The 115343-nt window shown below is 66.5% G+C and carries 103 protein-coding genes, 3 rRNA genes and 1 pseudogene (2 of these 107 cut by a window edge); 83 read left to right on the forward strand and 24 right to left on the reverse strand.

Features of this window, described 5'->3' with window-relative positions; translation table 11 throughout:
* The 3 genes in view from SMD14_RS07245 to SMD14_RS07255 are tightly spaced (at most 57 nt apart) and all read left to right on the forward strand, a layout consistent with a single transcriptional unit that may run on beyond the window.
* On the forward strand, positions 1 to 210 hold the final stretch of the coding sequence (locus SMD14_RS07245; protein ID WP_321215843.1) for a proline--tRNA ligase. Its footprint begins 1602 nt before the window's first position; only the last 210 of its 1812 coding nucleotides appear in the window; its start codon lies beyond the left edge, outside the window; it ends in the stop codon at positions 208 to 210.
* A 7-nt stretch (positions 211 to 217) separates the two neighbouring features.
* Positions 218 to 1012, forward strand: a complete 795-nt coding sequence (locus tag SMD14_RS07250; protein WP_321215844.1) for a TSUP family transporter — start codon at positions 218 to 220, stop codon at positions 1010 to 1012.
* A 57-nt stretch (positions 1013 to 1069) separates the two neighbouring features.
* On the forward strand, positions 1070 to 2461 hold the full coding sequence (locus SMD14_RS07255) for a pyridoxal-dependent decarboxylase (RefSeq protein ID WP_321215845.1): 1392 nt from the start codon (positions 1070 to 1072) through the stop codon (positions 2459 to 2461).
* 17 nt (positions 2462 to 2478) lie between these two features.
* Here the strand turns inward: SMD14_RS07255 and SMD14_RS07260 are convergent, their stop codons facing one another.
* The 3 genes from SMD14_RS07260 to SMD14_RS07270 all read right to left on the reverse strand — a co-directional run bounded on the left by SMD14_RS07260 (position 2479) and on the right by SMD14_RS07270 (position 5596).
* Entirely contained in the window at positions 2479 to 3522 is a 1044-nt protein-coding gene (locus SMD14_RS07260; RefSeq protein ID WP_321215846.1) for an aminoglycoside phosphotransferase family protein, read from the reverse strand.
* Positions 3523 to 3571: 49 nt separating this feature from the next.
* Positions 3572 to 4339 (reverse strand): VIT family protein, encoded by a 768-nt coding sequence (locus tag SMD14_RS07265; RefSeq protein ID WP_231754787.1) that lies wholly within the window; start codon positions 4337 to 4339, stop codon positions 3572 to 3574.
* A 135-nt stretch (positions 4340 to 4474) separates the two neighbouring features.
* A complete protein-coding gene (locus SMD14_RS07270; protein ID WP_321215847.1) occupies positions 4475 to 5596 on the reverse strand; it encodes a DUF4439 domain-containing protein in 1122 nt (373 codons plus the stop codon).
* A 134-nt stretch (positions 5597 to 5730) separates the two neighbouring features.
* Between SMD14_RS07270 and rimP the strand changes: the two genes are divergently transcribed.
* The 5 genes from rimP to rbfA all read left to right on the forward strand — a co-directional run bounded on the left by rimP (position 5731) and on the right by rbfA (position 11575).
* Positions 5731 to 6345, forward strand: coding sequence for a ribosome maturation factor RimP (rimP, locus tag SMD14_RS07275; RefSeq protein ID WP_321215848.1), 615 nt, complete (start codon positions 5731 to 5733; stop codon positions 6343 to 6345).
* The gene (nusA, locus tag SMD14_RS07280; RefSeq protein ID WP_104997387.1) at positions 6345 to 7325 is read left to right on the forward strand and encodes a transcription termination factor NusA; all 981 of its coding nucleotides are present in this window, start codon (positions 6345 to 6347) and stop codon (positions 7323 to 7325) included. Before rimP ends, nusA begins: the two co-directional genes overlap by 1 nt.
* Positions 7326 to 7489: 164 nt before the next feature.
* Positions 7490 to 7846, forward strand: coding sequence for a YlxR family protein (locus SMD14_RS07285; RefSeq protein WP_321215849.1), 357 nt, complete (start codon positions 7490 to 7492; stop codon positions 7844 to 7846).
* 152 nt (positions 7847 to 7998) lie between these two features.
* On the forward strand, positions 7999 to 10914 hold the full coding sequence (infB, locus tag SMD14_RS07290; protein WP_321215850.1) for a translation initiation factor IF-2: 2916 nt from the start codon (positions 7999 to 8001) through the stop codon (positions 10912 to 10914).
* A gap of 151 nt (positions 10915 to 11065) precedes the next feature.
* Complete coding sequence (gene rbfA, locus SMD14_RS07295; RefSeq protein WP_157238601.1) at positions 11066 to 11575, forward strand: 30S ribosome-binding factor RbfA; 510 nt, start codon at positions 11066 to 11068, stop codon at positions 11573 to 11575.
* A 77-nt stretch (positions 11576 to 11652) separates the two neighbouring features.
* Here rbfA and SMD14_RS07300 read toward each other — a convergent pair whose 3' ends face one another.
* Complete coding sequence (locus SMD14_RS07300; RefSeq protein ID WP_321215851.1) at positions 11653 to 12786, reverse strand: ScyD/ScyE family protein; 1134 nt, start codon at positions 12784 to 12786, stop codon at positions 11653 to 11655.
* 179 nt (positions 12787 to 12965) lie between these two features.
* Between SMD14_RS07300 and SMD14_RS07305 the strand changes: the two genes are divergently transcribed.
* Together SMD14_RS07305 and trxA are read left to right on the forward strand one after the other, a co-directional pair.
* Positions 12966 to 13451 carry a nucleoside deaminase gene (locus SMD14_RS07305; RefSeq protein ID WP_321215852.1) on the forward strand — a complete coding sequence of 162 codons (486 nt, stop codon included), beginning with the start codon at positions 12966 to 12968 and terminating at the stop codon, positions 13449 to 13451.
* 2 nt (positions 13452 to 13453) lie between these two features.
* Positions 13454 to 13891, forward strand: coding sequence for a thioredoxin (trxA, locus tag SMD14_RS07310; protein ID WP_157238598.1), 438 nt, complete (start codon positions 13454 to 13456; stop codon positions 13889 to 13891).
* A gap of 14 nt (positions 13892 to 13905) precedes the next feature.
* Here trxA and SMD14_RS07315 read toward each other — a convergent pair whose 3' ends face one another.
* Positions 13906 to 15063 carry a pyridoxal phosphate-dependent aminotransferase gene (locus SMD14_RS07315; RefSeq protein WP_197432391.1) on the reverse strand — a complete coding sequence of 386 codons (1158 nt, stop codon included), beginning with the start codon at positions 15061 to 15063 and terminating at the stop codon, positions 13906 to 13908.
* Between the two features lie 88 nt (positions 15064 to 15151).
* Between SMD14_RS07315 and truB the strand changes: the two genes are divergently transcribed.
* The 12 genes from truB (at position 15152) to SMD14_RS07375 (ending at position 26838) form a co-directional block, all read left to right on the forward strand.
* Positions 15152 to 16090 (forward strand): tRNA pseudouridine(55) synthase TruB, encoded by a 939-nt coding sequence (gene truB / locus SMD14_RS07320; RefSeq protein ID WP_321215853.1) that lies wholly within the window; start codon positions 15152 to 15154, stop codon positions 16088 to 16090.
* Positions 16091 to 16092: 2 nt separating this feature from the next.
* Entirely contained in the window at positions 16093 to 16446 is a 354-nt protein-coding gene (locus SMD14_RS07325; protein WP_321215854.1) for a hypothetical protein, read from the forward strand.
* Between the two features lie 19 nt (positions 16447 to 16465).
* On the forward strand, positions 16466 to 16933 hold the full coding sequence (locus SMD14_RS07330; RefSeq protein ID WP_321215855.1) for a hypothetical protein: 468 nt from the start codon (positions 16466 to 16468) through the stop codon (positions 16931 to 16933).
* Between the two features lie 235 nt (positions 16934 to 17168).
* Positions 17169 to 18200: a TerC family protein gene (locus SMD14_RS07335; protein ID WP_321215856.1), complete on the forward strand. Its 1032-nt coding sequence runs from the start codon at positions 17169 to 17171 to the stop codon at positions 18198 to 18200.
* Between the two features lie 21 nt (positions 18201 to 18221).
* A complete protein-coding gene (locus SMD14_RS07340) occupies positions 18222 to 18593 on the forward strand; it encodes a winged helix-turn-helix domain-containing protein (protein ID WP_157238594.1) in 372 nt (123 codons plus the stop codon).
* A 134-nt stretch (positions 18594 to 18727) separates the two neighbouring features.
* Positions 18728 to 19711: a bifunctional riboflavin kinase/FAD synthetase gene (locus SMD14_RS07345; RefSeq protein ID WP_157238593.1), complete on the forward strand. Its 984-nt coding sequence runs from the start codon at positions 18728 to 18730 to the stop codon at positions 19709 to 19711.
* Positions 19712 to 19737: 26 nt separating this feature from the next.
* Positions 19738 to 20592: a tryptophan 2,3-dioxygenase gene (gene kynA / locus SMD14_RS07350; RefSeq protein WP_321215857.1), complete on the forward strand. Its 855-nt coding sequence runs from the start codon at positions 19738 to 19740 to the stop codon at positions 20590 to 20592.
* Positions 20589 to 21848, forward strand: a complete 1260-nt coding sequence (gene kynU, locus SMD14_RS07355; RefSeq protein WP_321215858.1) for a kynureninase — start codon at positions 20589 to 20591, stop codon at positions 21846 to 21848. The genes kynA and kynU overlap by 4 nt, the downstream gene beginning before the upstream one ends.
* Positions 21849 to 22029: 181 nt before the next feature.
* Positions 22030 to 22299 carry a 30S ribosomal protein S15 gene (gene rpsO / locus SMD14_RS07360; RefSeq protein WP_321215859.1) on the forward strand — a complete coding sequence of 90 codons (270 nt, stop codon included), beginning with the start codon at positions 22030 to 22032 and terminating at the stop codon, positions 22297 to 22299.
* A 243-nt stretch (positions 22300 to 22542) separates the two neighbouring features.
* Positions 22543 to 24801 carry a polyribonucleotide nucleotidyltransferase gene (locus SMD14_RS07365; RefSeq protein WP_157242566.1) on the forward strand — a complete coding sequence of 753 codons (2259 nt, stop codon included), beginning with the start codon at positions 22543 to 22545 and terminating at the stop codon, positions 24799 to 24801.
* Positions 24802 to 24918: 117 nt separating this feature from the next.
* Positions 24919 to 26262: a pitrilysin family protein gene (locus tag SMD14_RS07370; protein WP_157238590.1), complete on the forward strand. Its 1344-nt coding sequence runs from the start codon at positions 24919 to 24921 to the stop codon at positions 26260 to 26262.
* A gap of 63 nt (positions 26263 to 26325) precedes the next feature.
* Complete coding sequence (locus tag SMD14_RS07375; RefSeq protein WP_321215860.1) at positions 26326 to 26838, forward strand: DUF1579 domain-containing protein; 513 nt, start codon at positions 26326 to 26328, stop codon at positions 26836 to 26838.
* 73 nt (positions 26839 to 26911) lie between these two features.
* On the opposite strand, the pseudogene SMD14_RS07380 reads toward SMD14_RS07375, so the two are convergent.
* The 3 genes and pseudogenes from SMD14_RS07380 to moaA form a co-directional block, all read right to left on the reverse strand.
* Positions 26912 to 28664: pseudogene (locus tag SMD14_RS07380) on the reverse strand (HNH endonuclease).
* Positions 28665 to 28723: 59 nt separating this feature from the next.
* On the reverse strand, positions 28724 to 28990 hold the full coding sequence (locus SMD14_RS07385; RefSeq protein ID WP_321215861.1) for a MoaD/ThiS family protein: 267 nt from the start codon (positions 28988 to 28990) through the stop codon (positions 28724 to 28726).
* A gap of 5 nt (positions 28991 to 28995) precedes the next feature.
* Positions 28996 to 30129 carry a GTP 3',8-cyclase MoaA gene (gene moaA / locus SMD14_RS07390; protein ID WP_197432390.1) on the reverse strand — a complete coding sequence of 378 codons (1134 nt, stop codon included), beginning with the start codon at positions 30127 to 30129 and terminating at the stop codon, positions 28996 to 28998.
* A 294-nt stretch (positions 30130 to 30423) separates the two neighbouring features.
* Here moaA and SMD14_RS07395 point away from each other — a divergent pair, with 294 nt between their 5' ends.
* The 7 genes from SMD14_RS07395 to SMD14_RS07425 all read left to right on the forward strand — a co-directional run bounded on the left by SMD14_RS07395 (position 30424) and on the right by SMD14_RS07425 (position 36067).
* The gene (locus SMD14_RS07395; protein WP_409339721.1) at positions 30424 to 31944 is read left to right on the forward strand and encodes a molybdopterin-dependent oxidoreductase; all 1521 of its coding nucleotides are present in this window, start codon (positions 30424 to 30426) and stop codon (positions 31942 to 31944) included.
* Positions 31945 to 31967: 23 nt separating this feature from the next.
* A complete protein-coding gene (gene glp / locus SMD14_RS07400; protein WP_321215862.1) occupies positions 31968 to 33245 on the forward strand; it encodes a gephyrin-like molybdotransferase Glp in 1278 nt (425 codons plus the stop codon).
* Positions 33233 to 33727, forward strand: coding sequence for a cyclic pyranopterin monophosphate synthase MoaC (gene moaC, locus SMD14_RS07405; RefSeq protein ID WP_321215863.1), 495 nt, complete (start codon positions 33233 to 33235; stop codon positions 33725 to 33727). Before glp ends, moaC begins: the two co-directional genes overlap by 13 nt.
* Complete coding sequence (locus tag SMD14_RS07410) at positions 33724 to 34254, forward strand: MogA/MoaB family molybdenum cofactor biosynthesis protein (RefSeq protein WP_321215864.1); 531 nt, start codon at positions 33724 to 33726, stop codon at positions 34252 to 34254. The genes moaC and SMD14_RS07410 overlap by 4 nt, the downstream gene beginning before the upstream one ends.
* The gene (locus SMD14_RS07415) at positions 34244 to 34717 is read left to right on the forward strand and encodes a molybdenum cofactor biosynthesis protein MoaE (protein ID WP_321215865.1); all 474 of its coding nucleotides are present in this window, start codon (positions 34244 to 34246) and stop codon (positions 34715 to 34717) included. The genes SMD14_RS07410 and SMD14_RS07415 overlap by 11 nt, the downstream gene beginning before the upstream one ends.
* Before the next feature lie 96 nt (positions 34718 to 34813).
* Positions 34814 to 35584 carry a 4-hydroxy-tetrahydrodipicolinate reductase gene (gene dapB, locus SMD14_RS07420; protein ID WP_321215866.1) on the forward strand — a complete coding sequence of 257 codons (771 nt, stop codon included), beginning with the start codon at positions 34814 to 34816 and terminating at the stop codon, positions 35582 to 35584.
* Positions 35585 to 35587: 3 nt separating this feature from the next.
* Entirely contained in the window at positions 35588 to 36067 is a 480-nt protein-coding gene (locus SMD14_RS07425) for a hypothetical protein (RefSeq protein WP_104997407.1), read from the forward strand.
* A 54-nt stretch (positions 36068 to 36121) separates the two neighbouring features.
* Here the strand turns inward: SMD14_RS07425 and SMD14_RS07430 are convergent, their stop codons facing one another.
* Positions 36122 to 37357: a heparan-alpha-glucosaminide N-acetyltransferase domain-containing protein gene (locus SMD14_RS07430; RefSeq protein WP_321215867.1), complete on the reverse strand. Its 1236-nt coding sequence runs from the start codon at positions 37355 to 37357 to the stop codon at positions 36122 to 36124.
* Between the two features lie 84 nt (positions 37358 to 37441).
* Here SMD14_RS07430 and SMD14_RS07435 point away from each other — a divergent pair, with 84 nt between their 5' ends.
* The 7 genes from SMD14_RS07435 (at position 37442) to SMD14_RS07465 (ending at position 45398) form a co-directional block, all read left to right on the forward strand.
* Positions 37442 to 37801 carry a hypothetical protein gene (locus SMD14_RS07435; RefSeq protein ID WP_370460360.1) on the forward strand — a complete coding sequence of 120 codons (360 nt, stop codon included), beginning with the start codon at positions 37442 to 37444 and terminating at the stop codon, positions 37799 to 37801.
* 138 nt (positions 37802 to 37939) lie between these two features.
* Positions 37940 to 38848 carry a 4-hydroxy-tetrahydrodipicolinate synthase gene (gene dapA / locus SMD14_RS07440; protein WP_157238585.1) on the forward strand — a complete coding sequence of 303 codons (909 nt, stop codon included), beginning with the start codon at positions 37940 to 37942 and terminating at the stop codon, positions 38846 to 38848.
* 41 nt (positions 38849 to 38889) lie between these two features.
* Positions 38890 to 40581 carry a ribonuclease J gene (locus tag SMD14_RS07445; protein WP_157238584.1) on the forward strand — a complete coding sequence of 564 codons (1692 nt, stop codon included), beginning with the start codon at positions 38890 to 38892 and terminating at the stop codon, positions 40579 to 40581.
* A gap of 134 nt (positions 40582 to 40715) precedes the next feature.
* Positions 40716 to 43634 carry a DNA translocase FtsK gene (locus tag SMD14_RS07450; protein ID WP_321215868.1) on the forward strand — a complete coding sequence of 973 codons (2919 nt, stop codon included), beginning with the start codon at positions 40716 to 40718 and terminating at the stop codon, positions 43632 to 43634.
* A gap of 23 nt (positions 43635 to 43657) precedes the next feature.
* The gene (gene pgsA / locus SMD14_RS07455; RefSeq protein ID WP_321215869.1) at positions 43658 to 44302 is read left to right on the forward strand and encodes a CDP-diacylglycerol--glycerol-3-phosphate 3-phosphatidyltransferase; all 645 of its coding nucleotides are present in this window, start codon (positions 43658 to 43660) and stop codon (positions 44300 to 44302) included.
* Entirely contained in the window at positions 44299 to 44778 is a 480-nt protein-coding gene (locus SMD14_RS07460) for a CinA family protein (protein ID WP_157238582.1), read from the forward strand. Before pgsA ends, SMD14_RS07460 begins: the two co-directional genes overlap by 4 nt.
* Before the next feature lie 167 nt (positions 44779 to 44945).
* A complete protein-coding gene (locus tag SMD14_RS07465) occupies positions 44946 to 45398 on the forward strand; it encodes a helix-turn-helix domain-containing protein (RefSeq protein WP_043793869.1) in 453 nt (150 codons plus the stop codon).
* A 78-nt stretch (positions 45399 to 45476) separates the two neighbouring features.
* Here SMD14_RS07465 and SMD14_RS07470 read toward each other — a convergent pair whose 3' ends face one another.
* Positions 45477 to 46010 (reverse strand): MarR family winged helix-turn-helix transcriptional regulator, encoded by a 534-nt coding sequence (locus SMD14_RS07470; protein ID WP_157238581.1) that lies wholly within the window; start codon positions 46008 to 46010, stop codon positions 45477 to 45479.
* Between the two features lie 40 nt (positions 46011 to 46050).
* Here SMD14_RS07470 and SMD14_RS07475 point away from each other — a divergent pair, with 40 nt between their 5' ends.
* The 6 genes from SMD14_RS07475 to dapF all read left to right on the forward strand — a co-directional run bounded on the left by SMD14_RS07475 (position 46051) and on the right by dapF (position 51615).
* Positions 46051 to 46275, forward strand: coding sequence for a DUF3046 domain-containing protein (locus SMD14_RS07475; RefSeq protein ID WP_321215870.1), 225 nt, complete (start codon positions 46051 to 46053; stop codon positions 46273 to 46275).
* Positions 46276 to 46465: 190 nt separating this feature from the next.
* Positions 46466 to 47521: a recombinase RecA gene (recA, locus tag SMD14_RS07480; protein WP_066274884.1), complete on the forward strand. Its 1056-nt coding sequence runs from the start codon at positions 46466 to 46468 to the stop codon at positions 47519 to 47521.
* Between the two features lie 135 nt (positions 47522 to 47656).
* Positions 47657 to 48148, forward strand: coding sequence for a regulatory protein RecX (locus SMD14_RS07485; protein ID WP_321215871.1), 492 nt, complete (start codon positions 47657 to 47659; stop codon positions 48146 to 48148).
* Between the two features lie 18 nt (positions 48149 to 48166).
* Positions 48167 to 49726, forward strand: a complete 1560-nt coding sequence (gene miaB, locus SMD14_RS07490; protein ID WP_323057596.1) for a tRNA (N6-isopentenyl adenosine(37)-C2)-methylthiotransferase MiaB — start codon at positions 48167 to 48169, stop codon at positions 49724 to 49726.
* A gap of 3 nt (positions 49727 to 49729) precedes the next feature.
* A complete protein-coding gene (gene miaA / locus SMD14_RS07495; RefSeq protein ID WP_321215872.1) occupies positions 49730 to 50638 on the forward strand; it encodes a tRNA (adenosine(37)-N6)-dimethylallyltransferase MiaA in 909 nt (302 codons plus the stop codon).
* Positions 50639 to 50670: 32 nt separating this feature from the next.
* A complete protein-coding gene (gene dapF, locus SMD14_RS07500) occupies positions 50671 to 51615 on the forward strand; it encodes a diaminopimelate epimerase (protein ID WP_321215873.1) in 945 nt (314 codons plus the stop codon).
* On the opposite strand, the gene SMD14_RS07505 is transcribed toward dapF, so the two are convergent.
* Positions 51587 to 52210: a methyltransferase gene (locus tag SMD14_RS07505; protein ID WP_321215874.1), complete on the reverse strand. Its 624-nt coding sequence runs from the start codon at positions 52208 to 52210 to the stop codon at positions 51587 to 51589. The two genes, dapF and SMD14_RS07505, sit on opposite strands and share 29 nt — an antisense overlap.
* 433 nt (positions 52211 to 52643) lie before the next feature.
* Here SMD14_RS07505 and hflX point away from each other — a divergent pair, with 433 nt between their 5' ends.
* Together hflX and SMD14_RS07515 are read left to right on the forward strand one after the other, a co-directional pair.
* Positions 52644 to 54227 carry a GTPase HflX gene (gene hflX, locus SMD14_RS07510; protein WP_157238578.1) on the forward strand — a complete coding sequence of 528 codons (1584 nt, stop codon included), beginning with the start codon at positions 52644 to 52646 and terminating at the stop codon, positions 54225 to 54227.
* Entirely contained in the window at positions 54220 to 56277 is a 2058-nt protein-coding gene (locus SMD14_RS07515) for an ATP-dependent DNA helicase (protein ID WP_157238577.1), read from the forward strand. The genes hflX and SMD14_RS07515 overlap by 8 nt, the downstream gene beginning before the upstream one ends.
* 33 nt (positions 56278 to 56310) lie before the next feature.
* Here the strand turns inward: SMD14_RS07515 and lexA are convergent, their stop codons facing one another.
* Positions 56311 to 57045 carry a transcriptional repressor LexA gene (gene lexA, locus SMD14_RS07520; protein WP_321215875.1) on the reverse strand — a complete coding sequence of 245 codons (735 nt, stop codon included), beginning with the start codon at positions 57043 to 57045 and terminating at the stop codon, positions 56311 to 56313.
* 325 nt (positions 57046 to 57370) lie between these two features.
* Between lexA and SMD14_RS07525 the strand changes: the two genes are divergently transcribed.
* The 8 genes from SMD14_RS07525 to SMD14_RS07560 all read left to right on the forward strand — a co-directional run bounded on the left by SMD14_RS07525 (position 57371) and on the right by SMD14_RS07560 (position 63657).
* Positions 57371 to 57787 carry a LysM peptidoglycan-binding domain-containing protein gene (locus SMD14_RS07525; RefSeq protein ID WP_157238575.1) on the forward strand — a complete coding sequence of 139 codons (417 nt, stop codon included), beginning with the start codon at positions 57371 to 57373 and terminating at the stop codon, positions 57785 to 57787.
* 105 nt (positions 57788 to 57892) lie between these two features.
* Positions 57893 to 59011, forward strand: coding sequence for a histidinol-phosphate transaminase (locus tag SMD14_RS07530; RefSeq protein WP_321215876.1), 1119 nt, complete (start codon positions 57893 to 57895; stop codon positions 59009 to 59011).
* Between the two features lie 59 nt (positions 59012 to 59070).
* Entirely contained in the window at positions 59071 to 59697 is a 627-nt protein-coding gene (hisB, locus tag SMD14_RS07535) for an imidazoleglycerol-phosphate dehydratase HisB (RefSeq protein ID WP_066274905.1), read from the forward strand.
* Positions 59694 to 60479 (forward strand): imidazole glycerol phosphate synthase subunit HisH, encoded by a 786-nt coding sequence (gene hisH / locus SMD14_RS07540; protein ID WP_321215877.1) that lies wholly within the window; start codon positions 59694 to 59696, stop codon positions 60477 to 60479. Before hisB ends, hisH begins: the two co-directional genes overlap by 4 nt.
* Positions 60480 to 60638: a hypothetical protein gene (locus SMD14_RS07545; protein WP_197432389.1), complete on the forward strand. Its 159-nt coding sequence runs from the start codon at positions 60480 to 60482 to the stop codon at positions 60636 to 60638. It begins immediately after the preceding gene.
* A gap of 40 nt (positions 60639 to 60678) precedes the next feature.
* Positions 60679 to 61425 carry a bifunctional 1-(5-phosphoribosyl)-5-((5-phosphoribosylamino)methylideneamino)imidazole-4-carboxamide isomerase/phosphoribosylanthranilate isomerase PriA gene (gene priA / locus SMD14_RS07550; protein WP_157238574.1) on the forward strand — a complete coding sequence of 249 codons (747 nt, stop codon included), beginning with the start codon at positions 60679 to 60681 and terminating at the stop codon, positions 61423 to 61425.
* A gap of 10 nt (positions 61426 to 61435) precedes the next feature.
* Entirely contained in the window at positions 61436 to 62317 is an 882-nt protein-coding gene (locus SMD14_RS07555) for an SseB family protein (protein WP_321215878.1), read from the forward strand.
* 53 nt (positions 62318 to 62370) lie between these two features.
* Positions 62371 to 63657 (forward strand): MFS transporter, encoded by a 1287-nt coding sequence (locus SMD14_RS07560; protein WP_321215879.1) that lies wholly within the window; start codon positions 62371 to 62373, stop codon positions 63655 to 63657.
* 166 nt (positions 63658 to 63823) lie between these two features.
* Here the strand turns inward: SMD14_RS07560 and SMD14_RS07565 are convergent, their stop codons facing one another.
* A complete protein-coding gene (locus SMD14_RS07565) occupies positions 63824 to 64210 on the reverse strand; it encodes a DUF1844 domain-containing protein (protein WP_157238571.1) in 387 nt (128 codons plus the stop codon).
* 385 nt (positions 64211 to 64595) lie between these two features.
* Between SMD14_RS07565 and infC the strand changes: the two genes are divergently transcribed.
* The 4 genes from infC to SMD14_RS07585 all read left to right on the forward strand — a co-directional run bounded on the left by infC (position 64596) and on the right by SMD14_RS07585 (position 67395).
* A complete protein-coding gene (gene infC / locus SMD14_RS07570; protein WP_321215880.1) occupies positions 64596 to 65603 on the forward strand; it encodes a translation initiation factor IF-3 in 1008 nt (335 codons plus the stop codon).
* Positions 65604 to 65721: 118 nt separating this feature from the next.
* Positions 65722 to 65916, forward strand: coding sequence for a 50S ribosomal protein L35 (gene rpmI, locus SMD14_RS07575; protein ID WP_009358635.1), 195 nt, complete (start codon positions 65722 to 65724; stop codon positions 65914 to 65916).
* Positions 65917 to 66034: 118 nt separating this feature from the next.
* Positions 66035 to 66421: a 50S ribosomal protein L20 gene (rplT, locus tag SMD14_RS07580; protein WP_066274920.1), complete on the forward strand. Its 387-nt coding sequence runs from the start codon at positions 66035 to 66037 to the stop codon at positions 66419 to 66421.
* 62 nt (positions 66422 to 66483) lie between these two features.
* Positions 66484 to 67395 (forward strand): RNA methyltransferase, encoded by a 912-nt coding sequence (locus SMD14_RS07585; RefSeq protein ID WP_157238569.1) that lies wholly within the window; start codon positions 66484 to 66486, stop codon positions 67393 to 67395.
* A gap of 182 nt (positions 67396 to 67577) precedes the next feature.
* On the opposite strand, the gene SMD14_RS07590 is transcribed toward SMD14_RS07585, so the two are convergent.
* The gene (locus SMD14_RS07590; RefSeq protein WP_066274925.1) at positions 67578 to 67853 is read right to left on the reverse strand and encodes a GlsB/YeaQ/YmgE family stress response membrane protein; all 276 of its coding nucleotides are present in this window, start codon (positions 67851 to 67853) and stop codon (positions 67578 to 67580) included.
* A gap of 196 nt (positions 67854 to 68049) precedes the next feature.
* Between SMD14_RS07590 and SMD14_RS07595 the strand changes: the two genes are divergently transcribed.
* Positions 68050 to 69009 carry a cation diffusion facilitator family transporter gene (locus SMD14_RS07595; protein ID WP_321215881.1) on the forward strand — a complete coding sequence of 320 codons (960 nt, stop codon included), beginning with the start codon at positions 68050 to 68052 and terminating at the stop codon, positions 69007 to 69009.
* 59 nt (positions 69010 to 69068) lie between these two features.
* On the opposite strand, the gene SMD14_RS07600 is transcribed toward SMD14_RS07595, so the two are convergent.
* Positions 69069 to 70277: an MFS transporter gene (locus SMD14_RS07600; protein WP_157238567.1), complete on the reverse strand. Its 1209-nt coding sequence runs from the start codon at positions 70275 to 70277 to the stop codon at positions 69069 to 69071.
* Between the two features lie 160 nt (positions 70278 to 70437).
* Between SMD14_RS07600 and SMD14_RS07605 the strand changes: the two genes are divergently transcribed.
* A complete protein-coding gene (locus tag SMD14_RS07605; protein ID WP_321215882.1) occupies positions 70438 to 70887 on the forward strand; it encodes a (deoxy)nucleoside triphosphate pyrophosphohydrolase in 450 nt (149 codons plus the stop codon).
* On the opposite strand, the gene SMD14_RS07610 is transcribed toward SMD14_RS07605, so the two are convergent.
* From SMD14_RS07610 to SMD14_RS07620, 3 genes are all read right to left on the reverse strand, one after another.
* The gene (locus SMD14_RS07610; RefSeq protein ID WP_321215883.1) at positions 70884 to 72017 is read right to left on the reverse strand and encodes an Rv2578c family radical SAM protein; all 1134 of its coding nucleotides are present in this window, start codon (positions 72015 to 72017) and stop codon (positions 70884 to 70886) included. The genes SMD14_RS07605 and SMD14_RS07610 overlap by 4 nt on opposite strands.
* 79 nt (positions 72018 to 72096) lie before the next feature.
* The gene (locus SMD14_RS07615) at positions 72097 to 72840 is read right to left on the reverse strand and encodes an SIMPL domain-containing protein (protein WP_321215884.1); all 744 of its coding nucleotides are present in this window, start codon (positions 72838 to 72840) and stop codon (positions 72097 to 72099) included.
* Between the two features lie 3 nt (positions 72841 to 72843).
* Positions 72844 to 73323, reverse strand: a complete 480-nt coding sequence (locus tag SMD14_RS07620) for a hypothetical protein (protein WP_157238565.1) — start codon at positions 73321 to 73323, stop codon at positions 72844 to 72846.
* A gap of 197 nt (positions 73324 to 73520) precedes the next feature.
* Between SMD14_RS07620 and pheS the strand changes: the two genes are divergently transcribed.
* Genes pheS through SMD14_RS07635 form a run of 3 tightly spaced genes read left to right on the forward strand, consistent with a single transcriptional unit; the run spans position 73521 to position 77817 of the window.
* Complete coding sequence (pheS, locus tag SMD14_RS07625) at positions 73521 to 74582, forward strand: phenylalanine--tRNA ligase subunit alpha (RefSeq protein WP_157238564.1); 1062 nt, start codon at positions 73521 to 73523, stop codon at positions 74580 to 74582.
* Positions 74583 to 74584: 2 nt separating this feature from the next.
* Positions 74585 to 77128, forward strand: coding sequence for a phenylalanine--tRNA ligase subunit beta (pheT, locus tag SMD14_RS07630; protein WP_321215885.1), 2544 nt, complete (start codon positions 74585 to 74587; stop codon positions 77126 to 77128).
* 20 nt (positions 77129 to 77148) lie between these two features.
* Entirely contained in the window at positions 77149 to 77817 is a 669-nt protein-coding gene (locus tag SMD14_RS07635) for a 4'-phosphopantetheinyl transferase superfamily protein (protein WP_321215886.1), read from the forward strand.
* Here SMD14_RS07635 and SMD14_RS07640 read toward each other — a convergent pair.
* From SMD14_RS07640 to SMD14_RS07650, 3 genes are all read right to left on the reverse strand, one after another.
* Positions 77814 to 79196 carry a M1 family metallopeptidase gene (locus SMD14_RS07640; protein ID WP_321215887.1) on the reverse strand — a complete coding sequence of 461 codons (1383 nt, stop codon included), beginning with the start codon at positions 79194 to 79196 and terminating at the stop codon, positions 77814 to 77816. The genes SMD14_RS07635 and SMD14_RS07640 overlap by 4 nt on opposite strands.
* A 34-nt stretch (positions 79197 to 79230) precedes the next feature.
* Positions 79231 to 83151, reverse strand: a complete 3921-nt coding sequence (locus SMD14_RS07645) for a Pls/PosA family non-ribosomal peptide synthetase (RefSeq protein WP_321216238.1) — start codon at positions 83149 to 83151, stop codon at positions 79231 to 79233.
* A 195-nt stretch (positions 83152 to 83346) separates the two neighbouring features.
* Positions 83347 to 84312 (reverse strand): quinone oxidoreductase, encoded by a 966-nt coding sequence (locus SMD14_RS07650; protein ID WP_321215888.1) that lies wholly within the window; start codon positions 84310 to 84312, stop codon positions 83347 to 83349.
* 150 nt (positions 84313 to 84462) lie between these two features.
* Between SMD14_RS07650 and argC the strand changes: the two genes are divergently transcribed.
* From argC to SMD14_RS07700, 10 genes are all read left to right on the forward strand, one after another.
* The gene (gene argC / locus SMD14_RS07655; protein WP_321215889.1) at positions 84463 to 85506 is read left to right on the forward strand and encodes an N-acetyl-gamma-glutamyl-phosphate reductase; all 1044 of its coding nucleotides are present in this window, start codon (positions 84463 to 84465) and stop codon (positions 85504 to 85506) included.
* Positions 85503 to 86669, forward strand: a complete 1167-nt coding sequence (gene argJ / locus SMD14_RS07660) for a bifunctional glutamate N-acetyltransferase/amino-acid acetyltransferase ArgJ (RefSeq protein WP_157238558.1) — start codon at positions 85503 to 85505, stop codon at positions 86667 to 86669. Before argC ends, argJ begins: the two co-directional genes overlap by 4 nt.
* Before the next feature lie 39 nt (positions 86670 to 86708).
* Positions 86709 to 87668 (forward strand): acetylglutamate kinase, encoded by a 960-nt coding sequence (argB, locus tag SMD14_RS07665; RefSeq protein WP_104999686.1) that lies wholly within the window; start codon positions 86709 to 86711, stop codon positions 87666 to 87668.
* Entirely contained in the window at positions 87665 to 88918 is a 1254-nt protein-coding gene (locus SMD14_RS07670; protein ID WP_321215890.1) for an acetylornithine transaminase, read from the forward strand. The genes argB and SMD14_RS07670 overlap by 4 nt, the downstream gene beginning before the upstream one ends.
* Positions 88915 to 89925, forward strand: a complete 1011-nt coding sequence (gene argF, locus SMD14_RS07675; protein WP_321215891.1) for an ornithine carbamoyltransferase — start codon at positions 88915 to 88917, stop codon at positions 89923 to 89925. The genes SMD14_RS07670 and argF overlap by 4 nt, the downstream gene beginning before the upstream one ends.
* Positions 89925 to 90455, forward strand: coding sequence for an arginine repressor (locus SMD14_RS07680; RefSeq protein ID WP_104997445.1), 531 nt, complete (start codon positions 89925 to 89927; stop codon positions 90453 to 90455). Before argF ends, SMD14_RS07680 begins: the two co-directional genes overlap by 1 nt.
* A gap of 46 nt (positions 90456 to 90501) precedes the next feature.
* The gene (locus tag SMD14_RS07685) at positions 90502 to 91707 is read left to right on the forward strand and encodes an argininosuccinate synthase (protein WP_009359388.1); all 1206 of its coding nucleotides are present in this window, start codon (positions 90502 to 90504) and stop codon (positions 91705 to 91707) included.
* Positions 91708 to 93123 (forward strand): argininosuccinate lyase, encoded by a 1416-nt coding sequence (gene argH, locus SMD14_RS07690; RefSeq protein ID WP_157238555.1) that lies wholly within the window; start codon positions 91708 to 91710, stop codon positions 93121 to 93123. It abuts the gene before it with no gap.
* A 141-nt stretch (positions 93124 to 93264) separates the two neighbouring features.
* Complete coding sequence (locus SMD14_RS07695; protein WP_157238554.1) at positions 93265 to 93813, forward strand: pyridoxal 5'-phosphate synthase; 549 nt, start codon at positions 93265 to 93267, stop codon at positions 93811 to 93813.
* A gap of 10 nt (positions 93814 to 93823) precedes the next feature.
* Positions 93824 to 94585 carry a maleylpyruvate isomerase family mycothiol-dependent enzyme gene (locus tag SMD14_RS07700; protein ID WP_321215892.1) on the forward strand — a complete coding sequence of 254 codons (762 nt, stop codon included), beginning with the start codon at positions 93824 to 93826 and terminating at the stop codon, positions 94583 to 94585.
* A 1-nt stretch (position 94586) separates the two neighbouring features.
* On the opposite strand, the gene SMD14_RS07705 is transcribed toward SMD14_RS07700, so the two are convergent.
* A complete protein-coding gene (locus SMD14_RS07705; protein WP_157238552.1) occupies positions 94587 to 95081 on the reverse strand; it encodes a methylated-DNA--[protein]-cysteine S-methyltransferase in 495 nt (164 codons plus the stop codon).
* Positions 95078 to 96601, reverse strand: a complete 1524-nt coding sequence (locus SMD14_RS07710) for an AlkA N-terminal domain-containing protein (protein ID WP_321215893.1) — start codon at positions 96599 to 96601, stop codon at positions 95078 to 95080. The genes SMD14_RS07705 and SMD14_RS07710 overlap by 4 nt, the downstream gene beginning before the upstream one ends.
* Positions 96602 to 96717: 116 nt before the next feature.
* On the opposite strand from SMD14_RS07710, the gene SMD14_RS07715 reads away from it, so the two are divergent.
* The 6 genes from SMD14_RS07715 to rrf all read left to right on the forward strand — a co-directional run bounded on the left by SMD14_RS07715 (position 96718) and on the right by rrf (position 107006).
* Complete coding sequence (locus SMD14_RS07715; RefSeq protein ID WP_321215894.1) at positions 96718 to 97392, forward strand: DNA-3-methyladenine glycosylase; 675 nt, start codon at positions 96718 to 96720, stop codon at positions 97390 to 97392.
* Positions 97393 to 97444: 52 nt separating this feature from the next.
* Positions 97445 to 99673 (forward strand): AAA family ATPase, encoded by a 2229-nt coding sequence (locus SMD14_RS07720; protein WP_321215895.1) that lies wholly within the window; start codon positions 97445 to 97447, stop codon positions 99671 to 99673.
* Positions 99674 to 99707: 34 nt separating this feature from the next.
* Positions 99708 to 101021 (forward strand): tyrosine--tRNA ligase, encoded by a 1314-nt coding sequence (tyrS, locus tag SMD14_RS07725; protein WP_321215896.1) that lies wholly within the window; start codon positions 99708 to 99710, stop codon positions 101019 to 101021.
* Between the two features lie 517 nt (positions 101022 to 101538).
* A 16S ribosomal RNA gene (locus SMD14_RS07730) occupies positions 101539 to 103061 on the forward strand.
* 497 nt (positions 103062 to 103558) lie between these two features.
* Positions 103559 to 106685 (forward strand): 23S ribosomal RNA (locus SMD14_RS07735).
* A 204-nt stretch (positions 106686 to 106889) separates the two neighbouring features.
* Positions 106890 to 107006: ribosomal RNA gene (gene rrf / locus SMD14_RS07740) — 5S ribosomal RNA — on the forward strand.
* Together the 16S, 23S and 5S rRNA genes form the textbook arrangement of a ribosomal RNA operon.
* 127 nt (positions 107007 to 107133) lie before the next feature.
* Here rrf and SMD14_RS07745 read toward each other — a convergent pair.
* On the reverse strand, positions 107134 to 108423 hold the full coding sequence (locus SMD14_RS07745) for an ISL3 family transposase (protein ID WP_013601589.1): 1290 nt from the start codon (positions 108421 to 108423) through the stop codon (positions 107134 to 107136).
* Positions 108424 to 108962: 539 nt separating this feature from the next.
* Here SMD14_RS07745 and SMD14_RS07750 point away from each other — a divergent pair.
* The 6 genes in view from SMD14_RS07750 to recN are tightly spaced (at most 13 nt apart) and all read left to right on the forward strand, a layout consistent with a single transcriptional unit that may run on beyond the window.
* Positions 108963 to 110810 (forward strand): hypothetical protein, encoded by a 1848-nt coding sequence (locus SMD14_RS07750; RefSeq protein ID WP_321215897.1) that lies wholly within the window; start codon positions 108963 to 108965, stop codon positions 110808 to 110810.
* A gap of 3 nt (positions 110811 to 110813) precedes the next feature.
* Complete coding sequence (locus SMD14_RS07755; RefSeq protein WP_321215898.1) at positions 110814 to 111803, forward strand: HAD-IIA family hydrolase; 990 nt, start codon at positions 110814 to 110816, stop codon at positions 111801 to 111803.
* A 9-nt stretch (positions 111804 to 111812) separates the two neighbouring features.
* Entirely contained in the window at positions 111813 to 112094 is a 282-nt protein-coding gene (locus SMD14_RS07760) for a hypothetical protein (protein WP_321215899.1), read from the forward strand.
* The gene (locus SMD14_RS07765) at positions 112094 to 112909 is read left to right on the forward strand and encodes a TlyA family RNA methyltransferase (protein ID WP_321215900.1); all 816 of its coding nucleotides are present in this window, start codon (positions 112094 to 112096) and stop codon (positions 112907 to 112909) included. The genes SMD14_RS07760 and SMD14_RS07765 overlap by 1 nt, the downstream gene beginning before the upstream one ends.
* Before the next feature lie 13 nt (positions 112910 to 112922).
* A complete protein-coding gene (locus SMD14_RS07770; protein ID WP_157238544.1) occupies positions 112923 to 113948 on the forward strand; it encodes an NAD kinase in 1026 nt (341 codons plus the stop codon).
* 4 nt (positions 113949 to 113952) lie between these two features.
* On the forward strand, positions 113953 to 115343 hold the 5' portion of the coding sequence (recN, locus tag SMD14_RS07775) for a DNA repair protein RecN (RefSeq protein ID WP_321215901.1). The gene runs 349 nt beyond the window's last position; the window shows 1391 of its 1740 coding nt (coding positions 1-1391); the start codon lies at positions 113953 to 113955; its stop codon lies beyond the right edge, outside the window.

Below are 115343 nucleotides of genomic sequence, written 5' to 3' on the forward strand. Positions count from 1 at the left end.
CTGGATGTCCTGCTCGACGACCGGCCGAAGGTTTCGCCCGGGGTCAAGTTCGGCGATGCCGAACTGTTGGGCGTTCCCACCATCCTGGCCGTTGGCCGCGGCCTGGTGGATGGTGTGGTCGAGATCAAGGACCGCCGCAGCGGTGACGCCGAAAACGTGGCAGTGGACAAGGCGGTTGACTACGTAGTCAACGCTGTCCGCACCAGCTGACCCGGCAGTGGAGTTCGGACTCGAATCGCTCGGGCTGACAACACTCCTCTTAATCGTGCTTGCCGGTTTTGCCGCCGGCTGGGTGGATGCAGTGGTAGGCGGGGGCGGGCTGATCCAGCTCCCCGCCCTGCTGCTGGTCCCGGGGATCACCCCCGTCCAAGCGCTGGCGACGAACAAGATGGGGTCCATCTTCGGCACAGCCACCAGTGCTGCCACCTACTACAGGCGCGTAGGACCGGACCTTAGGACGGCGCTGCCGATGGCCGCGATCGCCCTGGCGGGCAGCTTTGGCGGCGCCGTGCTGGCAGCGACGCTGCCCGCCACTGTCTTCAAGCCCATCATCGTCACGGCGCTGGTCGCCGTCGCCCTTTTCACAGCACTGAAGCCGGACGTTGGCGGCATCACCGCCCTGCGGCATGATGGCCGCAAGCACTACGTGGTTGCCTGCCTGATCGGGGCCGTCATTGGTTTCTACGACGGCCTCATCGGTCCGGGGACAGGCTCCTTCCTGGTCATCGCGCTGGTCTCGGCGATGGGGTATGCCTTCCTGGAAGCCAGCGCCAAAGCCAAGATCGTCAACATGGCCACCAATGCGGGCGCACTGCTGTTCTTCCTGCCCCACGGCTCCCTCCTGTGGGGCCTGGGCCTGCTGCTGGGGGCAGCCAATATGGCGGGCGGATACCTCGGAGCCAGGACAGCAGTGAAACAGGGAAGCCGCTTTGTCCGGGTGGTCTTCCTGGTAGTGGTGTCGGCCCTCATCATCAAGCTCGGCTACGACGCCTGGCAGGAAAACTTCGCCTGATACCGCCCTGGAAAAGCAGGCTCGGAGGCCCGGCCGGCGGAGGCGTAGCATGCAGATATGTCACATGGCTATGACGAGTACGCCCGGGCCCTGGCGGCAGCGGCACGCCACGCCACGGCCTGGCTGGGAAGCCTTTCCGACAGGCCGGTGGGTCCGGCGGTGGGCGCCCACCGCCTCACAGCTGCCTTTGGCGGCCCGCTGCCGCGGAAGGGCATGCCCGCTGAAGACGTGGTGGACCTGCTGGCAAAGACGGCAGAGCCGGGGCTCATGGCAATGCCCTCCGCCCGGTTCTTCGGCTGGGTGATAGGCGGGACGTTACCTGCCGCCCTTGCCTCCGACTGGCTGGTGAGTGCCTGGGACCAGAACGCCTGCCTCCGCTACGCGGCCCCGGCGGTGGCAGCAATCGAGGAGGGCGCGGGCAGTTGGCTCCTGGAACTGCTGGGACTTCCTGGACAGTCCGACGTCGGGTTCGTCACCGGCGCGACGATGGCGAATTTCACCTGCATGGCGGCCGCACGGTGGCGGCTGCTTGCGGACGCTGGCTGGGACCTGGACAGTGACGGGCTGTTTGGCGCTCCGAGGATCCGCTGCCTGGTGGGGCGGGAACGGCATGACACCGTGGACCTTGGCCTGCGCTACCTGGGCCTGGGCAAGCCCGCGGTGGTGGACGCCGACAGCCAGGGGCGGTTGATTCCCGAAGCCCTGGACGCAGCACTGGCTGGAGGCTCAGGCCCCGCATTAGTCTGCCTCCAGGCAGGGAACGTCCATTCAGGCGCTTTTGACCCGTTCCCCGAAGCCATCCGCGTTGCCCGGAAACACGGAGCCTGGGTCCATGTGGATGGCGCCTTCGGCCTGTGGGCCGCCGCAGCCCCCGAACTGCGGCATCTGATCCGTGGCTATGAGAATGCGGACTCCTGGGGAACGGATGCCCACAAAACCCTCAACGTTCCCTACGACTGCGGCATCGCAATTGTCCGGGATGCTGCAGCCCTTCGCTCTGCCATGGGCCTGCACGCCAGCTACCTGGTGCATGACGCGGAAGGTCCCGGCGATCCCTTCGAAAAGGTCCCGGAGCTGTCACGGCGGGCGCGCGGCGTGACGGTGTGGGCAGCCCTGAAGAGCCTCGGCTCCGACGGCGTTGCAGCCCAGGTGGAGGGAATGGCCGCCGCGGCTTCGGAAATCGCCGCGGGGCTGGCCGGGCTGGACGGCGTGGAAGTGCTGAACGACGTCGGCTACACCCAGGTTTGCGTGGCGTTCGGCGACGACGCCACCACCCGGGCGGTGACGGCCCGCGTCATCAGGGACGGCAGGGTATGGATGTCCGGCTCACGGTGGCGGGACCGGGACATCCTCCGGGTGTCGGTCAGCAACTGGCGCACCGAAGGGGACGAGGCGGGCACTGCCGTGGATGCGATCCGTTCCGCACTGGCCGCCGTGCGCGGCAGCTGACCCGGGAACGTCCCCGGTCAGCTTGGACCCGGGGCCTGGCCGGGCTCCGGCAAGGCGTGGGCCGGTGGCAGTCCTTCCAGGGTGCGCCCGGCGAGGGTGCTGGCAACCCAGAGGGACCTCGCCAGGTCGCCGCGATAGCCAGGCTTTCCGGCGTACCCCAGCGCGTTGGCCACTTCCCTGGCCACGGCCCATTGCCGGGCCGCATCGGGGTCCAGGCCGGCTGCGGCACTGAAGTCCGCGCAGCGTTGACGCAGGCCGGCCTCGGGCTGGTTCAGCGGCAGGTCCGGCAGGCGGTTCCACAACAGCGGGGCCACGCCGAACTCCGGTTCACCGATCATGGGCTGGGGGTCAATGGCTGCGAAGCCGCCCGGCGTCGGTTTTCCGCCTGTTCCGCGCGTGCCCGGCCTGGCCAGGATGTTGAGGTAGTGCAGGTCAGTATGGACCAAGACGTCCCGCGCCGTGCGGCGGCCCACCGCCCCGCGCGTCTGGCAGACCTCCAGCGCCGCTTCCAGCAGCCAGCGCGGAAAAGGGCGTCCCAGCTGGTCCCAATCCGCAGGCAGGTCATCGCTCCACTGTTCGGCACGAGCGGCGATGTGCTCGAATTCCCGCCACTGCGGCCGGTCGTCCGGAACAATGCTCAACTGGCGGACCAGTCCACCCCACACCGCCGCGGCGTCAGCCATTGGCAGGTCGCTGAGCGGGCGCCCGGCGTCGAGCCTTTCGAGGAGCATGGAACACGTGCCTGCATCCGACGCCAACAGCGCGACGGCGCCCCGCCCGTTCCACAGTTCCAGCGCATGCCGCTCCGCCCGCGCTTCGTCGTGGGGGAAGGCGATCTTGAGGGCAGCGGGGGAGCCGTCCTCCCGGACCACCGGAATGACGATCGCACCATGGCCGTTCCAGGGCGCGACGCCGGGACCAAGGCCGGAGGCAAGGCGCCACCGGGCAAGCAGGCTTTCGGCGGTGCCGGGCAAGGAAGCCAGCCAGGCTCGGCCTTCCGGGGTGCCGCCGTAGCGCGCGGCAAGGTCCGGAGGGATGGGGAGTACCGCTGGCTGGCTCATCAGTCCCAGCCTAAGGGCTACGGCCGTGCTGCCCCGGGGGATGCAGGCCCTACACCACGCCCGTGGCGCCGAGCAGGCTGCCGATGCTGAACGTGGCGGCGAGGGCCAGGGCGCCGCCCACCACCACCCGGACCGCGGCCCTGGATTTGGAACCGCCGCCGATCCACGCGCCCAGTGCTCCTGTCAGGGCCAGGGCCACCAGGACCGCAGCAAAGGTCAAGGGAACACGGATTTCCGGCGGCGGAAGAAGGATTGCCAGCATCGGGAGGACCGCGCCGATGATAAAGGCCACGGCCGAAGCGAAGGCCGCGTGCCAGGGGCTCACGATGTCTGTCTCGTCGATGTTGAGCTCGGCGGTGAGGTGCGCGGCCAGGGCATCATGGGCCGTGAGTTCTTGGGCCACCTTGCCGGCTGTTTCGGGGCTGAGGCCCTTGGCAAGGTAGATGGCGGTGAGTTCCGCCAGCTCCTCCTCCGGTTGCTCGGCCAGCTCCCGGCGTTCCTTCTCTATCAGGGCTTTTTGGCTGTCGCTCTGGCTGCTCACAGATACGTACTCGCCCAGCGCCATGGACACCGCTCCGCCCACCAGTCCCGCGGCCCCCGCGGCGAGGATGGGACCGGACTCGGCGGTGGCCCCTGCCACGCCAACCACGATGGCCGCCACCGAGACGATGCCGTCGTTGGCGCCCAGGACGCCCGCCCGCAGCCAGTTCAGCCGCTGGGCGGTGTCGTTGCCGTGCGGTTCAGTCTCCAGATGGCGGCGAAGTTCCGGGCTCCCGGCGTCCGCTGCACCCTGTTCGGCCGGTTCGTATGCGTCCATGCTCTTCAGCAAACCATTAGAAGTCTTCCGGGGCCACCCTGCCCTGGCAGGAAAGACGCCGCCCGGAGCGGGTTCGTCGGAGTGGGGGTGGGTGCCGTAATGATGGGAGAAGAAGTGCTGCCGCGCCCCCGGAGCTCATGGTCCTGTCGGCGCAGTGGCGGAACTGGCGGGAAGGTCCGGCAGCTGGTCCTGGTCGAGGACGACGCCGGGAACCGGCCCCGGGTCGCCGCCCCAATGGCCAGCCCGGCGTGCCGCGGACTGAAGGGCGGAGATGGCCCACTCCCGCGTGCCGCCGTCGGCAAGGGCAATGACGTCCCCGAAGGCAGGCAGCGACCCCAGCTCCAGGCGGGCAAGCCCGGCAGCCGGGGCGGCAAGGAAATCCGGGTCCAGAACGTAGCCGGGCTGCTGCGCCTGTGCGGCACTGCATGCTGCCCGGGTGTGCGCCGTCGCTTCGGCGGCAAGGTCTTCATGCTCGGCGAGGAACGCTCCCGCCGCGCCGGCGTCCTTGGCCGCCAGGCGGGGGAGGGCCGCCTGGTAGGCGTAGACGCTCTGCTGTTCGGCGGCCAGGGCTGCTGAAAGCGCACTGGCCGCAGCTGCAGGCGTCCCTGCGCCGGTTGTTTCCTGTCCAGCAGATGCAGGCGCCGCGGGCGTGGGAGGGCCCTCTGGCGCCGGAGGAAGTGACGGGCAGGCGGATCCCGCGGGGGACGAGGTTGGTGTGGCTGCGGGGGTCCCTGCGGCTGCGTGCGGCAGTGTTTCCACGGCGATGCCGCCGGCCGCGGCCACATCCTCGGCGGCAAGCAGCTGGGCGGTGCCGGCGCCGGCCAGCAGCCGTGCCATCCCGCCGTCTGCCTTTGCTGCGTCAGCAAGGCGCTGTACTCCGCTGGCCGAGAGCGCGGAAGCCAGCCCTGCAAGGCCGGGAAGCGGCGTCGTGGGAAGCGCCGTCGGCTGTTGGGGGAGAGGGGAGGAATCCGACGGCGAAAGGAGGGTGCGCGCCTGCAGCGTCAGCAATGTCACAGCCGCGTCCACGGCGGCCGTTTTTCCGGCAGTATCCGGGGCGCCGCCGGCTGCGGTCGCGGCAGACAGCAGCCCGGCGGCAGTCCGCAGCTCCAGCGCATCATCCAGCGCGGCCATCCTCGCCTGCTCGGAGAACGGCGGATCCGCGGGCGGCGGCGGTTCCGCGGGGATCAGGGCGAATCCGAGGCTGAGGACAAGGAAGGCCGTGAACGAAACAACGGCGTACCGGAAATAGCGCTGCACTGGGCGGTTTTCCCGATTGTCGTCTTTCACAACAGACCATGGTGTCACGCCGGCTGGGAATCTCCGTCCCGCCGGACCGGTAAAATAGCTACGCTAGTACACACAACATCATCTATAGGGAGGCGGCGGGCATCGTGAGCAATTCAGAAGCCACGGCTTCATCGGACCTGACCGGAACGGGTAAGGCTGATGCCGCACCCGCAAACAACCCCGAAGCTGCCCGCCTCCGCGCGCTCCTTGAACCAGCGGTGCAGGCGAACCGCCTGTACCTGGAGGATGTGGCCATCCTGGCGGGTTCCCACCGGGTGGTCCACGTCGTCGTGGACCTGCCGCAGGAGGAATCCGGCGGCGTCGGCCTTGATGTCATTGCCGACATCTCGAGAGTCCTGTCCGACGTCCTGGACAACGATCCCGCCGACGACGGCCGGCCCTACGATCTCGAGGTTTCCTCGCCCGGCGTGGGGCGCCCCCTGACCGAACCGCGCCACTGGCACCGCGCGAAGGGCCGCATGGTCAAGGTCAATGTTGTCCAGGGGGACAACGTCACCGGCCGCATCCAGTCAGTGGATGACGGGGGAGTGACGATCATCCCGGAGATCGCTGTGAAGAAGGGCATGAAGCCCAAGCAGGGCGATCCCATCAAGCTTCCTTTCGACAGGATCCGCAACGGAAAAGTCGAGATCGAATTCAGCCACCTCTCTGAGGACGGTCTGGAACCTGAACACAATGGACCTTCTGAGGAGGCCTGATGGATATTGACATGAGCGCACTGAGACTTCTGGAGCGTGAGCGTGAAATTCCGCTGGACCTCCTGATCCCCACCATTGAGCAAGCGCTCCTGGTGGCCTACCACAAGTCGCCCGGCGCTTTCGAAAAGGCCCGTGCCGAACTGGACCGCAAGAGCGGCCACGTGACCATCTGGGCTGTGGAGATTGACGACGACGGCGCCCCCATTGGTGAGTTCGAGCACACCCCTGAGGGGTTCGGCCGGATCGCTGCCAGCACCGCGCGCCAGATCATCCTGCAGCGCCTGCGTGACGTTGAGGACGACAACGTTCTGGGCGAATTCAAGGGCCGAGAAGGCGAGCTGGTGTCCGGCACCATCCAGCAGGGCAACAACCCCCACATGATCCAGGTCAACCTGGGCTCCGTCGAAGCGCTGCTGCCGCCGCCCGAGCAGGTTCCCGGGGAGAAATACATCCACGGCAACCGGCTGCGCGCTTTGGTCATTGACGTCCACCGTGGTTCAAAGGGCCCGTCCGTCACCCTGTCCAGGTCCCACCCCGGCCTGGTCCGCAAGCTCTTTGAACTGGAAGTGCCGGAGATCGCAGACCGCTCCGTCGAGATCGTGGCACTGGCCCGGGAAGCCGGCCACCGTACCAAGATCGCGGTCAAGGCAAACGTTCCCGGCATCAACGCCAAGGGTGCCTGCATCGGCGAGATGGGGTCGCGTGTCCGCGCCGTCATGAACGAGCTCAACGACGAAAAGATCGACATCGTCGATTTCAGCGAGAATCCGGCTACCTTCATTGCCAGCGCGCTGTCGCCGTCGCGAGTGAATTCCGTCACCATCACCGATGAGGCCACCCGGTCCGCCCGCGTGGTGGTTCCGGACTACCAGCTCTCCCTGGCAATCGGCAAAGAGGGCCAGAACGCGCGGCTGGCGGCCAAGCTCACCGGCTGGCGGATTGACATCGTGTCCGACGCCGCCCAGGCCCGGGACAACTAAGCGGCCTCCCGCCGTCCTCCCGCGCCGGAAACGCCCCCGCAGTTTCGGGCAGAACGGCCGGGAGGGGCTAGAATAGTAAAGACCGCGCCTAACGGCCGGCAGTCGTGCGCCTTGGGCGTGCCCGTTTCGCTCACCGCGGAGTGGGCCGTCTGCGGCCAGCAAGTATGAACGTCAGGAAGATGACCGTGCCAGTAGCAAGCGGGAATCAGCCGGAGCGTACCTGCATCGGATGCCGAAAGAAGGGGCTGCGGTCTGAGTTACTCCGGCTCGTCGCCGAAGGCAGCGGTTCAACCGCTGTCCTGGTGGATGAACGACGCCGGATGGCTGGCCGGGGTGCATGGCTGCATCCCAGCGAATCGTGCCTGGCTCTGGCCATCAAGCGGCGTGCATTCGGACGTGCCCTGGGGGGCGCGGCCGGTACCGCCGCCGTCGAACGCCGGATCAAGTCAGGCGCGTACGTTGCAGGCGCTCCGGTAACTGCAACACCAACCGTCCAACCTGAAAGCGGGTCAGAAATCTGATGGAAACCCGATGAGTTCCCAGCGATGAGTGCGTAACGATGACAACTTTGTTGCGCTCTGCAATGGGCCCTGCTGCAGTAATCGCGGCTTGGGCCCGCAGTAAGAAGTAGACGGTTCGTGCCTGGCTCGGTGCGGACCGAGACAGGAGAAATGTGGCCAAGGTCCGCGTACACGAGCTCGCAAAAGAGCTCGGTATTACTTCCAAAGATGCAGTGACAAAACTGCAGGAACTGGGCGAATTTGTTCGCTCCGCCTCTTCCACCATTGAGGCCCCCGTTGTGCGGAAGCTGCGCAACGCCTTCCCGGACGCCGCCCCCAAGGCAGCAGCTCCGGCAACAGCCCCCAAGGCTCCCGCCCCGGCGGCAGAAGCACGCCCCTCAACCCCCGCTCCCGGACCGGCCGCCCCCAAGGCTCCCGCTCCGCAGGCGCAGGCACCGGCCCCCGCCGCTCCGGCAGCACCGGCACAGGCGGCTGCTCCGGCAGCACCCGCTGCCAGCGCACCGGCTGCTCCGGCCGCCCCTGCCCAGGCCGCTCCGACCACCGGGGCAAAGCCCGGCGCCCGGCCGGCACCCAAAGCCGAAACGCCTGCTGCACCCACCCGCTCCGGCGGATCAGGGCAGGGCAGCTCGGCACCACGTCCCGGCGGTCCCCGTCCGGGCAACAACCCCTTCGCTACGTCCCAGGGCATGCCCCGCGGCCGTGGCGGCGACGGCGAGCGTGCTCCCCGTCCCGGCAACAACCCGTTTGCCACCTCCCAGGGCATGCCCCGTCCGGGTGGAAGCCGTACTGACGGCGACCGTCCCGGTGGTCCGCGCCCCGCAGCAGGCGCAGGCGGTCCCCGTCCGGGCGGCCCCCGCCCCGCGGCAGGTGCAGGTGGCCCCCGTCCCGCAGCAGGTGCAGGCGGTCCCCGTCCGGGTGCACCGCGGCCAGGTGGTGCCGGTGGAAACCGTCCCACCCCGGGCATGATGCCCAACCGTACTGAACGCCCGGCTCCGGCCGGTGCGGGACGTCCCGGTGCCGGCGGCCGTGGTCCCGGACGCCCGGGCGGCGCTCCAGGAACCGGTGGTCCCGGTGGCGGCGGCGGTGCTCCCGCCGGCGGTGGCTTCGGCAAGGGCGGACGCGGCCGCGGCGGTACCCAGGGTGCCTTCGGCAAGGGCGGCGCCGGACGTGGCAAGCAGCGCAAGTCGAAGCGTGCAAAGCGCCAGGAACTTGAGCAGATGAGTGCCCCGTCGCTGGGTGGCGTGAGCGTACCCCGCGGCGACGGCAACACTGTGATCCGGCTGCGCCGCGGCTCGTCCATCACGGACTTCGCCGACAAGATCGAGGCAAACCCCGCCGCGCTGGTGACTGTCCTCTTCCACCTCGGTGAAATGGCCACGGCCACGCAGTCGCTGGATGAAGAGACCTTTGCCCTGCTGGGCGAGGAGCTGGGCTACAAGCTCCAGGTTGTGTCTCCGGAAGACGAGGAGCGCGAGCTGCTGTCCGGGTTCGACATCGACTTCGATGCCGAGCTCGAAGCCGAAGGCGACGAAGAACTTGAGGCCCGTCCTCCGGTTGTCACCGTCATGGGCCACGTGGACCACGGTAAAACCCGCCTGCTCGATGCCATCCGCAAGTCCGACGTCATGGCCGGCGAGCACGGTGGAATCACCCAGCACATCGGTGCCTACCAGGTCACGCACAACCATGAAGGCGACGACCGGAAGATCACCTTCATCGATACCCCGGGCCACGAGGCGTTCACCGCCATGCGTGCCCGTGGTGCGAAGGTCACCGATATCGCCATCCTGGTGGTCGCAGCGGACGACGGCGTTATGCCGCAGACCGTTGAAGCCCTCAACCACGCACAGGCGGCCAACGTGCCGATCGTTGTGGCCGTGAACAAGATCGACAAGGAAGGCGCCAACCCGGACAAGGTCCGCGGCCAGCTGACCGAGTACGGCCTGGTTCCGGAAGAGTACGGTGGCGACACCATGTTCGTGGAGGTCTCTGCCCGCCAGAACCTCAACATCGACGAGCTGCTCGAGGCCGTCCTGCTCACCGCGGACGCTGCCCTGGACATGCGCGCCAACCCGAACAAGGACGCCCGCGGTATCGCGATCGAAGCCAACCTGGACAAGGGCCGCGGTGCGGTTGCCACCGTCCTGGTGCAGTCCGGTACCTTGCGCGTCGGCGACACCATCGTTGCAGGCACGGCCCACGGCCGCGTCCGCGCAATGTTCGACGACGACGGCAGCGCCCTGACCGAGGCCGGCCCGTCCCGCCCCGTCCAGGTGCTGGGTCTGTCAAACGTCCCGCGTGCAGGCGACACCTTCTTCGTGACCGCTGACGAGCGCACCGCCCGCCAGATCGCCGAGAAGCGCGAAGCCGCGGACCGCAACGCCGCACTGGCCAAGCGCCGCAAGCGCATCAGCCTGGAAGACTTCGACCAGGCCGTCGCCGAAGGCAAGATCGACACCCTCAACCTCATCCTCAAGGGTGACGTGTCCGGTGCCGTGGAAGCCCTCGAAGACGCCCTGCTCAAGATCGACGTCGGCGAAGGCGTGCAGCTGCGCGTCATCCACCGCGGTGTTGGTGCCATCACGCAGAACGACGTCAACCTGGCAACAGTGGACAGCGCCGTCATCATCGGCTTCAACGTCAAGCCTGCCGAGCGCGTTGCCGAACTGGCAGACCGCGAAGGCGTGGACATGCGCTTCTACTCCGTCATCTACTCCGCAATTGATGACATCGAGATGGCGCTCAAGGGCATGCTCAAGCCGGAATACGAAGAATTCCAGCTGGGTACCGCCGAGGTCCGCGAAGTCTTCCGCTCCTCCAAGTTCGGAAACATTGCAGGCTCGATCGTCCGCTCCGGCATCATCCGCCGTAACAGCAAGGCACGCATCAGCCGCGACGGCAAGATCATCGGTGACAACCTCACCGTTGAGACGCTCAAGCGCTTCAAGGACGACGCCACCGAGGTCCGCACGGACTTCGAGTGTGGTATCGGCCTTGGGTCGTACAACGACATCAACGAAGGTGACATCATCGAAACCTTCGAGATGCGTGAGAAGCCGCGCGTTTAGGCTGTTCCAGCCTTAAAAGGGTGCGGGGCCGCCGGAAAAAATCCCAACGGGGGTCCGTCTTTGGCCCGCCTAGAGTGCGTGGCATCAATCGAACGTGGGTACGTCAGCTGCAACACGCCGTCGTACGTTCCAAAATTTTTAGGAGTTGTTCATGGCTGATCCGGCACGTGCTGCCAAGTTGGCGCAGCGGATTAAGGTTGTTGTTGCTGAGGCCCTGGGCCGGAAGGTTAAGGATCCTCGGCTGGAGGGCATTACCGTCACTGATGCCCGGGTGACCAATGATCTGCAGCATGCCACTGTGTATTACACCGTCTTTGGCGACCAGGCTGTCCAGGCTGACGCCGCCAAGGGACTGGAGAAGGCCAAGGGGGTGCTTCGGCAGGAGGTTGGCCGGAACATTACCGTCCGGCTGACTCCCAGCCTCGAATTCGTCGCCGACCAGATTCCCGTGGTTGCCTCCAACCTGGAGGAACTGCTGCGGGAGGCCAAGAAGCGTGACGCCGAGGTGGCCGCGCTTGCCGCCCAGGCAAAGCACGCGGGCGACGCCGACCCCTACAAGAGTGACGCTTCCGCTGATGTGGACATCGACGAGGACGACTTCGACGAAGAGGACCTTGACCTCGGGGACGACGAGGAACTCGACGAAGACGGCCACAAGTAACCGTTGAGCGCAGCAGAAGGCCCGGACCGCTATGTGTGGTCCGGGCCTTCTGCTTCCCAGAAGATCTCTATCGCCCGCTAGCGGAGGTCGGCCTCGATGACCTTCCCGGCCGGCGGCCCTGCGGGCGCCCCGCCGGGACCGTGCGGGGGTCCCGCCAATGCGTTCACCGTGGCGTACAGCGTGCCCCCGCGGATCTCGACGTCCGCCGGTGATTCGACTGCGAGGAACTCGGTACGGTGTCCCTTCGATGCGATGAACCTCAGGACCTGGTTGCCGAAAAGCGATGCAACGTACACGTCGCCGTTATTCGCCACTGCCAGGCCCGTGGGGCTGAGGATGTAGTCGACCCAGAGCTTCGTCTGGCCGGTCCAGGGATTGACCTTGAAGATCGCGCCGCGGTCACCAAGCGAGGGGACCTCCGGGCCGCCGGGCAGGGACGACACGTACAGCCAGCCGTCCGGACCCATTTCCACATCCGTGGGAACAGGCTCGAATGCATACTCGAACCCTGCGCAGCCAGGCGCCCCCAGCGTGGCCGCAGCTTCCGCCGTGAGCACTGCGGGCCGCGGCGGCAGGACCGCCAGTGTGGTGATGTCGCCGGAGCTGATGTTGACCTTGAGGATTGCGTTCGCTCCGGCATCTGCCACGTACGCCGTGTTGGCCTGCACGTAGGTGGCGTACGGATTTGAGTCCAGGGCGCCTGTGTACTGGGGCGGCGGGGCATCCGGGATGCCTGCGGCTTCCTCAAGGCACTGGCCGCTTGTGCCGGAGGCGAAACCGTAATGCTGGCCGGCGTCCGGGTTGATGGTCCGCTCGTATTCAGCGAGGTCCGCTATCGTATCGGCCTCGCCTCCGGGGCGGATCGATTTCAGGTACCCGCCCAACGCCGCCGGCACACCTTGGCCCGCCCCCTTGGCTTCAAGGAAGAAGGCCGTGGCGCCACGTGTTTCCACCCCGGCCACGCCCCAGCCTTCCGGAGCCTGGTAAACGGCATCGACAGTCCTGTCACGGTCCACGCGGCTCAGCGTCCCCGCGAAGTCCTGGGTGACGTAGACCGACTTGTTTGTTCCCACGGCCAGATGCAGGGGCGAAACGAGGCCGTCGGCCAGGACGTCCTGGTCCTGGGCTTCGTCGCGGGCCCAGGACGGAGCTGCCGGTGCGATGACGGCTGCAGCCGCCACGCAGGCGATGATGGTTAGCCTTCTCGTCATTGGGTACTCCGGGGTTGGCGCCCAAAAGTGGGCCGGGATATGAAGCCTCACGGGAGGAAATGATTCAGGGACCCCTGGCCGCCAGAGTATGCCCCGACCGCCGGTTTGTCGCCGCGATTTCCCCCTATTCCGCCCCCTATTTCGTCCCCTAACGCCAACCCCTTGGCTAGGATCAAGCTATGACCGAGCCGAATGACACTGACCACACCGCAAGGTACTTGGAGCAGGCCGTGGAACTGGCCACCAGGAACGTCGGCGAAGGAGGCGGACCGTTCGGAGCGATTGTTGTGACGGCGGACGGGCGGGTGCACGAAGGCGTTAATCGCGTCACCCGCGACAACGATCCCACCGCCCACGCCGAAGTGGTGGCCATTCGGGCGGCAGCAACGGCGATAGCCAACTATGACCTGCAGGGAGCGGTCCTCTATGCAAGCTGCGAACCGTGCCCGCTCTGCCTTGCCTCCGCGCTCTGGGCCCGGATCGACCGCGTCCATTTCGCCGCAGACCGCCATGGCGCGGCCGCGGCCGGTTTCGACGACGCCGTCTTCTACGAGTACTTCGACGGGACCCGGCCGGAACTGTTGCCCGTCACCCGAAGCGACATCCCGTCGTCGGACGCGCCGTTCCAGGCGTGGGGCGCGTTTGAAGACAAAAAGGAGTATTAGGAATGGAAGCTGCGCTCACTGCCTGCCCGGCCTGCGGCAAGACCAACCGGGTCCCGGCGCAGGCGGCCGGCCGGCCGCGGTGCGGCAACTGCAAAGCTGACCTGCCCTGGATTGTGGACGCGGGGGACGCGGACTTTTCCGCCGTCGCCGAGCAATCGCCGGTTCCGGTGCTGGTGGACTTCTGGGCGGCCTGGTGCGGTCCCTGCCGGATGGTCAGCCCCGTGCTGGACAAGCTGGCCAGGGAACGGCCGGGCCGGATCAAGCTCGTCAAGGTGGACGTCGACAAGTCGCCGGGCCTGTCCCGGAGGTTCGACGTGCAGGCCATTCCCACGCTGATGGTCCTGGTGGACGGCAAGGTGGCAGCGCGCCAGGCCGGGGCTGCTCCCGCGGAGGCTTTGCGGACGTGGCTGGACCGGGCCCTGTCCGGAAGCCGGAGCTAGCCGGACCGGCCCCTTCAGCCGTGACGGCCGGGCAGCCGGTTCAGGCCCTCTACGAGGTCATCCTGCTTTCCGCACAGCGCAACCCGGACCCAGCCCTCGCCGATGGAACCGAATGCAGTCCCCGGCGCCACGGCAACGCCGGAATCCGCAAGGAAGCGGCGCACCCAGCTGCGGACGTCCCCGCCGCTGGCGTGGGAAACATCCGCCCACAAATAGAAGGCTCCCTGCGCCTTCAGGTAGGGGATTCCCTTGGCATCGAGGACGGCGGATGCGGCGTCCCGGTTTGCCCGATAGTGCCGGTGCGCGTGCTGGACGTAGTCCTGCGGTCCGGTCAGGGCGGCGAGCGCGGCGTACTGGGACGGTGACGCGACGCAGGAGACGATCGACTCCATCACGTTGTCCATCTCCTGCTTGATCCCGGGCGGGCAAATCAGCGCCCCGATCCGCAGCCCGGTGAGCCCGTACGTCTTGGACAGGGTCAGCGAAGTGAAGACCCGGGCATCTTCCGGCGTATCGCCGTCGAACCTGGCAGGGCTGATGTGCGGCACATCGTAGGTGAACGCCTCGTAGCATTCATCAGAGATGACCCACAGATCGTGCCGGCGGGCCAGGTCCATCAGGTCGCGGGTGAGGTCCTCAGCCAGCACGGCGCCGAGCGGGTTGGAAGGAGAGTTCAGGACCAGCACCCGTGTCCGGCCGGTCACCAGCGCCTCGATATCGCCGGGCCTGGGCTGGAAGCCGTGGTCCGGGTACAACGGATAACCCACCGGAACAGCGTTCAGCAGGCGGCTGGTCATGGCAAACGTGGGATAGCCAGGGTTGGGGACCAGGATTTCGTCACCGGGGGAGAGCAGCAGGCTCATGGCAAAGTGCAGGCCCTGCTGCGCCCCGTCCACCACATACACCCGGTCCGCGGCAATGTCGCAGCCCTGCTGCTCCCGGAACCGGGCCGCGAACGCCTCGCGCAGCCCCGGGATGCCCGCGTTAGGGGTGTAGTTGGTCTCGTCCCTGTCCAGGCACGCCATGCCTGCATCCAGGACGTGCCGGGGGAGCGGAAAGCCGGGTTCGCCGATGCTGAGCACCAGGGCGCCGGGAGTCCGCCACGCGGCTTCGGTGATCTCGCGGATCTGGTTGACGGGCACGTCGCGGACATGGGCGGCAAGCTCAGGCATGCCTGCCATCCTAGTGCCGCTGCAGGGCGCTGCAGGTTGCTGCAAGGCGTGCGCCGGGGCATCAACCAGCGCCGATATACTGGGAGGCGTGCTTTCTGGACTGGTGATAGTGGACAAGCCGCAGGGATGGACCAGCCATGACGTGGTTGGCCGGATGCGGCGCCTCGCAGGTACCCGGAAAGTAGGGCACGCCGGAACCCTCGACCCCATGGCCACGGGCGTCCTGGTGGTGGGCATCAACAAGGCCACCCGGCTGCTCACCTACATCGTGGGCACCTCCAAGACCTACACCGCCACCATCCGGCTGGGCCAGACCACCGTCACGGACGACGCCGAAGGCGAAGTTACTGCCACGGCAGGCACTTCGGGGGTCAGTGAGCAGGCAATCCACGACGGCGTCGCCGCGCTCACAGGCGACATCCAGCAGGTGCCCAGCAGTGTCAGCGCCATCAAGGTCAACGGTGAACGCGCCTACGCCCGGGTGCGCGCGGGTGAGGATGTGAAGCTTGCCGCCCGCCCCGTCACCATCCACCGCTTCGAGGTGCACGGCATCCGGCGGGACCCGGAAGCGGACGTCATGGACCTGGACGTCACCGTGGAGTGCTCCTCCGGAACCTATATCCGCGCCCTCGCCCGTGACCTGGGCAAGGCGCTGGGAGTGGGCGGGCACCTGACCGCGCTCCGCAGGACCCACGTGGGCCCGTACTCCCTGGAGCAGGCGCGCACGCTCGAGCAGCTCGCCGAGGAACTCAACGTCCTGGAAATGTCGCAGGCTGCCCGGGCACTGATGCCCAACCGTGAGCTGACCGCGGAGGAAGCCACCGAGATCTCCTTCGGCCGGAGGATCGCGGCCGGCGCCGCCCCGGGCAGTCCCGCGGCGGCCACCGCCGACCACCCGGCCGCCGCCTTCGCACCGGACGGGAGCCTGGTGGCACTGCTTGCCGATGCCGGCAGCTTCGCCAAGCCCGTGCTGGTGTTTGCCCCGGGCAACGGCAGCTCCGCAACCCGCACCCCCGGTGAAGGCTGAGCGTGGACGCCTATTTCTACATCATCCTGGTGGTCGGGCTCCTGTCCACGGGCGTGTGCCTCACGGCAGGAATCCTCAAGAAGGCGCCGAACGACGTCACTATCCTGTCCGTGGCGGCGGTGGAGGTCTCCCTCCTGGTCTACCTGGTGGGCTCGATCATCCGGGTCATCGCCGGCGAACCCATCGCCGGCGAGGCATGGGAATTCTGGGGGTACCTGGTCACGGCCATGCTCCTGCCGCCGGCTGCCGTCTACTGGTCCATCCTGGAGCGGACCAGATGGAGTAACTTTGTCCTGGCCGCCGTCGGCGTCACCGCACTGGTGATGGCGGCCCGCATGAACCAGATCTGGTACTGAAGTGGAAGAAGCACACAACGTGAAAGACCAGCAGGCAACAAGCGCCGCCGGAGGGCACACCCCGGGCAACAGCCAAGCCGGCGTCAACAGCCGCAATACCGGCCCGGGGCGGCTGCTCATCGCCGTGTACGCCGTCTTTGCCATCTCGGCGTCCGCCCGTGCCGGCTACCAGATCCTCACCAAGTTCTCAGAGGCTCCGCTCGCTTACCTGCTGTCCGCCTTCGCGGCCCTCGTGTACGTGGTGGCCACCGTGTCGCTGGCCAAAGCCGGCACCACCTGGTTCAAGGTTTCGGTTGCCGCGGTGCTGGTTGAACTGGTGGGCGTGCTGGTGGTGGGCGCCCTGAGCCTCTTCGACCCCGTCCAGTTCCCGCACGAGACGGTCTGGTCGCTGTTCGGCCGGGGCTACGCCTTCATTCCGTTGCTGCTGCCCGTCCTGGGCCTGGTATGGCTGTACCGGCGGCGCCCGGGTGCACGGGCCGCTGCCTGAGGCACGCTTTCCACCAGGCCGCGGCCGCGAAAGGCGCCTGAAACTTCGTCCGGAAACCTCGTCAAGAACCCTTGTCCGGACACATGAAGTCTGCTTCACTATTTCGTATGGAGGGGAGTATCCCCGAATGCTTCGTCGTCAGTCCGGCCGCCCCTGAGCGGCCCGGTGAAGCAGGCTCCCGCGGGAGCCGGGAAAGACCTCCGGTTGGTTTATCTGACTGGAAGTGGGTTCCTTCATGTATGTTCCCCTGTGGGGCTGGCTGGCTGTCCTGCTCTTTATCGTCCTGATGCTTGCCTTGGACCTCTTTGCCCACCGCAAGGCGCACGTGATCGGCGTGCGGGAGGCGGCGCTGTGGTCCGCCGTCTGGGTGGCCTTTGGCGTTGGTTTCGGTGTCCTGGTGTGGCAGCTGTACGGTGCGGAGTTTGGCCAGCAGTACTTTGCCGGCTACCTGATTGAAAAGTCCCTCGCCGTGGACAACGTGTTTATTTGGGCAATCATCTTCACGTACTTCGCCGTACCGCGGGAGTACCAGCACCGCGTCCTGTTCTTCGGTGTCCTCGGTGCCCTGGTGTTCCGAGGCGTCTTCATTGCGGCCGGCGCCGCCATCATCGCCAGCGCCGGGTGGGTGCTCTACCTGTTCGCCGCGTTCCTGCTCATCACCGGCTACCGGATGATCCGGCACCGTAACGACCACGTGGATCCGGAGAAGTCCCGGGCGTTGAACTTCTTCCGACGGCACGTGCCCATGACGGACGACTTCCACGGGCAGAGGTTCCTGATCCGGCGCGGCGGCGTGCTCCTGGCCACTCCGCTGCTCGCGGTCCTGGTCCTCGTTGAGGCGACTGACATCATCTTCGCCGTCGATTCGATTCCTGCCATCTTCGCCGTCACGGATGACGTGTTCCTGGTGTTCACCGCGAATGCCTTCGCCATCCTGGGCCTTCGCGCCATGTACTTCCTCCTGGCGGACCTTATCCACCGGTTCATCTACCTGAAGACCGGCCTGGCCCTCGTCCTGATCTGGGTGGGCATCAAGATGTTCCTGAAGATCGATATCTACTACATCCCCACTCCGGTGTCCCTGGCAGTTATTGCCGCGATCCTCTCCGTGTCGATAGGGGCCAGCCTGTGGGCAACACGGGGCCAGGAGCGCCGGCCGCTGCCCGCACCGGAGCGCGCACCGTTTGGATCCGCCGCCCCCGAGGACCTGGAAGCCCTGGAACCGCTGTGGCGCCGCAGGCAGCCCAACAGGTCCAGCCACCTGTGACCCCCAAACGATGGAGCATCCATGACAGCTGAACGTTCCGCCGACAGCGGTCAGGAGGCTCCGGGTCCAGGCGGGCCTGCCCGGCCTGCCTGGACCTTCCTCACCAACCACGGGCATGTCCTGCTGTCCGTGGCACAGGAGCCGGACATCCTGGTTGCAGACATCGCTGAGCGGGTGGGCATCACCACCCGGGCCGCCCTGCAGATCCTCAAGGACCTTGAAAGTGCGGGCTATCTGCTGCGGACAAGGGTGGGGCGCAGGACCCACTACACCATCCGGCCCCACCAGCACTTCCGGCATCCCGCCACTGCCGCGCAGGAAGTGGACGGCTTGATCCGCCTGTTCACAGCGGCTGCGCCGGGCGATGCTCCGGCGGCACCGGCGGAACCGTAACAGCCAAACCCGCTGCTTTCCCGGCACCCGCCCGGCTTGGCAAAGTTGGCCAGGCGAATGCAGGTAATCTTAGAGAGTTCCGCGGCCGGTACCGGCCCGAACATTGATACTTGCAAGCGTTTAAGGCGAGGGTGATGGTCTACATCTGGAACGATCCGTCCGAGGTCCCGGCGGACTTCGGCCCATCTGTTGTCACCATCGGAAACTTTGACGGAGTGCACCGGGGACACCAGCAGGTGCTCTCCGAACTGGTCCGCACGGCCCGGATCACAAGGTCCAAAGCTGTTGTGGTCACCTTCGATCCACACCCGGCCCTGGTCCACCGTCCCGAGTCCGCGCCCGAGCTGATCATGGGCCTGCAGGACAAGCTCGAGGCGCTGGGGGAGCTGGGCCTGGACGCCATCCTGGTCATGAAGTATTCGCTGGACCTGGCCAGCCTCACCCCTGAAGAGTTCGTGGAGCAGTACCTGGTGGACTGCCTGCACGCCGGCCATGTGGTCATCGGCCACGACGTACGCTTCGGACGCAACAATTCGGGGGACCTGGACACCATGAAGGCCCTCGGCCAGAAGTTCGGGTTTGAGGTGCAGGTGATCAGCGAGTTCGGCTCTGAGGGCTACCCCCTGCATGACGACGACGGCACGGACCGCCGCTGCTCCTCCACCTGGGTGCGGGAGGCCCTGCAGGAAGGCGACGTTGCCACGGCGTCCGCTGTCCTGGGGCGTCCGCACCGGATGCGCGGCGAGGTTGTTCACGGCGCCGCACGCGGCCGCGCACTTGGCTTTCCCACCGCCAACCTCGCCAGCAACGCCAGCGGCCTGATCCCAGCCGACGGCATCTACGCCGGCTGGCTGGTGGACCAGGCGGGTACCCGGTGGCCCGCGGCCATTTCCGTAGGGTCGAACCCCACGTTCGACGGCGTCAGCCGCCAGGTGGAGGCCCACGTGATCGACCGGCCGAAGGAGGACGTGGAGGACTTCGATCTCTACGGCCAGACAGTAGTTGTGGAATTTGTTGCCCGGCTCCGGGGCATGGTGGCTTACCGTGGGCCGGAGGCACTCGTGGAGCAGATGCGCCTGGACGTCATCCAGGCACACGGGCTGCTGGCCAGGCGCTAGGCCGCCACCAACGAAAGGCAGTACCCGTGTCCGTCGAGAAGAACACCCGGAAGCTGGACAAGGGGATTGTCCGCGACTTCAGCTCGCGGATGAGCTACGCGTCCTACCTGCAGCTGCCAACCCTCCTGAGCGCGCAGCAGCCGGTCAGCAAGCCCGAACACCACGATGAACTTCTCTTCATCATCCAGCACCAGACCACGGAACTGTGGCTGAAACTGGTGCTCCATGAACTGCGCAGCGCCGCCGCCTGGCTCCGGGCAGACGACCTGGGGTCGGCGCTCAAAGGCATTGCCCGGGTGAAGCACATCCAGAAAACCCTCACCGAGCAGTGGTCCGTCCTGGCCACCCTGACCCCCACCGAGTACTCCCAATTCCGCGGCTTCCTCGGCAATTCCTCCGGCTTCCAGTCGAGCCAGTACCGCGCAGTGGAGTTCGTGCTGGGCAACAAGAACCACAAGATGCTCCCGGTGTTCGAGTCGGACCCCGAGGCGCACGCCATGCTTGAGGAACTGCTGGCCGCTCCCAGCATCTACGACGAATTCCTCGCCTACCTCTCCCGGCAGGGTTTTGATGTGCCGGCGTCCGTCCTGCAACGGGACGTCACCAAAGCGCACGAGTACACCCCGGAACTGGTGCCGCTGTTCAAGCACATCTACGAGAACGCGGCGGGCAACTGGGGGGCTTACGAGGCCTGCGAGGAACTGGTGGACCTGGAAGACAACTTCCAGCTGTGGCGCTTCCGGCACCTGCGGACCGTTCAAAGGACCATCGGCATGAAATCCGGGACCGGGGGATCCAGCGGTGCTGCGTTCCTCCAGAAGGCCCTCGAACTGACCTTCTTCCCGGAACTTTTCGCTGTCAGGACGGAGATCGGACAATGAGCATCCACCAGGAGAATGCAGCTGCGCCGGCTGCGGAGCAGTTGCAGCAACGGGCCGCGGAACTCGACCGGGAGGATCCGCTGGGGCACTACCGCGAGCACTTCATCGGCACCGACACGGCCGTGTCCTACCTCGATGGAAACTCACTGGGCCGGCCGCTGAAGCGGACCGCGGAGGACATCGCAACCTTCATCCGCGACGACTGGGGAGGGCGGCTGATCCGCGGCTGGGACGAGCAGTGGCTGGGCCTGCCGCAGTCCATCGGCGACCAGCTCGGACGGGCAGTCCTCGGCGCCGCGCCGGGCCAGACCACCATCGCCGACTCCACCACCGTGGTGCTCTACAAGCTGATCCGTGCCGCCCTCGCAGCGGTTGCCGATCCGGACCGCAACGAGCTGGTCCTTGACACCGAAAACTTCCCCACGGACCGGTACCTCGTCGAGGGCATTGCACTGGAGGAGGGACTTACCCTGCGCTGGATCCAGGCGGATCCGGCCGCCGGGGTGACCGTCGAACAGGTGCGCCAGGCAACCGGGCCGCGTACCGCCGTCGTACTCCTGAGCCAGATCGCCTACCGCTCGGGCCACCTGGCGGACCTCCCCGCCATCACGGCCGCAGTGCACGACGCCGGCGCGCTGGTTGTGTGGGACCTGTGCCACTCCGCGGGGTCAGTGGAGATCGCCCTGGACAGTGCCGGCGCCGACTTCGCCGCCGGCTGCACCTACAAATACCTCAACGGCGGACCGGGGTCGCCGGCCTTCGCGTACGTGAACCAGCGCCACCTGGCGTCGCTCAACCAGCCGATCTGGGGATGGATGGGGCGCAAGGACGCGTTCGAAATGGCTGCCGGCTATGAGCCGGCAGCCGGAATCCGCGGGTTCCTCAGCGGAACGCCGGCGATTTTCGGGATGCTGGCCATGCAGGGCACCCTCGATGTCATTGAAGAAGCGTCCATGGCCGCCATCCGGGCCAAGTCGGAGAAGCTCACGGCCTTCGCCGTCGAGGTCTTTGATGCCTGGCTCGCGCCGCTGGGCGCTGAACTTGCCTCACCGCGGAATCCGGCAGAGCGCGGCAGCCACATCACCATCGACCATCCGGATTTCACCAAGGCGACAGTGCAGGCGCTGTGGGACCGGGACGTGATCCCGGACTTCCGCGCTCCGCGCGGTATCCGCGTGGGCCTTTCGCCGCTGAGCACCAGCTACCGGGAGGTTCTGCGGGGCATGGAGGCGATGCGGGACTGCCTGCAGGGATAACGGGGCTGTTTCGACAACATTAGGCAGTGGCCGGTAAACTGGACGATGGATCCAGCTGCAGTCCGTGGCGGCTGGTTCCTGTTGCGTACGGCCCGCCCCGGTTTTCCGGCAACGGCTGCGGCGGCAGACCCGGCAGTGAGTTACTGACCTGGGCCCTCACGGCACATCCCTAGGAGTTATTGTGGCACTTGACGCCGCTGTAAAGCAGTCCATCATCAAGGAATACGCAACCGGCGAAGGCGACACCGGTTCGCCGGAGGTCCAGGTTGCCGTCCTGACCCAGCGGATCAAGGATCTGACTGAGCACATGAAGGAGCACAAGCACGATTACCACACCCAGCGCGGTCTGCTGGCCATGGTTGGTCGTCGCAAGCGCATGCTGGGCTACCTCAAGAAGACTGACATCGCCCGCTACCGTTCGCTCATCGAGCGCCTCGGCCTGCGCCGCTAGTCGGACTTAGGGGCGGCCCATTCCAGCATGGAACGGGCCGCCTTCTTCAAAAGAAAAACTAAACAGGAGGATCAACCGCATCACGCATTCGCGGTCCTCGGTAGTGATCCCCGGGAACGGCTTCGTTGACTGAAGCCGGCGGCCCGTGGGTCTCGATCGATGACCGGGTGCAGGGCCAGTAGACAGATGCTGGCTGGGTTGATGCGGCTGGACTTCCGTAAAACAGAAACGGAGGTGACTCTCTTGGAGGGTCCCGAAATCCAGTTCTCGGAAGCAGTCATTGACAATGGCCGTTTCGGCAAGCGCGTAATCCGCTTTGAAACCGGCCGCCTTGCCAAGCAGGCAGCCGGCGCAGCCATGGTGTACATCGACGATGACACCGCACTGCTGTCCGCCACCACTGCAGGCAAGCACCCGCGTGAAGGCTTTGACTTCTTCCCGCTGACGGTCGACGTCGAAGAGCGCATGTACGCTGCCGGCCGCATCCCGGGCTCGTTCTTCCGCCGTGAAGGACGCCCGTCCACCGAAGCCATCCTGGCCTGCCGCCTGATGGACCGTCCGCTGCGCCCCGCCTTCATCAAGGGCCTGCGGAACGAGGTCCAGATCGTGGTCACCGTCCTGGCGATCAACCCGGACGAGCTCTACGACGTGGTGGCCATCAATGCCTCCTCCATGTCCACGCAGCTGTCCGGCCTGCCGTTCTCCGGCCCCATCGGCGGCGTCCGCGTTGCCCTGGTTGCTGACGAAAACGGGTCACAGTGGGTGGCTTTCCCCAAGCACTCCCAGCTGGAGCACTCCGTCTTCAACATGGTGGTTGCCGGCCGCATTGCCGGTGACGACGTCGCCATCATGATGGTCGAAGCCGAAGCCACCGACAATTCATGGAACCTCATCAAGGAACAGGGCGCCACCGCCCCCACCGAAGAGGTTGTCTCCGAGGGCCTCGAGGCTGCCAAGCCGTTCATCAAGGCACTGTGCGAAGCCCAGGCCGACCTCGCCGCCCGCGCTGCCAAGCCGACCGTTGAATTCCCGGTCTTCCTGGACTACGAGGACGATGTTTACGCCGCCGTCGAGGCCGCTGCCGCTGAGAAGCTCGCCGCTGTCTTCCAGATCGCGGACAAGCAGGAGCGCGACAACGCTTCGGACGCCCTGAAGGACGAGGTCACCGCCTCCCTCGCCGGCCAGTTCGAAGGCCGCGAGAAGGAGCTGTCCGCAGCGTTCCGCTCGGTCACCAAGCACGTTGTGCGCCAGCGCATCCTGAAGGACCAGATCCGCATTGACGGGCGTGGCCTCACGGACATCCGCCAGCTCACCGCCGAGGTCGAGGTCCTGCCGCGCGTTCACGGTTCGGCCATCTTCGAACGTGGTGAAACCCAGATCATGGGCGTCACCACGCTGAACATGCTGAAGATGGAACAGCAGATCGACTCGCTGTCTCCGGTGAAGACCAAGCGCTACATGCACAACTACAACTTCCCGCCGTACTCCACCGGCGAGACCGGCCGCGTCGGTTCGCCGAAGCGCCGCGAAATCGGCCACGGTGCCCTGGCTGAGCGCGCGCTCGTGCCGGTCCTGCCGTCCCGCGAGGAGTTCCCGTACGCCATCCGCCAGGTATCCGAAGCCCTCGGTTCCAACGGTTCGACGTCGATGGGCTCCGTTTGCGCCTCCACCCTCTCGATGCTGAACGCAGGTGTGCCCCTGAAGGCCGCCGTCGCCGGCATCGCCATGGGCCTGGTCTCCGACCAGGTGGACGGCCAGACCCGCTACGCTGCGCTGACCGACATCCTTGGTGCCGAAGATGCCTTCGGCGACATGGACTTCAAGGTTGCCGGTACCTCCGAGTTCGTTACCGCCATCCAGCTTGACACCAAGCTCGACGGCATCCCCGCTTCCGTGCTGGCAGCAGCCCTGAAGCAGGCCCGCGAGGCACGCCTGCACATCCTCGAGGTCATCAACTCGGCCATCGACACCCCGGACGAGCTCTCCGAGTTCGCACCGCGCGTCATCGCCGTGAAGATCCCCGTGGACAAGATCGGCGAGGTCATCGGCCCCAAGGGCAAGATGATCAACCAGATCCAGGAAGACACCGGCGCCGACATCTCCATCGAGGACGACGGCACGGTCTACATTGGCGCCACCAACGGCCCGTCGGCAGAAGCAGCGCGTTCCGCCATCAACGCCATTGCCAACCCGCAGGTCCCGGAAATCGGCGAGCGCTACCTGGGTACGGTCGTCAAGACCACCACCTTCGGTGCCTTCGTTTCGCTGACCCCGGGCAAGGACGGCCTCCTGCACATCTCCGAGCTGCGCAAGATCGCAGGCGGCAAGCGCGTGGACAACGTCGAAGACGTTGTCTCGGTGGGCCAGAAGGTCCAGGTGGAAATCACCAAGATCGATGACCGCGGAAAGCTGTCGCTGTCTCCGGTAGTGGCTGAAGAGGAAGGCGCCGGGGAGACCGAGCGCGTTCACGCCACGGAGCCCGCTGAAGGCGCAGAGGTCTAGCACACCGCACAGCGGGCTCGCCCGCAGCATGAAGAGGCGGGGCCGGTGGATGATCCACCGGCCCCGCCGCTGTTACGATGGCAGCCAGATCCCGGCTGCCCCTCTTGAAAGGCCTCAATGACTGTTGTACCCCTGCCGCTTGAGCAGAACCACCGCGGCGATACCCTGGTCCACGGGGCCGACGGCGGCTCCGAAGTGCGGCGTTCGGTGCTGCCCGGCGGAGTGCGGGTACTGACCGAGGCGATGCCCGGGCAGCGGTCGGCCACCATCGGATTTTGGGTGGGGGTCGGTTCCCGCGATGAGGCCCCGGGCCAGCACGGCTCAACGCATTTCCTCGAGCACCTCCTGTTCAAGGGAACCAAGCGCCGGACTGCGCTGGAGATCGCCTCTGCATTTGACGAGGTGGGCGGCGAGTCGAACGCGGCCACGGCGAAGGAAAGCACGTGCTACTTCGCACGGGTCCTGGACTCCGACCTGCCGATGGCCATCGACGTCATTGCGGACATGATCACAGGCGCCGTCATCGATCCTGCCGAGATGGAGCAGGAACGCGATGTCATCCTTGAGGAAATCGCCATGGACAGCGACGACCCCACGGACGTCGCCCACGAACACTTTGTCTCAGCCGTCCTGGGCAGCCATCCGCTGGGACGCCCCATTGGCGGCACACCGGATGCCATCAAGGCGGTGGCCCGTGATTCCGTGTGGGAGCACTACCAGCGCTATTACCGGCCGGACGAACTGGTGATTACCGCAGCCGGCGGCCTGGAGCACGACGTCGTCTGCGGCCTTGTGGTGGATGCGCTTGAGTCTGCCGGCTGGTCACTTGAGTCCGATGCGGCGCCGGTGGAACGCCGGTCCACCGAACGTGCCCTCATCACCGGGACCGCAGGGCTCCACGTCGTCAAGCGCGCCGTGGAGCAAGCGAACATCATCATGGGTTGCCCCACGATCGTGGCCACGGACGAAAGGCGCTACGTCATGAGCGTCCTCAATGCCGTGCTGGGCGGGGGCATGTCCTCACGCCTGTTCCAGGAGATCCGCGAGAAGCGCGGCCTGGTGTACTCCACGTACTCCTTCGCGTCCTCCTACGCGGATGCCGGCTACTTCGGCATGTACGCCGGCTGCACGCCGTCCAAGGTACGGCAGGTGCTGGACCTGCTCGCTGTTGAGCTGGACAAGCTGGCTGAGCACGGCATCGCCGAGGACGAACTCCGCAAGGCGGTAGGCCAGCTGGGCGGCGGGATCGTGTTGGCCCTGGAGGACACCGGTTCGCGGATGTCCCGGCTGGGCCGGGCCGAGCTAGTGTCCGGCGAGTACCAGGACATTGACGAAACCCTGCGCCTGATCAAAGCTGTCACCACCGAACAGGTCCAGGAATTGGCGGCCGAACTCGCTGCCGCTCCCAGGACTGTGACCGTCGTCGGACCATTCGAGGAGACGGAAACGTTCGGACTCTGACGCGTCGGAACGGCAGGACTTAGCTCGCAAACGGCAGGACTCGGCTCTGGAGGTGAGGGGACAGTGGAACGGACCCCTCCCAGCCGTGCGCCGGGAGCTCTGGCCGCTTTCCTGGGCCGCTGGCGGGGGAGTACCCGGTTCGCCCCCGGTCCTTGGGGGCCCGAACGGACCGTCGACGCCGAGGTGACCTACACCCCGGTGGCTGGCGGATCTGCCGTCGTCCAGAGCTACCGCCACCTGGAACCGGACGGGACGCATTCCGAAGGCCACGGGATCTTCACTGTCGACCCGGATCACCAGGATGTTTTTTGGTACTACGTGGATAATGCGGGCCCGGCACCTGTAGCCGCCGCCCGCTGCACGTGGCATGACGGCGCCCTTAGGGTGGAACGCCGGGGCGGTGCCGGGTGGACCCGCCATACGTTGCGCGTCGACGGCAACGTACTCACCCACATCACGGAGCTACGAACCCGTGGCGGCAAGACCACAAGCACCACAACGGACGGGTCCGGCGGGGACGACGGGACCGTCCCGGCCTATGTTCCCTTCATGACGTCGTCGTTCCAGCGGAGCTGACGCGGTCAGACGAAGCACACCAAAATGACTGCTGATCCAGATGGCGGCAGATTCAGTCAGGTTCAAAGCGACGTCACCAGTGCACCAAGCCCCACTCCCACTCTTTGAGCGGGTCCTCGGGCAGTTTCGGGGGCATGGCGTAGAAGTCGACCCATACAGAATCCTCTTGCGAAAAGACCTCGGGATCCACAAAGTTGTCGCCCACTGGATCTTCAAGCGGAAGTTCCGCCGGCTGGAGCCCCGGGGGTTCAGCGGCAAGGAGTCCAGGCGGCCAGTGGGGTGGTTCCCAGTCGTGGTGTTCGGCTTTGTAGTGGCGGCCGGTGGGTGAGGTCCAGCCGGGTGGCTGGGTTTTGGTGCCGGGGGTGGGTTTCCAGCGGCTGTTGTGTTTGAGGCGGTGGTGTTTGGGGCAGAGTTGGGCCAGGTTGCTGATTCCGGTGGTTCCGCCGTGGTGCCAGGCCTGGAGGTGGTCTGCCTCGTTGTCCGAAGTCCGGTTGTTGCAGCCGGGGAAGGTGCATTTTCCGTCGCGGAGGCGGAGTGCTTGTTTCATGGCTTTGGTGAGGCGGTAGCTGGTACGGCCGATTTCCAGGGATGCACCGTCCCGCGGGTCCACCAGGACGCGATGGAACGAGGCGGCGCCGTCAGCGACGAGTTTGCGGGCCATGGAAGCGGGAATGGGCCCGTAGCCGTCCAGGTTTGCGGGTTCGTCGGTGAGGCCGAGGAGTGAGAACACCGGGACGGTGACCAGGACGTCCGCCTTGGGCACCGGAACGTCGGCAAGATCGGCGCACGCGCTGTTGACGTCAGTGGCAGCGCCGGCAGAGGCCTCCCCGACAGTTCGTCCCGCGGCATCTGTGCGGATGGTTGCGGCATCTGCTTGGTCATTGACGGAAAGGAAAGCCAGCCCTACAGGGGCGTCGGTGCCCTCTACAGTGCTGTGTTCCACCGTGCCGGTTTTACCTGGGGTGCTTTCCTGTGCGTGGCTAAGGGCTGGTCCTGCGCTGAGGAGCAGGTGGGCGGCGACGTCGGGCCGCAGTTGCGTGAGCGTCCGGGGCTCATTGGGGCCTTGGAGTCCGCGGGCGAGGGCGGTGGTGCGGTTCCAGATGGCGGATGCGGTGCTGCCGGGCAGGTAGAAGCGAGAGCCAGGCCATGCCGTCACGGTCCGGGGCGTATTCCATCCGCCGGTCCGCGGCACATTTGCTGTGGCGTTTCTCAAGGGTCTCGGGATGGTGGCGTTCACGCCAGCCGCGGACCTTGGCGCGGAACCGGTTAGGTACGAGTTCACCGGCGGCGGCTCCGCGGGCGGGCTTGGGTGCGTCGGGGTCGAGGAAGTGCGCAACGAGGGCGGCGGCGCCGGTAGGGCCAAGGGCATCGGTTTCGTCGACGAGGATTTTCGCGTGCTGCCAAGTGATGGTCCCGGCCGCCAGGGCGTCCATGGCCAAGGGCAGGGTGGCAAGTTGGCGGGCCTGGGTGACGAGGGCCCCGGCGGCGGGGGAGCTGAGGGCCAGGACCCCGGCGATTTCCTCAACCGCCGACATCTCGGCGTAAGTCCGTTCGTGCACGGGCGCGTCCGGCGGGGTCATGGCGTGCTGGATTCCGACGGCCTCTGCCGCGTCCCCGGCCTTTACGGCGGCGATCTGCGCCTCGAGTTGCTTCGCCACGGCCATCCGCTCCAGGCGGAGCTCATAGCGGCGCTGCAGCACATCAACCCCGGCGGCGGCACCACCGCCGGCTTCCAGGACGGAATCTTCGAGAAACAGCGCATTCAGGCGGGAGGTGGAGGCCTGAATGCCCTCCATCGCTGGTGCCGTGCCCGCGCCGTTTCCCATGGAAACATCCTCTAACGGGGGTCTGACATTTTGCGGGTGCCAAGCAGAGGAGAACTCTCCTAGCCCCCGGCGAACGGAGGCAGCACATCCACTACGTCGTCGGCCTCCAACACAACCGAATGATCGCGCACGGCGACTTCATTGAGGAGGAAGCTGCTCCGGGACAGGATGCGGGGCAGCGGAGGAGTGCCGGTGGGCGGTTCAGGGCGCTCGACAGCCAGGACAGCCTCCAAGAGATCCGCAACAGTGGAACCCGCCGCCAGGTCGAAGCGCTCTTCCTCGACGCCGGAGGCAGCGCGTGCGGCAGCGAAGTAACGTACGTTCAAAAGTTTCAGCCCCCGATGGCGCTCATGCTGCGGTCCGGCTGGACGAAGTCCGGAGCATCGAGTCCCACGTGGTCCATTCCGTGGGCTTTGGGCTTAAGCCACATGGCGTCCTGCCAGCGCTGGGCGAGTTCGCCGTCGCTGGCTCCCGAACGCAGGAACCCCAGCAAATCAATCTCTTCCCGGGAGAAGAGGCAGCTCATGATCTTGCCCTCGGCGGTGATCCGGGTCCGGCGGCAGTCTGAACAGAACGGTTCCGTCACGGAGGCGATGATCCCCACCGTGCCCAGGGCCGGGCCGGACAAAACGTCGGAAACAGACCCGGCCTCCCGCCGTCGTACTTCAAAGCGCTCCGCCGGGGCGCCGTCACGGGCGCGGGGGTCGGGGCTGAGGACAAAGTCGGACGAGAGCAGCCCACGGATCTCGGCGGCCGTGATCATGTTCCGACGCGTCCAGCCATGGTCTGCGTCGAGCGGCATCTGCTCGATGAACCGCAGCTCGTAGCCGCGCTCCAGCGCCCATGCGAGCAATGACGGCGCCTCGGCATCGTTGATACCGCGCATCAGGACGGCGTTGAGCTTGACGGGGCCAAGACCTGCCGCCCATGCGGCATCCACCCCGGCCAGCACCTGGTCCAGGAACGGCCGGCGGGTCAGCTGGGTGAAGGTTTCCTCGTGCAGCGAATCCAGGGACACGTTGATCCGGGTCAGGCCGGCCGCCTTCAATGCAGCGGCTTTCTTCGCCAGCCCCACACCGTTGGTGGTCATTGAAATGGGCAGCCCGGGATGGTTCCGGCGGAGTGAGGCAATGATGTCAACCAGATCGTGCCGCACCAGCGGTTCGCCACCGGTCAGGCGCAATTCGCGCACACCCAGCTGGTCCACGCCGATCCGCACGATCCGCACGATTTCCTCCGCGGACATCACTGCCTGCTTGGCGAGCCATTCCAAACCCTCGGCGGGCATGCAGTACGTGCAGCGGAGATTGCATTTGTCCGTCAGGGACAGCCTCATGTCCGTGGCCCGGCGGCCGTACCGGTCCACGAGTCCGGCAGCAGCGCCGGCGGGGCGGGCCGCCGGGACGGACGGCAGCGCTGCGCCCGCTTCCTCCCGTGGCTGCGGCATGCCTAGCTGGACACTCATGGATTCAGGCTACGCCACGATGGGCTCTGCATCACACCCGGGACGGTGCGGGCAGGGCAAACAGAATGTGTGGCCGGCAACGGGGACGCGGGTATCCGGCGAATCTATGCTGGAGATGTGGACAGCTCCCAGCCAGGGCAGGCAACGCACGACGGCGGGACACGGCTTCCGGAGCGCCCGGCGCCTTCCCTGCGGCATGGACGTGGGCGCGAGCAGCGGAGTGGGCATGGGCAGGCGCTACGGCGCCGCGCGTGGCTGGCAGCCGCGGCGGGTGCGGTCGCGGTGGGCAGCGCCCTGGTCCTGGGGGAACTCTTGGCAGCGGTGTTCAGTCCGTCGCTGTCACCTGTGACTGCTGTGGGCGGTGCCGTCATCGATGCCGTTCCTCCCGGTGTCAAGGACTGGGCTGTGGCAGTGTTCGGGACAGCGGACAAAGTTGCCCTCCTGGCGGGCATGGCGCTGGTCATCGCCGGATTCGCGGTGCTGGCAGGGGTCGTGGAGGACCGGCGGCGCTACGCCGGCGCCGCCATGGTTGGCGTCTTTGGCCTGGCCGGCCTTGCGGCCGTCCTGACCCGTGCCCAGGCCAATGCCAACGCAATGAGCCTGGCGGTGTTCACCGCCGTCGTGGCGGTCGTCCTGCTTCGGTTCCTGGTCCGCATGCTTCAGGAGTGGGGGAGCCAGGCAGCGGAGCCCGCCCCAGCCGCGACGCCCGCCCCAACCCCGACCCCCGCCTTAGCAACTCCCGCCCCGGCCCGCCGCCGCTTCCTGCAGGCTTTGGCCGGGGGAGCCGCATTCACGGCAGTCGGCGGCGTGCTCGCGGCAGCCTGGCGCGGTGCCGCCGCCGTCGTCAGCGAGGCCCGGGGCCGCGTGGCCCTGCCGGCTCCCGCGTCAGCGGCTCCGGCCATACCGGCAACTGCCGAGGCTGGAGTCGAGGGCATCACCCCGCTGGTCACCCCGAATGCCGACTTTTACCGCATCGATACCGCACTGTCCGTTCCCGCCGTCGATCCCGCCACCTGGGTCCTGAGGGTCACGGGAATGGTGGACACGGAGGTTGAGCTGTCCTTCGCCGATCTCCTGGCCAAACCCCTGGTTGAACGCCATGTCACCCTCGCCTGCGTGTCCAACAACGTGGGCGGCGACCTTATCGGCAATGCGCGCTGGCTCGGCTGGCCGGTCCGCGAGCTCCTGGCACTGGCAGGCCCCCGGCCCGGCGCGGACATGGTCCTGTCAAGGAGCGCCGACGGCTGGACCGCAGGAACGCCCCTTGAGGTGCTCAGCGACAGCAGGGATGCGCTGCTTGCCATTGGAATGAACGGCGAGCCGCTGCCCCTTGAGCACGGCTTTCCCGTGCGGCTGGTGGTGCCCGGACTCTACGGCTACGTCTCCGCCACCAAATGGGTCACCCAACTCAAGGTCACCAGGTTCGCGGATGACGTCGCCTACTGGACACCCCGAGGCTGGTCGGAGCGGGGTCCCATCAAGACCTCCTCGAGGATCGATGTGCCGCGTGGCGGCCGCCCCGTGAAGGCGGGAAGGGTGCTGTTCGGAGGCGTGGCCTGGGCGCAGCACACCGGCATCGGGAAGGTGGAGCTGAGGGTGAACCGGGGCGCGTGGCAGCAAGCTGAACTGGCGGAAGGAATCTCCCGGGACACCTGGTACCAGTGGAAGCTGGGATTGGACCTGACGGAAGGGCAATACGAAATCCAGGTCAGGGCAACGGACCTCTCCGGCCAAGTCCAGGACGAGCAGAGCCGCCCTGCCGCCCCCAACGGAGCCACCGGGCTCCACACCATTAGAGTGGACGTGAAACCCTGAAGGCTGACACTGAAGGCGGAACCATGACCAGCCCGCAACCGCATGGAACGCCTGTAGACCAGGCACTGCACCGTTCCCCGCACCACGCACGGTCCGTGGCTGGCCATGTGGCCGCCGTCGAAGATCTGTTGCGGCCCTTGCGGTCACCGGAGCGGACGGAGCGCCTGCCGCTGCGTGAGGCCCTGGGCCGGGGCCTGGTCGACGACATCCCGGCTCCCATCAGCCTGCCGCCCTTCCCCAACTCCCAGATGGACGGCTACGCCGTCCGCTCCGCTGACCTACCCGACGGCGGCGGAGAGCTGCGTGTTATGCCTCCCGTCCCCGCCGGTGCCAGTCCGGACGGACTAAAGCCTGGCATGGCCGCGCCGATCATGACGGGAGCTATGCTCCCGGACGGAGCCGACGCCGTCGTCCCCATCGAGCGGGCCGTTCCGGACCGGTTCCTGCCGCCCGCCGCGCAGGCAGCGGAACAAGCAACGGTGCGTCTGCCCCCGGCAGCGCCCGGAACGTTTGTGCGCGCAGCAGGCAGCGACGTCCTTGCCGGGGAGACGGCCTTGGCAGCCGGTACTTTCCTGGGGCCGGCCCAGCTGGGACTGTTGGCGGCACTGGGGATCCCGGACGTGACGGTCTACAAGGCTGTGACGGTCCTGCTGGTGACCACGGGCGACGAGGTGGTGGAGCCCGGCCAGGAGCTCCCCGCCGGCAAGATCTACGACTCCAATGGCACCCTGCTGGAAGCGGCCATGACGCAGGCGGGGCTGGTGGTCCGGCGGGCAGGCATTGCCACGGACAACCCGGACGCGCTGCGGGCGCTGCTGCGGGCCGAAGGCAGCGCGGCGGACCTGATCGTCACCACCGGAGGGGTCAGCAAGGGCGCCTACGAGGTAGTCCGGCAGGCCATGGAGGACCAGCCGGTGGAATTCCTCCATGTGGCAATGCAGCCGGGGGGCCCGCAGGGGATCGGCAGCTTCGACGGGCGTCCCTTCCTGGGCTTCCCCGGCAACCCTGTCAGCTGCCTGGTGTCCTTCGAGATGTTCCTCCGCCCGGTGCTTGCGGGTTTGCTGGGGACGCCCGCACCCCGCCTGCCCCTCCGCGCCCGCCTCGCCCACCCGCTCACGTCTCCCGAACACAAGCACCAGGTCCGCCGGGGAACGTTGCAGTCCGACGGGACGGTGGAGCTGCAGGGCGGGGAAAGCTCACACCTGATGCACGCGCTCGCGGGTTCCAACGTGCTGGTTCACGTCCCCGAAGGAGTGGCCGCGCTCGCGGCCGGTGCGGAGGTGGAAGTATGGATGCTGTGAATGCAGAACAAACCCCGGCCGCGCTGACGCACCTGCGCCAGGACGGCAGCGCCCAGATGGTGGACGTGTCCGCCAAAGCCGAAACCACCCGCGAGGCCACCGCCACCGCCACGGTCCACACCACCTCGGAGGTGATGGACCTGCTCGGCTCGGGCGGACTGCCCAAGGGGGACGCCCTGGCCGTGGCACGGGTTGCCGGGATCATGGCGGCCAAGAAGACCCCGGAACTGATACCGCTGTGCCATCCGCTTCCGCTGTCCAGGGTCACCGTGGACTTCGAACTTGGCGCCGCGACGGTTTCGATCCTCGCCACCGTGAAGACCCGCGGCGTCACCGGCGTGGAGATGGAAGCCCTCACGGCAGTCTCCGTTGCGGCGCTGAGCGTTTACGACATGATCAAGGCCGTGGACAAGCACGCTGTCCTGACCGACATCAAGGTGCTGGCCAAGAGCGGCGGCAAGAGCGGGGACTGGGCACTGTGACTACTCCCGGCACCATCAATGCCCCCGAGCCGCACCGGCACGGCGACGTGCAGGGCCGGAAGGCCGGCGTCGTGATCGCCTCCACCCGCGCTGCGGCCGGCATCTACGACGACGAAACCGGCCCCGTGATTACGGACTGGCTGACCGAACACGGCTTCGACGTGTTCCCGGCCATGGTGGTCCCCGACGGCGAGCCCGTGGGCGCAGCCATCCGCGCGCTCCTCACCCAGCACCCCGCCGTCGTCATCACCAGCGGCGGGACAGGCCTCAGCCCGGACGACCGCACCCCGGACGTCACCCTTCCGCTGCTGGACCGCGAGATTCCCGGCATCATGGAGGCAGTTCGCCGCGCCGGTGCCGCGAAGACCCCGCTGGCGGCCCTGAGCCGCGGCTATGCCGGCGCGGCCGGCAGTACCTTCATCATCAACCTGCCCGGATCACCCAAAGGGGTCATGGACGGACTGACCGTCCTGGACCCCGTGATCGGGCACCTCTGCGACCAGCTGGAAGGCGGACATGGGCACTGAAGCAGTTTTCGAGGTAGTCAACGCCGTCCTGAGCGCGGAGCCAATCTCCGTTGACCAGGCCATTGCGGCAGTGGAGAGCGACACTGCGGGGGCAGTGGTCAGCTTCAGCGGCGTGGTGCGGAACCACGACGGCGGCAAGCCGGTTGAGCGGCTCAGCTACAGCGCGCATCCCACGGCACACCAGGTGATGGCCGACGTCGTCGCGCGCCTTGCCGGGGAACAGGCCGCCGGAAGCGGAGACAGCAGCGTGCCCCCGCAGCCGGTGCGGATTTGGGCGGCGCACCGGATCGGCATGCTGGAGATCGGCGATCCGGCGCTGGTGTGCGCGGTGTCCGCAGCCCACCGGGGCCAGGCCTTCGCCGTGTGCTCTGAGCTGGTGGACCGGATCAAGGAACAGGTGCCCATCTGGAAGGAACAGTTCTTTACTGACGGCACGGTGGAGTGGGTCGGCGCCGGCAGCTGAGGCGTCCGCTGGTGCCGGCCGGCACCATGCTTCCTGCGAGGTAACGCACAGTCCCTGGTTCCTGTGCGGCGCGGCCCCACCGGTAGGCTTAACGGCATGACCGAACAACTCCCTGCTCCCTTGCCCGTTGCCGTGCTGGGCGCGAACGGGCGCATGGGCGCCGAAGCCGTAAAAGCCATTGAAGCCGCACCGGACATGAAGCTGGTGGCGGCCCTGGGACGCGGCGATTCGCTGGACCAGATCACGGCTGCCGGTGCCCGGTTCGTGGTGGACCTGACGGTTCCGGAAAGCACCGAAGCGAACGTCCGGTTCGCCGTCGAACACGGCATCCACGCTGTTGTGGGAACCACCGGCTGGGACGCGGGCAGGCTGTCCGCGCTGGAAAGCCTGCTGGCCGGCCATCCGGAGACAGGTGTCCTGATCGCACCGAACTTCGCCCTCGGATCCGTGCTGGCCTCCGCCTTCGCCGCCAAGGCCGCCAAGTACTTCGAATCAGTCGAGATCATCGAGCTCCACCACCCGGACAAGGTGGACGCACCCTCGGGCACGGCGGTCCGCACCGCCCAGCTCATCGCCGCCGAACGCGCTGCGGCGCAGGTGCCGCCCAGCCCGGACGCCACCAGCAGCGAATTGGCCGGAGCACGGGGCTGCGACGTTGACGGCGTAAGGGTCCACAGCGTGCGCCTCCGGGGGTTGGTGGCGCACCAGGAAGTCCTGCTGGGCGGCCCCGGCGAGCAGCTGATGCTGCGCCACGATTCCTTCGACCGCGCCTCCTTCATGCCCGGCGTCCTGCTGGGCGTCCGCAACGTGGCGACACACCCCGGACTGACCGTAGGCCTGGACGGCTACCTGGACCTGGGGCTCTAGGCCATGGACGGACTGCTGGCCGGCTTCCGGAAGAACCGCACCAAGATCTGGGTGGGGGCAGTGACCCTGCTGCTGGTCTTCTACCTGGTGGTGTCTTTCCAGCGCTCCATCCTCCTGCTGACGGACAGCAACCTCGCGGCGCAGGCTATCGGTGCGGCGTACCTGGTGCTGCCCGCCATCGGTGCATGGGCCCTGATCCGGGAGCTGATGTTCGGTGCCCGCACGGAGCAGATGGCCAAGGTCCTGGAGGCGGAGGGAGGACTGCCGGTGGACGAGCTGCCCCGCACGCCGGCCGGCCGGATCGTCCGGACAGCCGCGGATGCCGAGTTCGAGAAGTACCGTTCCGAGGCTGAGGCGGCTCCGGATGACTGGCGCTCCTGGTTCCGCCTGAGCTGCGCCTATGACGCCGCCGGCGACCGGAAACGCGCCCGCGCTTCCATGCGGGACGCCATCAAGCTCTTCCGCGGGAACGTTCCCGCCTAGGAGCCCCCTGCCGCCCGGTGCCCGCTTGTTGAGCACAGCTAGTGCTGAGCACAGCTAGCGGATGGACCGCGGCTCGCCCCGGCCCGCCCGGTTCGCGGCATGTCCCAGCCATTCCAGCGGCCCCCGCCACTTCAGCAGCACGAACACCATGCCCACAATTACTGCGGTGGCGGCATGAGCGAAGTACATTCCGTCCTCCGTCCAGCCGGCCGGCAGCGGTTTGAGGTAGAAACCGGAGACCACCCAGACGTGGACTGCGTAGAGGCTCAGGGTCATCGCTCCCGCACCGCGCAGCGGCAGCAGCAGGTCCAGGTCCACCCACTCGGCCAGCCGGCCCAGCAGCAGGCATGCCCCGATGACCGCCACAGCCACGCCCGACGTGTGCAGCAGGTCCAAGGTGGTGGCCGAGTGCGGTGCGGCGGACGCCAGCCACCACCAGGACCCCTCCTGGGGGATACCCGTCAAGTTCACCTGCAGGATGCTCTCCAGTGGATACCCCGGAGAATTCAGCAGCTCCTCCAGTGCAGCCCGGCCGCCCCAGCTTTCCATTGCCGTAACACCCAGGGTCTTGGCCAGGACTGCGACGATAGTGCCCCCTACCAGCAGCACCACCGGGACCATTGCCCTGCCCAGCACCAGCCTGCCCACGATGAGTCCGACGAGCAGGTATGAAAGCCACTGGAACACAGGGTAGTAGCCGGTGAAGAACAGGTCGGCCAGCAGGCTTGCCGGTGTTGAGAGGTCCTCCCAGGAGGGGTTGTGGCCCAGCTGCATCGGCGGTTGGGCGGCGAGGAGCCACGGGCGCAGCAGGTATGCCAGCACCGGTGACCCCAAGACCCAGCCGCCGGCCCAGGCGCAGAGCTGCTTCAGCGCCATTCCCAGGAAAGGCAGGACACACAGGAACAGCACCGCGTAGTGGACCAGGATGATGGCCAGGTTCACCTCCAGCCCGCCCAGGGAAAGTCCGACGGCGGCAATCACCATGGCGCGCAGGGCAACGCCGCGGCGGGCGGCGGCCAGGTCAGGGCCCTGCAATGGCTTGTGCTTTCCGGTGGACAAGGCCAGGCCCACCCCCGCAAGTACCGCAAACAGTGCCGCGGCCCGGCCCGAGAAGGTGAGGCCAATCCAGGTGGGGGTCAGGTCCGCGTTCGACTCGAAGGTGGGAAGCAGGTGGGTGGCCATCATGCCCAGCAAAGCCAGGCCACGGGCAGCGTCGATGCCGTGGAGCCGCGCCGTAACGGGCCGCCCGGCAGTCTTGCGGGACGTTCTTGCCGGGGTACGGGACGTCATGACCAGATCGTCTCATACCTGGCTGTGCCGGAGCTGTCAGGAAACTCCTTGTATTCGAATATGTGTTCGAATAATATGGGCTGCATGCACACTCCATCATCCGGAATTCCCGCCCATGAGTCCGGCAATGCAGGGCTCATGAAGGCCATGAGTCCAGGGGTTGTTGACTTCCTCTTCCGCCAGCTGGTGGCGGGCCGGCCGCCCGAGGATGTCGAATGGGAGCAGGAAGGCATCAGCCTTGCAGCCCAGCCCGAGGGCCCCGAGCTGGCCCGCCGCCTCGCGGAAGCGGATCTCGACGCACTGACCCCGGTGGAGCTGTTCCACTATGTCCGGGCCGCCCAGCGGCTTGCCTCATGGGCGGAGGAGCTGCGGCAGGCCGCCGTCGGACGGTATTGCGGCCCGCCGGCAGGGGCGCCCCGCTCCGCAGGCCGGCACGCTCCCTGACTGCCCCGAATGCGGTGCGGGGGAGGTGCCGGGGAACGGAGAGGAGCCGCTGGCGCCGAGGTGCGCGGCCGCCTGTTTGACGTGCATCACGCTCCCGGCATTGTCCTAACCAGCCGCTGACAGGGTAACGTTTTTTCCATGGCTGACAATTCCGCGCATCTCCCTGCCCTTGGTACTCTTCTGACCGCCATGGTCACACCGTTCACCAAGGACGGCGCAGTGGATTACGAGCAGGCCGCTGAACTGGCCAGCAAGCTGGTGGATGACGGCTGCGACGGCCTGGTGGTCACCGGAACCACGGGCGAAACATCCACCCTCACCGACGAGGAAAACCTCGGCATGTTCCGCGCCGTCAAGGACGCTGTCGGCGGCCGCGCTGCCATCATCGCCGGCACGGGCACCAACGACACCGCCCACTCGGTGCACCTTTCCCGGCAGGCGGCGGCCCTCGGCGTCGACGGCCTCCTCCTGGTGACGCCCTACTACAACAAGCCCAGCCAGGCCGGGGTCCGCGCCCACTTCGAAACGGTGGCCTCCGCCGTCGACGTGCCCGTCATGCTGTACGACATCCCCGGCCGCTCCTCCATCGCCATTGAGCCGGACACCATGATCCGGCTGGCGCAGCACCCGAACATCGTGGCAGTCAAGGACGCCAAGGCCGACTTCGTCGCCGCCACGCGCGTCATGGCCGAGACGGACCTCCTCTTCTACTCGGGCGACGACGGACTGACCCTTCCGTGGATGGCCCTTGGCGCCGTCGGCCTGGTGGGCGTCACAACCCACGTGGCCACGCGCCGCTTCCGCGAGCTCATCGACGCCGTCAACGCGAACGACCTCAGCACTGCCCGGAAGATCAACTTTGAACTCCTGCCAGTGGTCCGGGCCACCATGACGCGGGTCCAGGGAGCCGTTGCGGCCAAGCAGATTCTTAAATGGCAGGGAGTCCTGCCCAACTCGATTGTCCGTTTGCCCCTCGTGGAGCCGGACGAAGCCGAGATCGAAACCATCCGCGGGGATTTGGCGGAAGCGGGGCTGGTCTTTTCCTGAGGAGTAAGACCAGCACCCTTCCGCCTGGAAAGTAGTGCAATATGACCCAAACTGCCCTCACCGGCCTTGTCACCCCTCCCCGCCTGCCGCAGGGAACCCTCCGGATTGTTCCGCTGGGCGGACTGGGGGAGATCGGCCGGAACATGGCCGTGTTCGAAATCGACGGCAAGCTGCTCATCGTGGACTGCGGTGTCCTTTTTCCCGAGGAAACCCAGCCCGGCGTCGACCTGATCCTGCCTGATTTCTCCTACATCGAGGACCGGCTGGACGACATCGTGGCCGTTGTCCTCACCCATGGACACGAAGACCACATCGGAGCCGTTCCGTACCTGCTGCGCCGCCGCAACGACATTCCGCTGGTGGGCTCGCAGCTGACCCTCGCCCTGATCGAGGCGAAGCTGCAGGAGCACCGCATCCGGCCGTACACCCTCACGGTCGAGGAAGGCCAGATCGAAAAGTTCGGCCCGTTCGAGTGTGAGTTCGTGGCCGTCAACCACTCCATTCCCGACGCTTTGGCCGTGTTCATCCGGACCGCCGGCGGCACCGTCCTTCACACCGGCGACTTCAAGATGGACCAGCTGCCGCTGGACGGACGCATCACCGACCTCCGGCACTTCGCCAAGCTCGGCGAGGAGGGCGTGGACCTCTTCATGTCCGACTCCACCAACGCCGACGTCCCCGGCTTCACCACTGCCGAGAAGGAAATCGGGCCCACGCTCGAAAGGCTCTTCGGCCAGGCCACCAAACGGATCATCGTGGCGTCCTTCTCGTCGCACGTCCACCGGGTCCAGCAGGTGCTGGACGCAGCTGCCAAGCACAACCGCAAGGTGGCCTTCGTGGGCCGCTCCATGGTCCGCAACATGGCCATTGCCGAGAAGCTCGGGTACCTGGACGTCCCGCCGGGCCTGATCGTGGACATCAAGAACGTGGACAACCTCCCGGACAACCGCGTGGTGCTGATGTCCACCGGTTCGCAGGGTGAGCCCATGGCAGCCCTGTCCCGGATGGCCAACGGCGACCACCGCGTGGTGGTGGGCGACGGTGACACCGTCATCCTTGCCTCCAGCCTCATCCCCGGCAACGAGAACGCCGTCTTCCGGATCATCAACGGGCTGCTCAAGCTCGGCGCCGACGTGATCCACAAGGGCAACGCCAAGGTCCACGTCTCGGGCCACGCCGCCGCCGGCGAACTTCTCTACTGCTACAACATCCTCGAGCCGCTCAACGCCATGCCGGTGCACGGTGAGACCCGCCACCTGATCGCCAACGGCAAGATCGCCATCGAGTCCGGCGTGCCCGAAGCCAGCGTCATCCTCGCAGACAACGGCACCGTCATCGACCTGAAGGACCACCGGGCTGACGTTGTGGGCCAGGTGGAAGTCGGCTTCGTTTACGTGGACGGCTCCAGCGTCGGCGAGATCACGGACGCCGACCTCAAGGACCGCCGGATCCTCGGCGACGAAGGCTTCATCTCCATCATCACCGTCATCCACCGCGCCACCGGCAAGGTGGTATCCGGCCCCGAGATCCACGCCCGCGGCGTGGCGGAGGACGACTCCGTGTTCGACGAAATCATCCCCAAGATCAACGCGGCGCTGGAGGAGGCGGTCCTCAACCACGCGGACCACACCAGCCACCAGCTCCAGCAGGTGGTCCGCCGCGTGGTGGGCACCTGGGTCAACCGCAAGCTCCGCCGGAAACCGATGATCATCCCCGTGGTGCTCGAGGCCTGACACCAGCCTGCCTGCTCCGGCCCGCGCTCCCGTCCGACGGGGCCGCGGGCCGGACGCGTTTAAGGGCCGCGAACCGGCGGACCAGGGGGTCCAAATCCCCGGAAAACCAGCCCAACTCGGGTACCGTGGCTGGTATGGCCACTCGTACTACGTCCGCGCCCAATGGCTCCAGCAGGGGCAGCGCCGGAAGCAAAACCGGCAGCTCCTCCGGCCGCGGTTCAGGCTCCACGGCCGCCAAATCGGGGCGTGCCGGCGGCTCTTCCAGCACCGCGCGCACCCGCCAGCTTCCCGCCGTCGAGCACCACCAGCCGTGGTTGCTGCGCGTGGTGGGCGGAGCCTGGCTGGGAGTGGGCCACGTGGTGGGCGGAGGCGTGCGGCGCATCGGCCACGACGTCAGCGACCTCCCCGCGGAAGAACGCCGTGACGGCGCCGCCCTGTTCAACCTGGCCCTTGGCATCTTTATTGCCACCTTCGCCTGGTGGGGCCTGACGGGCTGGTTCCCGGACGCGGTGTACGCCGTGGTCAACGGCACCTTCGGGTGGATCTCCCTGCTTCTTCCGCTGATGCTGTTTGTCTGCGCGTTCCGGCTCTTCCGCCAGCCCTCGGACGGGCGGGGCAACAACCGGGTGGGCATCGGCTTCCTGATCATGACGTTCGCCGGCTGCGGACTGGCCCACATCCTCGGCGGACAGCCCACCGTGGCCGACGGCTTCGACGGCCTCCGCCAGGCCGGGGGCATGCTGGGTTTCCTCGCTGCGTCGCCGTTGGCCGCCATCCATCCCGCCGTTCCAGTCGTGTTCTACTCGCTGCTGGCCTTCATTTCCCTGCTGATCATTACGGCTACTCCGTTCACCGCGATTCCGCGCCGACTGCGCGCCGGCTACGAGCACCTGATGGGCATTGACCTGCTGGATGACCAGGACCGGGACGCCCATGACCGCAGCTACCTGGAACGGACCGCGCCCGCCACAGCGTCCAAGGCCCCCAAGAAGAAGCGCCGCTTCTTCGGCAAGGACGAGGAGGATGCCGACGCCGGACTGGAGGGCTATGTAGGGGACGAAGCCTTCGAGCACGCGGTGATCGACGACGATGACGCAAAGGGAGGCGCGGCGGCCCGCCCGGCGCCGGGAGTCCGGCGGCCCACCCAGGCGGAGATCGCCGTCGAGAAGATCAAAGCTGCCCAGGGCCTGGGCAGCGCGGCGCAGGGAGCGGCTCCGGCGGGGGAGAACGCAACCGAAGCCATCCCCATGATCACCCCCGGCATGTCCGCAGCCGCTGCCAAACCGGCAGCCGCCCCCACAGTGCCATCCAACCCCGTGGCGCCCGCCCCGCCGCCGGTTCCCATTCCGCAGCGCACCGAGCAGCTGTCCCTCGCCGGCGACGTGACGTACACGCTCCCGGCATCGGACTACCTGACGCCCGGCTCCATCCCCAAGGAGCGCACGGAAGCCAACGACGCCGTCGTCGCTGCCCTGACTGACACCCTCCAGCAGTTCAACGTCGACGCCACCGTCACCGGCTTCAGCCGCGGCCCCACCGTTACCAGGTACGAGATCGAACTCGCCCCCGGAACCAAGGTGGAACGTGTCACCGCGCTGTCCAAGAACATCTCCTATGCCGTAGCCTCCAGCGACGTGCGGATCCTCAGCCCCATCCCGGGCAAATCGGCCATCGGCATTGAGATCCCGAATACGGACCGCGAGACCGTCTCGCTGGGCGACGTCCTGCGAAGCCAGAACGCCCGCCGGACGGACCACCCCATGGTGATGGGCGTGGGCAAGGATGTGGAGGGCGGCTATGTCGTAGCCAACCTCGCCAAGATGCCCCACCTCCTCGTGGCAGGCGCCACCGGTGCCGGAAAGTCATCGTTCGTGAACTCGATGATCACGTCCATCCTGATGCGTGCCACCCCTGACGAGGTGCGCATGGTGATGGTGGACCCCAAGCGCGTGGAACTGACCGCCTACGAGGGCGTGCCGCACCTGATCACGCCCATCATCACCAACCCCAAAAAGGCCGCCGAGGCACTGCAATGGGTGGTCCGCGAAATGGACGCGCGCTACGACGACCTCGCCAACTACGGCTTCAAGCACATCGATGACTTCAACAAGGCGGTGCGGGCCGGCAAGGTCCAGCCGCCGGTGGACTCCAAGCGCGTCATCCGGCCGTATCCCTACCTGCTGGTGATCGTGGACGAGCTCGCGGACCTCATGATGGTTGCCCCGCGCGACGTTGAAGACTCGATCGTCCGCATCACGCAGCTTGCCCGGGCGGCAGGCATCCACCTGGTCCTGGCCACCCAGCGGCCTTCCGTGGACGTCGTCACCGGCCTGATCAAGGCCAACGTTCCGTCCCGCATGGCGTTTGCCACGTCCTCCGTCACGGACTCGCGCGTTGTCCTGGACCAGCCGGGTGCCGAGAAGCTGATTGGCCAGGGTGACGCGCTCTTCCTGCCGATGGGCGCGTCCAAAGCCATGCGCGTCCAGGGCGCCTGGGTCACGGAGTCCGAAATCCACAAGGTGGTTGAGCACGTCAAGGGACAGCTCCAGGCAAGCTACCGTGACGATGTTGCCGCGGAGGCGCCGAAGAAGCAGATCGATGACGACATCGGCGACGACCTCGAGGTCCTGCTGCAGGCTACCGAGCTCGTGGTCACCACGCAGTTCGGCTCCACCTCGATGCTCCAGCGCAAGCTCCGCGTCGGCTTCGCCAAGGCGGGGCGCCTTATGGACCTGCTGGAATCCCGGGGCGTCGTGGGCCCGTCCGAAGGGTCCAAGGCCCGTGACGTCCTGGTGAAGCCGGACGATCTTGCCCCCGTCCTGGCGGCCATGAAGGGCCAGGACGCACCCGCTGCGCCGGACTCGCAGACCGCAGCCCTGAGCGACAACGCCAATGCGAACATCGCCCGGGGCGGATACGCGGAAGACCTCGTGGCTGCGGACCTCGACCAGCGGAAGCAGAGTGCCGAATATTACGACGGCTCGGATTCCCCGCCCGGCGGCTACGACGACGAGGACGGCTCCGAAGATGCCTGGTCCCTCACCGGGCGCTAGCCCAAAGACTGTAGCCTAGGAACGTGACTAGCACCGATGCCACCGCGGCCGGCCCAGGCCGTGCCGGGGTCTGGAACCTTCCCAATATCCTGACCATGATCCGCATCGCGCTGGTCCCGTTCTTCGTGTGGTTCCTTATCGCGGACGCGCCGGGGCTGCAGAGCGCGTCCGGGCCGTGGCGGTGGGCGGCGGTCGCGGCGTTCGCCGTCGCCATCTATACGGACAAGCTCGACGGCGACATCGCCAGGAGCCGGAACCTGGTGACGGACTTCGGCAAGATCGCCGATCCCATCGCGGATAAGCTCCTCACCGGTTCCGCCCTGGTGATGCTCTCGGTGCTGGGCGAACTTCCATGGTGGGCCACACTGGTGATCCTGGTCCGCGAGTGGGGCATCACCGCACTGCGCTTCTTCGTGATCCGCTACGGCGTCATCCCTGCTTCGCGGGGCGGAAAGCTCAAGACCGTTGTGCAGACTGCGGCCATCTTCCTGTACCTCCTGCCGCTGGGTGCCTTCGCTCCATGGCTGGCCTGGGTGGCGTTCGCCGTCATGATGGCGGCCGTGGCCATCACAGTCTGGACCGGCATCCAGTACGTGATGGAGGCACTGCGCCTTCGGGCGAAGGGAAAGCTGCAGGCACGCAGCAGCAAAGGACAGGAGCCGGCATGACCAACCTCCACCATCTGTCCGCGGAAGCAGTCAGGAAAGCCCTCGACACAGGACGCACCGTGGCCGCCGCAGAATCCCTGACCGCCGGGATGGTGTCCGCAGTCCTTGCCGACACGCCCGGCGCCTCCGGGATCCTGCAGGGCGGGGTGGTTGCCTACCAGAACTCGGTCAAGGAATCGGTCCTGGACGTCCCGGCCGAGTTGCTGGCCCGCGTCGGATCCGTCGACCCCGGCGTCGCCGCAGCCATGGCGGCCGGAGCCCGGACAGTCCTGCGCGCTGACATCGGCGTCTCCACCACCGGCGTTGCGGGGCCGGATGAGCACGACGGAAAGCCGGTGGGAACCGTGTATGTAGGCATAGCCACCGCCGCCGGGACGGAAGCCTTCGAGTATTCCTTCGCCGGCAACCGTGCAGAAATCCGCGGACAGGCCTGCGGGGCTGCCTTGGAACGGCTTCTGGAGGCCCTGTCCCGGTGAACCCGGCCGGCCGAAGTTACCCGGATGTAAAGTTGGTGGGAACAAAAGCCGGTACCGATTAGTTATTACATTGTGTCGCTTCCGGATAGCGGAGGCGCCTAGGATGAAATGACCACGACGGTTCGCGCCACCGCGGACCTGACCTATGAGGGAGCAAGGCGATACAGATGGTAAAGCAGCCCGTATCCGTTAACGGCGTTGTCCGCTGGAAGGATGTGGGCCTCGCCGATCAGGCTAAGAGCGAACAGAAGGAGCGCAAGATGGTTGTACTTCGTCACGAAATCGGTGATGTCCTGCGCGATGTCCGCCAGCGTCAGGGGCGTACGCTCCGTGAAGTCTCGCACAGCGCCCGTGTCTCCCTGGGTTACCTCAGTGAAGTGGAGCGCGGCCAGAAGGAAGCGTCATCCGAGCTCCTCTCTTCGATCTGCTCGGCACTGGATGTCCCGTTGTCCAGCATGCTCCGCGAAGTGAGCGACCGTGTGGCAGTTGCCGAAGGCGTTGCCGTTCCGGACACCGTTCCGCAGGAGTTCTCCCAGCGTTATGGCCGCGACCTTGAGCGCGACCTGAACACTGAACTCAACGACGAACTTTCCACCGGCCTTCTTTCCGGCGCCCGGTAAGCGCGCCGCCGCAAGGCGGCCTTGGAAACAAGACACACTGAAGCCTCCGGCCGTGCCGGGGGCTTCAGTCGTATCCGCCTACGTGTCTTCCGCAGGGGCGGCCGCCGGCCCGTCCTTCGGGAACCCGTCACGCTCGTACGTGGAGTTCAATTTGGCCATGTACCGGGCCAGTTCTTCCAGGTCCTCCACCGGCCATTCGCCCAGGCGTTCACGAAACACCTGCCGCCGGGCATCCTGGACCTGGTGCATCTTCTCCTCACCCTTAGGAGTGAGCCGGATGGCCTGGGCGCGCCCGTCCAGCGGATCTGCCTCCTTGGACACGAGTCCCAGGCTCTCGAGGAACGCAATCTGCCGGCTGACGGACGGCTTGCCCACGCCAATGTTCATGGCCAGGTCGGTGAGCCTGATCGGGCCCTCCCTGCGGATCACCGTCAGCAGGCCGTAGGCGGCCGGCTCCATGTCCGGATGGACCTGGCGGGAGAGTTGGTTGGAAATGGCCCGGGCGCGCCGCCAGAAGAGGCTGATCTGGTGCTCCACGTTCTGCAACGCGGCGTCCACGGTGGCTTCGTCGTGGCGGCCTTGCAGGGAGGGGACGTCGGGGGAGCTGCTCATGGCAACAATTCTAGGGTGCGGATCGTGAGAGACTTTTCTGGTGCGAATCAGCGATTATTGGCGGCTTATGGACGACGAATTCGGCGCCGGGTACTCGCGGGTCCTCAGCAGCACGCTTGTGCTGGCCGGGGTGGGCGGGCGCACTGCGGACCAGGCGCTGGCTGCCGGGGTGGAACCCCGCAAGGTGTGGCTGGCAGTCTGCGACGTCCAGGACGTCCCCGCCGAGCGCAGGCTGGGCCGGGACCTCAAGCCCCGCGCGAACTAGCCTGATTCTCCTGACACGCCGCGCTCCTGTTCGAATACCTGTTCGGGTAAAGCTATGCTTTTCATAGCGGGTTATCCACATAGCCGCCGTTATCCGGCCGGAATGTCAGTGGGTCCCATTAGCGTCAGAGATGACCAATAAACGGCCGCTGAGGCCACTCCAAAGCGAGAAAGCATTAGAGGTGTGAACCATGGCGGCAGCCCCGGATCGTGCAAAAGCGCTCGAAGCAGCGCTGGCCCAGATCGACAAGCAGTTCGGTAAAGGCTCGGTCATGCGGCTCGGCGATGAAGTCCGGGCCCCCATCGAGGTCATCCCCACAGGCTCCATCGCCCTGGACGTTGCCTTGGGAATTGGCGGCCTTCCCCGGGGCCGCGTCGTTGAAATCTACGGCCCGGAATCTTCCGGTAAAACCACCGTTGCCCTGCACGCAGTGGCCAACGCCCAGCGACTGGGCGGCATCGCCGCCTTCATCGACGCCGAGCACGCCCTCGATCCTGAGTACGCCGCCAAGCTCGGTGTGGACACGGACGCCCTCCTGGTCTCCCAGCCGGACACCGGCGAGCAGGCCCTCGAAATCATGGACATGCTGGTGGGTTCAGGTTCCCTGGACGTTATCGTGATCGACTCCGTCGCGGCGCTGGTGCCCCGTGCCGAAATTGAAGGCGACATGGGCGACAGCCACGTGGGCCTGCAGGCACGGCTCATGAGCCAGGCCCTGCGTAAGATCACCGGCCGCCTGAGCCAGACGAAGACCACCGCCATCTTCATCAACCAGCTCCGTGAAAAGATCGGCGTCTTCTTCGGTTCCCCCGAAACCACCACCGGCGGTAAGGCCCTGAAGTTCTACGCCTCCATCCGTATCGATGTGCGCCGCATCCAGACCCTCAAGGAAGGCGCGGATTCGGTCGGTAACCGGACCAAGGCGAAGATCGTCAAGAACAAGATGGCCCCGCCCTTCAAGGTGGCCGAGTTCGACATCATCTACGGCCAGGGCATCTCCCGCGAGGGCGGCATCATCGACATGGGCGTGGAGCACGGCATCATCAAGAAGTCCGGCTCCTGGTTCACCTACGATGGCGACCAGCTGGGCCAGGGCATGGAGAACTCGCGCCGGTTCCTGCGCGACAACCCTGAACTGGCCGCCGAACTCGAGCGCCTGATCAAGGAAAAGCTTGGTGTCGGCGTCAAGCCTGCGGAGCCCGAATCCAAGGATTCCCCGAAGCTGAAGGCCGTTGACGGGTTCTAACCGTTGACCAGCCCTGAAAATGCGCGCCCCCGCCGGTCCAGAGCCGGCGGGCGGCGCGCCGCTTCGTATGCCGATGACCTCCAGGACGGCCCGACTCCGGACTCTCCCGTTGCAGGGGATGCCGAGCCTGATCCGGTGTCGGTTGCGCAGTCCATCGTCTACCGGCAGCTAACAGCCTCAGCCAAGAGCAGGTTGCAGCTCGCACAGAAGCTTGCAGAGCGGAACATCCCGGAAGACGTCGCAGAGGCAGTGCTGGACCGGTTCCAGGAAGCCCGCCTGATCAACGACGCCGACTTCGCCGACATGTGGGTTCGGAGCCGCGCCCAGTCGCGGAAGCTGGCAAAGGGCGCACTCCGGCGCGAGCTGGCGGAGAAAGGCATCGACCAGGAGACTGCCGCCGCGGCGCTGGAACAGTTGTCGGACGCAGATGAAGAAGCCGCAGCAAGGCAACTCGTTGAGCGGAAGCTCCGCCCGGGGACGGATCTTCAGGACCGGGCGGAACGGGACAAGGCTGCGCGCCGGCTGGCCTCCATGCTGGCCCGCAAGGGCTACCAGCCGTCCCAGGCATTCCGGATCGTCAACGACGTCCTGGAGTCCCGGGCCGCAGCCGACAGTGGCGAACGGTAAAACCGGTACCCTTAACAGGTGAGTTTGACCATCCCTTCCCCCCTTTCCGGTACCGGCACCAGCACAGCGGCCGCCGACGCTCCGCAAGCGGCTGCCCAGAAGCCACGCACCTACCAGGTGCGCACCTTCGGCTGCCAGATGAACGTCCACGACTCAGAGCGCATGGCAGGCATGCTCGAGGACGCAGGATACGTACCGGCCGAGGGTGAGCAGGCCGACGTCGTGGTGTTCAACACCTGCGCAGTGCGCGAAAACGCCGACAACAAGCTCTATGGGAACCTGGGAATCCTCGCGCCGGTGAAGGCCGCGAACCCCGGCATGCAGATTGCGGTGGGCGGCTGCCTCGCCCAGAAGGACCGGGAAACCATCCTGAAAAAGGCGCCATGGGTGGACGCCGTCTTCGGCACCCACAACGTTGGCGCCCTGCCCGCCCTGCTGGACCGCGCGCGCCACAACAACGAGGCCCAGCTCGAAATCCTCGAGTCCCTGGACGTCTTCCCCTCAACGCTTCCCACCAAACGCGATTCCGTCTACTCGGGCTGGGTATCTATTTCCGTAGGCTGCAACAACACCTGCACCTTCTGCATCGTGCCCGCCCTCCGCGGAAAAGAGAAAGACCGCCGGCCCGGCGACATCCTGGCCGAAATCCAGGCCCTGGTTGACGACGGCGCCATCGAAGTCACGCTCCTCGGCCAGAACGTCAACTCCTACGGCGTCGAGTTCGGCGACCGGCAGGCCTTCTCCAAACTCCTCCGGGCCTGCGGCGATATCGAAGGCCTGGAACGCGTCCGCTTCACCAGCCCGCACCCTGCCGCGTTCACAGACGACGTCATCGACGCCATGGCGGAGACCCCCAACGTCATGCCGCAGCTGCACATGCCGCTGCAGTCCGGCTCGGACAAGGTCCTGCGGGACATGCGGCGCTCCTACAGGTCCACAAAGTTCCTTGGCATCCTGGACAAGGTGCGGGAAAAGATTCCCCACGCCGCCATCTCCACCGACATCATCGTGGGTTTCCCGGGTGAAACGGAAGAGGACTTCCAGGCCACCCTGGACGTGGTCGAGAAGTCCCGCTTCGCCACCGCCTTCACCTTCCAGTATTCCAAGCGCCCCGGCACCCCGGCGGCCGACCTGCCGGACCAGTTGCCCAAGGCCGTGGTGCAGGAACGCTTTGAACGGCTTACCGCCCTCCAGGACAGGATTGCGGCAGAGGAAAACCGGCGCCAGCTGGGCCGCAGGGTTGAGGTCATGGTCACCGCGCAGTCCGGGCGGAAAGCCGGGGAAACCCACCGGCTGTCCGGCCGCTCGCAGGACCAGCGGCTGGTGCACTTCTCCGTCCCGGAGGGCGCCCAGGCTCCGCGTCCGGGAGACCTTGTCACTGTCACCATCACCGAGGCTGCCGCCTTCCACCTCGTGGCCGACCCCACCCTGGCCGACTACAGCCTGCGCCGCTCCCGGGCCGGCGACGCCTGGGACAGGTCCCAGGCGGATTCCTGCGGAGCCCCCGCGCCCGGTGCCGGTACCGGCGGCAAGGGCGTCTCGCTGGGCATGCCCTCGCTGCCCGTCCGCACCCGCTGACCGGTGGGCTCCCCGCCTGTCATCGCCGTCGTCGGTCCCACCGGTTCCGGCAAATCCGACCTTGCCGTCAGCCTTGCATTGGAACTTGGCGGCGAAGTCATCAACGCCGACGCCATGCAGTTCTACCGCGGCATGGACATCGGCACGGCAAAAATCACCCAGGCCGAACGCCGGGGAGTGCCCCACCACCTTCTGGACATCCTGGATGTGACCGAGGAAGCCAGCGTGTCCCGGTTCCAGCAGCAGGCGCGCGCCCTGGTCTCGGACATCCACGCCCGCGGTAAGCGCGCCATCCTGGCCGGCGGCTCCGGCCTGTATGTGCGGGCCGCACTGGATGTCCTTGAATTTCCCGGAACGGATCCGCTGGTTCGCCAACAACTTGAGGCTGAGCTCGCGGAGAACGGGCAGGCGGTGCTGCTGGAGCGCCTGCGCGAAGTGGACCCGGTGTCGGCAGGGAGGTTGTCCGACGCCCGGCGCATCATCCGTGCACTGGAGGTCCACCGGCTCACCGGCCGGCCGTTTAGTTCCTTCATGCCGCAGCGCGAGTACGTCCAGCCGGCCGTCCAGGTGGGCCTGGCCGTGGACCGGGACGTGCTCCGCGACCGGCTCGCCCGCCGGGTGCACCGGATGGTGGACGACGGCCTGCTCGCGGAAGTCCAATGGCTGGACAACCAAGGGCTGCGCCAAGGGAAAACCGCGTCCCGCGCCCTCGGCTACGCGCAGTTCCTCCGGGTCGTCGACGGCGCGTCGACCGTAGCGGAGGCCGCGGAAGACACCATCGTGGCCACCCGGCAGTTCGCACGGCGCCAGCTCACCTGGTTCCGCGCCGATCCCCGCATCTCCTGGCTGGATTGGCAGGACCCGTCGTTGGTGGCCAAGGCCGCAGCGCTGTGCGAACGGCCGCGTATTTAGGGCTGCCCCGCCCGGCCGGTACCCTTGGAAACATGGACGCAACCCTCGCAGAAACCACTGAGCCGGCCCTCCGCACCCTGAGCGGGCTCCGCTTTTCCAAGGGACACGGCACCGGAAACGACTTTGTCCTGGTGGCCGATCCCGACGGTGTCCACACCATATCCGCCCACGACGTTGCAGCGCTCTGCGACCGGCACCGCGGGATCGGCGGCGACGGGCTCATCCGCGCCGTTCCGTCGCGCTTCCTGCCGGAGGGCCGTGAGCTGCTCGCCACGGCCCCGGGCGCCGAATGGTTCATGGACTACCGCAACGGTGACGGCTCGTTGTCCGAGATGTGTGGCAACGGCGTCCGCGTCTTCGTCCACTTCCTCCGCACGGAGGGGCTGATTGACCTGCCCGACGGCGGGGCCCTCACCATCGGCACGCGCGCCGGCGTCAAGACCGTGGTGCGGACAGGCGAAGACTACGCCGTGGACATGGGGCCCTGGGAGTTCATTTTCCCCGGGGAAGCCACAGCCAAGGCCATGGATTCACTGGTCACCGCAGAAGGCCTGGAAGTTCCCCGCCCTGCCCTCTCCGTCAGCATGGGCAACCCCCATACTGTCGTGGCCCTGGCGGAGCTGTCGGAACTCACGGCAACCCGCATGTTCACAGCGCCCGTGGTTGACCCTGTCCCGGCCCACGGAACCAACGTTGAGTTCGTGGTTCCGTCGGAACCCCTGGTGCACGACGGCGTCGGCACAGTCACTATGCGCGTGCATGAACGCGGGGTGGGGGAGACCCAGTCGTGCGGGACCGGGGCTTGCGCCGCCGCAGTGGCCATTCGGCACTGGGCAGGTGCGGAGGCCCCCGACACCTGGCGCGTCCAGGTCCCCGGCGGGGTGGTTGGCGTCAAGTTCTTCGCCGGCCCGGCGGGTCATGAACACGTTGAGCTGAGCGGCCCGGCAGTTATTGTGGCAACCGGGACGCTTTCCTGACCTTCAGGATCCGGAAGGACTTGGACGTTGATTCGCGGCTGACGCCGAAGGAGTCGTCCAGCTCCCCGGCAAGCCAGCGTTGCAGCGAGTCGGCCCCCAGGTTCTTCTGCACCACCAGCCACGCCGTACCGCCCGGCGCGAGGCGGGGCAGCCACAGCTTCAGGAGTGAATGGAGCTCGTCCTTGCCGATCCGGATGGGCGGATTGGACCAGATGGTGTCAAAGCGCACCTCCGGGTCCACCGCTTCCGGGGTACTGGCGGTGACGTTTGCCAGTCCCAGCGCGGCGGCGTTCTCGTTCGTCAGCGTGATGCAGCGCTCGTTCACATCCACTGCGTAGACCCGGGCGGAGGGCGACTTCAGCCCCATGGTCAGGGCAATCGGGCCCCAGCCGCAACCGATGTCCAGCAGGTTTCCCTGCGGCGCGGGGGCCGGGACCTCGGCAAGGAGGATGGCCGTGCCCTTGTCGATCCCGTCCGGGCTGAAGATGCCGGTGGAAGTCTGCAGCCTGCGCGTCTGCCCGGCGAGTTCGACAGTCAGCGGCTTGCGGGTAAAAGGGCCGGCGGGCGTTGCGCTGAAATAATGTGCGGACTCCATAACTGGCCAGAGTAGTTCCCCTTGCAGCGTAAAGGGAAACTGCCGCGTGTGGCCCTCTGCTACGCTGGAGAGCATGTTCCTGATCTTTGAGTAGCCGGCACGGGCCCAGCCCGTCCCGAAGCCATGTCCCACCCAGCGATGCAGGTTTTCCCACCTTCCGCTGCGTGCACCGGGCCGAACGCAGAACGCGTTTTCCGGTCGCCGGACGACACTCGAAGGTCAGCCTCCGCTGGACTTCCCGCCGTTTTTCCGGCTGTTTCCATGTCCGCCACGAATCTGAGTCGTGGCATCTCCGCCGGCGCCGCCTCCTGCAGCGCCCGGCCCGACAAGCCAGGAGGCTTGGATGACCGCAGGCCGTCAGCCCAGCGCGAATACTTCACCAATCACCGGCATTCGGCACTATTCTGGAACTGCCGAATCTTCAAAGGAGACCATGACCAGCCAGCCCAACACCGGATCAGATCCAGCCGCCCAGGACATGAGTCCTGCGGAAATCCAAGCTGTCATCGACCGGATTCTCTCCAAGGACGTACCGGCCAGGAGCCTCAGCGCGCCAGGCGGCGGTGACGAGGGCCGGGACGGGAAGGCAATGCTCGGCAAAGCCCAGGCGATTTCCCGCCTGGACGAAGAACACACAACGTACGACGGCGACCAGCAGGATCTTGAGGAACGCCGCGCCCTGCGCCGAACGGCCGGGCTTTCCACCGAACTCGAAGACGTCACCGAGGTTGAGTACCGGCAGCTGCGCCTGGAACGCGTGGTCCTGGCCGGGCTCTGGTCCGAGGGGACCCTGGCCGACGCCGAGAACTCGCTGCGGGAGCTCGCAGCCCTCGCAGAAACTGCCGGTTCCGAGGTCCTGGACGGGCTGGTCCAGCGGCGCGACAAGCCGGATCCTGGAACGTTCCTCGGCTCGGGCAAGGCCTTGGAGCTCCGGGACATCGTGGCGTCCACCGGCGCGGACACGGTGGTGGTGGATGCCGAGCTCGCTCCCTCCCAGCGCCGAGGCCTGGAGGACATCGTCAAGGTCAAGGTCATCGACCGGACAGCCCTGATCCTGGACATCTTTGCCCAGCACGCCAAGAGCCGCGAAGGCAAGGCCCAGGTGGAGCTGGCCCAGCTGGAGTACCTGCTGCCGCGCCTGCGCGGCTGGGGTGAGTCGATGTCCCGCCAGGCCGGTGGCCAGGTGGGCAGCGCGGCTGCCGGCATGGGTTCGCGTGGTCCCGGTGAGACAAAGATCGAGCTGGACCGCCGCCGGATCCGCACCAGGATGGCCAAGCTGCGGCGGGAGATCGCCGCGATGAAGCCGGCCCGCGAGACCAAACGGGCCAACCGCCGTCGTAATGCCGTGCCGTCCGTAGCGATTGCCGGGTACACCAACGCGGGCAAGTCCTCGCTGCTGAACCGCCTGACCGACGCCGGTGTCCTGGTGGAGAACGCCCTGTTCGCCACCCTGGATCCCACCGTCCGCAAAGCGGAAACCGCGGACGGCCTGGGCTACACCCTGGCCGACACCGTGGGGTTCGTCCGTTCACTGCCAACCCAGCTGGTGGAAGCGTTCCGCTCCACGCTCGAGGAAGTTGCGGACGCGGACCTGATCCTGCACGTGGTGGACGTTTCGCACCCGGATCCCGAGGGCCAGATCGCCGCAGTCCGCAAGGTCTTCAGCGAGGTGGATGCCCGGAAGGTGCCCGAAATCATCGTGCTCAACAAAGCCGACGCCGCTGATCCGTTCGTGGTGGAACGGCTCAAGCAGCGCGAGCCGCGGCACGTGGTGGTCTCGGCCCGCACGGGGGAAGGCATCGCCGAACTGCTGGAGGCAATCAGCGACGCCATTCCCCGGCCCGGCGTCAAGCTGGAACTGCTCATCCCGTATGAGCGCGGGGACCTGATCAGCAAGCTTCACGACTCCGACGCCGAGATCATCAGCGTCGACCACGTTGAAGCCGGCACCAGGGCCGTCGTGATGGTCCGGGAAGGCTTCGCGGCTGAACTGGAACCCTTCGTCAGCAATGACTGAGGCCGTGGCAGGAGAAGCCACGGAAACGGCCGGCGAGCAGTTCGTGATCGAACTGCTCGACCGGGCCGTGGCGGGCATGGGCGGGCAAAGCCGTGCCGGCCAGCATGAGATGGCCAGGCAGGTGGCCCGCGCCATCGAAACGGGGGACCACCTGCTGGTCCAGGCGGGGACCGGCACCGGCAAGTCCCTGGCCTACCTCATCCCCCTCATCGCGCATGCATTGCAGAGCAACAAGCCCGCCCTGGTGTCAACGGCCACCCTGGCCCTCCAGACCCAGATTGTGGGCAGGGACCTGCCCCGGCTGCTCAAGGCCATCACCCCCGCCCTGGACAGGCCGGTCAAAGTGGCCCTGGTCAAGGGCCGCTCCAACTACGTTTGCCGGCACAAGCTGGAAGGCGGCTTCCCCAGCGAGGAGCCGGCCGAAGGCCAGCTTTTCAGCCTGGGCGAGGACACCAGCGTCCCGCATTTCGCCGCAGCCGTGGGCGGCCCCTCGTCCCAGCTCGGCAAGGAGGTGGTGCGGCTGCGGGAGTGGGCGGAGAAGACCGCCACCGGCGACCGGGATGAACTGCTGCCGGGCGTCACGGACCGTGCCTGGCGGCAGGTTTCGGTGACGTCCATGGAGTGCCTGGGCTCCCAGAAGTGCCCCATGGCTGCGGAATGCTTCAGCGAACTGGCGCGCCAGGACGCTGCTGAAGCGGATGTTGTGGTCACCAACCATGCGATGCTCGCCGTCAGCGCGTTCGAAGGCCTGGCCGTCCTGCCCGAATATGACGTGGTGGTGGTGGATGAGGCCCATGAACTCCAGGACAGGGTTACCGGGGCGGTCTCCGGCCAGCTCTCGGTGGCCATGGTCCACGCCGCTGCCGCCGGTGCGCGGAAGCACACGGCCATCACCGTTGATGCGTTGAACGCCGCAGCCGCCAACTTGGAGCTTGCCCTGGCAGGCGTGCCGAACGGGCTGCTCCCGAACGGGCTCAATGATGAACAGCTGGACTGCGTGGACCAGCTGCGGGATGCCTGCCGGGCTGCCCTCTCGGATTCAAAGGGGGACAGCAGCGCCACGGCCGACGGCGGCAGGCAGCTCGCGCGGTCGCGGCTGCTGCTCATCCTGGAACTTTGTGAACGGCTCCTGGCAGCCCGGGAGAACCGCGAAGTGGTGTGGTTTTCCCGTGCCAGTTCCTTTGACCCTGCACAGGGATTCTCCCCGCCGGACGAGACCGCTCCTGCGTTGATCAACATCGCGCCGCTGTCCGTTGCCGGGAGGCTGCGCGAAGGACTCTTCGCCGGCCACACGGTGGTGCTGACCTCCGCGACGCTGGCCATCGGTTCCGCGTTTGAACCTGCCGCGGGCGGACTGGGCCTGGTGGGTGACGGCGCCCCGAGCTGGACAGGCGTGGACGTGGGATCACCCTTCGACTACCCAAAGCAGGGCATCCTCTACGTGGCCGGGCACCTGCCGAAGCCCGGCAGGGGTGCTTCCCCGGAAGCACTGGACGAACTGGAAGCCCTGATCCGTGCTTCCGGTGGCGGGGCGCTGTGCTTGTTCTCGTCCCGGCGTGCGGCAGAGGAAGCGGCCGAGGCACTGCGCCCCAAGCTGGGGATGACCGTCCTCTGCCAGGGTGACTCCACCATGACCGGCCTGGTAAAGCAGTTCGCCGACGAGCCCGATACCTGCCTGTTCGGGACCATGTCCCTTTGGCAGGGCGTGGACGTCCCCGGCGGCTCGTGCCGGCTTGTGGTGATAGACCGCATCCCGTTTCCGCGGCCGGACGATCCCCTCATGACGGCGCGCTCACGGGCAGTAGCCCAGGCAGGTGGAAACGGCTTTATGTCGGTTTCGGCCACCCACGCCGCGATCCGGCTCGCCCAGGGGGCAGGCCGGCTGATCCGTTCCACGGGCGACAGGGGAGTGGTGGCCGTGCTTGACTCCCGGCTTGCCACTGAACGCTATGCAGGGTTCCTGCGCGGGGCGCTGCCGCCCTTCTGGTCCACAACAGACCGGAAGACGGCGATTGCCGCCCTGGAGCGGCTGGCCCGGGAAAACGCCTGAGGCCGTCTCGCTGCAGCGGACGGAGTTTCCCTGCTACAGCGAGCGGAGTACCGACACAACCTTGCCCATGATGGTGGCGTGGTCTCCGAGGATGGGCTCGTACTGGGTGTTCTGCGGGAGCAGCCACGTGTGGCCGTCACGCTGGCGGAATGTCTTGACGGTGGCTTCATCATCCAGGAGCGCGGCCACGATATCCCCGTTGGCCGCATCCTGCTGGCGGCGGACCACAACCCAGTCGCCATCGCAGATGGCTGCATCCACCATCGAATCCCCGGCTACCCGAAGCATGAACAGTTCCCCCTGGCCCACCAGTTGCCTGGGGAGCGGCATCACGTCCTCCACCAGCTGGTCGGCAAGGATGGGGCCGCCTGCGGCGATCCGGCCCACCAGGGGAACCATCGCCGTGTCCAGGGCGGTGGGCAGTTCGGTCACAGTCGCTGCACCGGGTGAACGGACGGCGGACGCCTGGCTTGCCGGCTTTGCGGCTCCGCCGTCCAGGGTCAGCGGCATCAGGACTTCCATGGCCCGCGGCCGCTTGGGGTCGCGGCGGAGGTAGCCAAGCTTCTCCAGCTGGGAAAGCTGGTGCGTCACGCTCGAAAGGCTCGCCAGTCCCACGGTGTCGCCGATCTCCCGCATGGACGGCGGGTACCCGTTTTCGTTGACCGAGCGCTGGATGGTTTCGAGGATCTTCTTTTGCCGTGGAGTCAGGCCCTTGGCGGTCCTCTTCGGTTGCGCGGTTGCCCTGCCCCCGGCGGCTGCTGCTGCCATATTCGCCAATGCCTTTCGGTTCCGCCGGCCCTCTCCATGGCCATGCCCTGGAAGTTCCCGCCCCTAAATGTCAGACCCTGCTGATCGACTGTCCAGGTGGTTGTTCTTTGGTTCAAAGCTAGGCCAGCCGCATTGCTTTTTCAAACATTTGTTCTAGCGAGTCTCGACAATGTTCGTTGATAGGTGCTAAAACAGAGAAAGCAAAGTTCGAATATATGTTCTACTCATTGCCCTGGTCATTCGAAGACTACGCCGGAAAAGGTCCGGCCGGGGGCGGAGGGAAGGACGTCCGGGCAGCACAGTACGGTCCAGGAGGGCTCAGATCATGTCAGCTACATCTGTTTCGCGGGGTTCACGCCACCAGCTGCTTTCGGTGCAGCAAATCCTGTCCCAGGCGGACAATCGGCAGGCCGGACGGCCTGCGCCTCTTCCGCCCCTTCGCCTGACCCGTCGTGGTCGCATCGTGCTGATCGGCATTCCGCTGGTCCTGCTCGCTGCCCTGCTTCTTTCGCTGGCAGGCTTTTTCAATGCCCCGGCCAAGGCGTCGGAGTCTGCGACGGATCTTGCAACGACGCCCACTGTCACAGTCACGGTCCAGCCTGGCGAGTCACTGTGGGGCATTGCGGCCGGTGTCGCACCGGAGCGTGATCCGCGGGACGTCGTGGCGGACATCGTGCAGCTCAATAACCTCCCGGCCGGCGCGGTCTTCCCCGGCCAGCAATTGTTCGTGCCCGCAAGTTAGGACCCGGCATTTTGCCTCTCCACGGGCGGCAGGGCGCGGCACGCCGGGAGCGAACAGGAAACCGTCACATTTTCCGGTGTCCGGCCCGGGCACTAAACTGTTCAGGTGAATGACCAGCTAGAGCGCCTGAACCGGCTTCCCCTCCGCAGCAACCTCCGCGGGCTTACGCCCTATGGCGCGCCCCAGTTGGACGTTCCAATCCTCCTGAACGTGAATGAAAACACCCATGGGGTTCCGGCTGACGTCAGGGCGGCCATTAGCGCAGCGGTGTCAGAAGCGGCAGCAGGACTCAACAGATACCCGGACCGGGAATTCACCGACCTGCGGAAGGCGTTGGCGGAGTACCTGGGGCACGGGCTGGATGAATCCAACCTTTGGGCGGCCAACGGCTCCAACGAAGTCCTTCAGCAGATACTCCAGGCCTTTGGCGGCCCAGGACGTACAGCGCTCGGATTCCCTCCCACGTACTCCATGTATCCCCTGCTGGCCAGCGGAACGGACACGGAATACATTGTGGGCGAGCGTGCCGGCGATTACGGTCTCAGCGCCGAATCTGCCGCGCGGCAGGTCAAGGAGCTGCAGCCCAACATCGTCTTCCTGTGCTCACCCAACAACCCCACGGGAACCGGCCTCGGGCTGGACGTGGTGGAAGCCGTCTACGAGGCCGGCGAAGAAAGCCAGTCCATCGTCATCGTCGATGAGGCGTACCACGAGTTCGCGCATGACGGAACGCCCAGTGCGCTGACCCTGCTGCCAGGGCGGGAACGGCTGATCGTCTCAAGGACCATGAGCAAGGCGTTCGCCTTGGCCGGCGCCCGCCTCGGCTACATGGCGGCGGCCCCCGAAGTGGCCGACGCGCTGCGGCTCGTCCGTCTCCCGTACCACCTCTCCGCCATCACGCAGGCCACCGCCCTCGCCGCCCTCCGGCACCGGGAGGCGCTGATGGCGGATGTGGAGGACATCAAGAAACAGCGCGACCGCATTGTGTCCGAGCTGCTCAGGATGGGACTCAAGCCTGCCGCGTCAGACTCCAACTACGTGTTTTTCGGCGGCCTGGAGGACCCCCACCAGGTGTGGCAGGAACTGCTGGACGCCGGTGTCCTGGTCCGCGACGTAGGAATCCCCGGCCACCTCCGCGTCACAGCCGGAACTGAGACCGAAACCACAGCTTTCCTCACCTCCCTTGAAAGCATCCTTGCCCGCCAGGCCAAGCTTCCCGCCTAGACTGGAAGAACCGGCGCTGGACGCCTCGAACCACCCCTTCTGCCCAAAAGGACCCAAGCATGAGTACCACCGGATCGAATGTTGCTGCGGCCCGCACCGCGCGCATGGAACGTGCCACCAGTGAGTCCTCTGTGCTCGTGGAAATCAACCTTGACGGTACCGGCACCTCGGACATCGACACGTCGGTGCCGTTCTACGACCACATGCTCACGGCGCTCTGCAAGCACTCCCTGATCGACATGACCGTCAAAGCCACCGGTGACATCCACATCGATGTCCACCACACGGTGGAGGACGTAGCCATAACCTTCGGTGAAGTGCTGCGCACCGCCCTGGGGAACAAAGCCGGGATCCGCCGGTTCGGAGAAGCCACCGTTCCCCTGGACGAAGCGCTGGCGCACGCCGTCGTCGACGTGTCCGGGCGTCCCTACCTGGTGCACGGCGGCGAGCCTGCCGGCCAGGAGTACCACCTGATCGGCGGCCACTTCACCGGGTCGCTCACTCGCCACGTCTTCGAGGCAATCACCCTGCACGCCGGCATCTGCCTGCACATGAACGTCATCGCGGGCCGGGACCCCCACCACATCGTCGAAGCCCAGTTCAAGGCCTTCGCCCGGGCACTGCGCGCAGCAGTTGAACCCGATCCGCGCGTTGAAGGAATCCCCTCCACGAAGGGTGCGCTGTGAGCGGACAGGTCCTGAAGGACGGCGCCATCATCGATCCCTCGGCCTCCCGGAAACTCCCCTCGCCGGAAGGCAAGCCCACCGTCACGGTCCTGGACTACGGTTCCGGTAACGTCCGGTCCGCCGTGCGCGCCCTCGAACGCGCCGGCGCGGAAGTCATCCTGAGCTCCAAGCCCGAGGACGTCCTGAACGCCGACGGCCTGGTGGTTCCCGGTGTCGGCGCCTTCGAAACGGTGATGCGTGAGCTCAAAGCCGTCGACGGGATCCGCCTCATCGGCAGGCGGGTGGCAGGCGGCCGGCCGGTCCTGGGGATCTGCGTTGGCCTCCAGGTGCTCTTTGAGGCGGGCGTCGAACACGGCACGGAGGCGGAGGGCATCGGCGAATGGCCCGGCAAGGTTGAACTCCTGCCGGCTGACGTGGTGCCGCACATGGGCTGGAACACCGTGAAGGTGCCTGAGGGATCCAAGCTGTTCGCCGGCGTCGAAAACGAGCGGTTCTACTTTGTGCACTCCTACGGGGTGCAGGAATGGAACTTCGATGTTGTGCAGCCGCGCATGGCTGCACCCCTGGTCACCTGGTCCGAGCATGGCGGACCATTCATAGCAGCGGTCGAAAACGGTCCGCTGTGCGCCACCCAGTTCCACCCGGAGAAGTCCGGCGACGCCGGCGCGCGGCTGCTGCGCAACTGGGTGCAGAACCTCAAGAAGCCGGCCCCGGGCGGCCCGGTCCCCGCCGGCGTCCCTTCAACGGAAGACGGCGCTCCAGCGGAAGACGGCGCCGCCTAGATGTGGTCCATCGTCCTGATGGGGCTGGCCGGCCTGCTGGTGGGCGGGGCCCTGTCCTTCAGGCAGCAGCACAAGCCGCTCTGGACCCAGATTTCGTTTTATGTTTTGGCGGGCATGTCGCTGCTCGCTGCCTACCTGCTGACGCTGCCGGGCAACTGACCGGCGGCTGGCCATACTGACCCCGACCCGAAGGATTGACATGACCACCGCAACCGACCTGCCGGTTCTTGAACTGCTGCCCGCCGTCGATGTCGTCAACGGCCAGGCCGTCCGGCTGGTCCAGGGGGAAGCGGGCAGTGAGACCAGCTACGGAACCCCGCTGGAGGCAGCGCTGAACTGGCAGCAGCAGGGTGCCGAATGGGTGCACCTCGTGGACCTGGACGCCGCTTTCGGGCGCGGCTCCAACGCGGAACTGCTCCGCGAAGTGGTGGGCCGGCTGGACATCAAGGTGGAACTTTCCGGCGGTCTCCGTGATGACGAAACCCTTGAAGCGGCCCTGGACCTTGGCGTTGCCCGTGTGAACCTGGGAACCGCCGCGCTGGAAAACCCCGAATGGACGCGCCGGGCAATCGAACGCTTTGGCGACAAGATCGCCGTCGGACTGGATGTTCGCGGCACCACGCTGTCCGGCCGGGGCTGGACAAAGGAAGGCGGGGACCTCTGGGACGTCCTGGGCCGCCTTGAGGAAGCCGGCTGCAGCCGCTACGTGGTCACAGACGTGACCAAGGACGGCACCCTGCAGGGACCCAATGTGGAACTCCTGCGCCAGATGGTGGAAAAGACCGGCAAGCCGGTGGTTGCTTCAGGCGGCATCTCCAGCCTCGACGACCTGCGCGTCCTGCGCTCGTTGGTTCCCTTGGGCGTCGAAGGCGCCATCGTGGGCAAGGCCCTTTACGCCGGGGCCTTTACGCTGCCCGAAGCGCTCGACGTCGCCGGCCGCCGCTAAACAGCCCGGCATGGCCAGCAACGAACCGGGCTCCCCGTCCCCGCGCCAGCTGCCGGGGCACATCGCTGCCGCGCTGGCGGGCGCCGGCGGCGCTGCGGACTCTGCAGGCCAGCCCTGGGCGGGCCGAAGCCTGGCCGGAGACGATGCCAAAATCCACAACTTCGAGAACGACGACGGAACCGCCAGCGATGCCTACCTCGCCGCAGTTGCGGCCTTGCGGGAAGGAACAGGGGATGAAGCCGACGTGGTGGCTTCGCTGACCACCGCCCGCGTGTTCATCCCCATCGTGGCCCGGCTCGCCGAGGAAGCGGAGGGATCGCACGGCCTGAACTCCGACAAACAGGCGGACATGGCCCTGGTTACCCTCAAGGCTGCCGACGGCAGGACAGCCATGCCGGCCTTCACCTCAACGGCGGCACTGGCCGCCTGGCACCCCGGGGCCAGGCCGGTTGCGGTGTACGCGGCACGTGCGGCGCTCTCCGCCGTCGCGGAGGGCGCAGAACTGCTGGTCCTCGATCCAGGCTCCGGGTTCACGTTCGTGGTGCGGCGGCCCGCGGTCTGGGCCCTGGCACAGCAGCACGGGTGGGTCCCGTCGTACAAGGACAAAGAGCTCGCGCAGGAGATGGGCCGGGCAGCCGCCGGTTTCCCCGCCGTCCGGAACCTCGAGCTGGTGCCGGGCAGGGGAGTGGCCGCCCGCGCCGCCGATGGAACCATGGTTGCAGGCGGCGGTGCGGGGCCGGAACTGCAGGTGGTGCTCTACCTCGAAGACGGACTCGATGCGGCGGGGGTGCAGGAACTCGTAGCCGGCCTCCAGGCGCAGTGGTCGCGGAATGTATTGTTTGGGGAGCGCGTCGACTCGATCGAGGTCAAGTTGAGGCGCGCAGACCGCTAGCCGCAGAAAGGCGGGGTGATCCCCGGCCCGCTGCGGCAGACATGAGGATCACCGTGAATTTCGCTCTCTACCGGGAGTTGCTCGCCGTCGGGCCCGTCCGCAGGCTGCTGCTGGTGGGCATGGTTGCCCGTATTCCCCATTCCGCGGCCGGCGTGCTGCTGACCCTGCACATCGTCCTCACCCTGGACCAGGGATATGCCGCCGCGGGCGCCGCCGCCGCCGTCATGACCATCGGCATGGCCGTTGGCGCGCCGTGGCGCGGGCGGCGCGTGGACACCGTGGGCCTGCGCACCGCACTGATCCCTTCCGTGATCTCGGAAACCGTCATTTGGTCTGTGGTTCCCCACGTGTCCTACCAGTGGCTGCTTCCGCTGGTGTTTGTGGGCGGCCTGCTCACGCTCCCCATCTTCAGCGTGGTCCGCCAGTCCCTGGGCGTTCTGGCCGACGGCGACCAGCGCCGTACGGCCTTCGCCCTCGACGCGATCACCACCGAGATAGTGTTCATGATCGGCCCCGCTGCGGGTGCCATCGTGGCCACCAGCGGGTTCACAGTGCTGGGCCTGACCGTGGTGGGCGTTTCCACGTCGCTGGCCGGCCTGTTCCTGATGTGGTTCAACCCGCCCACCCGCAGTGCTGCGCAATCCGAGGAATCCAGCGCTGACGAGTGCCGCGCGGCAGAGGCCGCCGTCGTGTCCGCCGCCCCCGCGCATTTGCAGGAGGCGGCGGCGGAACTGGCGCCTGCGGAAGCCCGGGGCCGTGCCGGCCTCCGCGGCAAGGTTGCGCACAACTTCACATGGTTCACGGCCGCCGTGGCCGCGGTCTTTGCGGTGGCAGCGGGCGCCGGCATGGTCCTGAGCGGGACGGATGTGGGAATTGTGGCAGCCCTGGAGACGGGCGGCCACCAGCGCGACATCGGCATCGTCTTCGTCTTCTGGTGCGCAGCGTCGGTGGTAGGCGGCCTGGTGTACGGCGCCATGCACCGTCCCGTCTCTCCGCTGGTCCTGCTGCTGGGAATGGCGGCACTGACGATCCCCATGGGCTTCGCCCATGACACCTGGACCCTGGCCTTCGCCTCGCTCCTGCCGGGACTGCTGTGCGCGCCCGTGCTGTCATCAGCATCAGAAAAGGTGGCGGACGTGGTGGCCGAGGAACGCCGCGGGGAGGCCATGGGCTGGTACGGCTCAGCGCTGACGGCTGGCGTGGCCCTGGGTGCGCCGCTCGCGGGCGTCTTCATCGACGGCACAGGACCGTCCGGAGGGTTTGTGTCGGTGGGGGTCGCCGGCGTGCTGCTGTGCTTTGCCGGGCTGTTCCTCCAGCAGCGGCGGCGCCGCGCTGCCTGACGCAGTTTCTTCCATCGGTTGCTCCACAGTTGTCCTTTTGGTCGCGCTAAACGGCAGCTACGGAGCAATCGATGGACCCCGGAGGTACTTTGCCCGGGAAACGACGACGGCGGGACGACCCGTAAAGGCCGTCCCGCCGTCGCAAGGCGCTTGGGTGGGTTCTTCCTTAGTTCACTGCCCCGGTGTACTTCTCTCCCGGGCCCTTGCCCGGGGCATCGGGAATCAGCGACTCTTCGCGGAACGCCAGCTGCAGCGACCGGAGGCCGTCACGCAACGGCCCTGCGTGCTGCGATCCGATCTCCGGGGCGGCCGCCGTCACCAGGCCGGCCAGGGCCGTGATCAGTTTCCGGGCCTCGTCCAGGTCCTTCAGTTCCTCGGCGTTGTCCTCCGCCGCCAGCCCCAGCTTGACGGCGGCTGCGCTCATCAGATGGACGGCTGCGGTGGTGATGACCTCGATCGCCGGAACCTCGGAAATATCGCGGACCTGCCGGGAGACATCGGGACCGGCGGGCGCGGGCTCGAAAACGTGTGAATTACTGTCTGGGGTGCTCATACTGGTAAGCTTGACACAGACCAACTGGATGTCGTTATTTCAGAGATTGATCCAACAATCAAGGTTCCCACCGGCGCTGCACTGCGTTGACGGGAATTTTCTCTGTAAGATGGCATGCAGTTTGCAAGCGGAGTTCTCTCCCACCCGCGTCAGCCGCTGTTCCGAAGTTTAGGAACTCAAGGTTGCCGGGTACCTGGTTGGGCATGGAACCGGCATCGGCCGGAACTGTGCGTGCAGTCCCTGGAAGGGAGCTGTATCCGATCTTTCAGAGGCCTTCGATTGCTCCGGCAATTGGGGGCCTTCTCTATTTGCCGGATTCCACAACAAAAACAGGAGCTTTAACATTAGCGAGCCAAGAATCAATGAGCGTATCCGCGTCCCCGAGGTGCGGCTGGTCGGCCCTGCAGGTGAACAGGTAGGAATCGTCCGTATTGAGGATGCCCTGCGTCTGGCTGCCGAGTCCGACCTTGATCTCGTTGAAGTTGCACCTCAGGCGAAGCCTCCGGTGTGCAAGCTGATGGACTTCGGCAAGTACAAGTACGAGGCCGCGGTTAAGGCACGCGAAGCCCGGAAGAACCAGACGAACACCGTTCTGAAGGAAATCCGCTTCCGCCTGAAGATCGACACCCACGACTACGAGACCAAGCGCGGGCACGCACTGCGCTTCCTCGGCGCCGGGGACAAGGTCAAGGCCATGATCCAGTTCCGTGGCCGTGAGCAGCAGCGTCCGGAAATGGGCATCCGCCTCCTCCAGCGCTTCGCCGACGACGTCGCTGAAGTGGGCGTTGTGGAGTCCAGCCCCCGCATTGACGGCCGCAACATGGTCATGGTGGTTGGCCCGCTGAAGAACAAGGCGGAGGCCAAGGCCGAAGCCCGTCGCGCCACCCAGCGTGCCGAGGCGAAGGCACAGAACGAAGCCAAGGCTTCCGGGCGTGTTGACACGTCCGGCGACGATCAGGCGCCTTTGACGCAGTCCCTGGCGGATCTGCTGCCCGAAGGATTCACCGTCTCGACCGAACCTGAGGCAGTAGCCGAGGCCCCTGCGCAGGAGCCGGCCGACGTCGTCGAGCCTGCTGCAGCCGAAGCTCCCGCCAAGGCCGCGGAAGCTCCGAAGCAGGAGGCTCCGAAGCAGGAAGCACCCAAGCAGGAGGCTCCGAAGGCAGTTGCTCCGAAGGCGGCGGCCCCCAAGGCTGCTGCTCCGAAGGCTGCTCCCGCCCCCAAGGCTGCGGCAGAGAAGCCCGCCGCGGCTGCTCCGGCGGCTCCGGCAGCAGCGCCGAAGCCCGCAGCGGTTCCTGCTCCGCCGAAGCCGGTGGCCAGGCCCGCCGCGCCGAAGCCTGCTGCCCGCCCTGCCCCCAAGGCAGCGCCGAAGCCGGCCGGCAAGAAGACCACTTAGTTCATAGCTGCCCGGGGTTCCGTCCCCGGACAGTCAGCAACCAGCATGCCGCCCGCAGGGGCGGCTGCGCAAGAGAGCCGCAGGCCCAGCCTGCGGATACGTAAGGAGATCGGTTCCCATGCCGAAGATGAAGACCCACAGTGGTGCCAAGAAGCGCTTCAAGCTGACCGGCAGCGGCAAGCTGCGCCGCCAGCAGGCCAACCGCCGCCACTACCTCGAGCACAAGTCCTCACGGCTGACCCGTCGCCTTGCCGGCGACAAGATCGTCTTCAAGGGCGATGCCAAGGTCATCCGGAAGATGCTCGGCATCTAGTTTCCAAGTTCTTTGACTGACCACCACCTGGTGGCCGGTCACCTACCAAAAAGCCTTCTCAGGCCGCCGGGAAACCGGCAGTAGATGCTTGGGATCAGATTTTCGAAGGAGTACGCACGTGGCACGTGTGAAGAGGGCGGTCAACGCCCACAAGAAGCGCCGGGTTATCCTTGAACGCGCAAAGGGCTACCGTGGACAGCGTTCACGCCTGTACCGCAAGGCCAAAGAGCAGCTGCTGCACTCGTTTGTGTACAGCTACGGCGACCGTAAGAAGAAGAAGGGCGACTTCCGCCGCCTGTGGATCCAGCGCATCAACGCTGCATCCCGCGCCAACGGACTCACCTACAACCGCCTGATCCAGGGCCTGAAGGCCGCTGAGGTTGAGGTTGACCGCCGCATGCTGGCCGAGCTGGCCGTTTCCGACGCCAACGCTTTCGCAGCGCTGGTCAAGGTTGCCAAGGATTCCCTGCCTGCCGACACCTCCGCCAAGAAGGTTGTTGCCTAGCAACCGGCTGTTCCGCCAGGGACGGTTCAGGAACCCGTGGCCCTAGCCACTAAAGTTCTTATATGAACGAAACCGGGCGCCCGCAAGATTTTCCGCTGTCCAATCCCCGAGCTGATCGGGTGAGGGACGTGGCAAAACTTGCCGGGCGCCCGGCGCGTTTAAAGCGCGGACTGTTCCTGGCTGAAGGGCCCCAGGCGGTCCGCGAAGCCCTCAGGCTCCACCAGCAGCGCCTTGCCGCCGGCGCCCCGGGTGTGGTCACGGAGGTTTTTGCCAGCGAAAGCTGCCTGGACCGGTTCCCGGAATTTGAGGAACTGTCCCAAGGGGTCAACGCCCGCCTTGCCACTGACGAGGTCCTCGCGGCCATGGCGGACACCGTCAACCCGCAGGGGATCGTCGCCGTCTGCCGCTTCCTGGACGTGGCGCTGGAAGAAGTGCTCGACGCCGGGCCCCGCCTGATTGCCGTGCTGTGCCAGGTCCGTGACCCCGGGAACGCGGGAACCGTCCTGCGGGCAGCAGACTCCGCCGGCGCGGACGCCGTCATCCTCACATCCTCCAGCGTGGACATCTACAACCCCAAGGCGGTGCGCTCCACGGCCGGCTCGCTCTTCCACCTCCCGGTGGTGCTGGGTGCCGACATCGGCGGCCTGGTTGCGGCCTGCCGGGCACGGGGGATAGGCATCCTGGCGGCGGACGGCTACGGTTCCCTCAACCTGGACACCCTGCAGGATGAGAACGCCCGGCGACGGCTGACCGGTGAAGGTCCGGAGTCGGCCTATGCCCTGGAGCAGCCCACCGCGTGGCTTTTCGGGAACGAGGCCCAGGGCCTGTCCCAGGAGGAGCTTGCGCTGGCAGACCATCGGGTGGCCGTGCCGGTGTACGGCTCCGCGGAGAGCCTGAACCTGGGTACCGCGGCCACGGTCTGCCTGTACGCCAGCGCCCGGTCCCAGCACCTGCCCGCCCGGGTGACAGCCTAGGCTTCGCTGCCCCGAAGGACTCTGCCTCGCAGGACTTTGCCCGGCAGGACCCGTCGGCGTTCTCCGCCCGGACCCGGCAGCAGTGCCTTGCCCGGCTGCTTGAAAAACCCGGCTGGTTGAAAAATATAAGGGCTCCGGATTTTCCGGAGCCCTTGCTGTTGATGTTCAAACAGGGTAGCAAATCAGGGTGCGCGGGTAGCCTTGCCGCGTCCGGTGATAGCCCCGTAGATGCCGGCAACAACAAGGCCGCCGACGATAGCGAGAATCCAGGTGCCCAGGTCGAAGAAGGCAAGATCGCCCTTGTTGAACAGGAGGCTGCCGATCCAGCCGCCCACAATGGCGCCCACTACACCCAAAACAAGGCTGGTGACCCAGCCCCCGCCAACCCGTCCGGGCATGACGGCCTTAACAATGGCCCCTACGATAAGGCCGAGGATAATCCAAGCAAGAAAACCCATGTCTCCTCCTTATAGTGGCCGGGATCTGATGGTCCCGATGAGGCTCAAGCTAACATAGGGCCCCGCCAATGTCAGCAGGCTTAGGGTCAGTCGCTGGCGCATGCAGGACATTGCGGCGGGTACGGTGACTATGGGCGGGCCGGGGCCGGATCCGCATTGTCCTAACTGAACCGTAAACGTAAAGAGGTGAAGCCCCTTGGCTGCACATGGCGGTACCAAGGCGATTGTGGCGGCCCTGGCTGCCAACCTGACCATCGCCGCCCTGAAGTTCGTGGCGTATGCCCTCACGCTTTCCTCGTCAATGCTCGCCGAAGCCATCCACTCCGTGGCCGACTCAGGCAACCAGGTCCTTCTGCTGGTAGGAGGCAAGAAAGCGAAACGGGCTGCCAGCCCCGAGCACCCCTTCGGCTACGGCCGGGAGCGCTACATCTATGCCTTCATTGTCTCCATCGTCCTGTTCAGCGTCGGCGGCCTCTTCGCCCTCTATGAGGCATGGGACAAGTTCCAGCACCCGCATGCCATCGAAGGGGACTTCTGGTGGGTTCCGTTGGCCGTGCTGCTGGGTGCGATCATTGCCGAGTCCTTCTCGTTCCGGACCGCCATCATTGAGTCGAACCACGTCCGCGGGCAGCAGTCCTGGGCCAGGTTCGTGCGGAGCGCCAAGCAGCCTGAGCTGCCGGTGATCCTGCTCGAGGACCTTGGCGCGCTCGTGGGCCTGGTCTTCGCCCTTATCGGCGTCAGCCTGACGCTCATCACGGGTGATGGACTCTGGGATGCCGCCGGCACGGCGATGATCGGCCTGCTGCTGGTGGCCATCGCCGTCGTGCTCGCGCTGGAAACCAAGTCCCTGCTCCTGGGCGAGTCCGCAACAAAGGACGACGTCGGGAAGATCGCCGCGGCGATCGAAGCCGACGGCGGGCGCATCATCCACCTCAAGACCCTGCACCTTGGCCCGGAGGAGCTCCTCGTGGCCGCCAAGATCGCCATCAGCCATTCCACCACGGGGGTCGAGATCGCACGCGAGATCGACGCTGCTGAAGCGAGGATCCGCGCGGCCGTGCCCATCGCCCGGGTCATCTACCTGGAGCCCGACCTTCACCGGGCCGATGCCACAGAGGCGGGCCAGCAGCCTGCCGCCGCAGCCCCGCAGCCGTAACGGTGCTTCCGTAACTACTGGCTGGCCGGAAGCCGCCGGCCGCCCCGGTCCCAAAAGGATCAGGCGGTCAGCGGCTTCTTGCGTTCCAGGAGTCCGCTGGCGATGGCGACGCCGAGTCCCAACAGGGCGAGGACGGCGCCTACCAGCGCAGGGGCAACGTAACCCCAGCCGAGCGCGATCACTACCCCGCCCAGGAAGGCCCCCAGCGCATTGGCCACGTTGAGCGCGGCATGGTTCAGTGACGAAGCGAGGGACGGCGCGTCCGGCGACGCATCCAGGAGCCGGGTCTGCAGCGCCGGGACCAGCATGGACCCGGAAGCGCCCACCACGAACACCATGACGAAGGCAGACCACGGCCAGTGGACGGCCACGGCGTAGACCACCAAGGCAACAGCTATGGCGGGCAGCACCTTGTACAGGGTTCCCATCACGGACTTGTCAGCGAACCTGCCGCCCACGATGTTGCCGGCTACCATTCCCAGGCCATAGAGCGCCACCACCATCGGAATCAGTGACGACGGCATGCCTGCCACGAGTGTCATGGTGTGGGCGATGTAGGTGTAGGTGGCGAAGAAGCCGCCAAAGCCTACGATGCCGATCAGGATGGCCAGCCAGACCTGCAGGCGCTTGAGGGCTCCCAGTTCACGCCGGATGCTTGCGTCCGGGTGGGCGTGGTGGAACGGGACGAATTTCCAGACCAGGGCAAGCGTTAGCAGTCCTATCAATCCCACCAGGATAAAGAGCAGCCGCCAGCCGTACGTTTGGCCCATCCAGGTGGCAAAGGGCACCCCCACCACGTTGGAGATGCTGAGCCCCGCCATCACCATGGAGATCGCCCACCCGCGCCGCGTTGGCGGAACCAGCGAGGCTGCAATGACCGCCGCAACTCCGAAGAACGCGCCGTGCGGCAGGCCTGCGGCGAAGCGCGAGGCCAGCATGGTCCCGTAGTCGGGCGCGAGGAAGGAAAGGAAGTTGGCCACCGCGAAAAAAAGGATGAGCCCGAGGGCCAGGTGCTTGCGGGGGAGCTTGGCCCCGACGGCGGCGAGCAGCGGGGCCCCGACTACAACGCCCAAGGCATAGGCGGAGATGAGGTGGCCGGCTTCCGGTGTTGATATCCCGAGGCCCTGCTCCACTTCCTTCAGCAGGCCCATCATGGTGAATTCCGTAACCCCGATGCCCACCCCTCCCATGGCGAGGGCAAAGATGGCCATGGCGATGTTGGGGGATCGGGTGGGGGCTGCCGTGGATGTTTCGAGGACGCTGCTCATGGGCCTGCTTTTCGGGGTAGAAACTGGTGATGGGACCGATGCCACGGCAGTGGGGCTGGTGAAGTCCGGACCCTGCCAACAACCCCGGGAAGGGGGATTGGTATTCCCGCTGCAGGAATGGTGTGTCCGGCCCCACCATTGTCCCCCATAGAATGAGCCAGTGACTGGACTGATACAGGTGGTAGGCGGAGCCGTCGTTGACAGCCTGGCGGAACCTTCGCTGCTGCTGGTGGCGCGGCGCAGCGCGCCGGAGGATCTGGCCGGCCTCTGGGAGTTCCCCGGCGGCAAGGTGGAATCCGGAGAGCAACCGGAAGCCGCGCTGGCCCGCGAGCTGTACGAGGAACTCGGCATCGGCGTCCGGCTCGGCCCCGAGCTTCCGGCCGGGGCACCGCAGGGGTGGCCGCTGAACAGCCGTGCCAGCATGCGGGTGTGGCTCGCGGAGGTGACCCGCGGGGAAGCGCGGCCGCTTGAAGACCACGATGACCTGCGGTGGGTGGCACTGTCTGATCCGGAAGCGGTCCTGGGCCTGCCCTGGATACCTGCCGATTTCCCGATCGTCAGGGCGCTTCTTTCCGCCCTGGGTGTCCAGGCTGAGGCTGCGCGCTCCTAGAAGAGCGTTGCCTGTTCTGCCGGTCCTCCCTGTGCCGGCAGCCCGGGTACGCCGGGCACGGAGCTACCCGCATCATGCCCTGCCGCTGCCGGAATGGCGCCTGCCGGGTAGGCAGCCTCCTCGCCGCGGGGGTCGTCCTCCAGGTCCCTGTGGCTGAAGCCGGATGAATTGGTGAAGCCATGGCGTGCCTTGAAGTAGCGGACCTTGCCGGCCAGCCAGGAGCGGTACTCCTTGGAGGCATACGAGCCGGAGCCGTAGAGCCCGCGGTAGCGGCCGGCCAGTCCGGGATGGTTGGCGGCGATCCACTTCATGAACCACTCCCTGGTGCCCGGTTTGAGGTAGAGGGCTCCGGCGGTCACTCCGGTGGCCCCGGCGGCAGCCAATGAAGCGAAAAGCGCATCCAAGGCGTCATCGCTGTCCGAAAGCCAGGGGAGGATGGGCATGGCCATCACCCCGCAGGGGAGTCCGGCCTCGCGAAGGCGGGAGACGAGCTTGAGCCGTGCCCGGGGCCCCGGCGTTCCCGGCTCGACGGCCTCGGAGAGCGCTTCATCGGTCATGGCGAGGGAGATGCCCAGGCCCACGGGCACCTGGGCTGCGGCGCTCTTGAGCAATGGAATGTCCCGTGCCAGCAGCGTCCCCTTGGTGAGGATCGAGAGGGGAGTTCCCGAGTCAGCAAGGGCGGTGATGATGCCGGGCATCAAGCGGTAACGGCCCTCGGCACGCTGGTAGGGGTCCGTGTTGGTGCCGAGGGCCACCTGGTGGCGGCCCCAGGAAGGTTTGGCCAGTTCTTTGCGAAGGACCTCCGCGGCGTTGACCTTGACCACCACCTGGCTGTCGAAGTCCAGGCCGGGGTCGAAATCCAGGTACGTATGGCTTTTCCGGGCGAAGCAATAGACGCAGGCGTGGCTGCAGCCCCGGTAGGGGTTGATGGTCCACTCGAACGGCATCCTTGAACCGGGCGGCACCTTGTTGAGCACCGATTTGGCGGTGACCTCGTGGAAGGTGATGCCGGCGAACTCGGGAGTGGTGACCGAGCGGACCAGGCCGGCCAGCGGTAGCAGGGCGGGTGAGGCGGTGCCCGGAGCAGTTTCTCCCGGCCGGGGCATCAGTGCTTGGGCGTCCCATCTCATGCCCCTATTCGAATGTATGTTCGAACTAAAGTCAAGCATCGGCCGGCCCGGCCGGCCCGGCCGGCGTGCCGAAGCCCGCCTACGTGAGGTCCTGGAGCTCCCACACCACCGTGATTGCAGCGGCCACGGTGGAGTCCCCCGGCTCCACGGCGACCTGTTCCACGGAAGCGGCGCGCTGCATCCGGGCCAGCGGCACCGGACCCTGGACCGGGACGTTGTCCACTATGGAAAGCACCCGCCCCAACCGGGCCGAGGCAAGCTGGGCGTACTGGCGTGCGGTACTCGCTGCATCCAGCCAGGCAGCTTCACGCGCCCGTGCCCGGACTGCGGCGTCGTCGCTGAACGTGAGTTCGAGGCCGTTCAGCCGGACGTCGTTGCCGCCCGCCCCAACGGCTTCGGAGATTGCGGCGGAGGCGGAACCAGGCGCCCGCAACCTTATGGTGAGGGTGCAGGCTGCAACGTACCCCGTGACCCGCTGGCCCCCGCCTTCCCGCCATGTCATATCCGCCCGCACGTTCAGGGCCGCAGTGCGGATGTCGGCACCCTCAACGCCGTGCCGGCGGAAGGCGGAGGCAACGGCATCGGAGCCGGCGCCGGCCCGGGAGTAGGCGGCCTCCACGGATTCTGCGCGGCACTCCACCCCGATGGAGACCACCATCAGGTCGGGGGCAGCATCCGCCGAACCGGTCCCGGTGACGGTGACAGTGCCGCGCGGCTCAGTGCCGCGGGAGCCATTTCCAGGGGAATCCACGGCCCCGGGCTGATACCCGGGAACCCCCACTCCGCCCCTTGCCCCGCCGCCGCTGCCGGAATCCGCTGCCATGGGTCACGCCTCCACTTCTGACGGTCCCCGGCGCCGGGGGCGGCGGGGGCGTACCGGGTAGCCGCCGGCGGCAAGTCCGGCGTGCCGTTCAAAAATGTTGGCGGTCCCTGGGTTCCCGGTGCGCAGCATGGACCATCCGGCGCTGAGGAGATACAGCGGCAGGAAGGGGAAGCCCAGGCACCAGGCGTACTGGCTGCAGTGTTTTTCTTCGTGGCCCAGCAGGGCCGGCTGCGCCGCCAGCTTGTCGGCCGGGCAGCGGCAGAGCACCACGTTGCCCAAGGTGAACGCTCCCGCGAACGGCAGCCGCCAACTGTACCCGCCCGCAAGGACCAGGCCGCGCGGCCCCCTGCGGACGTCGGTGCGGGCGGCGACAGCGACAGCGACGCCGAGGACAGTGCTGCCGTTGACCAGGTTGGCGACCTGCCTCAGCCGCTGCGCGGCCGTGAGGCCCTCCGGGGCTTCCTGGCTTCGAGGCGCAGTCATGAGGCCATGCTAGCCGGACGGTTCAATTAGACTGGAGGATAGTGGCCGCCGGTTCCGCCGGTGTGCCCTGACCTGGTCATTGAACGCCCTGCACTTGGGGCATTCATCCATGACCTGCCAGTGATGGACGCGCCGCCGGGAAACCGCGCTGGCTGTCCCGTTCACCGGCAGCCACGACTCGTAGCTAAGAACAGTAGATGACTGAAACTTTGCCGGGCGCCGCCATCCCGAACCCCACGGATGAAGCCGCCATCACTGCCGCCGTAGACCAGGCCGTTGCCGCCATCACCGGCGCGGCCACCCTTGACGAGCTGAAGGCGGTGAGGCTCGCCCACACCGGCGAGAAGTCTCCCCTCAGCCTTGCGAACCGCGAAATCGGCAAGCTGCCCAAGGACCAGAAGGCCGTGGCCGGAAAGCTGATGGGTGCCTCCCGCGGGCGGGTCAACAAGGCGCTCGCGGACCGCACGGCCGAGCTGGAAGCCGAAAACGACGCCCGTATCCTGCTGGAAGAGACGGTTGACGTCACGGCCGCCCCCCGCCGTCGTCGTGCCGGTGCCCGGCACCCCCTGTCCACCCTCCAGGACCGCGTGGCGGACATCTTCGTGGGCATGGGCTGGGAAATCGCCGAGGGTCCGGAAGTGGAATCGGAGTGGTTCAACTTCGACGCCCTGAACTTCAAGCCGGACCACCCGGCCCGCGAAATGCAGGACACCTTCTTCGTGGAGCCGCCCGAGGCCCACCTGCTGATGCGCACGCACACGTCCCCGGTGCAGGTCCGCTCCATGCTGGAACGCGAGCTGCCCATCTACGTGCTGTGCCCGGGCAAGGTGTTCCGCACGGACGAGCTGGACGCCACGCACACGCCGGTGTTCCACCAGTTCGAAGGCCTCGCCATCGACAAGAAGCTCAGCATGGCGGACCTGCGCGGCACCCTGGAGCACTTCGCCCGGCAGATGTTCGGTGACGAAGCCCAGATCCGGCTGCGGCCCAACTACTTCCCCTTCACGGAGCCCTCTGCCGAGCTGGACATCTTCCACCCCGGCGCCAAGGGCGGCCCGGCGTGGATCGAGTGGGGCGGCTGCGGCATGGTCAACCCCAACGTCCTGCGCGCCGCCGGCATCGACCCGGACGTCTATTCAGGTTTTGCCTTCGGCATGGGCATCGAGCGCACCCTCATGTTCCGCAACGAGGTGGGGGACATGCGCGACATGATCGAAGGCGATGTACGTTTCAGCGAGCACTTCGGGATGGAGATCTAACAGTGCGTATCCCAATTTCCTGGCTGCGTGAATTCGCGGAGGTACCGGCCGGAGCGACGGCCGAAGACGTGATGGCCGAACTGGTCAAGGTGGGCTTTGAGGAAGAGGACGTCCACCGTCCCACGGACACCCTCAAGGGCCCGATCGTGGTGGGCCAGGTCCTGAGCCTGGTCAAAGAACCGCAAACCAACGGCAAGACCATCAACTGGTGCCAGGTCCGCGTTGTCCCCGAGGGGCAGGAGCAGACGCTCACCGGCAAGGGCATCGACCCCTCCGGCGTGCAGGGCATCATCTGCGGCGCCCATAACTTCGTAGAGGGCGACAAAGTGGTGGTCACGTTGCCGGGCGCCGTGCTGCCGGGCGATTTCCACATCTCCGCGCGCAAGACCTACGGCCACCTTTCCGCCGGCATGATCGCCTCCGTCCGCGAACTGGGCATCGGCGAGGACCACGACGGCATCCTGGTGCTGTCCCGCATCGGACTGGACCCCGAGGTGGGCACCGACGCCATGGAACTGCTGGGCCTCTATGACGAAGCCGCGGAAATCAATGTCACCCCGGACCGCGGCTACGCCTTCTCCATCCGCGGGGTTGCCCGCGAATACGCGCACGCCACGGGGACCACCTTCACGGATCCCGCGTCCCGCGTCAACGCTCCTGCGGAGCTCTCCGGCGGGTATGGCGTCAAGCTCAACGACGACGCGCCCATCTACGGGAACGCCGGCTGCGACCGCTTCGTGGCACGGACCGTCCGCGGCGTCGACGCCACCAGGCCCACCCCGCCGTGGATGGTGTCCCGGCTCCGGCTGGCCGGCATCCGCTCCATCTCCCTGCCGGTGGACATCTCCAACTACGTGATGCTGGAACTCGGCCAGCCCACGCACTGCTACGACCTGGACAAGCTGTCCGGGGACATTGTGGTGCGCCGTGCCGCGGCCGGCGAGAAGATCACCACCCTCGATGGCAAGGTACGCACCCTCGACGCCGAGGACCTGCTGATCACCGATGACTCCGGCGCCATCGGCATCGCCGGCGTGATGGGCGGAGCCGACACCGAGGTATCCGATGACACCACGAACATCCTGGTGGAGGCGGCGCACTTCGACGAGGTATCCATCTCCCGTTCCCGCCGTCGCCACAAACTGCCGTCCGAAGCGTCCAAGCGCTTCGAGCGCGGCGTTGACTGGCAGGTGGCCGGCATCGCCGCCCAGCGGGTGGTAGACCTCCTCGTGGAACTCGCAGGCGGCACGGCAGACGAGGCGGGAACCGACGTCGGCACCGCCCCTGACTCCGTGGCGATAGAACTTCCGGCAGCCTTCGCGGCCGCACGGATCGGCATCGACTTCACCGAAGAGCAGATTGTCACCTCCTTGGAGGACCTGGGCGCGGCCGTAGAGAAGAGCGACGGCGGCTGGACCGTGACGGCCCCCAGCTGGCGCCACGACCTGGAGACCAAGGAGGACCTCTCCGAGGAGATCGCCCGGCTGGTGGGTTACGACCAGATTCCCGCGACGCTGCCTGTGGCGCCTCCCGGCCGCGGCCTGACGCGCGTGCAGCAGCAGCGCCGCCGCCTTATCCAGGCGCTGGCTGATGCCGGCCTCACCGAAGTCCTGGCCTACCCCTTCGTGTCCAAGGCGTCCAATGACACCTTCGGCGTGCCTGAAGAGGGGGCCGTCCGGACCGCGGTCAAGCTGGCCAACCCGATCAGTGAGGAGCAGGGCTTCCTGCGCACTTCCATCCTGCCCGGGCTGATTGAGGTGGCAAAGCGGAACCACTCCCGTGGATTCCGGGACCTGGCACTCTTCGAATCGGGCCTGGTGTTCCTGCCGGCAGAGGTAATGGGCACGGACTCCATCCCGCCGCTCGGTGCCAAGCCTGCCGATGAGGTGCTGGACGCGCTGTACGACGGCGTTCCCGCCCAGCCGTTCCACCTCGCCGCAGTCCTCACGGGCCATGATTCGCCCGCCGCCGCAGGCCACACGCCGCGGCCGTGGGACTGGGCGGACGCCGTGGACATCGCCCGCCTCGCCGGGGACGTCCTGGGCGTGGACATTGTGGTCAGCCAGGGTGCGCACCAGGCGTTCCACCCGGGCCGTGCCGCCCGGTTGTCCCTGCGCACCGGCGAAGTAGTGGGCTATGCAGGAGAACTGCACCCCAAGCTGCTGGCGGCTTCCGACATGCCTCCACGCTCCGTTGCACTGGAGCTCAACGCCGACGCGCTGTTCGAGGCCGCGCCTGATGTCATCGTGGCGCGGCACATCTCCACGTTCCCGGTGGCTACCCAGGACGTGGCGCTGGTGGTTCCCGCCGGGATCCCGGCTGATGACGTACTGGCCGCCCTCCGCGAGGGTGCCGGTGAACTGCTGGAGGACGTTGCGCTCTTCGACGTGTACGCCGGCAAGGGGATCGAGGAAGGCAAGAAGTCCCTGGCTTTCGGACTCCGCTTCCGTGCCGACGACCGCACCCTGACGGCGGACGAGGCATCGGCCGCACGCGAGAGCGCCGTGGCACTGGCCGCTGAGCGCTTCGGCGCAGTCCAGCGCTAGGCGGGCAGTACCCAGGTCCCATGGACGCCAGGCTGGCCCTGCGGGCAGTGGATATCACAACTGATGTCCGCTGCCCGCAGGCGCATCAGGACGGCCCGGAAGGGTTCGTCCCTGAACGTGCAGAGGAACTGCGGGCCGCGGCCCTGGAGCCGGCTGCTGCGCAGCGTTTCCTGGCCGGCAGGGCAGCGCTGCGCCGTTTTGCGGGCGACGTGCTCGATCTGCCGGCATCGCAGCTGCGGTCCTCCTACTCCTGTCCCCAATGCGGCTCCGGACCCGGACTCTCCCACGGCCGGCCGGGCTTCACGCACCGGGGCCGGCGCTTGCCCCTGTTGCTGAGCATGGCCAGGACCGGCAACTGGGTGCTGCTCGCCGCGGTTACGTCGCCGGGCAGGGGAGAACGGCTGGGGGTGGACGCCGAAAATCCGGAACGGCTCGGCTTCGAGGGGTTCGACGCCGTGGCGTTGTCCCGCTCGGAGGAGCTCACCCTCGCGGGGCTGGAAGGAAAGGCGCTCCTGCGCGAACGTGCCCGGCTCTGGAGCCGGAAGGAGGCCTGGCTCAAAATGACCGGCGAGGGGCTTCGGGTGGATCCCCGCACGGTAGCCGCGTTGGAGGAACCTGGAGTACAGGACCTGCCGTCTGCTGCTACGGGGCTGCCGGCGTCGCTGGTCGCCGCCGTCGCCTTGGGCTAACCCCGCCGGCTTCGCGGGGCAGGCAACGGCGGGAGCGCGAGCTCGAAGAGCCAGGGGTGGAGCACTGCTTCGGCGTCGATGCCCGCTACGCCGTTCGCCATCAGGATGAAGTCGGCCGTTGAGACCGAGCCGTGGCGGTGGGTCCTGGTCCATTCCTGCAACAGGGTGAAGAACGCAAGGTCCCCGCAATGCATGCGCAGTGCGTGCAGCGCCAAGGCCCCGCGCTTATAGACACGGTCGTCAAACATCAGGGCCGGTCCGGGGTCGCCGATGAGCAGGTCCTGCCCGGCGGCGGAAAGCCTGCGCCAGGCCGCGGCCGCCCTGTCCTGGGCGGTCATCACTCCGGCCGCCTCGGACCAGATCCATTCGGCGTAGCAGGCAAACCCCTCGTGCAGCCAAATGTCGTGCCACCCGCGGACTGTCAGGGAGTTTCCGAACCACTGGTGCGAGAGTTCATGGGCGATCAGGCGCTGGGCATCCCAGTCCAGGCTGAGGTGGTTGCGGCCCAGAATGGCCATGGTCTGGGCTTCCAGCGGAATTTCCAGGACATCGTCGGCCACCACAACCGTGTACTCGGAAAATGGGTAAGGACCAAAGCACCTGACGAAGGTGCGCATCATGTCGGGCTGGAGGCGCAGCCCCTGGCGGGCAGCCCCTGCCAGTGCGGGCGGGACGGCCGCGGTCTGGAGCACGCCTCCCGGAGCGTCACCCGGGTCAAGGACCAGGGATTCATACCGCCCGATCTGGACCGTGGCCAGGTAGGTGGCCATGGGCTCCTCCTGCTCGTAGGTCCAGGTCTCCCGGCTGGCCCTGGTGCTGTGCCCTACCAGTCGGCCGTTGCAGACGGCACGGTAATTGGCGTCGGTAGTTACCGTGATCCGGTAGCTTGCCTTGCTCCGCGGATGGTCGTTGCACGGAAACCAGGACGGTGCGCCGTTGGGCTGGCCAGCCACCAGCACGCCGTCGGTCAGTTCCTCCCAGCCCACCTCGCCCCACAGCCCGCGGCGCGGCGCAGGATTGCCCTCATAACGGACGTCCAGGGTGAACGTTTCGCCGACGGCGAGGCCGGCGTCGAGCTGGACCACCAGTTGTTCAGCGCGCTGCGAGAACCTCCGCACGCGCCGCCCGTTCAGCTGCACCTTAACGGCGCGAAGGCCTGCCAGGTCCAGGACGACGGCGGACGCCTGCCGGGCCGCCGTGGCGTGAATGACGGCACGGCCGCTGAGCCGGTTGGCGGCCATCCGGTAGTCGAGGTCCACTTCGTAGCGGGACACGCGGTACGAGTCGCTACCGTGGCCCGGCATGTAGGGGTCGGACAGCACTCCCGGGATGGCTGTCCCGGCGGCAGGTCCGGAGGTTGCTGGTTCAGGAAGACTCATGGACGCGGGCCTCAATCACAAACGTGGCGGGTACTTACTTCGGGCGGGGTGCAGGAACGCCGGGGCCGGCCCATGGACTGACGGGGTTGCCCATCCAGTAGGTTCCGGCCGGAACCGTTTCCCCGCGCATGACCAGGGAAGCCGGTCCCACCGTTCCGCCGTGGCCGATGCGCGCCTGCGGGAGGATGACACCGTGCGGTCCCATCGTTGCGCCGTCTTCGAGCGTAACAGGGCCGATGCTCATGATGCGGTCGTGGAACAGGTGCGTTTGCACCACGCAGCCGCGGTTGACCGTGGAGTTCGCTCCCAGGGTGACAAGGTCGGCTTCCGGCAGCCAGTAGCTCTCGCACCATGTTCCGGGGCCGATCCTGGCGCCCAGTCCCCGCAACCACCACACAAGGGCCGGCGTGCCGGTGGCGGCCCGGGCGAACCACGGCGCGCTGACCATTTCTATGAACGTATCCACCACTTCGTTCCGCCAGATGAACGAGCTCCACAGCGGGTGTTCCCCGGCCCTGATACGGCCGATGAGCAGCCATTTGGCAACCACGGCACTGGCCGCGGCCACGGCACCGGCCAGCAGCATCACTATGCCTCCCAGCAGGGCCGCCGCGGCGTAGTTGAAGGATGCGGCGAGCCAGTCCAGGGCCAGCAGCACGCCCGCGGCAAGGCCCACAGTGAGCGCCACGGGAACGAACCGGCAGGCCTCCCACAACGCACGTGCCAGCTTCAGCCTGGGAGGCGGCCGGTAGGTGAGCGAACTGTCCGAGGCGATGGCCGTGCGCCGCAGCCGGACAGGAGGGCTGCCCAGCCAGGAGGTTCCGGACTTGGCCTTGGACGGCGTCGCGGACAGCACGGCCACCAGCGAGTTCTTGGGAACATTACGGCCGGCTCCCGTCATGCCCGAGTTGCCCAGGAAGGAGCGCTTGCCGATCTTGGCCGGGGCGATCCGCAACCAGCCGCCGCCAAGCTCGTAGGAGGCCACCATCGTGTCATCCGCCAGGAACGCGCCCTCTCCCACGGTGGTCATCTTGGGAACCAGCAGCACGGTGGAGGCCTCGACGTTCTTGCCGACTTTTGCTCCCAGCAGGCGAAGCCAGACGGGCGTGAAGAGGCTGGCGTAGACGGGAAACAGGAGGTCCCGGGCCAGGTCCAGCACACGCTCGGTAGCCCAGATCTGCCAGCCGATCCGGCTCCGCACGCGGTAGTAGCCTTCACGCAGGCCCAGGCCGAGCAGTCGGGTGGTTCCCAGGACCAGCAGCAGGTTGGCGGTGAACCAGGCCAGGGCGGCAAGGGGCAGGGAGCCCAGCAGGGGAAGCCAGGCCTCGGACAGGGAGCTGTGGCCCCTGATGAACAGGAAGGCCACCAGGCAGGCAGCGCCTGCGGAAAGGTAGGGGATCATGGCCAGCAGTGCGCTGGCGGCCGCGAAGGCGGTAAACCAGAGCCGGGCAAGCATGGCGCCGGTGTCCGGCTGGGCCGGCCAGTTCTGTTTCGCCTTGCCCCGGCGTTCTGCCGGCGAGCCGGCCACAACCTGGCCCGCCTTGACCTTGCCCAGGACCGCCGAACCGGGCTCCACCTGGCCGCCGGCGCCGATGCTGGCGCCGGGCATCAGGGTGCTCCGGGCCCCCACGGTGGCGCCTGCGCCGATCCGGATGGCTCCGATGTGCACGCTGTCACCGTCGATCCACCATCCCGAAAGGTCGACTTCGGGCTCCACGTTGGCTCCGGTGCCCAGCGACAGGAGCCCGGTCACCGGCGGCAGCGAGTGCAGGTTAACGTTGCTCCCGATCTTCGCGCCGAGGGCGCGGGCGTAGTACGGCACCCAGGGTGCGCTCGCCAGGCTGACCGCTCCCGCAAGGTCCTGGATCTGCTCAGCCAGCCAGAGCCGGAGATGGACTTTCCCCGATCTGGGATAGGTGCCCGGCTTGACGTTCCGGAGCAGGATCCGGGCTGCTGCGACGGAGAGGAGCATGCGACCGGCAGGGCTGACGAACACCAGCCAGGACGCACCCACCCACCACCAGGACACCGTGGCTGCGGCGGTGAAGCCGGCCAGTCCTGCCAGCAGGTTATTGGCCGCCATCAGGTAGGTCAGCCACCGCATGCCCACGAGGATGTGCAGCGGGACGCCCATCAACGTCTGGAAAACCTGCGACTTCCGGGCCGTGGGCCGGACAGTTCGGACCTCGGCAGGGCCGGCGGGAGTGCCGTCCGGCAGTGACTGCCGGGCCACATCGATCAGGGCCCCGACGCGCGGCGTCGCGTAGATGTCTGCCACTGTGATGGTGGGGTAGCGGACGCGCAGCGCAGAGACGAGCTGCGCGGCGGCAAGGGACCCGCCCCCGGCCGCAAAGAAATCCGCGTCGAGGCTGGTTGCGTTACTGCCAAGGACCGCGCCCCACTGCTCGACGATCCACTGGGCGTCATCGGGAAGGTTCAGCGGGGCCTGGCCTGCTTCGTCGGCTCCGCTGCCGGTGAGCGGCCAGGGCAGGGCATGGCGGTCCACCTTGCCGCTGGTCTTGGTAGGCAGGGAGTCGACGACGGCCAGCAGCGGAATCAGCGCAGCCGGAAGGCTGTCAGCGAGGAGCTTGCGGGCGGCGGCCAGGTCGGGCCCAGGAGGTCCCGCCGGCGCAAGGTACCCCACCAGGATCTGGTTCCCCGCCGCCGTCGTCCGGACGGCGGCAGCAGCGCCCGCGATGCCCGGCAGGGCCTGCAGGGCTGCGTCGACTTCGCCGAGTTCGATCCTGCGGCCACCCAGCTTGACCTGCTCATCGGCACGGCCCATGAAGATGAGGCCCTCGGCTTCGTAGCGGACGAGGTCCCCCGAGCGGTAGGCGCGGTCCCAGCCGAGCGTGGGAAACGACGCGTACTTGTCGGCATCCTTGGCCGCGTCAAGGTAGCGGGCAAGCCCTACGCCGCCGATGATGAGTTCGCCAACGCCTCCCTCGGGAACGGGAATCCCGCCCTCGTCCACCACAGCCAGGTCCCAGCCATCCAGCGGACGGCCGATCCGCACCGGACCCGGCCCGCCCAGCGGTGCAGCGCAGGCCACCACGGTGGCCTCGGTGGGGCCATACGTGTTCCACACTTCCCTGCCGTCAACGGCCAGCCGCTCCGCCAGTTCCGGCGGGCATGCCTCCCCGCCGAAGATCAGCAACCGGACGTTCTCGAGCGCTTCGGCGGGCCAGAGGGCTGCCAAGGTGGGGACCGTGGACACAACGGTGATCCCGTGGCTGATGAGCCAGGGGCCCAGGTCCATCCCTGTTCGCACCAGGGCGCGGGGGGCGGGGACCAGGCAGGCACCGTGCCGCCAGGCAAGCCACATTTCCTCGCAGGACGCGTCGAACGCCACCGACAGCCCCGCCAGCACCCGGTCTGCCGTTCCGATCGGCTCCGCCGTGAGGAAGAGCCGGGCTTCGGCGTCAACGAAGGCGGCAGCAGAACGGTGCCGTACGGCAACGCCCTTCGGCGTTCCGGTTGAGCCGGACGTGAAGATCACCCAGGCGTCGTCGTCCACATCCGCGGTCCGGGCGGCGGGGTGGGGCGTGGGCCTGCTGCCGTTGAGGGTGATGCCCTTTTCCGTGACCACGGCGGCTACCCCGGCTTCAGCGAAGACGAGCCTGGCGCGCTCTTCGGGATCGTCCGCGTCGACGGGGACGTAGGCGGCGCCGATGAGCAGGATGGCAAGGATGGAAACGTACAACCTGTTGGTGCCGGAGGGGATCCGCACGCCGATCCTGTCGCCTGCGCCCAGTCCGGCGTGGTGCATCGCCCGCCCGGCGGAGCGTACTTCCGCCAGCAGCTGGGCGTAGCTCAGGGACCTGCGGCCGTCGTCGAGGGCTGAGGCATCGGGAAACCGTTCCGCGGTCTCCAGCAGGATGTCCACCAGCGTCCGTGCCGGGGGAGCGGCAGCGGCGCCGGCCAGCTGCGGCTGGTGGCGGGCCTGCTCCCGGATCTTGTCAGGGGCCCGTTCCGGGGCTGGGTCCGCGGCATAGCCGTCGGCTGCCCGGCTGCCGCTCTGTTGCTCGGTCACCTGTGCAGTGTGCCGGGGCAAGATGAACGGGAAGTGTCCTGGTCTGCCTGCCGTCCACCCGGTGTTCGACATGTGTTCATGGTGCTTCCTTAATGTGCGCCCCCGACAAGTGACGACCTACGGAACCAGGACCACCTTGCCGGTGGTGCGGCGCCCTTCAAGGTCGCGGTGCGCCTGGGCGGCCTCGGCCAGGGGATAGGTTCCGCCCACCCTCACTTTCAGGCTGCCGTCGGCGGCGGCGGCGAAGATTTCGTCCGAGCGCCAGCGCCGTTCCGCCGCGTCCAGGAGGTGGTGCGCGATCGTGGGCCGGGTCAGGAAGAGCGAGCCGCCGGCGTTGAGCCGTTGCGGATCCACCGGGGGAACGGGACCCGAGGCGGCGCCGAAAAGCACCAGCGTCCCCCTGATGCGCAGGGCGGCCAGCGAGCCGTCGAAGGTGTCCTTTCCCACGCCGTCGTACACGACGTCGGCGCCCCTGCCGCCGGTGAGGTCCCTGACGGCGTCGGTAAATCCGCTGTAGCGCAGCACATGGTCCGCGCCGGCGTCGAGGGCGAGCCGCTCCTTTTCATCCGTGGACACCGTGGTGACCACGGTGGCGCCCTTGGCTTTGAGCAGCTGGATCATCAGCAGGCCAACACCGCCCGCGCCAGCGTGGAGCAGTACAGTGTGCCCCGGTTCCACCTTGAAGGTGGAGTTGATCAGGAAGTGGGCGGTCATTCCCTGCAGCGGGAGGGCGGCGGCGGTGAGGTCGTCGAGTCCCTCGGGCACTGGCAGGGCCTTGTCTGCATCCACCACGGCGTAGCCGGCGTAGCAGCTGGTGCCCTCGGCGGTGGCCACGCGGTCTCCTTCGGCGAATCCCGTCACTCCTTCGCCCAGTCCGGCAACCGTGCCCGCTGCTTCGGAACCCGGCGTGAAGGGGTACGGGACCTTGTACGCGCCGCTGCGCTTGTAGGTGTCGATGAAATTCACTCCCACCGCACCCACTTTGAGCAGCAACTGGCCAGGGCCGGGGACCGGCCGGTCCACCTCCGCGTATTCGAGGACTTCCGGGCCGCCTGCCTGCCGTGCGACGATTGCATGCGTCATGGCTCTCCTTCCCCGGGCCTGGCCTTTCCAGCCCCGGCTGCACGATCCATCCTAGGGAAACCGAAGGGAAACCCGGTGCCGAGGCAAACATCCAGGATCTGATGCATAAATATCGGGACCAGTGCATATTCTTGCTGTAAGGTGGAGTCCATGACTATTTCTGTTGCAGTGTCAGGCGCCAGCGGTTATGCCGGTGGAGAAGTCCTGCGCCTCCTCGCCGGACACCCGGATGTCACCATTGGGGCCATCACGGCCCACAGCAATGCCGGCTCCCGGCTCGGCGAGCTGCAGCCCCACCTGCACGGACTTGCCAGCCGAATCCTCGAGGACACCACCGTGGAGAACCTCGCCGGCCACGACGTCGTATTCCTTGCCCTGCCGCACGGTGCGTCCGCGGAGATCGCGGCGCAGCTCCCGGAAGGGACAATCGTCATCGACGCCGGGGCGGACCACCGCCTCGAGGACCCCGCGGCCTGGGAGAAGTTTTATGGCTCTGCCCACGCGGGCACCTGGCCGTACGGCCTGCCGGAACTTCCCGGCCAGCGCGAGGCCCTGAAGGGCGCAACCCGCATCGCCGTGCCCGGCTGCTACCCGACGTCGGCCCTGCTGGCCTTGACGCCAGGGTTCGCCGCGCATCTCCTGGAGCCCGACGACGTCGTGATCGTTTCCGCGTCCGGTACCTCCGGTGCGGGGAAGGCAGCGAAAGTGAACCTGATCGGTGCCGAAGTGATGGGCTCCATGAGCCCCTACGGCGTGGGCGGCGGCCACCGGCACACCCCCGAAATTGAACAGGGCCTGTCCACTGCGGCGGGGGAGCAGGTCACCGTCTCCTTCACGCCCACCCTGGCTCCGATGAGCCGCGGGATCCTCACCACGGCGACGGCGAGGGTAAAGCCGCAGGCACTACGCAGTACCACGCCGGAACAGTTGCGCCAGGCCTGGATCGACGCGTACGACGACGAACCTTTTGTGCACGTCCTGCCGGAGGGCCAGTGGCCCGGCACCAAGTCAGTGCAGGGGTCCAACCACGCGGCCATGCAGCTGGCTTTCGACGCCCGCGCCGGGCGGGTGATCGTTACCTGCGTTATCGACAACCTCACCAAAGGAACGGCCGGCGGCGCCGTCCAGTCCATGAACATCGCGCTTGGCCTGCCGGAAACCGCCGGCCTCGACCTGCAGGGAGTAGCTCCATGACCATTACCGCACCTTCCGGATTCCGGGCTGCCGGCATCACCGCAGGACTTAAGGCTTCCGGCAAGCCGGACCTTGCCCTTGTGGTCAACGACGGCCCCGCCAAGGCCGCCGCCGCGGTCTTCACCAGCAACCGGGTGGCTGCGGCCCCGGTCCACTGGTCCCGCCAGGTGGTTTCCGACGGCCGGGTGGACGCAGTCATCCTCAACTCCGGCGGCGCCAACGCCTGCACCGGGCCCACCGGCTTCCAGAACACCCACAGCACAGCCGAAAAGGTGGCTGAGGTGCTGGGTATCTCGGCCACGGATGTGTTTGTATGCTCCACCGGCCTGATCGGCGAGCAGCTGCCCATGGACAAGATCCTTCCCGGCGTGGAGGCAGCAGCTGCGGCCTTGAACGACGATGGCGGGCCCGAGGCGGGCGTGGCCATCATGACCACCGACTCGGTGCCGAAATCTGCACTGTTCATCGGAAGCGACGCCGACGGCCAGGAATTCAGCATTGGCGGTATTGCCAAGGGCGCCGGCATGCTCGCTCCCGGCCTGGCCACCATGCTGGTGGTGCTCACCACGGACGCGGCGGTGGATGCGGACATGCTCGACGTCGTCCTTCGCGATGCCACACGCGTCACCTTCGACCGGGCAGACTCGGACGGCTGCATGTCCACCAACGACACCGTGGTCCTGCTGGCCTCCGGCGCCTCCGGTGCTGTCCCTTCCGCCGAAGCGTTCAGCGAAGGCCTGATCAAGGTCTGCGCCGAACTGGCCCGGAAGCTCATCGCGGACGCCGAAGGCGCCAGCCACGACATCGCCATCCGGACCTTCAACGCCGCCAGCGAGGCCGACGCCGTAACCGTGAGCCGGTCCGTGGCCCGCTCCAACCTCTTCAAGGCCGCCATCTTCGGCAAGGACCCCAACTGGGGCCGGGTACTCTCTGCGGTCGGCACCACGGACGCCGCATTCGAGCCTGACCAGCTCAACGTGGCCATGAACGGCGTCCAGATCTGCCGGAACGGCAGCATCGGTGACGACCGGAGCCTCGTGAACCTGGAACCACGCGAAGTGCGGGTGGACATTGACCTGCAGGCCGGCGACGCCGAGGCCACCATCTGGACCAACGACCTCACCCACGACTACGTGCACGAGAACAGCGCCTACTCCAGCTAGGGCCTGTCCCCGGCAGAAACCGTTGTGGAAAGTGACAGCATGAACACCCAGACGCGTGAAACCACCAGCATGTCCGACGCCCAGGACAAGGCAGCAACCCTGATCGAGGCCCTGCCCTGGATCCAGCGCTTCGCCGGCACCACCATGGTGATCAAGTACGGCGGCAACGCCATGGTCAACGATGATCTCCGCCGCGCCTTCGCCGAGGACATCGTCTTTCTCCACCACGTGGGCATCCACCCCGTGGTGGTCCACGGCGGCGGTCCGCAGATCAACTCGATGCTGGGCAGGCTCGGCATCGAGTCTGAGTTCAAGGGCGGCCTCCGGGTCACGACGCCCGAGGCCATGGACGTTGTCCGCATGGTCCTCACCGGCCAGGTGGGGCGTGAGCTGGTGGGACTGATCAACTCGCACGGCCCCTACGCGGTGGGCATGTCCGGAGAAGACGGCGGGCTGCTGCGCGCCGTCCGGACGGGCACTGTGGTGGACGGCGAAGAAGTGGACCTCGGGCTGGTAGGCGAGGTGGTCGGCGTCGACCCCGCAGGCATCGAGGACATCCTCGGCGCCGGCCGCATTCCGGTGATCTCCACAGTTGCCCCGGAGATCGTGGACGGCGGAGAAGGCGTGGCCGGCACCGCCCGCTTCCAGCCCACCGGCCAGGTCCTCAACGTCAACGCGGACACCGCCGCGGCGGCCGTCGCCTCGGCGCTGGGCGCCTCCAAGCTGGTGATCCTGACCGACGTCGAAGGGCTGTACGCCAACTGGCCGGACAAGTCCTCCCTCATTTCCTCCCTCACGGCCTCGGAGCTGCGGGACATGCTTCCGCGGCTCGAATCAGGCATGATCCCGAAGATGGCGGCCTGCCTGAAGGCCATTGACGAGGGTGTGGAACGCGCGCACATCGTGGACGGGCGCCTGCCCCATTCCATGCTTCTTGAAACATTCACGACGGCGGGCATTGGCACCCAGGTAGTCCCGGACGAGGAGATCAACGCATGAACTCGGTGGAAAAGCCATCCGTGACAGAACTCGTGGAGACCACGGGCCACGCCGGAGCCGAGTGGCTGGAACGCTACTCCACCTCCCTGATGGGCGTGTTCGGCACCCCGCAGCGTGTGCTGGTGCGCGGCGCCGGCTGCCTGGTCTGGGATGCCGACGGCAAGGAATACCTCGACCTCCTTGGCGGGATTGCGGTCAACGCCCTGGGCCACGCGAACCCGTTCGTCACGTCCGTGATCTCCAGCCAGCTGGCCACGCTCGGGCATGTCTCCAACTTCTTCACCAGCCCCACGCAGATCGCCCTGGCCGAAAAACTCCTGGCCCTCACCCAGGCGCCGGCCGGCTCCAAGGTGTTCTTCACCAACTCCGGCACGGAGGCGAACGAGGCGGCCTTCAAGCTGGCGCGCCGCAATACGGGTGGCAGCGGCGCCAAGCGGACCAAGATCATCGCCCTCGAAGGCGCCTTCCACGGCCGGACCATGGGCGCGCTTGCCCTGACCGCCAAGGAGGCCTACCGCGAGCCGTTCGAGCCGCTGCCCGGCGGCGTGGTGCACATCCCGTTCGGGAACGCCGAGGCGCTCAAGGCCGCCGTGGATGAAACCGTGGCCGCCGTCTTCCTGGAGCCCATCCAGGGCGAGGCGGGCGTCCGGCCCCTGCCGCCCGGGTACCTTCGGGCCGCGCGGGAGCTGACTGCCAGGGTAGGGACACTGCTGATCCTGGACGAGGTGCAGACCGGCATTGGCCGCACCGGCAAGTGGCTTGCCAGCGAGGACGCCGGCATCATGCCCGACGCCATCACCCTGGCCAAGGGGCTGGGCGGGGGCTTCCCGATCGGTGCGCTGGTCACCTTCGGCAGCCATACGTCGTCGTTGCTGTCCGCCGGCCAGCACGGCACCACGTTCGGCGGCAACCCGGTGGCCACGGCAGCTGCCCTCGCCACGCTCCACGCGATCGAAAGCCAGGATATTCTGGCGAACGTGGCTTCGGTAGGGGAGCACCTGCGTTCGGGGCTGGCGGCCATCCCGGGCGTCACCGAAGTCCGGGGCGAAGGCCTGCTGATCGGCTTCGACCTCGACGCGGACGTGGCCCCGGCCGTGGTGCAGGCCGGCCTGGACGCCGGCTTCATCGTCAACAGCCCGGGTCCGCGGACCATCCGCCTTGCGCCGCCGCTGGTCCTCACGGCAGCGCAGGCAGACACTTTCCTGGCCGCCTTCCCGGCCATCCTCCAAGCAGCTAAGGACGCCCAGTGACACCAGCCACCGGCACCACCCGGCACTTCCTCAAGGACACGGACCTCAGCCCTGCCGAGCAGGCAGAGGTCCTGGACCTCGCCATGCGCATGAAGGCCGCCCCGTACAGCGTCCAGCCGTTCGCTGCCGAGGGCAGCGGCCGCAAGACCGTCGCCGTGATCTTCGACAAGACCTCCACCCGGACCCGGGTGTCGTTCGCCACCGGCATCGCGGACATGGGCGGCAACGCGCTGATCATCAACCCGGGCGAGGCGCAGATCGGCCACAAGGAATCGGTGGAGGACACCGCCAAGGTCCTGGAACGCATGGTGTCCACCATTGTGTGGCGGACCGGCGCCCACGCCGGCCTGGTGGCCATGGCCGAAAACTCCAGGGTGCCGGTCATCAACGCCCTGTGCGATGACTACCACCCGTGCCAGCTGCTCGCGGACCTGCTGGCCGTGAAGGAGCACAAGGGCGAACTCAAGGGGCTCACCATGAGCTACCTCGGGGATGCCGCCAACAACATGGCGAACTCCTACCTGCTGGCCGGGGTGACGGCCGGGATGCATGTCCGGATTGCCGGGCCCGAGGGCTACCTCCCCGCGGCGGACATCGTGGCAGCCGCGGAGGAACGCGCCGCGGAGACCGGCGGTTCGGTGCTGGTCACGACTGACGCGGCGGAGGCCTTGAAAGGGGCCGACGTCGTGGCAACGGACACGTGGGTGTCCATGGGCCAGGAAGCCGAAAAGGAAGCCCGGCTCCAGCTGTTCCGGGAGTACTCCGTCGATGAGGCGGCCATGGCACGTGCTGCGGAAGACGCCGTCGTGCTTCACTGCCTCCCCGCGTACCGCGGTTACGAAATCTCTGCCGGCGTCATCGACGGGCCCCAGTCCATCGTCTGGGACGAGGCCGAAAACAGGCTGCACGCCCAGAAGGCCCTGATGGCGTGGCTGATGCACCGCTCCGGCCTGGCGTTCGTGGACGGCCTCGCTCCGGTTGAAGGCACCGGGGAGAGCACGTTCTAGTGTCTGCCCAACCGGCGTCGCCGGGCTCCAGCCCGGCCACTAAGACGGCCCGCCAGGCCCGGATCGCGGCCATCCTGACGGGTGAATCGGTGCGCTCCCAGGCGGAGCTGGCAGCCCTGCTGGCGGACGACGGCGTGCAGGTCACCCAGGCGACGCTGTCGCGGGACCTGGTGGAACTCGGCGCGGTCCGGGTGCGCGGCAAGGAGGGCGTGCTGGTGTATGCGGTCCCCGGCGAGGGCGGCGAGCGGGCCGCAAAAAGCGGGGTGAGCCAGGAGATCCTGGACGCCCGGCTGGCCCGGCTCTGCAGCGAACTGCTGGTCACCGCGGAGGCCTCAGCCAACATCGCCGTGCTCCGTACTCCGCCGGGCGCCGCCAACTTCCTGGCCCTGGCCATCGACCACTCGGTGATGCCGTCCATCCTGGGGACCATCGCCGGGGATGACACCGTGCTGCTGGTTTCCCGGGATCCGCAGGGCGGCCAGGACCTCGCCGCCAGGTTCCTGCAACTGGCTGAAGAAGCCGGGCAATAAGCTTGAAGACAACATCTACAACCCCCCAATCCCAAGGAGCATCCAAGTGACTGAACGCATCGTGCTGGCCTACTCAGGCGGCCTGGACACCTCAGTAGCCATCGGCTGGATCGGCGAAGCCACCGGCGCCGAGGTCATCGCCGTGGCGGTCGACGTCGGACAGGGCGGCGAGTCCCTGGAGACCATCCGCCAGCGTGCCCTCGGCTGCGGCGCCGTCGAAGCCTACGTGGCCGACGCCTCTGACGAGTTCGCCAACGAGTACTGCGTCCCCACGCTGAAGGCCAACGCCCTCTACCAGGGCCACTACCCCCTGGTTTCCGCCATCTCCCGCCCGGTGATCGTCAAGCACCTGGTCAAGGCGGCCCGTGAATTCGGCGCCACCACCGTTGCCCACGGCTGCACCGGCAAGGGCAACGACCAGGTCCGCTTCGAAGTGGGCATCCAGACCCTCGGCCCGGACCTGAAGTGCATCGCCCCGGTCCGCGACCTCGCCCTAACCCGCGACAAGGCCATCGCATTCGCCGAGGAAAAGGGCCTGCCCATCGAGACCACCAAGAAGAACCCGTACTCGATCGACCAGAACGTCTGGGGCCGCGCCGTCGAAACCGGCTACCTCGAGGACATCTGGAACGCCCCCACCAAGGACATCTACGACTACACCGCCACCCCGGAATTCCCGCCGGCACCGGATGAAGTCACCATCTCCTTCGAAGCCGGCGTGCCGGTGGCGATCGACGGCGTCAAGGTCACCCCGCTGCAGGCCATCAAGGAACTCAACCGCCGCGCCGGCGCCCAGGGCGTGGGCCGGATCGACGTCGTCGAAGACCGCCTGGTGGGCATCAAGTCCCGTGAAATCTACGAGGCCCCGGGCGCCATGGCGCTGATCACCGCGCACAAGCACCTCGAGGACATCACCATCGAGCGCGAGCAGGCCCGCTTCAAGGCCACCGTTGGCCAGCGCTGGGCCGAACTTGTCTACGACGGCCAGTGGTTCTCCCCGCTGAAGCGCTCCCTGGACGCCTTCATCGAGGACACCCAGAAGTACGTCTCCGGCGACATCCGGATGACCCTGCACGGCGGCCAGGCCATCGTCAACGGCCGCCGCTCCGACACCTCGCTTTACGACTTCAACCTCGCCACCTACGACACCGGCGACACCTTCGACCAGTCCATGGCACGCGGCTTCATCGAGCTGTGGGGCATGTCCGCCAAGGTTGCCTCCGGCCGCGACATCCGGGTCGCGGGAAAGTAAATGGTCTCGGCAACAAATGAAGGCGCTCTGTGGGGCGGCCGGTTCGCCGGCGGCCCCGCGGACGCCCTGGCAGCACTGAGCAAGTCCACGCATTTCGACTGGCGGCTGGCCCGCTACGACATCGCCGGGTCCAAGGCGCACGCCCGCGTCCTGCACAAGGCCGGGCTGCTGGATGCTGCCGAACTGGACGGCATGCTGGCTGCCCTGTCGCAGCTGGATGAGGACATTGCGTCCGGCGCCTACCTGCCCGCGGAGTCCGACGAGGACGTGCACGGCTCGCTGGAGCGCGGACTCATTGAGCGTGCCGGGACCCAGCTGGGCGGCAAGCTCCGCGCCGGCCGCTCGCGCAATGACCAGGTGGCCACGCTGGGCCGCATGTTCCTGCGTGACCACGCCAGGATCATCGCACGGGGCGTGCTGGCCACAGTGGACGCGCTGGTGGAACAGGCCAAGGCCCACCATGGTGTGGCCATGCCGGGCCGCACCCACCTGCAGCACGCCCAGCCGGTGCTGCTCAGCCACCACCTGCTGGCCCATGCCTGGGCGCTGCTGCGCGATGTGCAGCGGCTCCAGGACTGGGACAAGCGCGCCGGCGTTTCGCCCTACGGGTCGGGTGCCCTGGCGGGTTCCTCGCTAGGCCTGGACCCGGAGGCCGTGGCGGCGGACCTGGGCTTCTTCTCCGCCACGCACAACTCGATCGACGGCACCGCGTCCCGCGACGTCTTCGCCGAGTTTGCCTGGGTGTGCTCGATGATCGGCGTGGACCTGTCCAGGATTTCGGAGGAGGTCATCTTCTGGGCCACGAAGGAGTTCTCCTTTGTGACCCTGCACGATTCCTACTCCACCGGTTCCTCGATCATGCCCCAGAAGAAGAACCCGGATGTGGCGGAGCTGGCCCGCGGCAAGGCCGGCCGGCTGATCGGCAACCTCACCGGGCTGCTGGCCACGCTCAAGGGCCTGCCGCTGGCGTACAACCGCGACCTGCAGGAGGACAAGGAACCGGTGTTCGACGCCGCCGACACCCTGGAGCTGCTGCTCCCGGCCGTCTCCGGCATGATCGCGACGCTGAAGTTCAACACCGAACGGATGGAGTCCCTGGCACCCCAGGGCTTCGCGCTGGCCACGGACATCGCCGAATGGCTGGTCCGCCAAGGCGTGCCGTTCCGCGAGGCGCATGAACTCTCGGGCGCGGCCGTCAAGCAGGCGGAATCCCGCGGCGTGGAGCTGTGGGACCTGACGGACGAAGAGTACGCGGCCATCTCGGAGCACCTGACGCCGGAGGTCCGCACGGTCCTGTCCACGGAAGGTTCCCTGAACAGCCGCAACTCGCAGGGCGGAACGGCGCCGGCCGCCGTCGAACGCCAGCTCGCTGCGCTGGAAGCCGAACTTGCCGGCGTCCGGGAGTACGCCGGCTAGAACGCTCTCTCACTTAACGCGCCGTTTCTGCCAAGGCTCTCTCACTTTCCCTAAGAAAGTGAGAGAGCCTTGGCGATTTTCAAGCATCAAGTGAGAGAGCGTCGGGGGTTCACGCGGAGGACTCACCGCTACCATGGCGCAATGAGCGAAACCTTCCGGAAGTTCCTTCGCACCCTGCCCGACTTTCCATCCGACTTGCCCGGCTTCGACCCTGACAAGTCGCCGCAGGACCCGGTCCTGCTCTTTAAGCAGTGGTTGGACGAGGCCCTGGCGGCAGGGGAACCCCAGCCCCATGCCTGCAGCCTGGCCACCGTTGGCCGCGGTTCCGGCGGTGGGCAGCAACCGTCGTCGAGGATGCTGATCCTGAAGAACATCGACGACGACGGCTGGCACTTCGCCACGTCCCGCACCTCGCGCAAGGGCAGGGAACTGGGCGCCAACCCCTACGCCGCCCTGAACTTCTACTGGCCATCGCTGGGCCGGCAGGTCCGTGTGCTGGGTCCGGTGACGGAATTATCCGCGGAAGCTTCGTCCAGGGATTGGGCTGAACGGCCGCGTGCTGACGGCAGCGAAAACCCTGACTGGCAGCTCTATGCCATCCGCCCGGAGGAGATCGAGTTCTGGCAGGCCAGCCACGACGGCGCCCATATCCGCCACCGCCTGGGCGCGGACGGCGCACGGCTGGACTAGGCTGGGCGGCATGACCGCTCCCGAACCCGACCTCCTGCTCACCGGGCTTCACGCAGCTGCCGACGACGTCACCTCCGACGCCGCCAAGCTCACCGACGACGACGTGAAGGCTCCCTCCGCCCTGCCCGGCTGGACGCGGGGACACGTCCTTGCGCATCTCACGGGGATCTCCAACGCCATGGCCCGGCAGCTCGAGTACGCCGCCCGGGGGGAAACCATCGAGCTCTACGACGGCGGCATGGACGGCCGGAACAGGGCGATCGGCATGGCGGCCGGCCACGACGCCGCCACCCACAGGGCGGACCTGGCCGAGGCCCTGGAGCGGGTCCTGCGCGCGTTCGATGCGCTGCCGGGCATCAAGGACTCGTCGGCCAACCGCACCGGCTGGTGGGCGCCCATCTCCTATCGGGGTGGAGTGGTCCTGGACGGAGGCCTGGCCCTGTGGCGCGAGCTCGTCATCCATGACTCCGACCTCCTGACCGGCAGGGGACCGGAAACCTGGAGCCGGCCGTTTTGCGAGCACCTGTTCGATTTCCTCGCAGCCCGCGTCCCGCCAGGGGAGAAACTGGTGCTGCAGCCGCTTGGCCTGCCGCCCGTGACTGTCGGCAGCGGCAACCGGTCCACCGTGGTCAGCGGCATGGTCACTGATATCGCCGCGTGGCTGGCCGGCCGCGAACCCACGTTGGGGAGCCTGCGCGCTTCTGCAGCGGCCGACGGCGTGGACCTGCCGACGCTGCTGCCATGGCCGGCGGGAACGCCCGCGCCCAAGTGATTCAGGCGGCTTCGCGCGCCAGCAGGCTCTGTTTGATGGGCAGTCCCCACCGGAAGCCGCCCAGTGAACCGTCCGTGCGGATCACGCGGTGGCAGGGCACAAACAGGGCAGCCGCATTGAAGGCACAGGCGCTGGCGGCCGCCCGGACAGCTTTGGGGTTGCCGGCCAGCCCGGCGTACTCGGTGTACGTTACCGGGGAACCAGGCTGCACCAGCCGGAGCACATCCCACGCGTGGGCACGGAACGGCCCGGACTTCTGCCGCACGGGCACCCGCATGGCCGGCGCCGGATCGCCCGCATAAAACGCCTCCACGGCAGCCGAGATTTCCCCCAGGCTGGTGACCAGCTCAATCGAGGCCGGCCGCAGGGAAGGGTGGACCTGGCCGGTCAGGTCGCCGGGATTGCCGGTCCAGCCGCTGGAAAGGACCACGCCGTCCCGGGCAAGGATGGTGAACGGTCCGTCCGGGGTGGACATCTGGAGCAACTGGGCCTTCATCGGTTCGCCTTCTCTGTTGTGCCGGTGCCTGTTGTGCTGTTGACTGCCGCGGCAGGGCGCGCCGCCGCCCGCCACAGGTGCATGGTGGCATAGGAGCGCCACGGGCTGACGTCATGGAAGCCAGCGCTTGGGGCCGCAGCACCGTGGAAATCGGGTTCCGCATCCGCCACACCGCTCAGCGCCTTGATTCCGTTCCGCACCGCCGCATCGTTGGCAAGGAATATGTCCGGGGCGCCGAGCACCCGCATGGCGAGGTAGCCCACCGTCCATGGTCCAACCCCCGCCAGCGGCAGCAGCTTCGCGCCAAGGCTGGCCAGGTCGTCGCCGTAGCCGAAATCGAGCCTACCTTCCGCCAACGCGGAAGCGGCTGCCCGGAGTGCCTCGGTTCGCTTCCGGGGCCCGCGCAGGAGGGCGTGGCCGTCCGCGGCGATCTCCGCTGCGGTGGGGAACATGCGGTCAAGGCCTTCGCCGGGGCTTTGGCTGGGGCGTCCGACGGCGGCCAGCTGAGTGAGTGCGGTCCGCGCCGCAGCCACGGTGACCTGCTGCCCAATCATCGCGCGGACCAGCATTTCCGCGGGATCCATCGCTCCGGGCATCCTGATCCCCGGGGCGCTCGCCACCGCGGCCGCCAGCCGGCCGTCCCCGGCCAGCGCGCTGTCGATGGCAACCGGATCCGCGTCCAGGTCGAACAGCCTCCGGACGCGGCTCAGCAGGGCCGGCAGGTCGCGGAGGTCCACCGCGCCGATGGTGAGGGTCAGCGGCCGCCCGGGAGCGCCGTCGTCGTAATCCACCCGGAACCTCGCGTCCCCGTGCGGAAGCCGCAGCGTGCGGGCGTAGGACGCCGCGGTGCCGGTTTCGATTCCGGGGAGGGCGCGAACGGCAAGGAACGTAAAAATCCCGGGGTCGAAGGGTTCCCGGTAGGGGAGGCGGAGGGTGATGGCGGTGGAGCCGGCGGGGGCCTTCGGATGCCGCGCCGCGCGCAGGGCAGTGGGGGTCATGTCGAAGACCTCCAGCATGGTGTCGTTGAACTGGCGGACGCTGCTGAAGCCGGCCGCGAAGGCGATGTCCGCTAGCTTCATGGAAGTGGACACCAGCAGGGTGCGGGCGGTTTGCGCCCGCCCGGCCCGGGCCAGCGACAGCGGCCCCGCCCCCAGTTCCTGGCTGAGGATGCGGTTGAGCTGGCGGGACGAATAGCCCAGGCGGGCTGCCAGGCCCTCCACGCCGTCCCTGTTGATCACGCCGTCGTTGATGAGCCGCATGGCGCGCCCGGCAACATCCTGGCGAACGTTCCAGGCCGGTGTCCCTGGAACAGCCTCCGGAAGGCAGCGCTTGCAGGCCCGGTAGCCGGCGTCGTGGGCCGCTGCGGAGGTCTCGTAGAACGTAACGTTGGCCGGCTTTGGTGTCCGGGCCGGGCACGACGGGCGGCAGTAAATGCCCGTGGTCCGGACGGCAGTGTAGAACTGCCCGTCGAACCGGGTGTCCCTGGCATCGATTGCCCGGTAGCGCTGCCAGAAGTCCATTCCTCCATCCTGCCAGCCGCACTGGGTCCGGGCTAGCGGAAATCGGACAGGGCCGTTTCCCCTGCCCGTACCAAAAATGATCCGTATTGGCCGCCGGCTTTGGATAGAGTCTGGCCATGAGCAGAAATCCGCTGACCGGCACATCGCTGCGGGATTTCCTTTCCGGAGATGCCCGCCAGTTGGCGCCCCTGCTGCTGGGGGCGGTGCTGACGCACGAGTCCCGGGAAGGCGTGGTGTCCGTCCGGCTCACCGAAGTGGAGGCCTACCTCGGGCCCGAGGATTCGCTCCACCCGGACCCCGGCTCGCACACCTACCGGGGCCCCACGCCTCGCAACGCACCCATGTTTGGCCCGGCGGGGCACCTGTATGTCTACTTCACCTACGGGATGCATCACTGCACCAACCTTGTGTGCGGACCGGAAGGAACGGCTTCCGCCCTCCTGCTGCGGGCCGGGGAGATCGTGGACGGCGTGGACCTTGCCCGGCGCCGGCGCCCCACGTCCAAGGATCCTGCCGACCTGGCAAGGGGTCCCGCGCGGCTGGCCAAAGCCATGGGGATGACGACGGCGGACAGCGGCCGCGATGCACTGGCGCCGCCTTTCGGGCTGGTGCTTCCGCCCCGCCCCGGCCAGCCGGTGAGTTCAGGCCCTCGCGTGGGAGTGTCCGGTGCAGGTGGAACGGACCAGTACTCCTGGCGCTTCTGGATCACCGGCGACCCCACCGTCTCCCAGTACAAGGCCGCCAAGCCCAGGAGGGCAAAACCGGATCCGGCCGGGTTTCACGGGCGTTAACGGAAATGGTTGTAGAATGGTAGGTCTGTCTTTTGCGATAGGGGAACGTTAAATGCTCGACGCCGATTTGGCCCACGAACGGGACTATGTTGCCGGCCTGTATGCGCGGCTGGAAGAGCTGCGCGAGGAAAAGCGCCGCCAACTGGCCCAGGTCCGCCGGGCCGGGGCCGTGGGCACCATGCAGAACGTTTCGGAACGTGACGCGTTCGCTGCACTGTATGAGGACCGCCTGGCGCAGCTGGATGCTGTAGACGACCGCCTGGTCTTCGGCCGCCTGGACCTGGACTCAGGCGAAGCGCAGTACATTGGCCGCATTGGCCTCACCACCGAGGACCTGCAACGGCTCATGGTGGACTGGCGCGCGCCCGAGGCCGGCCATTTCTACCAGGCCACTGCGTTTGACCGGCAGGGCGTCCGCCGCCGCCGGCACCTCATCCTGCAGGGCCGTGAGGTCAAGGCCATCGAGGACGACGTCCTTGACGCGGACATGCTTGCGGACAACGAGTCGCTGCAGGGCGAAGGCGCCCTGCTCGCCGCGCTGAACTCCAAGCGGACCGGCCGGATGTCGGACATCGTCAGCACCATCCAATCCGAGCAGGACCGGATCATCCGTTCGTCGATTTCCGGCGCGCTCGTGGTGCAGGGCGGTCCCGGTACCGGCAAGACCGCTGTTGCCCTGCACCGCGCCGCCTACCTGCTCTACACCCACCGCGACCGCCTCAAGACCGCCGGCGTCCTGCTGGTGGGCCCGTCGTCGTCGTTCATGAAGTACATCGAACGGGTGCTGCCCTCCCTCGGTGAGACCGGCGTGGTCATGGCCAGCGTCGGCCGCCTCATGCCCGGAATCCACGCTGTCCCCGAGCCGGACGCCGCGGTTGCCGCCATCAAGGGCCGGCTGGACATGGCCGGCGTGGTGGCCAATGCCGTGGCCAACCGGCAGCGAATGCCCGCCGAGGACCGCATCCTTGAAGTCGACGGCCGGAAACTCGTGCTGACCCAGCGCCAGGTGCGCCGGGCAAGGGAACGGGCACGCTCCACCGGCAAGCCCCACAACGAGGCACGCGTGACGTTCGTCAAGATCCTGCTCCGGGAACTGACCGAACAGATGACGGAGCTCGTGGAAGCCGGAAACATCGGCAACAACGCCGACCGCTCCTACCTTGCCGAGGATGTGCGCAGCGCCCGTGACGTGCGGATCGCCCTCAACCTTTGCTGGATGCCCATGACGCCGGAAAAGCTGATCTCCGAGCTCTTCAGTAAGCCTGCCATCCTGGAAGCCTGCACGCCCAAGCTCGCCCCGGCGGAGCGCGCCCTGCTGCTGCGCCCCGCGGACGCGCCCTGGACGGAATCCGACGTACCCCTCCTGGATGAGGCTGCGGAGCTGCTCGGCGAGCTTGATCCGGCTGCGGGGCGTGGCCTGGCCCAGCAAGAACACGACCGCGCCCGGGACCTTGCGAACGCGAAGCAGACGCTGGTCAACATGGAGGCGGCGGGCGTGGACCCGCTGATGTCGGCCGAGGAACTGGCCGAGCAGAACCAGGAGCAGGAAACAAGGCAGACCGCTGCCGAGCGCGCCACCAGCGACCGCACCTGGGCCTTCGGCCACATCGTGGTGGACGAGGCGCAGGAGCTATCGCCCATGCAGTGGCGCCTGCTGGTCCGCCGGTGCCCCCTGAAGTCCTTCACGATCGTCGGGGACATCGCGCAGACGAGTTCGGTGGCCGGCGCGAATTCGTGGCAGGGCGCGCTTGCTCCGATGTTCGGTGAGCGCTGGCAGTTGGAGGAGCTGACGGTCAACTACCGGACCCCCTCCCAGATCGCCGAAGCCGCGGTCCGGATGGCCAACGCAGCCGGACTGGTGGTCTCGGCGCCCAAGGCTGTCCGCGAAGGACGCTGGTCGCCCGTCATCGACGAGGTGGATCCGGGCCAGGTGGTCAGCCGCCTGGTTGAGGTCCTGCCCGAGGAACTGGACGCGCTCGACGGCGGACTCCTCGCCGTCATCGCGGACGGCGCCTTTTTGTCGGAAGCCACTGCGGCCCTGCGCGCCGCCTACGGGCGCCGCGTGGGCACGGGTGCAGGCAGCTATGAGCAGGACATCGTGGTGATCAGCCCCCGGGAAGCCAAGGGGCTGGAGTTCGACGGCGTCGTGGTGCTGGAGCCGTCCATGATGCTGAACCATGAGCACGGCAAGGTGGGGGACCTGTACGTCGCGATGACCCGCGCCACCCAGCGGCTGCGGCTTATTGCTTCGGAACCTGTGCCGGCCGGGATCAAGCGCTGATCCTGCCTGCCGCAATACTGCTAACTTAGAAGGCGTGCCAGAACTCAACAGCCTCGAATCGCAGCAGAACGACGCCACTTTTGCCAATGTCTGGCAGGAGCTGAAATGGCGTGGCCTGGTCCACGTCTCCACCGACGAAGCAGAACTCGAAAAACTGCTCGCCGGCGCCCCGGTGACGTACTATTGCGGCTTCGATCCCACCGCGCCGAGCCTGCACCTGGGCAACCTCGTCCAGCTCCTGCTCATGCGCCGGCTGCAGTTGGCCGGCCACAAGCCCCTCGGGCTCGTGGGCGGTTCCACCGGCATGATCGGCGATCCCCGTCCCACGGCCGAACGCACCCTGAACACCAAGGACACCGTCGCCGAGTGGGTGGGCTACCTCCAGGCGCAGGTCCGCCGGTTCCTCAGCTTCGAGGGTGACAACGCAGCCCGGATGGTCAACAACCTGGACTGGACCGCGCCGCTGAGCGCCATTGACTTCCTGCGTGACGTGGGAAAGCACTTCCGCGTGGGCACCATGCTGCGCAAGGACGCCGTGGCCTCCCGGCTGCACTCGGATGAGGGCATCAGCTACACGGAGTTCAGCTACCAGATCCTGCAGGGGATGGACTACCTCCAGCTGTACCGGGATTATGGCTGCGTGCTGCAGACCGGCGGCTCGGACCAGTGGGGCAACCTCACCAGCGGAACCGAGCTGATCCGCAAAGTGGAGGGCAAGAGCGTCCACGCCCTGGGAACTCCGTTGATCACCAACGCCGACGGCACCAAGTTCGGTAAGAGCGAGGGCAACGCCATCTGGCTGGACGCCGGCATGTGCAGCCCTTATGCCTTCTACCAGTTCTGGGTCAACACGGCGGATGCCGACGTCGTGAACCGGCTGAAGGTCTTTACCTTCCTTAGCCGGGCCGAGATTGAAGAAATCGCCGTGGCTGTTGCTGAGCGCCCGTTCGCCCGCGAGGGACAGCGGAAGCTTGCCTATGAAGTGACGTCCCTCGTGCATGGAGTGGAAGCCACCGAGAAGGTCATCGCGGCCTCCGCAGCGCTTTTCGGGAACGGCGACCTCACAGCCTTGGACAAGCCCACGCTGCAGGCGGCAACGTCAGAGCTTCCCTCTGCAACTGTCCAGGTGGATGCGATGGGAATCGTGGACCTGCTGGTTGCCTCCGGCCTCTCCGAAAGCAAGTCGGCCGCCAGGCGGACGGTTGGTGAAGGCGGAGCCTACGTCAACAACGAGAAGGTGTCCGACCCCGAAGCCGTGATTTCGGAGTCCGAACTTCTGCATGGGCAGTACCTGCTCCTGCGCCGCGGAAAGAAGAACCTCGCTACCGTGGAAGTCCTGGTTCCCTAGGCTTATCACCCGCCCCGCGAAGACCCCCTGCACGCTCCTCCGCAGCCGATTTGCACGGCCGCGGGGGAGCGTGTAATGTTTTCTGAGTCGCCGCCGCTGAAGCGGAAAAATAGCGACCAACCCCCACCAAAAAGTGAAGCAACTTCACGATGTGCAGAAGCACTGACGGAAGAAATTGCTCCGGTTTTTGATGGGCGGATTCGTTCCGCAGAGTGAATTCCGGGAAAACTACCGGATTTGCAAAGTGAAAATGAATGAAATAAGATTGAAACATCGCAGCGAAGAAATACGAAATAGAAATTCATTGAATTGAATTGTTTTCGGGAATATTCGAATGTGTCTGTTGTTTGAGAACTCAATAGTGTGCCAAGTTTGTTGATACCAATTGTTTTAGTGATTGGTTGAATTGACCGGGTCATCCGCCCCTGTGGGTGGTCTGGTTTTTACAGCTGGTTTCAAATTTTGTGCAGCCTTTTTGTCCCGTTTTCCCGGGGCTGGGGGTTGTGTCTGTTTTACTTCAACGGAGAGTTTGATCCTGGCTCAGGATGAACGCTGGCGGCGTGCTTAACACATGCAAGTCGAACGATGAACCTCACTTGTGGGGGGATTAGTGGCGAACGGGTGAGTAACACGTGAGTAACCTGCCCTTAACTCTGGGATAAGCCTGGGAAACTGGGTCTAATACCGGATATGACTCCTCATCGCATGGTGGGGGGTGGAAAGCTTTTTGTGGTTTTGGATGGACTCGCGGCCTATCAGCTTGTTGGTGAGGTAATGGCTTACCAAGGCGACGACGGGTAGCCGGCCTGAGAGGGTGACCGGCCACACTGGGACTGAGACACGGCCCAGACTCCTACGGGAGGCAGCAGTGGGGAATATTGCACAATGGGCGCAAGCCTGATGCAGCGACGCCGCGTGAGGGATGACGGCCTTCGGGTTGTAAACCTCTTTCAGTAGGGAAGAAGCGAAAGTGACGGTACCTGCAGAAGAAGCGCCGGCTAACTACGTGCCAGCAGCCGCGGTAATACGTAGGGCGCAAGCGTTATCCGGAATTATTGGGCGTAAAGAGCTCGTAGGCGGTTTGTCGCGTCTGCCGTGAAAGTCCGGGGCTCAACTCCGGATCTGCGGTGGGTACGGGCAGACTAGAGTGATGTAGGGGAGACTGGAATTCCTGGTGTAGCGGTGAAATGCGCAGATATCAGGAGGAACACCGATGGCGAAGGCAGGTCTCTGGGCATTAACTGACGCTGAGGAGCGAAAGCATGGGGAGCGAACAGGATTAGATACCCTGGTAGTCCATGCCGTAAACGTTGGGCACTAGGTGTGGGGGACATTCCACGTTTTCCGCGCCGTAGCTAACGCATTAAGTGCCCCGCCTGGGGAGTACGGCCGCAAGGCTAAAACTCAAAGGAATTGACGGGGGCCCGCACAAGCGGCGGAGCATGCGGATTAATTCGATGCAACGCGAAGAACCTTACCAAGGCTTGACATGAACCGGTAATACCTGGAGACAGGTGCCCCGCTTGCGGTCGGTTTACAGGTGGTGCATGGTTGTCGTCAGCTCGTGTCGTGAGATGTTGGGTTAAGTCCCGCAACGAGCGCAACCCTCGTTCTATGTTGCCAGCACGTGATGGTGGGGACTCATAGGAGACTGCCGGGGTCAACTCGGAGGAAGGTGGGGACGACGTCAAATCATCATGCCCCTTATGTCTTGGGCTTCACGCATGCTACAATGGCCGGTACAAAGGGTTGCGATACTGTGAGGTGGAGCTAATCCCAAAAAGCCGGTCTCAGTTCGGATTGGGGTCTGCAACTCGACCCCATGAAGTCGGAGTCGCTAGTAATCGCAGATCAGCAACGCTGCGGTGAATACGTTCCCGGGCCTTGTACACACCGCCCGTCAAGTCACGAAAGTTGGTAACACCCGAAGCCGGTGGCCTAACCCCTTGTGGGAGGGAGCTGTCGAAGGTGGGACTGGCGATTGGGACTAAGTCGTAACAAGGTAGCCGTACCGGAAGGTGCGGCTGGATCACCTCCTTTCTAAGGAGCACCTACAGATTGTTCGTGCCGTGTATGCGGTGCGGGGGTTTGTCAGGAGTACAGCCCGTTGCGCAGACGCAAGTTCTGCGGCGGGTGCTCAAGGGTGGAATATCAACGAATAGCGGCTGCCGGTTCTTTCCGGTGCTTAGTACGGTTCCTCTTTGCGGGGGTTCCTGGAAGGGTGCTGGTGGGTGCGGGTGGTTTCGTGTTTGGCACACTGTTGGGTCCTGAGGCAACAGGGCCGTGGTTCCGTCCCGTTTTGCGGGGCGGGGGTTGCGGGTTTGTTTGTTTCTGGTTTCCTGGCTGCACCGATCATGCATGTTGTGTGTGTGGGGTGTGTGGTTTGGGGTTGTTGTTTGAGAACTACATAGTGGACGCGAGCATCTTTTATAAGAAGCAATTTCCAAGAATATGAACCTGGATCTGTTGTGCTGTCTTTCGGGATGGTGCAGTGGTTTTCATGGTTCTCTCGAAAATTAGCGTTTTTGATCTTTTGTGGTCAAGTTTTTAAGAGCACACGGTGGATGCCTTGGCATTAGGAGCCGAAGAAGGACGTAGGAATCTGCGATAAGCCTGGGGGAGTCGATAACCGGACTGTGATCCCAGGGTGTCCGAATGGGGAAACCCCGCCGAGCGCGCGAGTGACTCGGTGACCCGCATCTGAACACATAGGGTGCGTGGAGGGAACGCGGGGAAGTGAAACATCTCAGTACCCGCAGGAAGAGAAAACAATAGTGATTCCGTTAGTAGTGGCGAGCGAACGCGGATCAGGCTAAACCGTTCCATGTGTGATAGCCGGCGGGCGTTGCATGGTCGGGGTTGTGGGACTTTCCATACCAGTTCTGCCGGGCTGGTGGGGTGTGATGTGCAGGCATAGGTGAACGGTCTTGAAAGGCCGGCCAGAGAGGGTGTTAGCCCCGTAACCGTAATGTTGTGTACCGCCTGTGAGAGTATCCCAAGTAGTACGGGGCCCGAGAAATCCCGTGCGAATCTGTCAGGACCACCTGATAAGCCTAAATACTCCCTAATGACCGATAGCGGACCAGTACCGTGAGGGAAAGGTGAAAAGTACCCCGGGAGGGGAGTGAAACAGTACCTGAAACCGTGTGCTTACAATCCGTCGGAGCCAGTCTGATTCTGGTGACGGCGTGCCTTTTGAAGAATGAGCCTGCGAGTTAGTGTTACGTCGCGAGGTTAACCCGTGTGGGGCAGCCGTAGCGAAAGCGAGTCTGAATAGGGCGTTGCAGTGGCGTGATCTAGACCCGAAGCGAAGTGATCTACCCATGGCCAGGTTGAAGCGACGGTAAGACGTCGTGGAGGACCGAACCCACTTCAGTTGAAAATGGAGGGGATGAGCTGTGGGTAGGGGTGAAAGGCCAATCAAACTTCGTGATAGCTGGTTCTCCCCGAAATGCATTTAGGTGCAGCGTTGCGTGTTTCTTGCTGGAGGTAGAGCTACTGGATGGCTAATGGGCCCTACAAGGTTACTGACGTCAGCCAAACTCCGAATGCCGGTAAGTGAGAGCGCAGCAGTGAGACTGTGGGGGATAAGCTTCATAGTCGAGAGGGAAACAGCCCAGACCACCAACTAAGGCCCCTAAGCGTGTGCTAAGTGGGAAAGGATGTGGAGTTGCGAAGACAACCAGGAGGTTGGCTTAGAAGCAGCCATCCTTAAAAGAGTGCGTAATAGCTCACTGGTCAAGTGATTCCGCGCCGACAATGTAGCGGGGCTCAAGTACACCGCCGAAGTTGTGGCATTCAAATATTAGCTAAGCCCTTGTGGTTCAGGCGTTTGGATGGGTAGGGGAGCGTCGTGTGGGCGGTGAAGTCGCGGTGTAAACCAGCGGTGGAGCCTACACGAGTGAGAATGCAGGCATGAGTAGCGAAAGACGGGTGAGAAACCCGTCCGCCGAATGATCAAGGGTTCCAGGGTCAAGCTAATCTGCCCTGGGTAAGTCGGGACCTAAGGCGAGGCCGACAGGCGTAGTCGATGGACAACGGGTTGATATTCCCGTACCGGCGAAAAACCGCCCATGCTGAACAGGGGATACTAACTGCCCGAGACCTGCCTGACACCCCTTGTGGGTGAAGGGTTTTGGTGGAGCGCAGGACCTGATCCTGGGAGGCAAGCGTATTAACAGGTGTGACGCAGGAAGGTAGCCGAGCCGGGCGATGGTTGTCCCGGTCTAAGGATGTAGGGCGAACGGTAGGCAAATCCGCTGTTCATGATGCCTGAGATCTGATGGGACCCCCGTTTGGGGGGATTCGGTGATCCTATGCTGCCGAGAAAAGCATCGACGCGAGGTTTTAGCCGCCCGTACCCCAAACCGACACAGGTGATCAGGTAGAGAATACTAAGGCGATCGAGAGAATTATGGTTAAGGAACTCGGCAAAATGCCCCCGTAACTTCGGGAGAAGGGGGGCCCCAACCTTGAACACCACTTGCTGGTGGGAGGGGATCGGGGCCGCAGAGACCAGGGGGAAGCGACTGTTTACTAAAAACACAGGTCCGTGCGAAGTCGCAAGACGATGTATACGGACTGACTCCTGCCCGGTGCTGGAAGGTTAAGAGGACCGGTTAGCCGCAAGGCGAAGCTGAGAATTTAAGCCCCAGTAAACGGCGGTGGTAACTATAACCATCCTAAGGTAGCGAAATTCCTTGTCGGGTAAGTTCCGACCTGCACGAATGGAGTAACGACTTCCCCGCTGTCTCAACCATAAACTCGGCGAAATTGCAGTACGAGTAAAGATGCTCGTTACGCGCAGCAGGACGGAAAGACCCCGAGACCTTTACTATAGTTTGGTATTGGTGTTCGGAGTGGCTTGTGTAGGATAGGTGGGAGACGTTGAAGCCCGGACGCCAGTTCGGGTGGAGTCATCGTTGAAATACCACTCTGGTCACTTTGGACATCTAACTTCGGCCCGTAATCCGGGTCAGGGACAGTGCCTGATGGGTAGTTTAACTGGGGCGGTTGCCTCCTAAAAAGTAACGGAGGCGCCCAAAGGTTCCCTCAGCCTGGTTGGCAATCAGGTGTCGAGTGTAAGTGCACAAGGGAGCTTGACTGTGAGAGAGACATCTCGAGCAGGGACGAAAGTCGGGACTAGTGATCCGGCGGTACATTGTGGAATGGCCGTCGCTCAACGGATAAAAGGTACCTCGGGGATAACAGGCTGATCTTGCCCAAGAGTCCATATCGACGGCATGGTTTGGCACCTCGATGTCGGCTCGTCGCATCCTGGGGCTGGAGTAGGTCCCAAGGGTTGGGCTGTTCGCCCATTAAAGCGGTACGCGAGCTGGGTTTAGAACGTCGTGAGACAGTTCGGTCCCTATCCGCTGCGCGCGCAGGAAATTTGAGAAGGGCTGTCCTTAGTACGAGAGGACCGGGACGGACGAACCTCTGGTGTGTCAGTTGTACTGCCAAGTGCACCGCTGATTAGCTACGTTCGGATGGGATAACCGCTGAAAGCATCTAAGCGGGAAGCTCGCTTCAAGATGAGATTTCCATACACCTCGTGTGTGAGAGGCCCCCAGCCAGACCACTGGGTTGATAGGCCGGATGTGGAAGCGAGGACTAACGACTCGTGAAGCTGACCGGTACTAATAGGCCGATAACTTACACCACACACCACACCCGTGAAACCGGTTCAAAAGCGGTTCCACACCAGGGTTGGTAAAAAGAAAAAACAAGACTGCTTGCGTCCACTATGTGGTTCCCGAACAACAAACCATTTGTTGCAGGGAACACCAACTAAATAACAACACCACAATGTTGTAACCACAACACTTCCCACCCCCGGGGATCACCCGGGCGGACGGGTAACAAGGTTACGGCGGTCATAGCGTGGGGGAAACGCCCGGTCCCATTCCGAACCCGGAAGCTAAGACCCACAGCGCCGATGGTACTGCACCCGGGAGGGTGTGGGAGAGTAGGTCACCGCCGGACAACCATTAGGTCGAGGCCCCAACCACCAGGTTGGGGCCTCCCGCATTTAACGCGCCCTCCCGGGGGACCCTCTCTCACTTAACGGGCTCTTCACGGTTCGTGGTGAACGTTCTGCCGTGAGGGATGTTCATGCCGCTGTTCTGGCGGCACTGCGCAACAGGATACGCGTTTTGTAGTTGCGTGCGTTGGTGAATCCCCGGCCAGTCCTTTTTATGTGTTTGATCGCGGTGTTGTTGGCTTCCACTTTCGCGGTTGTCGCACCGGTGACAATGAGGACTTCGATCTCTTTCCACCACCTGCAGACCGTGCGCCAGAGCCGGTTCGTCTCCGGCTGCGCGGCTCGCTCGACCAGGACCTGCAACCGGTCTTTCGCGGCGGCTGCGTCGGCAAGAGAGCCGGTAGTCAGCAGGGCCCGGAGCTGTTCCTTGACAAGCCACGCTGCCTGCAATTTCCCGGTGGCATCGTCGGTTGCGAACACGGTGCTGAGCCTGTCCCGTGCCCGGTCCGAGAGTGTGTCCCCGGCGCGCAGGAGCAGTCGCCGGTTGGCCCAGACCGGGTCAACGGAGCGCCCCCGCCGACCATGGGTCTGCTGGGTGAGTCGTTGACGGACTTCGGTGAGCATGTCGTTGCCGAGCTTGACCAGGTGGAACGCGTCGACCGAGACAGCGGTGCGTGGCAGCCACATCCGCAGGGCCTTGCGGAACGCCGCCGAGGGGTCGATGGCAACGACCTGCACGCCCAGGCGCCACTGAAGCGGACGGGCGAACAGCCAGTCCCCGACGCCCTCACTGTCGCGGCCATCCACGATGCCAAGGACTTGTCCGGTGTCGAGATCGACAATGGTGGTCATCCAGGGTTCGTAGCGTTTCCAGGCCTTGGTGGCGGGGTCGCGGAAGAACCGCACGGACCGGTAGCGGTGTTCATCGATGCCGAGCATCCGCGGGGCCAGGGCATCTACATCAGGCAGCGTCAGCGCCGCCGAATCCAGAGCCCGCTGGACCAGCCACCACGAGACACCGAACGAAGCGGCGGCCTCCGCGGCGGCCCTGCCGGAGCCGATGACGGCAGCCACCAGGGCCTCACGGAGCCGGCGGGTGGACCGTGCCCGGCGCGGGACCTGGGTGGTCTCTTCAGTGAATGTCCGGCGGGGGCACAGGTACTCATCGCAGAAGAATCTCCGCTTGGCCCAGACTACTTCGACCGGCCCGGCGACAGGAATGTCCCGCAACCGTTGTGGCCGACGGGAATGAGCCCGGGTGCTGATCACGCCACACGACGGGCAACCGGCCTCTGTGGTGGCCACGACCCGGATCCGCCGCTGGCCGAAGGAGAGGACCTCGGTGCCGGTGACTCGGTAGTCGGGCAGGTTGAAAATGGCGGTGGCAGCATCGGGGCGCGGCGAAGTAGGCTCGATCAAGGCTCGTAGCTCCTGACTCTTGATGAATGCGTAGAGAACATCCATCACAGCAGGGCTACGAGCCCTTCAGCTTTCAAGACACGGAACCCGTTTCACCACCAACCGCGAAGAGCCACTTAACGCGCCCTCCCGGGGGACCCTCTCTCACTTAACGCGCCCTCCCGGGGGACCCTCTCTCACTTAACGCGCCCTCCCGGGGGACCCTCTCTCACTTAACGCGCCCTCCCGGGGGACCCTCCCGCACTGCCCGGCCGGCCCGCCGTCGACCACCAGCGCCAAACTGCAAGAGCACCCCAGGAAACCCCACATCAACCGAGAGAGCATCGCCGAAAAACCCGCATCAACTGAGAGAGCGTGTGAATCTTGCCACGATGCCGGCGCCTGGGCTTTTACCGTACTGCCCGGTTGGGCGACTCCACTAGAATTGATGAAGATGTACGGACTTCGAAGCGCTTGATTTCGGGTTGCGTAGGAAACGAAACACGGATACGAGCGGCTGCAGTTGCGCCAGTGGTCGGCTCACAACAGGAGGAATCCACATGGCTGAGCACAACGGCGGCAACCGCGGCGGAAATGACCGCGGCGCCTTCCGCGGCAACAACAACTCAGGCGGCGATCCGCGTGGATTCCGTTCCCGCAGCAGCCGCGACAACAGCGATTCCGGCCCTGCCTCAGGCGGCGGTGAGCGTAAGCCGTTTGGGGACCGTGACAAGAAGCCTTTTGGTGACCGTCCGCGCCGTGACGGGGAAGGTGAGCGTAAGCCTTTCGGTGCTGGAGAGCGTAAGCCCTTCGGTTCAGGGGAGCGTAAGCCGTTTGGAGATCGTGACCGGAAGCCGTTCGGGGACCGTGACAAGAAGCCTTTTGGTGACCGTCCGCGCCGTGACGGCGAGGGTGAGCGTAAGCCTTTCGGTGCTGGAGAGCGTAAGCCGTTCGGAGACCGTGACCGCAAGCCTTACGGGGACCGTGAGAACCGGTCCTTTGGTGACCGTCCGCGCCGTGACGGCGAGGGTGAGCGTAAGCCGTTTGGGGACCGTGACCGGAAGCCGTTCGGCGATCGTGACCGGAAGCCGTTCGGGGACCGTGACAAGAAGCCTTTTGGTGACCGTCCCCGCCGTGACGGCGAGGGCGACCGTCGCAGCTTCGGCGGGGGAGAGAACCGGAAGCCTTTCGGTGAACGGACCGAACGGCCCGATCGGGGCGACCGCGCCGGCCGCGGCGACCGCCAGGACCGAGCACCCCGAAGTTTCGATCGGGGCTCCAGCCGGGAAGGTGCCGGACCCCGCAACTTTGGGCGGGACCGCCAGGAAGACCGTCCCGTCCGCGTGCCCAACGCCCGGGACCTCCGGAGCGCCAACCGCCCGGACCGGGAACGTTCTCCCGAAATCGACGAGGACGTCACTGGCAAGGAACTGGACCGCGCAACCCAGCACCAGATCAAGACCCTGGAAGCAAAAAGTGCTGAGTGGGTGGCCCGCCACCTGGTCATGGCCGGCAGGCTGATCGATGAAGAGCCGGAACTCGCGTTCCAGCACGCCCTGGCTGCCAGCCGGCGTGGGGGCCGGCTCGCCGCCGTCCGCGAAGCCGTCGGACTGACGGCGTACGCAGCCGGCCACTACGGCGAGGCCCTGCGCGAATTCCGCACCTACCGCCGCATCAGCGGCTCCAACGTCCACCTTCCGGTCATGGCCGACTGTGAACGAGGGTTGGGGCGCCCGGACCGTGCGCTGGACGTGGCCCGGTCCGAGGAAGCCCAGGACCTGGACGCTCCCGGCAAAGTCGAACTCGCTATCGTTGCCGCAGGTGCCCGGACCGACCTCGGACAGCTGGACGCTGCCGTAGCCGAACTGGAAATCCCGCAACTGGACATCAACCGGGCCTTCTCCTACAGCCCCCGGCTTTTCCGTGCCTACGCCGACGCCCTCGCCGGCGTAGGCCGCGAAGCTGAAGCCGAGAAATGGCGGAAGCAGGCCGTTGTGGCCGAGAACGCACTGGGCCAGGGCGTGGACGAGGAACCGGACATCATCGACCTCGGCTGGGATGAAGAAGAAGAGGCCAGGGAAGAAGCCGAACGCCGCCGCCTGCTGGAGCGCGCGTCCCAGGCATCGGAAACCGCCACAAGCGCCGTATCCTCTACCGATGCCGCCTCAGCCGCCGGTGCAGCTGGAGCCGACTTCGCTGCCGAGTCCGCTGAACAGCAGGACACCGCCATCGAGGACCAGGAGAGTGACTACTTCGCCTCCGACGACGCCGAGTCCGACGAAGACTCGGTGGAGCCGGACGAGCTGGAAACCTCCGGGGAGGCCGCAGATGGAGCCGAAGCCGGACGTGACGGCGAACCCGATCTGGAAGACCAGGCCGGGGACCAGCAGGACCGCCGGGAAGACTGACGCATGAGTGCCGTTCCCCTGATTTCCCTGTTCGACGCCCTCCTGGCAGATCTGGACGGCGTGGTCTATGCCGGACCGCACGCCATCCCCGGTGCGGTTGAGTCCCTGAAGCAGCTCTCCGGCCTTGGCGTGGGTCTGGGCTACGTGACCAACAACGCGTCCCGGTCACCGGCGCAGGTGGCTGCCCACCTCCGGGAACTCGGGGCGCCCGCCGAGGACCATCAGGTGGTCAGTTCCTCCCAGGCCGCTGCAGACCTGCTCGCCTCACTGCTGGCTCCGGGCTCCAGGGTACTCATCACCGGCAGTCCGGCGCTGGCCGCGGAGATCGAACTCGTGGGGCTCGTGCCGGTGTACGGCCAGGAGGAGGACCCGGTGGCGGTGGTCCAGGGATTCAACCCCGAGATCGGGTGGAAGGACCTGGCCGAAGCCACTTACGTGGTGAACGCGGGCGCCCTGTGGGTGGCCACCAACACGGACATGTCCATACCGCAGGCCCGCGGCATCGCTCCGGGAAACGGCACGCTGGTGCAGGCCGTGGCAGCCGCAACGGGCCAAACCCCGCGCGTGGCCGGCAAGCCCGAAGCGCCGCTCTTCCACTCCGCCGCCAAGCGGCTTGGCGCGGAACGCCCCCTGGTGGTGGGAGACCGCCTGGACACCGACATCCTGGGCGGAAACAACGCAGGCTTCGCCACGGTGGCGGTACTGACCGGCGTCGACACCCGGCAAACCATCCTGGCTGCCCGTGCCGCCGAACGCCCGGACTACATCATCAGCTCCCTTGGGGACCTGCACCGGGTGTACCCGGAGGTCACACACGACGACGGCACCTACGCCTGCGGCGAGGCCACGGCCCGGGTGGCCAACGGTGCGGTGGGCATCATCGGCAGCCAGGACAACCTGGATTCCTGGCGGGCCGCGTGTGCAGCCTGGTGGGCAGCCACCCCGGACGCCGCCGCACCCCAGGCGCCTGAACTCGTCTGGCTGGATCACTAGACTGGTGGAATGACTGAGCTGACCGAACCCCTCCCCGCAGCAGCCCAGCCTTCCCCGGACTGGCCTGGAACCGGCGGTGCAGGTGTCACGGACCCGGTAGTGGCGCAGGCCCTGGCACGGCTTGAAGCCTTGCCGCAGGTTCCGGTGGCGGAGCACGAGACCGTTTACAGCGAACTTCACGATGAACTGCTGGCCGCGCTGAACAGCGACCCCGCCAACAGCGGACCCGCCGACAGCGACCCCGCCAACAGTGAGCATGGAAGCACTGATCCGACGGACGGCGCTGCCTGATGCCGGTGCGCCTCGACCAGGCGTTGGTGGCCCGTGGCCTTGCCCGGTCCCGCACCCACGCGGCCGCCCTGATCGCCGAGGGCAAGGTGAGTTCCGCCGGGCAGGTGCTCGCCAAGGCGTCCCTCCAGGTTGATGAGGGCCGGGACCTTGCCGTTCAGCATGATGAACAGGACGCCTACGCCAGCCGGGCAGGACACAAGCTGGCCGGTGCCCTTGACGCCTTCCCCGAGGTCTCGGCAGCGGGGAAAAGGTGCCTCGACGCCGGAGCCTCCACGGGCGGCTTCACGGACGTGCTGCTGAGGCGCGGTGCCGTGCACGTGGTGGCGGTCGACGTCGGGCATGGCCAGCTGGTGCCCCAGCTCAGGGAGGATCCCCGCGTGGAGGTCCACGAAGGACTCAACGTCCGCTACATGTCGCCCGCGGACATTGGCGGCCCCGCATCGCTTACCGTGGCTGACCTGTCCTTCATTTCCCTCACCCTGGTGGTGCAGCCGCTGGCTCTCTGCACCGAGCCCGGAGGTGACCTTGTGCTGATGGTGAAGCCGCAGTTTGAAATCGGAAAGGACCGGCTGGGACGGACCGGCGTGGTCACCTCCGAGCGGGAACGGCGGCTGGCGGTGGAGAAGGTGGCCAGGGCAGCGCTCGACGCCGGGCTTGAACTAAGGGGCCTCGCGCAGAGTCCGCTGCCGGGCCAGGACGGAAACGTTGAATACTTCCTGTGGATAAGACGCAGGATGAGCCAAGACTTGCCTAAGATCGAAGAGCGGGAGGCAGCGGCCGCTGCCTTGCTCGGACGAATCTGGCCGAACCACTAGAGAGCGGAACCTGATGAGCAGGCGTGTACTGGTCCTCGCCCATACCGGCCGCGAGGACTCACTGAAGGCCGCCTGGGAGGCGTGCGCCCTGCTGCATGCCTCGGGCATTGTGCCGGTCATGCAGGAGTCCGAACTCGGGGACATGGAGCGGTTCTTCGGACACCTGGCCCAGCCCGTGGAGATCCTCCACGACCACGTCCAGCTCCCGGACGTTGAACTTGTCATGGTCCTCGGGGGCGACGGCACCATCCTGCGCGCGGCCGAGCTTGTCCGTGAGGTGGACGTTCCGCTGCTTGGGGTGAACCTTGGCCATGTGGGCTTCCTCGCCGAAAGTGAGCGGGCGGACCTGGCCCAGACGGTGGAATGGATTGCCAGCCGTGAGTACACGGTGGAAGAGCGCATGACCATCGATGTCCAGGTCTGGGTGCGCGGCCAGAAGATCTGGCACACGTGGGCGCTGAATGAGGCCGCCATCGAGAAGGCCAACCGCGAACGCATGCTGGAGGTGGTCACCGAGGTGGATGAGCGTCCGCTGACGTCCTTCGGCTGCGACGGCATCGTGCTGGCCACGCCCACGGGTTCCACCGCGTACGGTTTCTCCGCCGGCGGGCCGGTAGTCTGGCCCGAGGTGGAGGCCCTGGTCATCGTCCCCATCAGCGCCCATGCCCTCTTCGCGAAACCCCTGGTGGTCTCGCCCCGCTCTCGGCTGGCGGTGGAAGTCCTGAACCGTACGGATGCCCTGGGCGTCCTGTGGTGTGACGGCAGGCGGTCAGTGGACCTGCCCCCGGGAGCCAGGGTGGAGGTCACGAAGTCCGCCACTCCGGTGCGGCTGGCGCGCACGCACCAGACGCCGTTTTCCGCGCGGCTGGTCCGGAAATTCCAGCTGCCCATTCACGGCTGGCGCGGCCCGGCCCCCAAGGCTGAGTCCGTTCACACCGGCCCCATCCCCATCATCCGGACGCCCCGCCCCATGCCGCCGCTCCAGGTACCGCAAGCGGGCCAGCCCGATGTCGAAACCGATCCGCCGACCGCAAAGTGAAGCCATGCTTGAAGAACTGAGAATCCGCGATCTGGGCGTCATCGCTGACGCAACGCTGCCGCTGGGGCCGGGCCTGAGCGTGGTGACCGGTGAGACGGGTGCGGGCAAGACCATGGTGGTCACCGCCGTCGGGCTCCTGCTGGGCGCCCGCTCCGACGCCGGGGCGGTGCGGAGCGGTGCCAAGAGTGCCACCGCCGAGGCCGTGCTCAAGCTCGACGCCGGCCATCCCGCCATAGCCAGGGCTTTGGAGGCGGGTGCCGAGACGGAGGAGTTCGACGGCGGCGCGGAGCTGATCCTTGCCCGTCGCCTTGGTTCCGACGGCCGCAGCCGTGCCTTCCTGGGCGGAAGGGCGGCGCCGGTGGGTGTCCTTGCCGAGATCGGCGAGACCCTGGTGGTGGTCCACGGCCAGTCGGACCAGATCCGGCTCAAGGGAGCCGCCGCCCAGCGGGGCGCCCTGGACAAGTTCGCCGGTGAATCGCTGGCCGGTCCGCTGGCCGCCTACCAGGACCTCTACAACCACTGGAAGTCCAGCCAGGCGGAGCTGGACAGCCTCCGCACTGCCGCCCGCGACAGGCTGCGTGAGGCCGAGTCCCTGGAGTCCGCCCTGGCTGAGATTGATGAGGTGGATCCGCAGCCGGGGGAGGACGAGCTGCTCAAGGCCGAGGCCGTAAAGCTCGCCAACGTGGAGGAGCTCCGCATCGCAGCGAGCACCGCCCACCAGGCGCTCATCGCCGAGGACTTCGGCGAAGCGGGGGACGCCACCACCCTGGTTGATGCCGCCAAGCGGACGCTGGAGCATGTGGCAGAACACGACGCCGAGCTCGGCTCAGCGGCTGCGCGGCTGGCTGAGGTGGGCTTCCTGCTCAACGACATCGCCACGGAGCTGGCCAGCTACCAGGCCGGCCTGGACACGGAGGGGCCGGAACGGCTCGCGGAAATTGAGGACCGGCGGGCCGCCCTGGCCAAACTGGTCCGCAAGTATGCACCCACCATTGACGAGGTGTTGGTCTGGGCGGAGAACGCCCGCGTCCGCTACGACGAACTGCAGGACGACTCAACCCGGATCGAAACCCTGGACGCCGAAGTCGTGAAGGCTGAGGCGGACCTGAAGAAGCAGGCCGCCGCAATCAGCAAGGTCAGGGCCAAGGCCGCCAAGGACCTTTCGGCCCGGGTCAGCGCGGAGCTGAAGGCGCTGGCCATGGCCGATGCCACCCTGGTCATCACCATCGACCCGGCCGGCCAGCTAACCCCTTATGGCGCGGACGAGATCAGCTTCCTGCTGCAGCCGCACTCGGGTGCGACCGCCCGGCCGTTGGGCAAGGGCGCGTCCGGCGGTGAACTCTCGCGCGTCATGCTCGCCATTGAGGTGGTGCTGGCTGCCGTGGACCCCGTTCC

This window comes from Pseudarthrobacter oxydans, from assembly GCF_034258515.1.
In the GTDB taxonomy this organism is placed as follows: domain Bacteria; phylum Actinomycetota; class Actinomycetes; order Actinomycetales; family Micrococcaceae; genus Arthrobacter.

Bases quoted from the DNA above. Each gene is read 5' to 3' on its own strand.
- SMD14_RS07755 (WP_321215898.1), top strand. From the start codon at position 110,814: ATGAGTGCCGTTCCCCTGATTTCCCTGTTCGACGCCCTCCTGGCAGAT.
- argH (WP_157238555.1), top strand. From the start codon at position 91,708: ATGGTCTCGGCAACAAATGAAGGCGCTCTGTGGGGCGGCCGGTTCGCC.
- SMD14_RS07635 (WP_321215886.1), top strand. From the start codon at position 77,149: ATGGACGCCAGGCTGGCCCTGCGGGCAGTGGATATCACAACTGATGTC.
- SMD14_RS07760 (WP_321215899.1), top strand. From the start codon at position 111,813: ATGACTGAGCTGACCGAACCCCTCCCCGCAGCAGCCCAGCCTTCCCCG.
- SMD14_RS07600 (WP_157238567.1), bottom strand. From the start codon at position 70,277: ATGAGCAGCGTCCTCGAAACATCCACGGCAGCCCCCACCCGATCCCCC.
- SMD14_RS07650 (WP_321215888.1), bottom strand. From the start codon at position 84,312: ATGACGCATGCAATCGTCGCACGGCAGGCAGGCGGCCCGGAAGTCCTC.
- SMD14_RS07370 (WP_157238590.1), top strand. From the start codon at position 24,919: ATGACTGTTGTACCCCTGCCGCTTGAGCAGAACCACCGCGGCGATACC.
- SMD14_RS07590 (WP_066274925.1), bottom strand. From the start codon at position 67,853: ATGGGTTTTCTTGCTTGGATTATCCTCGGCCTTATCGTAGGGGCCATT.
- SMD14_RS07450 (WP_321215868.1), top strand. From the start codon at position 40,716: ATGGCCACTCGTACTACGTCCGCGCCCAATGGCTCCAGCAGGGGCAGC.
- SMD14_RS07615 (WP_321215884.1), bottom strand. From the start codon at position 72,840: ATGGCAGCGGATTCCGGCAGCGGCGGCGGGGCAAGGGGCGGAGTGGGG.
- dapF (WP_321215873.1), top strand. From the start codon at position 50,671: ATGGACGCAACCCTCGCAGAAACCACTGAGCCGGCCCTCCGCACCCTG.
- moaC (WP_321215863.1), top strand. From the start codon at position 33,233: ATGGATGCTGTGAATGCAGAACAAACCCCGGCCGCGCTGACGCACCTG.
- SMD14_RS07305 (WP_321215852.1), top strand. From the start codon at position 12,966: ATGACCGAGCCGAATGACACTGACCACACCGCAAGGTACTTGGAGCAG.
- SMD14_RS07670 (WP_321215890.1), top strand. From the start codon at position 87,665: ATGAACTCGGTGGAAAAGCCATCCGTGACAGAACTCGTGGAGACCACG.
- SMD14_RS07430 (WP_321215867.1), bottom strand. From the start codon at position 37,357: ATGACGTCCCGTACCCCGGCAAGAACGTCCCGCAAGACTGCCGGGCGG.
- dapA (WP_157238585.1), top strand. From the start codon at position 37,940: ATGGCTGACAATTCCGCGCATCTCCCTGCCCTTGGTACTCTTCTGACC.
- SMD14_RS07465 (WP_043793869.1), top strand. From the start codon at position 44,946: ATGGTAAAGCAGCCCGTATCCGTTAACGGCGTTGTCCGCTGGAAGGAT.
- SMD14_RS07505 (WP_321215874.1), bottom strand. From the start codon at position 52,210: ATGGAGTCCGCACATTATTTCAGCGCAACGCCCGCCGGCCCTTTTACC.
- SMD14_RS07555 (WP_321215878.1), top strand. From the start codon at position 61,436: ATGGCCAGCAACGAACCGGGCTCCCCGTCCCCGCGCCAGCTGCCGGGG.
- SMD14_RS07565 (WP_157238571.1), bottom strand. From the start codon at position 64,210: ATGAGCACCCCAGACAGTAATTCACACGTTTTCGAGCCCGCGCCCGCC.
- SMD14_RS07720 (WP_321215895.1), top strand. From the start codon at position 97,445: ATGCTCGACGCCGATTTGGCCCACGAACGGGACTATGTTGCCGGCCTG.
- SMD14_RS07585 (WP_157238569.1), top strand. From the start codon at position 66,484: ATGAACGAAACCGGGCGCCCGCAAGATTTTCCGCTGTCCAATCCCCGA.
- argB (WP_104999686.1), top strand. From the start codon at position 86,709: ATGAACACCCAGACGCGTGAAACCACCAGCATGTCCGACGCCCAGGAC.
- SMD14_RS07335 (WP_321215856.1), top strand. From the start codon at position 17,169: ATGTATGTTCCCCTGTGGGGCTGGCTGGCTGTCCTGCTCTTTATCGTC.
- SMD14_RS07255 (WP_321215845.1), top strand. From the start codon at position 1,070: ATGTCACATGGCTATGACGAGTACGCCCGGGCCCTGGCGGCAGCGGCA.
- SMD14_RS07415 (WP_321215865.1), top strand. From the start codon at position 34,244: ATGGGCACTGAAGCAGTTTTCGAGGTAGTCAACGCCGTCCTGAGCGCG.
- SMD14_RS07545 (WP_197432389.1), top strand. From the start codon at position 60,480: ATGTGGTCCATCGTCCTGATGGGGCTGGCCGGCCTGCTGGTGGGCGGG.
- SMD14_RS07700 (WP_321215892.1), top strand. From the start codon at position 93,824: ATGACCGCTCCCGAACCCGACCTCCTGCTCACCGGGCTTCACGCAGCT.
- SMD14_RS07425 (WP_104997407.1), top strand. From the start codon at position 35,588: ATGGACGGACTGCTGGCCGGCTTCCGGAAGAACCGCACCAAGATCTGG.
- SMD14_RS07710 (WP_321215893.1), bottom strand. From the start codon at position 96,601: ATGGACTTCTGGCAGCGCTACCGGGCAATCGATGCCAGGGACACCCGG.
- SMD14_RS07770 (WP_157238544.1), top strand. From the start codon at position 112,923: ATGAGCAGGCGTGTACTGGTCCTCGCCCATACCGGCCGCGAGGACTCA.
- argC (WP_321215889.1), top strand. From the start codon at position 84,463: ATGACTATTTCTGTTGCAGTGTCAGGCGCCAGCGGTTATGCCGGTGGA.
- dapB (WP_321215866.1), top strand. From the start codon at position 34,814: ATGACCGAACAACTCCCTGCTCCCTTGCCCGTTGCCGTGCTGGGCGCG.
- SMD14_RS07265 (WP_231754787.1), bottom strand. From the start codon at position 4,339: ATGGACGCATACGAACCGGCCGAACAGGGTGCAGCGGACGCCGGGAGC.
- SMD14_RS07705 (WP_157238552.1), bottom strand. From the start codon at position 95,081: ATGAAGGCCCAGTTGCTCCAGATGTCCACCCCGGACGGACCGTTCACC.
- rbfA (WP_157238601.1), top strand. From the start codon at position 11,066: ATGGCTGATCCGGCACGTGCTGCCAAGTTGGCGCAGCGGATTAAGGTT.
- trxA (WP_157238598.1), top strand. From the start codon at position 13,454: ATGGAAGCTGCGCTCACTGCCTGCCCGGCCTGCGGCAAGACCAACCGG.
- SMD14_RS07435 (WP_370460360.1), top strand. From the start codon at position 37,442: ATGCACACTCCATCATCCGGAATTCCCGCCCATGAGTCCGGCAATGCA.
- SMD14_RS07315 (WP_197432391.1), bottom strand. From the start codon at position 15,063: ATGCCTGAGCTTGCCGCCCATGTCCGCGACGTGCCCGTCAACCAGATC.
- SMD14_RS07640 (WP_321215887.1), bottom strand. From the start codon at position 79,196: ATGAGTCTTCCTGAACCAGCAACCTCCGGACCTGCCGCCGGGACAGCC.
- glp (WP_321215862.1), top strand. From the start codon at position 31,968: ATGACCAGCCCGCAACCGCATGGAACGCCTGTAGACCAGGCACTGCAC.
- SMD14_RS07300 (WP_321215851.1), bottom strand. From the start codon at position 12,786: ATGACGAGAAGGCTAACCATCATCGCCTGCGTGGCGGCTGCAGCCGTC.
- SMD14_RS07445 (WP_157238584.1), top strand. From the start codon at position 38,890: ATGACCCAAACTGCCCTCACCGGCCTTGTCACCCCTCCCCGCCTGCCG.
- SMD14_RS07285 (WP_321215849.1), top strand. From the start codon at position 7,490: ATGAACGTCAGGAAGATGACCGTGCCAGTAGCAAGCGGGAATCAGCCG.
- SMD14_RS07525 (WP_157238575.1), top strand. From the start codon at position 57,371: ATGTCAGCTACATCTGTTTCGCGGGGTTCACGCCACCAGCTGCTTTCG.
- lexA (WP_321215875.1), bottom strand. From the start codon at position 57,045: ATGGCAGCAGCAGCCGCCGGGGGCAGGGCAACCGCGCAACCGAAGAGG.
- SMD14_RS07260 (WP_321215846.1), bottom strand. From the start codon at position 3,522: ATGAGCCAGCCAGCGGTACTCCCCATCCCTCCGGACCTTGCCGCGCGC.
- SMD14_RS07765 (WP_321215900.1), top strand. From the start codon at position 112,094: ATGCCGGTGCGCCTCGACCAGGCGTTGGTGGCCCGTGGCCTTGCCCGG.
- SMD14_RS07610 (WP_321215883.1), bottom strand. From the start codon at position 72,017: ATGAGATGGGACGCCCAAGCACTGATGCCCCGGCCGGGAGAAACTGCT.
- SMD14_RS07750 (WP_321215897.1), top strand. From the start codon at position 108,963: ATGGCTGAGCACAACGGCGGCAACCGCGGCGGAAATGACCGCGGCGCC.
- SMD14_RS07715 (WP_321215894.1), top strand. From the start codon at position 96,718: ATGAGCAGAAATCCGCTGACCGGCACATCGCTGCGGGATTTCCTTTCC.
- nusA (WP_104997387.1), top strand. From the start codon at position 6,345: ATGGATATTGACATGAGCGCACTGAGACTTCTGGAGCGTGAGCGTGAA.
- SMD14_RS07515 (WP_157238577.1), top strand. From the start codon at position 54,220: ATGACTGAGGCCGTGGCAGGAGAAGCCACGGAAACGGCCGGCGAGCAG.
- SMD14_RS07460 (WP_157238582.1), top strand. From the start codon at position 44,299: ATGACCAACCTCCACCATCTGTCCGCGGAAGCAGTCAGGAAAGCCCTC.
- kynU (WP_321215858.1), top strand. From the start codon at position 20,589: ATGAGCATCCACCAGGAGAATGCAGCTGCGCCGGCTGCGGAGCAGTTG.
- SMD14_RS07470 (WP_157238581.1), bottom strand. From the start codon at position 46,010: ATGAGCAGCTCCCCCGACGTCCCCTCCCTGCAAGGCCGCCACGACGAA.
- hisB (WP_066274905.1), top strand. From the start codon at position 59,071: ATGAGTACCACCGGATCGAATGTTGCTGCGGCCCGCACCGCGCGCATG.
- SMD14_RS07695 (WP_157238554.1), top strand. From the start codon at position 93,265: ATGAGCGAAACCTTCCGGAAGTTCCTTCGCACCCTGCCCGACTTTCCA.
- moaA (WP_197432390.1), bottom strand. From the start codon at position 30,129: ATGAGTGTCCAGCTAGGCATGCCGCAGCCACGGGAGGAAGCGGGCGCA.
- priA (WP_157238574.1), top strand. From the start codon at position 60,679: ATGACCACCGCAACCGACCTGCCGGTTCTTGAACTGCTGCCCGCCGTC.
- SMD14_RS07620 (WP_157238565.1), bottom strand. From the start codon at position 73,323: ATGACTGCGCCTCGAAGCCAGGAAGCCCCGGAGGGCCTCACGGCCGCG.
- recA (WP_066274884.1), top strand. From the start codon at position 46,466: ATGGCGGCAGCCCCGGATCGTGCAAAAGCGCTCGAAGCAGCGCTGGCC.
- pheS (WP_157238564.1), top strand. From the start codon at position 73,521: ATGACTGAAACTTTGCCGGGCGCCGCCATCCCGAACCCCACGGATGAA.
- hflX (WP_157238578.1), top strand. From the start codon at position 52,644: ATGACCAGCCAGCCCAACACCGGATCAGATCCAGCCGCCCAGGACATG.
- argJ (WP_157238558.1), top strand. From the start codon at position 85,503: ATGACCATTACCGCACCTTCCGGATTCCGGGCTGCCGGCATCACCGCA.
- SMD14_RS07340 (WP_157238594.1), top strand. From the start codon at position 18,222: ATGACAGCTGAACGTTCCGCCGACAGCGGTCAGGAGGCTCCGGGTCCA.
- rpmI (WP_009358635.1), top strand. From the start codon at position 65,722: ATGCCGAAGATGAAGACCCACAGTGGTGCCAAGAAGCGCTTCAAGCTG.
- SMD14_RS07345 (WP_157238593.1), top strand. From the start codon at position 18,728: ATGGTCTACATCTGGAACGATCCGTCCGAGGTCCCGGCGGACTTCGGC.